Source organism: Pleomorphochaeta sp. DL1XJH-081 (assembly GCF_049310885.1).
In the GTDB taxonomy this organism is placed as follows: domain Bacteria; phylum Spirochaetota; class Spirochaetia; order Sphaerochaetales; family Sphaerochaetaceae; genus CAYZJV01.
Genome location: NZ_JBMDYO010000001.1, coordinates 57672 through 173014, shown reverse-complemented (window position 1 = coordinate 173014; position 115343 = coordinate 57672). Strand labels below are relative to the sequence as shown.

Sequence of the window (115343 nt, the reverse complement as noted above, 5' to 3'; positions counted from 1 at the left end):
GAGAGTGTGAATGCCAACTTCATGACTATGGTTACCCATCCTGATATTGCAAATCAGTTGGCAAAGGCCTATAAGGACTATTTTGGTAAGGAAATAGAATTGACCACACCCAATGCTGGCTATGAATGGATCAAGGCTATCTTAGAGAATGATTTGATTCTTACTACTTCCGATACGAAAACTGCCGAGAGCATCGGCATCAAAGGACAGGATAAGACCCACAATGCAGGATTGTTCGTTTTCTCCAAGCTTCGCTATGTAGAAACCAAGAATCTTGCCCTCCAGCCCATGCTCGATGTTGAGCCTTTCGCCGGATTCTACTATCCCATTTATATGTTGGTGAGCTCAAATGCCCGACATCCCAATGCCGCGAAACTGTTTATCGAGTATCTGCTAACTGAAGAAGGGTTCAAGCCTTGGAGTTCTGATATGGGAACTTATTCTTCCAATCCCAATATCGCCATTAACGAAGGCGACTATCCCATGACTACCTGGGTAGACATCCTGGTTGAGGAAGATCCTGCCTACTGTTTTGAGAATAGGGCGGAAGTAGAAGAGTTCCTCAACGAATATATCTATTGATCGGACTTTGTAGACAAAAGAAGACATCCACAGGAAGGGTTCTCCCTATCCTGTGGATGCTTAATCACCAACTGAAGGATCAACGTTGTGAATTACAAGAACAGGTTCAAATCATTCATCAAGAAACCGCATAACATCATCCTCGTATCACTAGCCTTCATCCTCATCTATCTGACGGTCATACCGATGATAACCATCATCTTGGATACTTTTACGGTCCACCAGTCGGAATTGATGCGGGTGAAAGGGGCACAAGTCGGAGATTTTACCCTCTATCATTGGACTAAGGTGCTCTTTTCATCCACGAGCAAAAAGATATTCTACGAGCCGTTCCTCAATACGCTTTACGTCGCTTTCGGAACGTGTTTCATAGCGATATTGCTCGGTGGCATGGTTGCTTGGTTGGTTACCCGGACAAATATGCGGTATAAGGGCATAATCTCCACACTTTTCATTTTTCCCTACATTATGCCCTCTTGGACATTGGCCATGGCATGGCTCAATTTCTTCAAAAACTCGCTCGTCGGTGGGGCTCCAGGAATATTCACGGCTCTGACAGGAATCGAGATCCCAAACTGGTTCGCATACGGGCCGTTTCCTATTATTGTCGTACTTGGACTCCACTATGCTCCATTTGCCTATATCCTGATCGGGGGTATTCTGCGGAATATGGATGCGAATCTTGAAGAGGCTGCTCTCATCCTTAAGGCAAGCCGGGCAAAGATCATGTGGAAAATCACCATACCTATAGTCCTGCCTGCGATGCTTTCCACCTTCCTTCTGGTCTTTTCCAGTGCCATGAGTGCTTTCGCTGTGCCGGCATTTCTTGGAACTTCGGTCCGCTATCAGGTCCTTACTACACAGATGTACCGTACGCTCAATGGTCTCAATCCAGGTTACGGATACATCATGGCTTTGATCATGATAGGAATCGGTGTGCTGATTTTAGGAGTTAACCAAAGAATCATCGGTAAACGAAAATCTTTCACCACTATTACAGGCAAAAGTTCGAATATCGCACTCATCAATCTTCGCGCATTCAGGACTCCAATTTCAGTAATCCTCCTTTCCATGATAATCATTGTCTGTATCGTACCTCTGCTCTCGTTTGCCCTAGAATCTTTCATCATGGAACCGGGCAACTATTCATTTGACAATTTCACCACGATATTCTGGGTTGGAGAGGGAAGCCCCGAACTGGCTAACGGTGAACCGGGTATCCTACGCAACAGTTCAATATTCCAAGGACTGTGGAACAGTGTCAAACTCTCCGTTCTTGTCGCATTTATCGCTGGATCAGTAGGTATTTTGGCTGGGTACGCTATCGTGAAAAAGAAGAATACCAGACTCTCTTCATTGGTCAATAATCTGGCGTTCTTTCCCTACCTGATGCCGTCGATGGCCTTCGGTGCCATTTATCTTTCGATGTTTGCCGTAAGACGTGGATTTATTCCACCACTTTATGGAACATTTGCCCTATTGGTTCTGGTAGGTTCGGTGAAATACTTGCCATTCGCCTCAAGAGCGAGCGTTGGAGCTATGCACCAGCTTAGCAATGAGATAGAAGAGGCTGGTACGATCCAAGGGATTGGCTGGGGTAAACGTATGCTGAAGATCATCATCCCTATCCAGAAGTCGAGTTTCCTCTCCGGATACCTACTTCCTTTCATTTCCAGTATGCGGGAATTGTCCCTGTATATCCTTCTGGTGACCCCATCAGCTAGGATCCTTACCACCATGCTCTTCCAATACAATGAGAAGGGGTGGAACCAATACGCAAATGCCATCAATCTGCTCATTGTGCTTTTCGTTGTGATCAGTAATCTGATCGTCAACAAGGTCACAGGAGCATCAATCGACAAAGGAATAGGAGGGCAATAAGCATGCCGCATATCAGACTGGAACATATTACAAAGCGGTTTGGAAAAGCCGTCGCCGTAGATGATTTGAACATAGAGATCAAGGATGGAGAATTCGTCACTCTTTTGGGACCCTCTGGTTGTGGAAAAACAACCACCTTGAGGATGATAGCAGGATTGGAGACCCCTACAGAGGGGGAAATATATATCGATGACAGATGTGTCTTCTCATCGAAGACAGGTGTGGATATTTCTCCAGATAAGCGCAATGTTGGATTTCTTTTCCAGAACTATGCATTGTGGCCACATATGACGGTATACAAGAATATCGCATTCGGTTTAGAAAACCTCAAATGGGACCGTAAAACCATTGACGCACGGGTGAATGAACTGCTCGAAATGCTCAGGATATCGGAATATCATGGAAGATATCCTGCAGAGCTATCGGGAGGGCAACAACAGCGTGTGGCTATAGCACGAACACTTGCTACAGGGCCAAAAATCCTCTTCATGGATGAACCATTGTCCAACTTAGACGCAAAACTCCGCATGGAGATGCGGACGGAACTTAAAAGACTACATGTGGAGACAGGATCCACTTTCGTGTATGTAACCCATGACCAACTCGAGGCAATGACCCTCTCATCAAAGATCTGTCTTCTGAAAGAGGGGTTGCTGCAACAATATGAACCTCCTTTGGATGTTTATCATAATCCCGCAAACCACTTTGTCGCAGATTTCGTCGGAAGTCCGAATATCAATATCCTGGAAATGGAAGGCGAGCAAGTCAATCTTGATGAAGTGAAACTCACCAATAAGCATCTAAAACTGCTCTATACGCCCACTACATCGAGTATCACTGTCCCTAAAGGCAAGAAGTTGCTCCTTGGAATACGTCCCGAGGATATCGCCATTACCGATGAAGGAAGCATCGAGGCAAAGATCTATTCCACCTTGCCCTCCGGTATGGAGACCATAGTGAAGCTAGATGTTGATGGATTGCTACTCACCTGTGTTGTCTTCGGCGGTGTTGATTTTGAGATCGGGCATCTGGTGAAGATTGGCTTCAATGCAAAGAACTATGTGCTGTTCGATGCTGACAGTGAATTGAATATAGCATCGGGAACACTCAGCTGATATGATGATAACGATCGTCCCTCTAGGGGGCGGTCGTATGAATTATCGGGAGTGTAGAGAATATGGAAAAACCACAAAGGATTCTCATTGTTGATGATGAACCTCATATCGTGCAGATGCTGGATATCAATGTTCGCAGTCACGGCTATGAAAGTATCTGTGCCACTGATGGCGAGCAAGCCCTCGAATATGTCCATACATACCATCCCGATGTGGTGCTTCTCGATGTGATGATGCCGAAGATGGATGGTATTGAAGTATGTAGGCGACTGAAGTCAGATCCCTCGACAAGAAGGATTCCCGTCATTATGGTGAGTGCAAAGAGTGAAGAACATGATCGGATTGAGGGCCTAAAAGGCGGCGCCGATGATTATGTCACCAAGCCATTTAATCTACAGGAATTGTTTTTGCGGATTTCCGCTGCTTTACGGCAGGTAAAATTACTCACTTCCGAACATAGTGGTCACTATCGTTGTGGTTCGCTCACTTTAGATGCTGAAAGATTCCATGTATCCAATGGAACTGATGGACTGGATTTTACGTTAACGGAATTCAGGATCCTGCATGTATTAATGCAAGCTTCTCCCCAGATCGTAACTAGGCAACAACTTGCCACCGATATATATGGGAAGGATATTGATGGGGTTGGGAGGTCAATCGATGTTCATATCCGCAACATACGTAAGAAATTGGAACAGGGGCGCGTGACCGACTGTGAGATCGATACTGTTCGGGGACAGGGCTTCAAGATGTCCTCCTCGGAACCCTCCTGATTGCTCATGAGACGGCGAGTCCACGTCACACTAATTGTAACCACGATAATTTCTGTCATGGTGGTGGTGACCACGTTGTTTCTAATTCTTGTAGATATGTGGGTAGGTCAGATAGAATCCCAAGCACGAGGAGATATTGATGGATTTATATACCTTGTACAAAAGAGCGATTCTGTAGAAGAGCTGCAACGTATCGCGAAAGAGGTCTCCCCGCAATCTGGTGCCCACATCCTTGTGGTCGATCTTGATGCCAATCTTCTTGCCGACTCCCATATTCATCCCGATAGTGTGGTCGCTGGTACCTATATTGATGCGAATCTTTCAGCAACCCGAGAACAAGGTAAAGCAACAAGTATCGTCCGTGATCGTAGGAGTGGGTTTCTTCGCATTTCAGTAGGTGAGAGGGTAGAAACATCGCTTGGAACGCTTGTTGTCTCTTTCAGCTATCTGATGGACTTTTTGCCCCGTTTTACCCGGCTATTCGTAGCTTTTATGCTACTTGTCGTCATATTGATCACTTCATTGGTCTATCTCCTCTCATCCTATGTGCTTAGACAGTACAAACGACCTATAAACAAATTATTACAGCATACCAAGAGTACATCGGGATTACAGGGAAGGTTTGGTAGGATCAGTGTCGATAGTAATGATCCAGTGCTGCTGGAATTGGCGAAAGAATTCAATTCGTTAATGGATCGATATGATCTGCTCATTGCATCCAATAATGCCAAATACAGTAAGATAAATACGCTCCTGTCGCATATTGGAAACGGAATTATGATTGTGGAGCCCGACAATACGGTCTCCTTGATCAATCCACGGGCAGAACAATGGCTGGGACTCGATAAAGCTAAGTTGTTTACCGAGGAGCGTACAACCGGTTCCGAATCAGCTTTAGTTGCTACGATTCTTGAGGCCAGTATGAGGGTCAACACGTTTGGTGAGAACCAGTGGCTGACGTTACAGTCGTCCGCCGGGCTCCTTTTGGATGTTACGATCGAGCGTATGTACAGCAAGTATGAACCTTATGGACATAGCGGGGCTCTCGTACTTATCCGCGATGTAACTGAGATGCGACGATTGGAGCAGTTGAAGGACGAATTCGTTTCGAATGTTTCTCACGAGTTGCGTACTCCATTGACGGTAATAAATGGTTTTGTCCAGACCTTAGGTAGTTGGGATTCGTTGAGCGAGGCCGATCGTACGACCTCACTTACGATAATCGAATTGGAGACCGAGCGTCTAAAACGACTGATATCGGAGCTGTTGGTCCTTTCCCGCATTGAGGGGGAGATGGATGGTGCCGATAGGATACCGTTTGATCTAAGCCCAATTGTCAATGATTCGATATTACTGATCAAGCCTATGGCTGAAGAAAAACAAATTTCCATAGAGACTAGGATTGAAATTACTCCACCATTGGTAGGAAGGGAGCTTTGGTTCAAACAGATCGTCACCAATCTTCTGGAGAATGCTGTGAAATATTCACCCAATAAAACCAAGGTCAGCTTGTCTGTCTACGCTAGTGAGCAGGATTCGGTAGTGCTTTCGGTCAAGGATCAGGGAATGGGAATCGCAGTGGAGGATCAAGAGAAGATCTTCGATCGGTTCTATCGAGTTGAGAAATCGCGCAATAGCGCAATAGCGGGCAGTGGATTAGGCCTTGCCATCACCAAGTTGATGGTGGAGGAATTTGGCGGCTCTATTGGGGTTGAAAGCAAAATAGGGGAGGGCTCCGTATTTACGGTGATCCTACCCACGAAAAATTCATCGGAGATGAGGTAAACGACAGTATGGAACATACATTCTCTGAAGAGATCATGAAGGCTTGTGATATCAGAGGTATCTATCCGCAAGAATTGGATGAACGGGATGCATACCATATCGGAAGGGCTTTCGGTACGATCATGGCACGCGAGGGGCGCACAACTTGTGCATTAGGTTATGATGGAAGAGAAAGCTCTCCACAATTAGCGGATAAACTTTCTCGTGGACTTTGTGATAGTGGAATCAAGGTTTTTCTCTTAGGTGTCTTGCCCTCTCCTGCTGTCTATATTGCGGTACAAGTTTTAGCAGTGGATGCTGGAGTCGTGGTGACAGCAAGCCATAATCCCGCAGAATACAATGGTGTGAAGTTCCTCCTTTCCGATCGTCTCTTTCATGGAGATTCAATCCAGGAGCTGGGAAAAATCAGTAAAGAAGGTTCCTATAGTATCCCCATGAGTCTGGGGGAAGTTGTTGATATGGACTTTACCGATACCTATATCGATTACCTAATTGGGTTTCTCGATATAACGCAAGAAAAGAAATTGAAGATTGTATGGGATCCGGGAAATGGTGCTGTAGCTGCTGTTATCCACCAGCTGACTCAGCAAATCCCAGGAGAACATGTACTCATCTGTAGTGAACTTGATAGCAGATTCCCCAACCATCATCCCGATCCGAGTCTTCCGGAAAATCTTTCTTTGTTAAGAAAGACTGTATTGGAGACCAGAGCTGACTTCGGTGTCGCTTTCGATGGGGATGGGGATAGGATAGGGGTCGTGTCGGCATCAGGAAGAATCTTACAAGGTGACCAATTGTTAGTCCTCTTTGCGAGGGAACATCTTTCACAATTTCCTGGTGATACGATCATGTCTGAGGTAAAAGCAAGTACTTTCTTCTATGAAGAAATTGTACGAGCAGGAGGAAAACCGTTGATGTGGAAGGTTGGACATACTAACCAAAAGGAGAAGATGGTAAAAGAGGGGATCTCCCTTGCAGGTGAAACGAGTGGCCACATCTTTTTTGCTGAGAATTTTGGGTTTGATGATGGACTGTTCGCTGCAATAAAGCTGATAAATCGCTATGTAAAGAGCGGGATGAGTTTGGAGGAGGAGGTTGCCCAATTCCCCCATTTGTATGACAGTGGTGAAATACGGTTGGAGCTTCCGAGAGAACAGAGGGCATACCTCGTTGCCGATATCATTGAGAATTTACATGCGAATAATCGTGATGTGGTTACTCTAGATGGCGTACGGGTTTCTTGCGCAGATGGGTTTTGGATGCTTAGAGGCTCCAATACACAACCGCATGTGACCATCCGATGTGAAGGACGGTCTAAAGAGGGGTTCGATATCTGTATGGAAGATCTGCAAAGACATATTGCTCACGCTAACATCGATATGGATGCTGTCACCGTATATCGGGAGAAGCCATCCTCTGGAGGCTGAGAATCTGTTTTTGTCTTCCCAATACCAACATGCTCAAGCCTTCGTGAAGTACCGTATTGGAACTGGGATTATAGGTCGATGTTCCATCACTCTCTTTGGTAGCTAGTACGATCAATCCAGTCTTTTCGGGAATACGGGCTTCGAGGAGTTTTTTACCGGCTAGAGGTGAATCTTTGGTAACTTCGATCTCTCCCAGGTCCAGCGTATCCTCTCCTATCCGGGTTATGGCATCGAGAAATGAGATGATCTGGGGGCGGAGCATGAGTACGGCCATGCGGTTACCTCCCAACTCGTTGGGGTTGATGGTACTGTCAGCACCTGCCTTTCTGAGTTTCTGGGATGCAGAACCTTCAATAGCCCGTGCTACGATTTGCATGTTTTTGTTCATTTCTCGTGCGGTAAGCACGGTAAAGACGTTTTCGGCATCCGAACCGAGTGTAGATACCAAGCCCTTGGCTTCTTTGATACCTGCCTCAAGAAGAACCTCTTCATCGGTAGCATCCCCATGAATGGTCGCGTAGCCAGAATTCAATAGCTCTTCATAGCGTTCTGCGTCCTTCTCTATAATCACGAAGTCGGCGTGGCTTCGGGTAAATTGTTCAATAAGGCTTACGCTCGTTTGGCCTGCACCACAAATGATATAATGGTCTTTCATATGTTGAAGTCTCCTTTGTACCCGCCTGTTAAGCAAGATCCGTTTGAATTCTCCTTCTGCCAAGAATACAGCCAACTGGGAGAATACATAGGCAACCAAGCCAAGTCCGCTTACAATGATGAACATGGTGAATAGTTTTCCACCCGAGCTGAGGTTTTCGATTTCCCTGAATCCAACGGTAGAAACGGTAATGACCGTCATATACAGCGCATCCACGAAACCCACATCGAGCATCACCATATACCCTACGGTTCCTATGGCGACCAGTAGGATAACCAAATAGAGTAGGTATATGGCGTTCGGGCGCTGTTTCAATGGTAGCTCCTTTCTCTGTCTTGGTTTTACTCTACTGTAGAAACCATATTCCCTACAATGGAAATTTTTAATCTAGGGTGTGTATCCGATTGTTTTGGTAGGTTTTACGTTATAAATTTATCGATAAAAATTTACCTACCTACTGGTCCTTAAACGGTATCTATGCTAATATATCGATACAAGAAAGAGTCAAATCAAGTGGTCGTTATGTGACCAGAAAGGGGGAAGCAGGTCATGCCTTTCGTCGTATACTCAGAAAGGATGGATACAGAATCCGCCAAACAATATGCCTATCGGATCTTGCGTCGCAACATTTTGTTGTTGGATATGTTTCCAGGCGAACAGATCAATGAGAAGGACATCTCACTGAAGCTCAAATTAAGCAGGACACCTGTTCGTGAGGCTCTGCTTGAATTGAACCGGGAACGGTTGGTTGAGATCTATCCCCAACGTGGCACCCGTGTGTCTCTAATGGATTCCCGACTGGTGGACCAAGGAAGATTCCTTCGAGAGACAGTTGAATTGGCTCTCCTAGAGTTGGCTTGTAAGAATATCAGTGCAGATGAGATTAGCAGGCTTGAACAGAACCTTGAAGAACAGGAGATGGAAGCACAAAAGGGCGATATCATCAATTTCTTCTTGAAGGATAACGAGTTTCATCGCATGCTTTTCACCGTCTGCCACAAAGAGACTGTATTCGATGCGATTAGTATTTATCTTCCCCACTTCATGCGAGAGAGAATGCTCCGCCTCAATATGTTCGATACCAAGGAATTGCTCTGCGACCACCATAATATTATGGAAGCAATCAAAAAAGGCGACTGCAGAACCGCCAAACGCTACCTATCGGAACATTTGGACCATGTGATGTGCGACCAACAACTGCTATTGGACGGATATCCCCAATATTTTATCCGTGAACAAAAGTAGCCTTTGTGCCACTTAGTGTGTTACGATATGCAAAGGATAAGCCATGGATATCGTAACCACAGAAACCATTTTGGAGAGTATTAACGACGGGGTTTTCACCATCGATACCGATTGGCGTATTACTTCATTCAATCGTGCCGCGGAGCATATTACCGGTATCTCGCGCGAAGATGCTGTTGGTCTGCGCTGTTCAGAGGTCTTCAAGTCTAATATGTGTGAGGGGCGCTGTCCGCTTGCGCAAACTTTCTCAACTGGTAAAAATGTGATCAACCAAAGTGGCTATATCGTCAACCTGCGTGGCAAGAGAGTTCCCGTGAGCGTATCCACTGCTTTATTAAAAGATTCTGCCGGCAATGTGATCGGAGGCGCTGAGACATTCAGGGACTTGAGTGAATTGGAGCAGCTGCGAAAACTCCGTGCACGTGAGCGCTTCGGGTCCATCGTGAGCAATAGCGAATCGATGAGAAAGATATTGCACATGGTTCCAGCAGTAGCTCAGAGTGTATCAACCGTTCTCATACTCGGAGAATCGGGTACTGGAAAAGAGGTTCTAGCCCGTACAATCCACGGCTGTAGTAATCAGAAACAAGGACCCTTCATAGCAATTAACTGTGGAGCTTTACCAGACACCCTACTGGAGTCGGAATTATTCGGGTACCGAAAGGGTGCCTTTACGGGGGCTGATAGGGATAAGCCAGGGCGCTTTGCCCTTGCCCGGGGAGGTACGCTTTTCCTTGATGAAATTGGTGATATTTCACCTGCGATGCAAGTCAAACTCCTACGGGTTTTGCAGGAACGTCAATTTGAACCGCTCGGTGGTAGTGTGGTTGAAAAGACCGATGCACGGATCATCTGTGCCACCAATCGGGATCTCAAGGAATTAGTGAGGCAGGGGAAATTCCGTCAAGACCTCTATTACCGGATTCATATCATAGCCATGACCATTCCTCCGCTACGCAATAGGAACGAGGATATTCCCCTTCTGGCGGATCAGTTTCTCCAACGTTTCAGTGTACTGAACAATAAGACGATAGAACGGTTCTCACCCGAAGTCTATGCTTGTTTCTATGCCTACCATTGGCCGGGTAATATTCGGGAACTGGAAAATGCTATAGAGCGGGCAGTTGTGCTCTGTCAGGGTAACGAGATTATGTTAGAAGACTTGCCCTGGGAGATCACGCAGGTACTCACTTCGGAATCTGCTGAAGAAGCTGACCCACATGATGGTGCTATACGAAATTTGAACGGAGACTCCGGGTCGAAAGTTCGAAAAACGCTGGAAGATACGCAGAGAAGACTAATTTTGGATGCTCTGCAGAGAAACGGTGGTACTATTGCTGCTGCTGCAAGGGATCTCGGCATGCACCGTGCTACGCTTTACAGAAAGATTCGTTCATTAGATATTAATGTGTAGCATTAGCGCGACAATATGCGACATGTATCACAATCATCTGTAGCAAAAATGCGACACATTATATCTTTCTCCCAATTTTAGATTCTACCAATTCTCCTACTATACTTATTCCTTAAAACAATTTGATTTTGTCTAAACATGGATAGGCATGTTTTGGCACGCTTCATGCATCATTAGTGGTATGAAGCTGGCGATAACCGTATGGAACGGAAGGATTGCACCACTATTCGATGTTGCGAAGCACCTATTGATTATTGAGACCGAGGGGTTCGGTAGACCCATCGGGAATATGATCAATGTGGAACTTAGCGATGATGATGTAGAAAAGAAGATTTCCGCATTGTCCTCTTTGGGGATCAATGCAGTGGTCTGTGGTGCGATAAGCCGTGAATACGAAGAGGCGTTGCTTTGTGCAAATATCGAGATGGATGCCTTTGTCGCTGGTGATGTGGCTGAAGTGCTTGAAGCCTGGCAAGGTGGAAGCATGAGGCAAAGGGTATATTCCATGCCTGGTTGTCCTTGCCCAAGACACCGATGCATGCATCGGAATGGAGGCTATCAAGGGCGAGGTCAAGGTTTAGGTCATGGAGGAGGACACCGGCAATACCGGTGAATCGCAACGGAACATCCCACATGGGACAAAGGATAAGGAGGCAAGATATGCCACGAGGAGATTCAACAGGAAGAAACGGCAATGGACCTATGACAGGAAGAGCCATGGGATATTGTGCAGGGTATGATGTACCTGGATACGTGAACGGGGAAGGATTCGGCTTTGGTCAAAGACGATTGTATGGTCGCCCCAGGGGTCTCGGCTTCGGTTTGGGGTATGGAAGGGGACTGCGTTCGGTCCGCTATGCGAACGTAGCTCCAATATACGATCGTTATGACGAAGATTTGGAACTTGAGGATCTGAAAGCACATGCGGCTAACTTGGAAAGGGAACTCAAGGCTGTCCACAAGAGACTCGATACTTTGGGCACCGATAAGACAAAAGAAGGGGACAAGGCATGAAGGTAGTGTGCACTGCATCTGGAGATACATTGGAATCGGCTTTTGACAATCGTTTCGGTCGTGCCGAAAAATTCATAGTCTATGATACTGGGAGCGATACCTACTCGGTGTTGGACAATACCCAGAATTTGCAGGCTGCACAGGGAGCCGGCGTCCAGTCAGCCCAACATGTGGTCGCAACTGGTGCCAAAGTGCTGATCACCGGACACTTGGGACCAAAGGCGGCGAAAGTTATTTTCGCCGCTGGGATCGATGCCTACCACGCGGATGCGAAAACAGTGGGTGAGGCCTTGGCCATGTATAAGTCTAAGGCTCTCAAGCCATTACGCGATGCAGATGTGGAAGGGCATTGGGTATGAGGATCGCCGTAGCCTCAGGTAAAGGTGGAACGGGTAAGACGTTCGTCACAGTCAATCTTGCTCGTTCCTATGGAAAACCTCTTTTGGTCTTGGATTGCGATGTGGAAGAACCCAACAGCAATCTGTTTCTCAAAGGAGATTTGGTTTCACAGCGAAGATCGACAGTGCTGGTACCGAAAGTAGATGAATCGCTCTGTGACGGGTGTAGGGTTTGCGCCGATGCCTGTGAATTCAATGCAATCGTCGTAATCGCCGGGAAGCCACTCATTTTCGAAGACCTCTGCCACTCTTGCGGAGCATGTGCCACCCTATGTCCACAACAAGCGATAACTGAAGTGGATCATGAGATCGGCAGCGTGACTATCAGGCAAGCGAAGCAGATCCGATTGGTCGAGGGATCCATCGATGTCGGTAAAGCTTTGGCTGTACCTATCATACGTGATGTCAAGGATTATGCTGATACTGCAAAGGAGGATCATGTCATCATCGATTCTCCTCCAGGGACGAGTTGTCCTATGGTTTGGACCATAGGCGATGCCGATATGGTTCTCCTCGTTGCCGAACCGACGGCTTTTGGTCTGCATGATCTCATGCTTGCCGTGGAAACGGTACAGGAGGTAGGCATTCCTTTCGGTGTAGTGATCAATAAGGATGGTCTTGGGGACGATCGCATCGATCGCTATTGTGAAGAAAAACACATCGGGATTCTCGCACGTATTCCCCATGATAGAAGGATTGCACAGCTCTACGCCAAGGGCGATATCGTAGTGGATGCACTACCTTCCTATCGTACACTTTTCGGTGAACTCTGGAAAAGAATCGAGCTTGAAGTACAATCGGAGGGAACTCGCGATGACCGATAGAAACAAGAGAATCAAGGAATTGGTGGTCCTTAGTGGAAAGGGTGGTACCGGAAAGACCAGCATTACCGCGTCCTTTGCTACTTTAGCTACAAATGCGGTATTGGCCGATTGCGATGTCGATGCAGCCGACCTTCATTTGGTGACCAATCCCACAGTCTTGAGGAAAGAGGCCTTTTATTCGGGTAAGGAAGCCATCGTCGATGGGGACAAGTGCACCGGCTGTGGACTTTGCAGTGCAGGGTGCCGTTTCGATGCCTTCATTGAAGAGAATGATGGAAGTTACCGTATCAATCCCATCCATTGCGAAGGGTGTGGGCTATGTGTGCATATCTGCCCGGAACAGGCGATCGACTTCGTTGACCGCAATTGTGGTGATTGGATGATCAGTGATACCCGATTCGGTACGATGGTACATGCCCGTTTACATGCTGCGGGAGAAAACTCGGGTAAATTGGTGACTTTGGTCCGCAAGGAGGCTCGCCGGATAGCCGAGGAACAAGGAAGGTCCCTTATCATAGTAGATGGTCCTCCTGGAATCGGTTGTGCTGTAATAAGCAGCGTTACCGGATCGAGTGGCGTTCTTTTGGTAACCGAGCCGAGTGTGAGTGGATTTCACGATCTTGAGCGGGTAGGGGCACTTGCCGCTAGTTTCGATTTGCCGGTCTATGTCTGTGTAAACAAGGCGGATATAGATCCTCGAATGACTGAAGAGATAAGAAGAAGGACACTTGAAGCAGGAAACAACTTTGTGGGAACGATTCCCTATGATGAGATGATGGTGAAAGCCCAACTCGAGGGCAAAAGTGCTGTCGAATTCATCACTGGAGAAACTCGTGACCGCATAGAACATATTTGGGAGCGACTATGGACAACAATGTAAGAGAAGATTTTCGGCAAGTACCGGCCAACTACGGACCGTTGAGGAATGCCGACGGAAATGCGCGAAGAACAGGTCCGTGTGGTGATACGGTTGAGTTCTGGCTCAGTGGGGAAAATGAAAGGGTGGAGAAGGCATCCTTTACATCCGATGGATGTGAAAATTCCCTTAGAGCGGCTTCAACCGTAGCCTATATGGTAGAGGGGATGCCCCTTGATGATGCCAACGCACTTGGAGAGAACGATGTGCTGTCGACGTTGGATGATTTCCCGAAGGAGTCCTTCCATTGTGTTACTCTGGCACTCGATGTGTTGCATACGGCACTCGAAGATATGGAGATTGTCCGACAACGCGCCAAAGAGAGGGAAATAAAGGACGATCCTAACCGATCCAAGCAAGACAATACGCGTTCAGGGAAGCGCCGAACTATCATGGTCATGAGTGGAAAGGGTGGAGTAGGAAAAAGTACGGTTGCGGTTAATTTAGCGCTCTCTTTGGCTGCTAAGGGTTTCAAGGTTGGGCTGGTCGATGTCGATATTCATGGTCCGAGCATTCCCACGATGCTCAATTTGCCGAATGTAACGGTCATGAATGCCGCCGATGGTATTCAGCCGGTAATTCTTGGAGATATGTACAATTTGGAGGTGATGTCCATAGGATTTTTGCTTCATCATTCTGATGATCCTGTCGTATGGCGCGGGCCTCTGAAAAACTCTCTGATCGAGCAATTTCTCAATGATGTCGCTTGGGGGCCACTTGACTATTTGATCATCGACTGTCCTCCTGGGACCGGGGACGAGCCTCTATCGGTTGCTCAGCAGTTGAAAGAGAAGGCTGAAGCGATCCTAGTCACTACTCCCCAGGATGTTGCTACAGTAGATGTGAGCAGATCCATCAATTTTTGCCGTCAGATGAGTATGCCAGTCGTAGGTTTGGTGGAGAATATGAGTGGATTCGTATGTCCCCATTGCCACAAGACAACCGATATCTTTAGAACTGGCGGAGGAAAGAAACTCTCAGGCAAATATGATGTTCCATTCCTCGGAAGTATTCCGATTGATCCCTCGTTCGGAATTTCGGGTGATGCTGGTTTGCCGTATGTACAAAGATTCGTAGATTCGCCGGTAGCCGATATTTATCGGGCTATCGCAACAAAATTGGAAATTACAAGGAGAACCAAGGTATGAAGATTGCTATTCCAACCGCAGAGGGGAAACTGAATCTCCATTTTGGCCATTGCAAGGCCTTTTCATTGATTGATGTAGATCCTACAACAAAGAAGATTGTTCGGACGGAAGAGATTCCTGCACCACGGCATGAGCCTGGAGTTCTTCCCCGTTTTCTGGGAGAGTTGGGGGTGGATGTGATTATAGCCGGTGGTATGGGTATGTCAGCCCAGAATCTGTTCAGTGCTCAAGGAATAGAGGTTGTCATTGGTGCACCATCGAAAGCACCACATGAATTGGTAACCGAATACGTAAGTGGGACACTCATATCTGGCGATAATGTCTGTGATCATTGAATAGGATAGCTCTTACAATAGGGCGCCAACTGGCAGAGTCCGCATTGTGGTTTTCGGGCATGGCATACTTGGCGTCCATGTAGATTCACTATCATGGAGTATCTATAGTGATTTGCGGGAGGTAGTAATTTTGCTACCTCTCTTTCAATGCGTTCAGGATCGGTGGCAACGGTAAGTCCTAGTCTACGTACCACTCGTGCGAAATGGGTATCTACGATGATGGCCGGTTGGTTGTCCAATTGACCGATGATGACGCTGGCTGTCTTTCGCCCTACGCCTGGAAGCTTGACCAACTCCTCCATGCTGAAGGGAACTACACCTCCATATTTTTCGAGGAGGGCTTTTGCCGTGCCGATGATATTCTTCGCCTTCGCATTGAAATAACCGGTACTTCGGATGATTTCTTTTACAGAATCGATATCGGCATGTGCCAATGATTCGACAGAGGGGTATTTTTCAAACAGCACGCTTGCAACTTCGTTCACTTGCCTGTCGGTTGTCTGGGCTGACAATATAACACTCACAAGGAGCCTAAATGGATCTGTCTGATTGAGGAATGTGATGTTCGATGGGCTTATGGTATCCAATATCTCATACGTATGATGGGCCCGTTCGTAAGGTGTGTATTCCATTTTTCTTATCCTTTGTCCAATTGGTCCAAAGTAAACCGATTCTGTCAAGTATATCGACTTGACGCTCTCGGGCGAAAGCAAGTATACTCCACCCGTTACACAAACGTTCGGGGCGTTGCCTAGTGGCTAAGGCGCTTGCTTTGGGAGCAAGAAATCGGAGGTTCGAGTCCTCTCGCCCCGACTCAGTTTTGCCTGCGCCAATAGCTCAGTTGGATAGAGCAACAGCCTTCTAAGCTGTGGGTCAGAGGTTCGAATCCTCTTTGGCGTAAATAGATCCATTCAAAGCAATATGTATGTAATATTGTGGAGAGTGGATTTTTCATATCTCAACGAAACGAGTGCAAGAAACGAAAGTTTGCTTGCATACCATTCACTTTCTTGACCAACTAAATACTAACTCTTGACGATACTAACTCGATAGGTAAGTATACTGTATGATTATTGGTTTTGCATCCAAAGAGGTAGAAAAAATATGGAAGGGGGAACTCTCTAGGAAGCTTCCTCAGGAAATTCAACAACCGGCTTGAGATGCTAAAAGGAAACAGGAAAGGACAATTTAGTATACGAATTAATGTCCAGTGGCGCATATGTTTTACATGGGAACAAGGAAATTGTGATCATATTGAAATAGTGGATTATCACTGAAGGAAATGAAATGAATAAGTTACAGAATATACATCCTGGAGAAATCTTATTGGAAGAGTTTTTGAAACCCCTTGGGATAAGTGCCTATAAACTTGCCAAAGATCTTCGTATTCCGCAAACCCGGGTTTCACTTATCCTGAAGGGAAAGAGACGAGTCACCGCTGATACAGCACTGCGTCTTTCAAAATATTTTGGTACTTCACCTCAGTTCTGGCTGGGCCTTCAAGATGATTTTGATATCGAGGAAGATAAAATTCGACTCGAGAAAGATCTTGCGGCCATACCTAGAATTATTGCCTGAAATTTGGCTATAAGAGCACTGAATTAATTACATTGGATCGTCGAATGGCTTGCAGCCTTTCAGATATTCGCATCCTCTTTGGCGTATGTTACAGAGCACCGCTATAGGTGCTCTGTTCACTAATTGGATATATCTTCCATCTCGACAATCATGGTAAGAATGACGCAAGAAGTTCTCGTGTCTCCTCGGGAGCATTATACTTTTTTGCATAATCGAGAGCGGTCCATCCATAGGTGTCCAAGACGGTGGGGTCGGCACCCGACTCCAGTAACAATTCACATATTCCAGGATTCGGATTCGCTGTAGAGGCCATCAATGCTGTGAGCCCTTCTTCAGATTTCATCTCGATATCCGCTCCGGCATCGAGAAGCATTTCGATGGTTTTTGGATCTTTGGCATATCGGCTGGCTAACATAAGCACAGTCCATCCATTCCCGGGTAGGGCATCATTCACACTGGCTTTGGTGATCCCTGCCTTTGGAGGTGGATGTGGAATTTCAAAATAAAATAACGTAAATTATCACATTGAGTGAGACACATTATCACGAAAGATTGGTCGAATAGAAAAGGATGCCCTGTAATACAGAAGACATCCTTATCATCATAGATTTACTGTTCAAGTAGCCTGCCTACCCATTAGATCAACTCAGTCAAAGCAGACCTCACATGTTCTGAAGCGACGACTTGGGCCTTCTCCATGGAAGCGGCAAGAAGCGCACCCTTACACAAGGAATTCGCCCTGCGGAGTAACCCTCCGGAGCCTTGGTGAATTGCCGTAATCGCTGCATCGGAGAATATCGAGGTCTTGGCTCCCGCGAGCGCCATGTGGTGAGCGATGTATTCAGTCATGACATCTTTGCGAATAGCCTCCAAATGGCTACGACCCATGATGCGAGAAGCCAATGGTCTAGCCTGAGGATTCATCAACTTGTCCAACAACGTATCCTGTCCACAGAGGATGGTCGGGACCAAGGGAGAACTATCGAGTTTCCATTGGGTAAGCAGATGCAGTTGTGCAAAGATCTGATCACGCATCATGTGGGCTTCATCGATTACCAATACAGGAACCACATGCCTGCTATGGAGCTCCAGCAGTTGCTCCTGAATCTGCCGCATCATCAAGGGTATCTTGTAGGAATTCGACACGATGCCAAAACAGAGCAATATTTGTCGGAGAAACTCGACCATGGTGTAGTTGCCAGCGGTGAACATCAATACTTCGTGTTCACCCTTTGCCAGGTGCTCTACCACATACCTCAGGCTCGTGGATTTACCTGCTCCCACATCACCGGTGACTAAAGAAAAGCTGCGCATGGCAATGGCAAAGGCGATCCGCTGTTGCATCGGTTTGAGGCTAGGCAGATGGTACAGATCTTTTGTGTCAATCTCATAGGGGAACGGATCACGTTTGAGGTAAAAGAAATGACAGATGTCCTTCATCATCATTCACCTCCATTGAATAGCGATCCACTGACAGTGGGTATGCGTGCCGTTTGCGGCTCATGACGACCCACATGGCTGTTTGCTCGCAAAGGGACTTCAGCAAGGAACCCGTAGGAAATCTTGTCGTAGAACATCTCGACCCGATCGGGGGTTTCGTAACGCAGAATCACCTTACGTCCTGCAAAACCGATGGGAACTTGGTACTGACGGTTTTCCAGACGAACGGTACGATCATTGGAAACCGTACGCTCTTCTTGGTTTCTGAAATAATCGGGCAATTTTTCTGGAGCTCCTCTGAGTAGGTGTGAATCATCCAGGTACCGCTGTAGAGGGCTTTGACCGGTACTACTGTGACGACTGATGTGGTAGCGGTCACCGAGGTACTTCTGCCAACGCTTATTCAGTTCCTCAAGTGACAATCCTTCAGAGATGTCGGGTAAGAATTGCATCCGTACCGTCCGGTTGAAACGCTCGATCTTCCCCTTCCCAGCAGGTCGGTATGCTGTTGCGTATCGAAGCGAAATCTGCAATGCCGCACATCCAATGCGCAATCGATGGTTTCTGAAACTGCTACCGTTATCAACATATAGTACCCGTGGTACGCCTCTACACCGTAATGCATCGGAAAGACAATCGATGAACGATTGTGCGGTCTCTGCAAGGTAGAATCCACTGCCCACGATGAGGCGACTCTTATCATCAATAATGGCAAACAGGTAGCTCTTGACCAATTTGTTCTGGTAACTAACCTTGGGACCATGCAGGCAGTCCGCTTGCCACAGGTCGTTGCTCAATTCCACTTCGAACTTGCGCATGTCTTCTTGTTTCTGTAGTGTCTGACGATGATGGAGTTTGAACAACCGGTAGACCGTCGGCAGCTTGATGTGGTCGACTCCGGTGATGATCTTTCGCCGATACGCTTCTTCGACTAATTTCTTGATTGTATGGCGCGGCAACTCCTTGCGTAATTGCAACAATGCTGCCAAAGTTTCATCGGAAATGCTCCTTTGGCGACCGCAATCACTACGGTCAGAAGGGAATAACGCCTCGATGCGCTCTCCGTTCAGACGATACCGTTGTACCCAATTCAATAGTGTCGCACGACTGATGTGGGTGCGTTCACTGAATGGAATCTCCCATTCTCGTTCGGACAGTTGTTGTAATAGCCGCTTCTTGTCTCCCCATCTCAGATTCTGGCTTTCCAGCAACGGGAAGATTACCCCGAAGCGAAAGATGGCGACTTGTTCCTTCTCTTTCTCTGTCATACCTGTGCTCCTTCAACTAGAATGCTCTCCACTCTAATCGAAGGGAACTGTGGTGCTCAGTGCAAATGGCAGGTAGGGTTGCTCTTCGTCAACAGCATAGCCGATCACGCGATGGCTTACACTGGTACTGACAGGAAGATGATAGCTACTGCGAATATGCTTTTCGATTACCAGACGATCCCTATGCAGGGTCCTACTATGAATCCAACGTTTCAGCTGTTTCCACCAGTATTGCTGCACTTGCCTGCTCGCGCCAACGGCCTTGAAGAATCCTCGTTGCAGTTTATGCAGGAGGCTCGTACGTATGGTTTCCAACGAGTGCAGGATCCCGCTCTGATACCCATTTGGTCGTACGGTATGCACTTGTCCACATTCGGGACAATACCATCGCTTCATCCAGAGCCCAATTGAAACCTCTTGGAAATATCGATATACATACCCATGGCCCCACAACCTTCGGCCTCCACAGCTGGGGCATCTCATCGGTCTTACCCAGGGATATTCCTTACCGAGCTCTTGCAATTTGTCCAGGCTCAAGACACAATACAGTACGATATTATTTCGTTGGGGAGCACACAACTTTGGCGAGGAGGTGCTCCCCTTCCTTTCCTTCAGAGTTCTGTAAATGCTACAATATATCGTATGAATTTGTCTCACAGAACGTGAGAATTTCTTCCAATCTTCAATTCTTTATTCTGGAACTCAACAAAAAAAATAGAAAATATTACATTTACTCTAGAAGCTGACACAGTTGAAACAGTAGAGGCAGACTTGGGAGGAGCTAGTAAATCTCTTGAAAGCGAGACTGGCACTGTAAAGTTTACCATACCAGCCTCTGAAAGAACGAATGATGATGATTATTATGCAATCTATGGGCAATTCTATTGGAGAGACGATGAAAGTCAGCTGGGAGCTTGGACTTCTACTTATACTGAAACCTTTGTCGGTGGGGGAATAGCTGAAGGAATTGGCGATATTGATTTCACTACTGATGCTCTAGCTGCTGGTCGATGGGAATTTACTATACTCGCATTGGATCAAGTTCCTCCAGATAGTCCAGACACAGTTGTTGTTACCAATATTCTAAGAGAACAAAGGATTATTTACCTTAAAGTTAATGGAAGTGAAAACCAGGCTGTATCAGTAGATTTGGAAGTACCAGAGATTGATACGGAATAATTGTCATTATCAATATAATATGTATCATATTTGTCCCCTTGTTGTTTTATAGTTAGACAAGGGGGCTTTCTATGGTCCGAAGAGAGTATGTAATAGGTGCTATTCTGCTAGCTGTGCTCTTGCTTTCCCTAGCTCTCTAGAGCTTGCTGGGTTGCTTCTTGGAACACTTCAGCCAATTTATCTGAAACCGTTCGCCTGATGTTCCCTAGATGTGTGTGTAGGGAATTGATCTCTGCTTTTGCCGATGCGATGGTTTCTGGAATTGGTCCATTGGCGATCGCTTGGATATAGGAATCCTTGAGCTCCTTTGCCCGTTGTTCTGTTACCTTGTATTCGTGTTTCAACCTGAGGGCGAGCTGTGCTACTTCGGTAAACACAGATTTCTTATCGGCAAAGAGGGCAGCAGTGTATTGTTGTCTGAGCTCCTGGAAGAGTTCTCCTACCGACATGATAGCTGTAATCCTATGAGCATTGGATCCTACGAATACGAACCCACTTTTCAGATTTCCCTTTCTCGCATTGTTCAAAGCCATAGAAATACAATAGTTGGACTCCTCGGCTTGGCAACCTGCCAGACATTGCCATGGGCATTTGAAATTTCTCTTTTTCTCTGTAGTGGAAGTAAGGAAATCATTAACAATAGCCCGACCAGGAAGACCCACAGGACTTTTTATGATCCCGATATCTTCTTTCGCGCAATCAACAATCGCTTGTTTAAAACGGATGTCGGCATCACATTCATCGGTAGCGGCAAAGCGGGTACCTATCTGCACAGCATCCGCTCCAAGCTTCATGATGTGGTAGATATCTTCTCCAGTGAATATTCCACCACCTGCAATGATGGGAATGCTCTTTCCGAATTCAGCGATATAGGATGCAAGAGTCTCCTTTACTTGAGGAACAACGGTTTCTAAAGAGAATGCTTCATCTGCAAGATCCTTCTGGGCTACACCCAGATGGCCTCCAGCCATAGGTCCTTCAACTACAACGGCATCAGGAACATCGTTATAGATCCGCTTCCACATAGAAAAAATGAGACTAGCAGCCCTCGCCGAACTGACGATAGGAACCACCTGGATCCCAGCCTCACGAAGTTGCTTCACTGGAATATTCTTGATTGGCAGTCCAGCACCCAAGACAACCAGATCGACCTTTTCCTCAATGGATGTTTTCAGCAATTCATCAAAATCCTGGAGAGCAACCATGATATTCACTCCGATGATTCCCTTACTCCGGGCTTTAGCCTTTCGGATCTCATTGCGTAGACCCCTTATATTCGCAGCCCTCCCATCCTTGAAATAGTCGGGTTCTATCATTCCTATACCGTTCGCAGCGATCATACCTACACCACCTTGGTTCGCTACAGCGCTGGAGAGAGAAGAGAGTGAAATTCCGACTCCCATACCACCCTGCACGATCGCAGAGGAAGCTACTTTGTTACCGATGGTCAGTCTGGGGAGATCGAAAAGGGGGAGTTTTATTTTGAGAGAGGCGATCAGCCTCTGGAAATTCTCGAATGTGAATTCTTTCACTTTGAACTCCTTTTGTCAAATTAGACACAATAGAGATATAGTGTAATAATAGATGAAATAGGACGATTGGTATAGGCACAGAAGGGCAAAAAGGGGCCGTTGGATCACTAGTCTCCATTGATCCAGGTTTAAACCTTTACCCTGTCAGGACAACTGGGGGAAAATATTTTTAGCGGCATACGGACAATCACTTGAGTCGATCGGATCTACTTTGGTACTATCGTGGGAACGAGGATGGATGGATGACTGACCCTTTTCCCACAGAACGAGCTAAATTCCACGCACAACAGATCATGGAAGCATTCGATGCCTTCGGTTGTATCGATTATGAGAGCGCAGGCGAGATCAGTACCGATTATCTTTTCGGGTCTGCACGAGGACAGATGTTCGGAGTCCTTGTCTGTAAGGATACTCTGGGTAATGAAGTAGTCCTTAAAGCTTTTAGTGGACAATACAACGGACAATATATGATCGAGGGGTGGGTGCCACCAGCTTTGGATACCGCCACATATCAGACTATTGTAGATGCCAGTGTGCAATCTTTTGCCGAAATTGAAAGGCAAATTGAAGAATCTTGTGGTGATACGGCAATCATATCTCGTCTTGAAGCCTCAAGGAAGCTACTCTCCCAAGAAACTCAGCGACGCATATTCCAACTCTATCGCTTATATTGTGCCGACTCTTCAGTGAAGACACTTGAGGATATTTTCTCCGATCGAATGCCACCAACGGGAACAGGAGACTGTTGCGCACCAAAGTTACTCAGCCATGCCTACAAGAATGGGCTACTGCCAATCAGTATGGTAGAGTGGTATTACGGTGCTCCCAATAAATCGAATGGTAGAGAAAACAAGCACTTCTATCCACCTTGCGAAGAGCGCTGCAAACCATTGCTTGAAGCAATATTGGGAATCGATATTATCTACCGCGATGAAGCGATTATCGTAGTGAACAAACCTTCTGGACTCCTTTCTGTGCCAGGAAGGGGAGAGGATAAGCAGGATTGTATCGTCAATCGCCTTAAGCGCCTGTATCCCCTATGCATCGAACAACCATCTGTCCATCGATTGGATATGGATACATCGGGACTGCTGGTCCTAGCCTTTACCCAACATGCCCACCGCGAACTCTCCATACAATTCATCAAGAGGCAGGTCCATAAGCAGTATATCGCCCTAGTAGAGGGTATGGTAAGCATAGATGAAGGGCGAATCGAGCTAGCCTTCCGATACGATCCTGAGCGTAAACCCCGACAGAAATATGATCCTGTCTTGGGGAAATGGGGTACAACCCTATGGGAGAAGATCCGAGTCGAACGTTTCGGTACGGACGGCCGCCTAGTTAGTCGCTTGCGTTTTAAACCACTTACTGGAAGAACTCATCAATTGCGCCTACATAGCGCTCATGAAAAAGGTTTGGCGCATCCTATTGTTGGAGATCCACTGTATGGTACAGGCGAGGCGGCTTCACGTCTCATGCTCCATGCCTATGAACTTGAGTTCATCCATCCTGAGACCAAGGAATCTCTCCATTTTGTCCTAGAGCCAGATTTCTAAGGCTTGGGTAGCCGATCTTTCGGTCTATAGTTGGTAAGGAACAATCCCCCGATCACTAGTATCGCTCCTATAGAGACAATCAGCGTGAGCTCCTCTCCGAGAAGGATCACTCCAATTAAAATTGCGGCAACCGGTTCAACATTCAAAAAGATTGAGGCTTTGGAGCTTCCTACATGCTTGATTCCCTCGTAGTACCATAGATACGCCAGTCCAGCAGCTCCAAGACTGAGGAACACAAGGCTCCAAATTGCTGCTGGTGAGAGGTGAGGAACGACAGACCAGGCTCCTTCCAGCAGAGTCAAAGGTATCAAGATGATTACACCCATTACCGAACCATAGGCAAGAAGCGTAATTGCTGAGAGCCTAGACATGGCCAACTTAATGATAATTGAGTAGGCAGCCCAAGCGACAACCGCGCCAAGCATGAATATGTCACCAATGGCTAGGCCGTTGGAAATTACCGTCTTGATATCGCCATTGGTAATGGTCAAAACCGCACCAAGGGTAGCCAATACGATACCGATTGCTATGAGAGGAGTGATCTTTTCCTTGAACAGGAATCGTGCGATTACGGCGACGATTGCAGGAGTGAATGCGAGCATCACCGAACTGCGTACCGCCGTGATAGTCTTCAGACTCGTGAATAGCAGTGCATTGAAGAATACCACACCGACCAAACTCAACAGGAATATCCAAAGGAATTCCCTTCTTGTAGGTTTTGGAAAGTGCTTCTCCTTAAGATAGAGAGCCGGAACCATGAATAGGCTAGCAATGAAAAATCGTATACAACTGGTAGTGAATGCCGGCAGTTCAGCCGATACGATCCGTCCGGCGGATAGTGCTCCACCCCAGATGACCGGGGCAAGAAAAAGTTTGACCATTGGAATCTTTTCCCGTATGGTATTGAGAGGACTTTTCGATTCGGATGTATTCATGGATACAGGGTAGGGTACAACAGGAGTGTTGTCAAACAATATACTATTGTACTGCAATAATTGACGGTACCCTTCTCAGGTGAGTTCAGGCAAAATGAGGGTCCATACTTCACCTCTTGCTCTAAGGTATCCATGGCTTTCATTCAGTTGAAAAAGTATGTCATATCATCTTGTAGACGAGCTAATATAACAGTATTATGCAGAGAATGTTAACTCTGTATGGTGGAGGACCATGGCCAATAAATCCCGAATCATCACCTCAATCAGGATTGGATTTTTGGTCATAGCACTATGCGTGATTGGCATTGGTGTGATTTCATTTACCAATACAAATCAAGTAAATGCCATCCAAAGACAAATTGCCCATACTGAACAGATAATCGAACATACCAATGAAGTCTCGGTGAATCTTCATGCATTCATAGGAGCCGAAAGAGGGTATCTGATATCGCCCCATCCCATGCATGCAGAGAAAATAAAGAAAACCAGCGAAGCCTTTAGCGAACACATGGCTATCCTCTTCGAAATTACAAAAGACAATGCCATGCATCAACAACGACTCAAGCATGTGGAGAGGACTTTCGATGTCATTTATCACGATTTAGTCGAACCTCTGATTGCCCATGCGGGTATGGCTCCAAAGGACGCAGCACCTTACGATCTCAGTGAACAGTTCCAGACCGCCTCAAGCATCAGCCACTTCTATCTGGCGGAAATGACTCGTCTTCTCGACGCTATAGATGCCGATGAACTCGCAAAAAGGGATGCGATGGTCGCTTCAACTATGGAAAATCTCTATCTGGGAAGAACAGTGAACATCTTGGGAACCTTGGCAATCATCATAGTCATTCTTCTCATGCTAAAAATGGCGGTGAAAAGGATTCGCAGGGGCGAGGAGCTCGAGAGAAAGGCCTCGAAGGAGCTCCATGAGAGTCATGAGCGATTGGAGAATGTCATAGAGGCCACTAGGGTAGGAACTTGGGAGTGGGAAGTACAAACCGGTAGAGTGCAGGTCAACGAGCGATGGGTCCAGTTGATTGGCTATACGATGGGAGAGTTGGATCATCTGGATATGGCTACTTGGGAAAGCTACATATATCCTGAAGATCTTTTACGTTCCAGACAGCTGATGCAAGAGGTCTATGACAAGAATATTGTCTATTACGATCACGAATACAGGATGCTCCACAAAGATGGTCATTGGGTATGGATTCATTGCAGGGGCCGGGTAACCCAGTGGGATGAGCAAGGCAACGCCCTTGTGATGAGTGGGACCCATGACGATATATCGCAATTGAAGGATATCCAACACAATCTCTTCTTGGAGACCAAACGATTGGAGACCACCTTGCTCTCGGTTGGTGACGGGATTATCACTACCGATGCTATTGGTTGCATCGTTATGATCAATTCGGTTGCAGAGCAGTTGACCGGTTGGACAAAGAAAGATGCTATAGGCAAAACGTTTGCAGAAATCTTTGTTACTAAGGATGCGAATACAGGAAAGAAGGGAGACAATCCTGTCTCTCGTGTATTGAAAACAAGAGTGAAAGTGGAACTCATGGATGATACAATCCTTGTATCAAAGGATGGAAGTGAGCGGTATGTAGAGGATAGCGCTGCCCCCATTCAAGATGATGAAGGTTCCCTTGCTGGCGTAATCCTCGTTTTCCGTGACGTGACCGAGAAACGAATGGAGCAGCAGAGAATCCTCGCCTTGGGTTTGACTGACCAGCTTACCCAGGTACAGAATCGTCGTTCTTACATAACAAGTCTGCAAGAATTTGACAATAATAACGATTATCCCGTGGCATTTATGATCGCTGATGTAAATGGCCTCAAATTGACCAATGATGCCTTTGGGCATGATCTAGGCGACCAGTTATTGGTAACAGTGGCAACGGTATTAACTGAAGCATCTTCCCCGGACGATGTGGTTGTCCGTCTCGGTGGAGATGAGTTTGTAGTACTCATGCCGCACACTGACGAACAGAGTGCAAATAACCGCATGCAAGTGATCAAACATAAGATGGAAGAAAAAAAGGTGGGACCTCTTCCGGTTTCGGTCTCCTTCGGATATGCAGTGAAAGAACATCATGGACAAGAGAGTGCCATGATCCTCCGACAAGCGGAGAGCCGGATGTATCGTTCAAAGATAACTGAGAGCCCAAAAGTGAAGCGAGAGTTAATAGACTTCCTGCTCTCATGGCAACATGGTCAATATCCGCAAGAAGAATCCCATAGCAAGCATGTCGAACAACTCAGCGCCCGATTCGCCAAGTACCTTGGACTTCCTGAAGATAGTGTGGATACGATCATGAAGACTGCCCGTTACCACGATATCGGAAAGGTCGCTGTTGATCGCAAACTCCTGCAGAAGCAGGACGAGTTGGATGATTATGAGTGGCATGATATAAAAAGACATGCCGAGATGGGCTACAACCTGCTGAGGACCGTACCAGAATTGTATGAAATCGCTGAAGGTGTTTTACATCACCATGAGCGTTGGGATGGTAGTGGGTATCCTAGAGGGATTTCGGGTGAAGAAATACCGCTGATCTCGAGAATTATCAGTATTTGTGATACCTATGATGCTATCGTTGGAGATCGTTCATATGGGGGGCAAAGGACACATGATGAAGCCATTACAGAAATATTGGCGTGTAGCGCAACGCAGTTCGATGCTACTTTGGTCTCTGCATTCGTGAAGATGATGTGTGCATGACAAAATCCAACGCATCTTAGAGCCTATCCAGACTATGAGGTTTTTTTTCGATATGGTATGCTTGGAGAAGGTAAGGATTGTATGGATATCATCGAAGCTGAACTTTTTTCTCTACTTATTGTAGTAGCCATCCTTTTCGATAGGGGAAGGATCCCTCTGTCCCAGCAACGGCACAGTTGGTTTGGATTTACCGGTGTTCTTGCGATCTATCTCATGTTTTTAGTGTCGGGTGGTTTTGCCCACGCTTCCAGCGAGAGTATGATTCGGCAACCTGATGTGCTTATTCGTTTCATGTCTACATTCCATAGTATTGCCTATATAGTCTTTATATTAATCTGGATGGCGTTGTTCCAGCGGAATCTGTTGTCATCTTCTTTCGCTAAAAGACTTTTTACGGTGCAAGCGATACCACTAGGTGTATTCAGCCTCCTCTCGATTGTTTCCGACATCTTTGGTTCACTCGGTATGTCTTCTTCAATTTTTCTGCCTGGCTCACTCTGGCGGGTACTCTTCATGAATGGTCTAGCAGTCACCTATTGTGTATCGGCATTAGTAGTCATTGGGGTAAAGTGGCCCGATTTGGACAGACAATACCGGATGACCTATATCATAAACCCATCCCTGTTGATCATCTCTATCATACTATTCCAGATCTCACGAGAACACATCATCTTCACCGTTAGTTCATCAGTGCTCCTCCTTGCTTCCCATTTGCTCTCCCAGCATCAGCGATGGGAATTGGATGCGCTCACAGGCCTCCCTAACCAAAGTGGCTATCTACGCCACATGGAGACTATCCTCAGAAAGCGGGAACCGGTTACTTTGGTGGTAATCGATATGGAGAATTTCAGATTTATCAATCAGCACTATGGTCAGAATGCAGGGGACTATGTCCTGAAGCAATTCTCCACATTCATTAATAATTTAGATCCCCAGATCACGACTTTCAGGATCGGGGGCAACCGTTTCGCACTTAGCATGAGACTCATTGACCATAACAAGCTAGTCCGTATGGTCAACGATATGAACAGAAGGATTGAAGAAGGATGGGTGTTCGATTCTGTGCATGTGTCTTTTCATGTGAATATCGGTGTGCTCGAATTGCCTACCCATGCCGCAAGCATTTCGGAAGTACTCGATACGGTCGATTTCCTCCTCAATGAGTTGAATTCCCTAAGAAGACAAACCGTACTGATCTATAACAAGAAGCTGGTCCGGATCCGGCAGAGAAGGCTTGATGTCCTGACAGTCTTACGAAGAGCCCTAGTAGATCCCGACAAGGTAAAGGTCCATTTGCAGCCGATTTACGCTGCTTCAAACAGAAGGATTGTGGCAGCAGAAGCCCTCATGAGGATTGAAGATGAAAGCTTCGGTCTACTTATGCCGGGAGAGTTCATCCCCTTGGCCGAATCTTCCGGACTCATTAGCTCCCTTACTGAGATTATTCTCAGGAAAGTATGCGAATTCATTGTTGCGAATGAAGCTATGTTTACCCATGTCAAACATATCTCAGTAAATATATCGGCAGACGATTTTTCTTCCTCCGATTTGCCCTATAAACTGCTTCAGATAATCAAAGAGACCAAAGTGGACCCTAGTAGACTCTGTTTTGAGATGACCGAGTCTGTGATGATGTCATCATACGAAAGTGTTCGGGCGATGTGGATGGATTTCGCACGATTAGGTGTGAAATTTGCCTTGGATGATTTTGGCACAGGATATGCAAATCTTGAATCGCTGGTTAATATTCCTTTTGATATTATAAAAATAGATAGGAGCGTCGTTTCTAATAGATCAAACAACTACCAATTGGTCAATCTTATCGTAGTGGTTTTAGAGAAACTCGGTAAAGAGATAGTCGCCGAGGGAGTAGAGACGGAGAGTCAGTTGGAATTCATCCAAGCAGCTGGTGTCGATTATATCCAAGGTTACTATTTTTCCAAACCGATCACTGTTGGGCAATTTCTCGACATGATTCGTTATGACAATGCCCGTTAGTGTTTTATCGTAGGTTTCCCGGTACTTTTTATAGTCAATGCGAAGAGGGTATTGGCTAAACCTAGAAGTCCCGAGAGCGTAAATAGGACCTCTATACCGGTCTGTTGCCAGATATAACCGCCAGCTAATGCAATAACAACACTGATCAGGTGGTTCACCGAGATTCCCGTGGTCAGAGTAGCTGCGATTTCCTGTTGATTGTCGGCAATTTCCTGTACATACACAGAAGATGCCATCGAAGCCATGGAGATGACAGAATCCAAAACGAAATTAATACACACGACGATATAGGCGATTTCCATCGGGAAAATCAGATGGCTGAATCCGTAGAAAAAGCATACGACCATTAAGAGCAGAGTATCAGTTACCATTACGAACTTGTAACCCAAGCGGTCGATAAGCCTTCCGATAAATGGAGCGAATAGCATACCGAATACAGCACATATGGCGAGCAAGAGGGAAATGACTGAGGTATCGGCACCGTAGTGGAGGATCAGTACATAGGGAGCGAATGTGATGAATACCTGTTTCCTTGCACCATAGAAGATCTCCAAACCGTAGAATTTTGCAAATTTCCGATGGAAGTAGATTCTGTTACGACGGACCGCCTTGCCTTGGTCACGCATTGCCATGACAACTAACGTAGATCCTATGAGCAATACGGTTGCGAGGAGAAAAATGATTTTGAATCCTTGAGGTGTCGCTTTTTCAATGCCCAATTTAGGGAAGATGATAAACAATCCGGTTACGAGGAAAAAGCCGATAATATTTCCACCATGGTTGATCGCTTGGGTCATGCCCAGCGATGCTCCACCTTTTCCCCCTCTCGCCAAATGGAGAGATATGGTACTTTTTACCGGCATGACGATATGTTCGCCGAGGCTGTAGAGCACCATGAATAGGATTACCACCCCCTTTCCTGTTCCAAAGAGCAGTAGACCCAAGGTACCGGTGAGTGTAATCGCAGTACCAATCTTGAAGACCTTCGTTTCACTGAATCGGTACATGGTGGCGAGGATGAATATGAGTAACAATCCGGGTAGTTCTCGGAAAAATTCTACAACACCACGTTCAAATTCATTGATTTTTACGATCTCGGCGAGATAGTTGTCCTGTACACCGCGATATAGACCATGGGCAAGTCCTGCAAGGAGCATGACTACAAGAAAACGGTAGACGCGACTTGAATCTACATAGATAGAGCTGCCTTTTTCTCTCATGCTGCGTACGTCCTTGGTGGCGGGAATTTATAAAACGACTATGGATTCAATCCGGTGCTTTGTCAATAAGACTCTTCAAACTATATGGATATTGGTAAGGAGTGAATATTTGAGGTGTATATACCGACCTTCATCTTCTATCCACTCAAGTTCATATTGTTGCAGTCTCCAATCCTTGTTTCCTATGATATGATCAAGCATCTCCATCGTATCACCTATAGAGGTCTCAACATAACCGAGAAAAGGACCGTCACTCGGTGCGAGCGGATATCTTAATTTCATTTTGTTGGTTGGAGTCTCGGCAAAATCGGAAAGATAGTGGCGCAATCGGTTGATATAGGTATCCCAACCATTGGAGTCGGATGCAAGGTAGAGTGAATACCCATCTCTAGCTATTCGAGAGAATTCAACATGTTTCGGAGGACATGGTATCTGCATCCTCTCAAATTCCATGAGACGGGACTGGCTCCATATCAAAGGGATGATAGGGGGAAGGAAATGGAATGATAGATCACCGGTGCTTTTCCAAAGACGGGAGCGGATAGCCATTATACGTTGTGAAGCTGTTTGCGAGAGGCCAAGTGCTAGGAGAAATCCATTGGCTTCAATGCGTGGTTGCTTTTCCATGACAGCTATCGTAGGAGAGCGGAGATAAAAATTCAAGCTCCTTGACCATGTGGGTATTTACACATCTGGGATATTCTGCTATGTTTCTGTGAGTTGCGGGTTGTCACGCGTTCAACATGCTCCCATTCGGAGTGCGGGTAACCCTTACTGATGTGAATGTTAAGTACAAGGTGGATATAATCATGGCACGTAGATGTGATATTTGTGGAAAGGGAACCGTAGCTGGAAACAGTGTCACCCGTAAGGGTCAGCTCAAGAAGAAGGGTGGAGTAGGTCAGCACATTGGTGTTGTCACTAAGCGTGTGTTCAGACCAAACATCGTCTCAGTCAAAACCCTCATCAATGGCACGCCTCGGACAATCAAGGTTTGCACGCGTTGTTTACGTAGTGGAAGGGTTCAGAAGGTGGTATGATCACACCTTCAGTCTAACTGGATAACCAGAACAAGAGCCCTTCAGGGCTCTTTTTTGTACCCTTGTGCGAATCGCATGAGGTATTGCCCACCAACGGGGTGGATCGAGGAGGGAAGATGAACGGATTACAGGTACATGCCATCGATGGCTCGATGATTGTAGCTCCCAAGGGACCCGACAAGTTGTTGTCCATACGCAAAAAAGCAAAAGACGATACACTTGTCTTTGTGATCGCTCCGATCTGTGACGGGGAGTTGGAATTGACCCACTTGCTTGATGCAGCTAAAGGTCATGATGAACGCCTCTGGGGAATGATGGAAAGTCGTACGGATGCCTGGACTTCGTTGGTAGAGGATCTTATTGCTGCTTCCCATCGGTCTGCTGTATTGCAGGAGATCAAAGAGGGCTTTGCCGCTGTAGAGGATATTTTGCGTGCTGTATGGTTGGTGGGCGATTTCTCCGAGGGGGCAAATCGCTATATCGATGCGATAGTGGGAGGTTGGGCTGCAAGCCTGTTAAGAGAGGCTTTCCTCAGTTCAGGTGTCCAGACAAGGGTTCTCCATGTACGGGATGTCGTTGACCATAAAGATTTTCCTTACAGCGAGGAAGAGACGATACTCCTTACCGGTGAGCTCTACCAGAGTGAAACCGCACCCGGGGACCGCGATGCCGAGTTCACTGCGGCACTGGTAGGAAACCACCTTGGAGCATCCTCCATAACCTTCTGGCATCCCGATCGGTTGGTCACTACTGCGGATGAACAGGATGTCCCAAGTGCTACCGTCATCGATTGCCTTACCTACGCCGAGGCTACCGAGCTCTCGTTCTTTGGATCACCGGTCATCCATCCCCAGCATATGGTTCCTGCGATGGCAAAACGCATTCCCTTGTACCTGCGTTCGTTCTCCCATCCGGAGCATCCGGGAACATTCATAGATGATAAGAAAGGTAGTGAATCCACTCGACCGGTAAAAGGTTTTTCGGTGATTCGGGAAATCTCCTTGATTAACGTAGAGGGAGCCGGGATGATTGGTGTACCAGGAGTCGCCCGCCGACTATTCGCAGCAATGCATGAATCTGATATTTCGGTGGTACTCATCTCACAGGCCTCAAGTGAGTACTCCATCTGTTATGCCGTTCCTGCAGAGCAGGCAGCATTGGCCTGTGCCATTGCCCGTAGTACATTCAGTGATGAGATTGCCGCCCATAGGATTCAGAACATTGATGTCGAGATGGGATGTGCAATCCTTGCTGCTGTAGGAGAGAGGATGACCGGTGTACCCGGAATTTCTGGAACATTCTTCAGCGCTCTTGGAAAAGCCCATGTCAATGTCCGCGCCATAGCCCAGGGATCATCTGAACGGAATATCAGCGTGGTAATCAAAGAAGAGGATGCAAAGAAGGCTTTGCGGGCTCTCCATGCAGGTTTCTTCCTCTCCAACCAAGCAATAAGTGTTGGATTGTTCGGTCCCGGGAATATCGGTGGAACATTACTGAACCAAATCGCTCATGAAGCACGTAGGTTGAATGATGAATTCGGCGTCGATATCAGAATCCGTGCAATAGCGAACTCCTCCAAGATGTTGCTTGATGATCAGGGTATAGATCTTACGAATTGGCGGAAGTTGTTTGCCCAGAAAGGGGAGAAGCTCGATATTAAGCGGATGGTAAAGCATGTTAGCGCTTCCTACTTTCCTCATGCGGTATTGGTGGATTGTACTACCAGTGCGACTCTTCCTGTCCATTATGTCGACTGGATTGAGCGGGGAATCCATATCGTTACCCCGAACAAGAAGGCAGGAACCGCCGCGTATCCAGAGTATCGAAAATTGATGGATGCCGGACGGAGATACGGCAAACATTTTCTCTACGAGACTACGGTTGGAGCAGGATTGCCCGTTATAGGAACGCTCAAAGACCTTATCCAAACTGGCGACCGAGTCAGGAGTGTGGAAGGTATCGTATCGGGTACCTTGGCCTATCTTTTCAGCAACTACGATGGTTCGGTTCCCTTCAGCACGCTGGTAAAGGGTGCCAAGGATATGGGATACACCGAACCCGATCCGCGGGATGACCTTTCTGGCATGGATGTGGCAAGAAAGTCGGTTATCCTGGCAAGGGAGATGGGATACAAGGTAGAAGTATCGGATATTGCGATCACTTCATTGGTTCCAGAGCCTTTGCGTGATGTCCCGCTCTCCGAATTCCTCGATAAGATGAGCATGATGGATGCGCATATAGAATCTCTCTATAACAAGGCAAAAAGTGAAGGAAAACGTCTGCGTTATGTGGGGAGAGTTGCTGAGGACGGAACCTGTAATGTAGAACTTGCAGCGTATCCGGAGAGCCATCCGTTCGCTCAATCGAAAGGGACAGACAATGTGGTTGCATTCACTACCGAACGATACCATGTGCAACCTTTGGTCATACAGGGGCCCGGAGCTGGGCCAGAGGTAACCGCAGGTGGCGTTTTTGCCGACCTGTTGCGTTTGAGCGCCTATTTGGGCGCACGGCTGTAGGAGGTGTGGTGATGCGATTTATCAGTACCCGAGGGAAAGCCCCGGCGGTTAGTGCCTCACAAGCCATCTTACAAGGTTTGGCACCCGATGGGGGTTTGTATGTACCTGAATATTTCCCGTATCTCTCCCCACAGCAACTCTCCCGTGTTACGAGTTATCCCGAGTTGGCCTATGAGGTTCTCTCACCATTCTTTGTGGGTGATGAGCTTGAATCTTCTCTTGCTGAAATATGTGTAGAGGCTTTCGATTTTCCTGTCCCACTCCATTGGCATGATGATAAAGATTCGGTTCTCGAACTCTACTGGGGTCCAACCGCAGCATTCAAGGATTTTGGTGCCCGGTTTTTAGCTGCCTCAATGCAACGGCTTTTGGCTAATAGGGAGAGGAAACTCACCATTTTAGTTGCCACAAGTGGTGATACTGGTGGGGCAGTAGCTGCAGCTTTCCATAAGCGGCCGGGCATCGATGTGAAGGTATTGTTCCCCAAGGGAAAAGTCTCCAAACGACAGGAGAAACAATTGACCTGTTGGTCGGACAATGTCCAAGCCTATGCTGTTGATGGTGTTTTCGACGATTGCCAGAATATGGTGAAGCAAGCTTTCATGGATACGGCATTGGTCAAAGAGTACGGGCTATCTTCAGCAAACAGCATCAATCTTGGAAGATTGCTCCCACAGATGGTGTATGCATTCCATGCATCCATGGAGGTTCTTACACGTACGGGAAAAGAACCCACCATGATCATCCCAAGTGGCAATGTCGGCAATAGCTGTGGTTCCTATTGGGCGAAGATTGTAGGAGCTCCCATTAAGAACATTGTTCTTTCCCTGAATGGTAATCGGCCAATTTTGGATTACCTGAAGACCGGGATCTATGAAAAGCGTCCCAGTATAGCGACCTTGGCGAATGCAATGGATGTTGGCAATCCAAGCAATATGGAGCGCCTAACACATCTTTTCGGTGATTTTACATCTTTTGCCATGGAAGTTTCTGCCCATAGCGTTGACGATTCGACTATCCGCAAGACCATTGGTGACGTGTGGGAAAAACACCACTATATCGTATGTCCTCATACTGCCACGGGAGAATATGTGAGAACTGTATTGGAACTGGAAGAGCCTACGGTAGTCTATGCGACCGCCCATCCGGCCAAGTTCAATACCATTGTGGAACCAGAAATATCAACTGAGGTCCCAGTTCCTCCCCAGTTAGCCCAACTACTCGATAAGGATAGTTCAAGCAAGCAGATAAAAGCTGACTACCGACAACTCTTCACTTAGAAATTCATCTTCGGAAACACCTATCGCCACCTTGACCTTTTTCAGAGGAGGCGGTATGGTTACGATATACCACCCCTCCGGGGGAGGGGTAGATAAGGAGATTAGTATGAAGAGAGAGTACGATGTCACTGGCATGACCTGCTCTTCCTGTGCGATACATGTGGAAAAGAGTGTAAGGAAGATTCCCGGTCTCGAGGACGTTCGGGTCAATCTCCTGACCAATACGCTCACTATCGATGGGGAAGGTCCTTCCATTGGCGATGATGCGGTCATCAAAGCGGTGGAAGATGCTGGTTACGGAGCCAGTACGAAGATCGATGATAGATCACAAGCTGGTTCACCATCTAAACATGATGTACGATTACATGTGGCAAAGGAATTGCAGTCCATGAAGAAGAGACTCTTTGTCTCATTTGCCTTCTCCATTCCCCTCGTATATATTGCGATGGGGCATATGCTCGGCTGGCCACTCCCAGGATTTTTCCATGGGGATGCAAATACGATGAATTTCGCTTTTACCCAGTTTCTTCTCACCATCCCTGTTTTCATGGTAAATGGAAGGTATTTCAGATCGGGTTTCAAGACACTGCTCAAGCGGGCTCCGACTATGGACTCACTCATAGCGCTAGGCTCTTCTGCGGCATTGGTGTATGGAATATTCGCAATCTTCATGATCGGTATGGGCTTGGGGACAGGTAGGAATGATATTGTCCAGCGGTACGCTATGGACCTCTATTTTGAGTCGGCTGCCATGATACTGTCACTTGTCCTTTTAGGAAAATATCTTGAGTTGAAGGCCAAGGGGCGCACCAGTGATGCTGTTGCCAAGTTGATTGATCTCTCACCAAAAACAGCTCGTGTTCTGACAGCCCAAGGAGAACAGGAGATTCCTGTAGAACAGGTTACCGTAGGAGCACAAGTCGTAGTAAGGCCAGGAGGGAGATTCCCTGTCGATGGTACGGTAGTCTCAGGTTCCTCGGCTGTTGACGAGAGTGCTCTCACAGGAGAGAGTCTTCCCGTAGAAAAAGGCCCCGGTGACCAGGTGCTCAGTGCGAGCATCAACACCACAGGCCGGCTTGTATATAGGGCAGATAGGGTAGGTGAAGATACGACTTTAGCCCAGATTATCAAATTGGTCGAAGATGCCAGTGCATCGAAGGCTCCGATTGCCAAATTGGCTGACAGAATCAGTGGTGTTTTTGTTCCCATCGTTATCGCGATAGCCATCGTAGCAACCCTGGTCTGGTTATTCATGGGTATGCCATTAGAGCGTGCGCTTGCTTTTGGTATAGCCGTTCTCGTAATTAGTTGTCCATGTGCTCTCGGTCTTGCGACACCTACCGCAATTATGGTTGGCACCGGCAAAGGAGCTGAACATGGGATACTTATCCGTAGCGCAGAGGCTCTGGAGACAGCACAAGGAATCGATACCGTCGTATTGGACAAGACCGGGACTATAACTGAAGGAAAACCTCGGGTTACCGATGTTATCACCGCCGAAGGTGTTGATGAGCAAGTATTGCTCGCGGTGGCTGGTGCTCTTGAAGCTGCCAGTGAACATCCCCTCTCGTTAGCTGTACTCGAATTTGTACGGGGTAAGCATATTACCATAGGTGAAATAGATAACTTTTCGGCAATACCGGGGAAAGGATTATCAGGACAGCTGGGTTCTACTTCGGTCTTAGGTGGTAATGGAACATTGATGACCGAGAAGGAGATTGATATCTCTTACCTCAAAGAACAAGGGATCAATCTTTCTCTTGAAGGGAAGACTCCTCTCTACTTTGCTGAAAATGGAGCTTTGCTTGGTATTATTGCTGTGGCCGATGTGATCAAAGCTTCAAGTACTGCTGCGATCACCAGCTTGCATGACTTGGGATTAGAGGTAGTAATGTTGACTGGGGATAACGAACAGACCGCCCAAGCTATCGCAAAGACGGTAGGTATTGAACGAGTATTTGCTTCCGTGCTTCCCGATGGCAAGGAATCTGTCGTGCGACAGCTGCAGGAGGAGGGTAAGCGGGTCGCTATGGTCGGTGACGGTATCAATGATGCTCCTGCTTTGGTAAGGGCTGACGTGGGGATGGCAATTGGTGCCGGAACCGATATCGCTATCGAGGCAGCGGACATCATCCTGATGAGAAGCGATCTGCAGGAAGTACCTACCTCAATCGCATTGAGTAAGGCTACCTTACGTAATATTAAACAGAATCTGTTTTGGGCATTGTTCTACAATACTTTGGGAATTCCTTTGGCTGCGGGGATTTTCTATCCCATCTTCGGGTGGACGTTGAGTCCGATGTTCGCAGCAGCAGCAATGAGCTTGAGCAGTATATTCGTAGTTACCAATGCTTTGCGCCTTAAACGGTTCAAGGTTGATGGAACTAGCCATACAATAGATAATCAAACACAAGATATTCACATACAGACCCAAGAAAGGGATAAAGGAGATAACCATATGAAAAAGAAAATCATGATCGAAGGAATGACATGCATGCACTGCGTAGGTCGTGTGGACAAGGCTTTGAATGCGATTGAGGGAGTGAAAGCTACAGTGGACCTGCAATCCAACTCCGCGGAGGTCGAAATTACCGGTGGGGTCTCTGATGAGAAACTTGGTAATGCAGTTACTGAAGCCGGATACGAAGTTCTTGAGATACGGGAAGGAGCCTGAGATGAAAGCTGACCATGGTAAGGTTGCGCAAGCTCTCAAGACAGCAAGAGGCCAATTGGATGGTATTTTGAGAATGGTTGAGGATGATCGCTATTGTGTCGATATTTCTAACCAGTTGCTTGCCACAGAGGCTCTTTTGAAAAAGACGAATAAGCTTGTACTCGAAGCCCATCTCAAAAGTTGTGTACACGATTCTTTCGTTTCGGGTACCGATGTAGACCAAAAGATAGATGAGATACTGAAGTTGTTGGACAAGCTCACGCATTGAGTTACGTGGAAATCAATCCAGTCGGGTAGTGGGGAGGCTTCTGACAGCCAAAAGCGTAGCGGAGCCTGCCCCGAACACCCGCTCGATATAATCGATATAGTCTGCGGTACGTCCGAGTGGTACATATACTTGGATGGTACCGGCAAAACCGCCACCATGTACGCGGCAAGCACCATTACCTTCAAGGAATTGTTCAGTCATCGCGATGGCAAGCGGCAGACCCTGTTCTTCAATAGCTTTGGTACTGTAGAGATTTTGAAGGAATCTGAAGGAGCTCTCTCCCGACTTTCTCACCAATGCTAAATACTGCTCCATCTGTTCTTGTTTGAGGGCACCGATCATGGCATCCACACGATCGTTCTCCGACAAATAGTGGAATGCTCGGAGGATTGCTCGATCATTCTTTACCCGTTTCCTTATAGCCGGCAATGATTCTACGAATAGTGAGAACGGTACATCCCTCAGCACATCGCAGTCGAAACAGGCTGCAACAGAGCGCATCTCTTTGGGAATAGCAGCATAGTCTGGGGTAAGATCGGCATGGTTTCCTCCAGTGTCTACAACCAGAAGATCATACCCGAGTTTCTGGAAATCACAGTCAATAGGACTTACTTGGGGTTTTTCCGGATGGGCGAAATCGATACCGGTGACACCACCATTGCCACAAGCTATCTGGTCCATGAGTCCGGAAGGCTTGCCGAAATAGGTGTTCTCTGCATATTTGCCGATGATCGCAAGTTCGACAGGACTCAAAGCATCCCTATTGTAAAGATTGTTGAATAACGTGGCGACCAGTATTTCTATTGCAGCCGATGAACTGAGACCGGACCCTTTGAGTACTCTGGTGCTCGTGTTAGCTACAAAACCACCAATATTGAGGTCCCTATCGACAAATCCCCGGGCTATACCTCTTACCAACGCATCGGTTGTACCCTCTTCTTCGGTATGAACCGATAGATCACTCAAGTCGACTGTGACTGCCGGAAATCCCTCTGATACGAGCGTAGCTCGCGGTTCTTCGATCGCTGTTGCGACAGCTATGGTATCTAGATTGATAGTCGCGGCAATTACTTTCCCAAGATTGTGGTCGGTATGGTTACCACCGAGTTCAGACCGTCCTGCGGTACTGAAAAGGGCGGAGCTCTTAGCATGTCCATCACCAAATAACTCACGATGAGTTTCTATCAGGTGAGAGAAACGGACAATTTGGTTTTCACGATCACATTGGTTCCCATATAATTTTGGAAGCACGAGTGAAAAATCATCACTCTCCAGATAATCGTGTAAACGTTGCAAATTTCCCATAGGACACCCCCTGTATTTCAATAGGACGATACCGGTCAAGCAATGTCCTGTCAAGCTAGATCAGCGATACCAGAGAGAACGGTTACTTTTATATTGTCGTGGGCTCATGCCCATTACTTTTCTGAATTGGCGGGAAAAATAGTTCGCATCGTTGAAACCAGTCGATTCTGAAATCTCTCCCATAGAGAGATCGCTTGTACGGATTAAGCGGCAGGCCATTTCAATCCTTCTTTGGATATGAAACTCAACTGGAGAGAGTCCAATGGCATTCTGGAAGTGGCGATTGAGTGTGCTAGCCGACATATTGGTCAATTCCATCAACTCCTTGGTGCTCACCGGTCGATCTACGTGGGATTCCAGGAAGCTGAGCGCATCGGCAATACGCATGATAGTCACATTGTCTTTTCGAGGATGCTCGGAGTATATCCGGAAAAGACTTACCAATAATCTGATCAGATAGGAAAATGAGAGACTCTGTGCTCCGATATCGGTCTCAATTGCATCGCATTCTACTTGCATCTGCTCCAATAGGGGGAGGATTTCTGCGAATTGTGCCGGTGTGAGCTGCATGAGTGTGGATATCCCTGTATCGTTACGATAACTCGGTTCCAGTCGCAACATGGCATGGTATCCTGGCATATTGCGTAGATCGTAGAAAGACTCGTCAAATATCTTGTTGTCGAAAAGGATATTATACAATCGTAGATTCTCAACATCTCGATACCCATGTTCCAATCCTGGGGTTATTACGAATACGTTGCCAGGATGTAATGTAAAGGAGTTGCTTTGCGTGAAATGGGTTCCAATACCTGAAACAATAACCACCAGCTCAAAGAAATCATGGCTATGGAGTGGGTAAGGGAGTTCAGGGTCCCTTTCAATGACCTTAAGTTTGAATGATGGGTCGTAGAAATAGTCGGAAGAGAGGAGTTTTAGGTTCATAATGATAAAATAATGCTAAAACTTGGCCATTTTGTCAAGGCGCGTTCCCCAAAGGCAGTTTACCATACACCTAGATGCATACGTGACGGGAGGAGTCCATGGCAACCAAATCATATGAGATGGCACGACAAGCTTATAAAAACATTGGTGTCGATACCGACATGGCGATAGCGCGTCTGGCGAATATCCCCATATCCATCCACTGTTGGCAAGGAGATGATGTCGGTGGATTCGAGCGGCCTAGTGCCACCCTTTCAGGGGGTGGGATCCAAGTGACAGGAAATTATCCGGGCAAAGCACGTTCACTAGCTGAGCTCAGACAGGATTTGGAAAAAGTCTATGCGCTCGTTCCCGGTCCTCATCGGTTGAATCTGCATGCAAGTTATGGTGAGTTCGGTGATACATTCGTAGATCGCGATGCTATTGAAGTGAAACACTTCGCAGGTTGGGTCGAGTGGGCTAAAGAATTGGGTATCGGGATCGACTTCAATGGTACGTTCTTCAGCCATCCAATGGCAGATTCAGGGTATACTCTTTCGAGTAAGGATCCAAAGGTGAGAGCGTTTTGGATAGAGCATGCAAAACGCTGTCGTGCGATTTCTGCCTGGATAGGCGAACAGTTGGGAACTCCCTGTGTCCTCAATACCTGGATTCCCGATGGTGCGAAAGACCTCACGGTAGACAAGATTGGGTATCGTCGCATTCTCAAGGATTCTCTTGATGATATTTTCAGTATCTCCTATCCAAGTGAACATATGAGAGATGCCGTGGAAACCAAACTTTTCGGTATTGGAAGCGAGGCTTTTGTCGTAGGAAGCCATGAGTTCTATATGAATTATGCCGCCCATAGTGGGAAGATGTTATGTGTCGATATGGGACATTTCCATGTCGAGGAGGATGTATCGGACAAATTATCATCCATTCTTCTATTCCAAGATGAGATTCTTCTTCATGTGAGTAGACCCCTGCATTGGGATAGTGATCATGTGGTACTCTTCACTGACAAAGTCCGACAGGTTGCCCTGGAACTGGTACGTAGTGGGAAGTTGGAGCAGGCTCACATTGGGGTCGATTATTTCGATGCCTCTATCAATAGAATCGGTGCCTGGGCAACCGGCGCACGATCTTTGAGGAAAGCCTTGCTTTTTGCTCTACTTGAACCTCACGAGACCTTGTTACACATGGAGTCTACGGGTAAAGGGTATGCCAAGATGGGTCTCATGGAGGCTTTGCATACCATGCCATTCGGTGCCGTGTGGGAAGCATATTGTGAGAGATTCTCGGCACCCGACGATCTTGCCATTATTGAAGAAGTAGCCTCATACGAGAATGAAGTACTCAAGGAGCGTATCTAATGTCCAAACATGATATTACAGAATTGATAGCTGTTTCCCGACGGTATGGGTCCGATTCACGTTTTGTGTTGCTTGGTGGGGGGAACACTTCGCAAAAGATTGACGATGTGATGTATGTGAAGGCCTCCGGACATGCTTTGTCCACTATAGGGAGCGATGGTTTTGTAGCCATGAGTCGGCCTGCATTAGATGCGATTTGGGGAAAAACTTACCCCTCCGACCCAGCTGAGCGCGAAAAGCTCGTATTGCAGGATATGATGGCCTCCCGCTGTGAAGGTGAGAGTGCCAGACCGAGTGTCGAGGCTCTTTTGCACTCTCTCATCCCTTATACCTTCGTGGTACATATGCACCCTGCTATGGTAAATGGTCTTACCTGTAGCCAAAGTGGTAAGGAATCGATGGTGAAATTGTTTGAGCAGGCGTTATGGATTCCTTTGGTGAATCCGGGCTATATTCTCGCAAATGTCGTACGGGAAGCTCAGACATCGTACGAGAAACAATTCGGACATGCTCCAAAGATTATATTCCTACAGAACCATGGAGTCTTCGTCGCAGGGGATACTATTGAAGAGATTGAACTGCTCTATAGCCAGATTATGGAAAAACTGAACCGTTCAATTATCAGAAAACCTAACTTTACCGAAATTAAGGTCGATGAAAATCGTGTCGAGATTGTACAAAAAGCAATGAAGGCCCATTTTGGAGAGAAAGACGGGTATCCTCTGGTCGTAAACCGAGAACTATCGAATCGACTTGTAGATGAGAATTCGTTCACTCCCATATCTTCGGCATATACCCCCGACCACATTGTCTACAGTGGTTTCAAACCGCTTTGGATCGATGAATCGGTATTTACCGAAAAGCAACCGGATAAGGTTATTGTGGAGAAGATGAAAGAATACGAAGCAGTGAACCATGTTCCTGCGAAAGTTATTGCAGTCCAAAAAACTGCTGCTTTTGCTACAAGCGAACAGGCGATGGAATTGTTCATAGATACCGTGAAAGTGTCAGTCTTTACCGAGAGTTTCGGAGGACCTCGCTTCATGGATGACGATCAGATACAGTTTATCCGCACTTGGGAGGTAGAACAGTATCGATCGAAAATGCAAGGTTGATCACCGGATTATTGGTCCGGAGACAAATAAGAATTACCGGAAGAACCGGAAAAGGAGTACACACATGAAAAGAGTTGCTGTGTTTTTGCTCATCGCGGTCTTGGCAAGCACCATGGTGTTCGCACAAGGCGCACAGGAGGCCAAAGCCAAGGATACCTATGAGATCGTTATCCTGGTAAAGAGCATGGGAAATGGATTCTTCGATGCTACATTCAAGGGTAGCCAAGAGGCAGCTGCCGAGTTAGGTAATATCAATACCACCTATATGGGGCCAGTACAGACAACAGCTGAAGGCCAGATCGAGATCATCGAGACACTCATCGCCCAGCGTGTGGATGGTATTGCTATCAGTGCGAACGATGCCGATGCTCTTATTCCTGTTACAAAGAAGGCGATGGCCGCCGGAATCAAGGTCATCTCTTTCGATTCAGGTATCAACGAAGGTGGACGTATTGTTGACCTCGTACCCTCAAAAGAGGAATTGATCGGACGTCAGCAGATCCAACTCGCTGCCGAATTGGCAGAGTACAAGGGTGATGTCGCTGTTCTTTCCGCTTCTGCCCAGGCAACCAACCAGAATGCTTGGATCCGTTGGATGAAAGAAGAGATCAAAGAGGCTGATTATGCGGATATGGATCTTGTCGAAGTCGTCTATGGTGACGATGCTCCCGATAAGAGCTACCGTGAAGCTGTCGCACTCATGAACAAGTATCCCAACTTGAAGGTTATCATTTGTCCGACCACTGTAGGTCTGCTCGCAACAGCCCAGGCAGTCAAGGACGAAGGTAAATCTGGTGTCGTAGAAGTTACTGGTCTCGGACTTCCTTCCGAGATGAAGGGATACATCCTCGATGGTACCGTTGGCCAGATGGCTCTTTGGAATCCTATCGATCTCGGCTATACATCAACCTACATCCTCGAAGCATTGATCACCGGAAAGGCTGACGGCGCTGTCGGTTCTTCATTCGATGCTGGAAGAATGGGCAAGGTAACTGTCGAGGACAAGGGTGTTGCAGTCATGGGTACACCATTTGTCTTCAATGCTGATAATATCGAAGAGTACGCAGAAATTTTCTAGACTTTTAACTTTTTACTTACTGACAACCGACGCCAATGGGCGTCGGCTGTCCATAAAGTGTCCTTCAGATTAGGATGGGTCCTTTATGGACAGATGCTGAATTGTAAAGGCATGAGAATTTAAGAGGAGAATTACCTGTGGCAGAAACGCTGTTGACTATACGCGATCTCACGAAGTTCTTTCCTGGAATCAAAGCATTGGACAACGTACACCTTACTGTACGTGCAGGCGAAGTCCATGCATTGATCGGTGAGAACGGAGCTGGGAAATCGACTTTGGTCAAAATCCTGACCGGAGTCTATTTCCCTACGGGGGGCACCATCACCATGGATGGGCAGCCTCTGAGCTTCAAGAATGCACTGGATGCCCAACAGACGGGTATCGTAGCCATCCATCAGGAGGCTTCGATGTTCTTGGAGTTGAGTGTTACTGAAAATATCTATATGGGGCATCATCTCCGTCATCCTAAGACAAGGAAATTGGATTGGAAGGCTATGAAAGCCAAGACCCAAGAATTGTTAGCTCAACTTGAATTGGCGATTGAACCGGATACTTTGGTGAAGAATCTCAGTGTCGCCCAACGTCATATGGTGGAGATTGCAAAAGCTCTCTCATTGAATGCCAAAGTGGTGATTATGGATGAACCTACCAGTGCATTGACGACTCGAGAGGTTGAAGATCTCTATAGGATCGTGCGTCAATTAAAGGAAGAGGGAAAGGCGATCATCTTCATATCACACAAATTCGAGGAGATCTTCGAGATTTGCGATTACTACACAGTGCTCCGCGATGGACAATATATCGGTGAAGGCTATGTCAAGGATACGACTACCGACGATATCATAAAAATGATGATCGGGCGTAGCATTGACCATATGTTCCCGAAAAAGGAGTCCCATATCGCGCAAGAAATTATGAAAGTAGAGAACCTGAGCCAATTGGGAGCATTCCAGAATGTCTCCTTCAGTCTTCATAAGGGAGAAATACTTGGATTTTTTGGCCTAGTTGGAGCCGGACGCACAGAAGTGATGAGAACTATATTCGGAATCGATAAGCGTTCGGATGGAACCATTCTCCTCGATGGAAAACCATTCAATCCCCAAGGACCGCATGAGGCAATGAAGCAGGGAATTGGATTCGTTCCGGAAGATCGTCAACGCCAGGGAGTAATCCTGTCAATGAGCATTGGAAAGAACATCACTATGCCGCAACTGGGTTCGCTTTGTCGTTTTGGTATTACGAATGCAAAGCGAGAAATGGCTGTTACCAAGAAATTTGGCGAGATGATGGAGATACGAGCAGCCGGATGGCATGTGGATGCTGATACACTGTCTGGTGGAAACCAACAGAAGGTGGTATTGGCAAAATGGATAGGTACGAATCCGAGAATACTGATTCTTGATGAACCAACGAAAGGAATAGATGTAGCGACAAAGGCAGCAGTCCATGAATTTGTCTCTGAAATGGCAAGCAAAGGAATTGCTGTACTGCTCATTTCTAGCGAGTTGCCAGAAGTTCTTGGTATGTCCGACAAGGCAGTGATTATGCATGAAGGGGATGTCACGGCGATCTTCGAACGATCACATTTCAACGAAGAGGAGATAATGAGAGCCGCGTTGGGAGAATCCAAGGAGGTCAAACATGCGTAGAGGCAACTTTTCAGGAAACCAAAAGCCTACCTCGGCATCCTCTATGGTGAAAAGCTTGCTTGGCCGTAGAGAAGCAAGTCTGGTAATTCTTCTTTTGGTAATCTTGGTACCTATAGTCATCCGTTCACCGAAATTCCTATCGGGTGAGAATATCAGCCGCATCGTAAACGATATGTCAATCTTGGCTATCGTCGCAATCGGTGAGTTTTTCGTCATCCTCTCCAATGGAATCGATCTCTCGGTCGGTTCAATCATTGCATTCAGTGGTATGGCCAGCGGTATGTTGAATGAGGCCTATCCACACGTACCCGTATTTCTGATCCTCCTCTTGGGAATCGGAATCGGAGCGATCATGGGATCGATCAACGGTGCTCTCGTAGCCTATGGGAAAATTCCACCTATCATTACCACGTTGGGAACGATGAGCGTCTATAGAGGACTTACCTTCGTGCTCAGTGGAGGAACTTGGGTAACAGCACATGAGATGACTACCAACTTTATTGGCTTTCCCAGACAATCATTTTTGGGAATCAGCGCCCTTATCTGGATGGCATTGATTGTTATCGGTGCTACCTATTATTTCAGTCGATTCACGAGGTCCGGACGGGAAATCTACGCTATAGGTGGTAATGCTACAGCTGCCAAGTTCGTAGGTGTGAATGAGAAGAGGATCCGATTCATGGTATTTGTCATCTCAGGAACACTATTCGGTTTTGCCGGTTCTCTTTGGACTGCCCGCTATGCCTCTGCTGTAAATGAGATGGCTACAGGATTTGAGATGCAGGCTGTCGCAGCATGTGTCCTCGGTGGCGTCAACTTTGCTGGAGGTGCAGGAGCCATTCCTGGGGTAGTGCTTGGAGCACTCTTCTTGGGCGTGCTAAACAACGCGCTTCCCGTAGTCTATCTTTCAACATTCTATCAAACCCTAGTACAGGGTATGGTCGTCCTCCTTGCTTTGATAATCAATACCGTCGTGGATGGACGTAAGACCCGAAAGCTCCTTGAGCAGAGGAGGGCACGATAATGGCTGAACAACGTGACTTAGTCGCTAAGACGCGACTCATAGAGGAATTCGGTTGGAAGAATCGACTTATTGAACTCTTCACAAAATGGGAATTCCTTTTGGGAATCATCTTCGTACTCATGGTTCTTATCTTTTCAAACCTTTCTCCTTGGTTTCTCGATTACTTCAATCTGATGAATGCTACATTCCAGTTTTCTGAAAAGGCTATTATGGCCCTTCCTATGATATTCATTATTATGTGTGGTGATATCGATATTTCCATTGCCAGCATAATCGCCCTTTGTGCATATGCAGTAGGAACCGCAAGTGCATCTGGTGTTGGAACTCCAGGATTGATCCTCATTGGTATAGCTGTCGGAGCGGCAGCAGGAATGGTTAACGGGTTGTTGATAACGGGATTTAATATGCCTGCTATTGCCGTTACCTTGGCTACACAATCGATCTATCGGGGAATAGCACAAGCTGCTTTGGAAGAACGGGCTCTGACTTCATATCCGCCCGAGTTCGGATTTTTCGGACAACAATTCATTCCAGGAACAATAATTCCCTTCGAATTGGTACTCTATCTCATACTTGCAGTAATCATGGGCTTCGTGCTCCACAAGACGTCTTACGGACGGAGACTGTATGCTATAGGAAGCAGTCCTGAAGCAGCCCGTTTTACAGGAATCAAGGTGAAGCAGGTCAGAATTATAAACTATACGCTGATGGGGATATTCGCCGGAATAGCTGGGATACTTTTAACCAGCAGAATCCTGAGTGCCCGCTCGAATATCGCATTGAACTGGGATCTTGAGGTCATCACTCTTGTTGTTCTTGGGGGTGTGGCGATCACTGGTGGAAAAGGAACCATGTACGGGGTAGTAATCGCCTCATTCCTGGTAGGCTACTTGAAATTTGGCATGGGATTGTTGAAATTATCTGGAACCATCATGACTATCGTTATAGGAACCCTGCTGATCATTGCGGTTTTGTTGCCAAGGCTTCTTGATAGTTATAAGAACAAGAGAAAACTCAGAAGACAACAGGCCGAGGCTGTTTTACAACAAGCGAAAGCATAGGAGTGAAGTTGTGAAAGATATGAGACAAGCATTCATGATGAGATTGAAACCAGGATGCGAAGCCGAATACGAGAAGAGACATTGTGAGATTTGGCCTGAGTTGAAACGCCTTCTTTCTGAGAGTGGGGTATATGACTATTCAATTTATTTGCATAAGGAGAGCGGATCACTTTTCGCCTTTCAGCGTACTAAGGGCAATTCTGGCTCACAGGATTTAGGAACAAATGTTATAGTGAAACGGTGGTGGGCATACATGGCCGATCTCATGGAAACCAATGAGGATCTTTCTCCAGTTTCCATCCCATTACAGGAAGTCTTCCACATGGACTGAGTGTGAATGGATCTTGTGTATGATGTACTTGCGATCTCTGGATATCTCCAGGGATCTTTTTTTGCAGTTATGTGACTAATGTTACAGACGAATCGGTTCGATAACCGTACATTGGGAAAAATTGTCTTAGGAGTGGCTATGGGGACATTGATTCTGTATGGATTGACGGTTGGCCTACTTGGTTTATCGTTTGCAAAGGATAAGAAAAAGACGAAACAGGCATTGCGTAAGGCGACAAAAGCTCTTGAGAATATCTTACCAGCTTTTCTTGTGGTGATCCTCCTTGTGGGAATCCTTTTGGCATTGATGGATCCCCAATTCATCACATCCCTGATTGGTAGGGACTCTGGAGCATGGGGTACTCTACTAGCTCTCCTTGTCGGTTCTGCGACCTTGATTCCCGGATTTGTTGCATTTCCTACCGCTGCTATGTTGCTTCAAGGAGGGGCTGGTTATATGCAGATAGGTGCCTTCGTATCATCATTGATGATGGTTGGAGTTGTGACTTTCCCGATAGAGAAAACGTATTTCGGAATTAAACTGACAGTACTGAGAAATGCATTGGCCTTTCTGTTCTCCATCGTTGTTGCACTTGGTATTGGATACGTGATGGGTGAATTATGAAACATATTGTAAGGCGTTACCGTGTATTTTTTGTCGTATTGGTTTTGATGGGGATACTCTTTCTGTTCAACCAGGAACTGGGTAAGAGTGCTTTTGAAAAGGCTGGATATACAATTAAGGAAATGTTGCTTATCATTCCTCCTGTCTTCATTCTACTTGGATTACTCGATGTCTGGGTTCCCCGTGAAACTATGATGCGTTTCATGGGTGAAGGCTCTGGATTTCTCGGTATCCTCTTAGCTTTCTTGTTGGGAAGTGCTGCCGCAGGACCTCTCTATGGTGCTTTCCCCATTGCAAGTGTATTCATGAGAAAGGGAGTAAAGTTCTCCAATATCCTCATATTCATCGGGGCCTGGTCCACAACGAAGATACCTATGTTCCTTTTTGAGATGGAGGCACTTGGAGCGCAATTTGCCATTACCCGATTGGCATTCAATATTCCGGGTATCTTGATTATCGGATGGACACTCTCGTCACTGTTGTCCAAGGAGCAGATCTCTGCCATCTATAGGAAGAACGAGGAATCCCATATCTGAGTAATTTTTGCAAAATTCCTTGCGTTTTTAGCATAAAGGGGTAAGATTTACAGGTGTGGAGGGTTCCTATGGAGGGAAAATCAAGATCTGGCAGTCTTTTAGTTATCTTGAATACGATTGGATTGATAGGGACATTGGTTGTGAATGCATTAGCCAATGCCTTGCCTTTGAATGGAAGGAATACGGGTGAAATTTCCGACTCTATTCCCAATCTGTTCGTCCCATCGGGAACGACATTCGCCATTTGGGGAGTAATCTATGTCCTTTTAATCGTCTTGGTGGTCTATCAGATAGGACAGCGAAACAAGACTGCATTCCCCGATCCGATTGAAGCATTGGGAATCTGGTTTTTCATCTCTTGCCTTGCCAATGGAGCTTGGATATTCGCATGGCACTGGCAATTACAGATCCTTTCAGTTCTCATCATGCTCGTTCTCCTCATCTCACTCATAGTAATGCATATTAGAAGTCGCGAGCCAGAAGCTCCTTTAGGGTATCGCATTGCAATCATGCTCCCTATCAGTGTCTACTTCGGGTGGATCACCGTTGCTACGATAGCAAATGTCACATCGGTGTTGGTCGTATTGGATTGGAATCGCTTCGGGCTTTCACAGGTCTTTTGGACTGTAGCGGTAATTGTGGTGGCGATAGTGATCAACCTCCTTATCGTCATTATAAAAGGCGATCCGTGGTTCGCTCTTGTTGGAATATGGGCGTTGTACGGTATCTATACCAAACGAACCATGGCTGAATTCGATCCGGTTCCAGCAGTCGAGTATGCAACTCTAGTTGGTATGGGTCTGATTGGTATGGCGATTCTCGTTCATCTAGTGGTTAAAGGGAGAAGGGTGGCAAGAGGAGAGGCTTAATAAATAAATATTGTTATTAATGGAATAAATTGTGACAAATTGTTGACATTTAACATAAATATGCGATAGTTAAGCTGTAATGGGTTACCGAGTTTGTTATGATCAAGATGAGGACAATCATGGAACAATCGAGGTCAATAAACGTTCGCATATGCCTTTCGATAGTGCTGATAATGCTGCTTGTCTCACTTACTGCATGCGATCCCCAAATAGACGATCCTCCAATAGCTGATTCCAATACCTTCTTGGAATTCGGTGAAATCATGGAGGAAGCACGTACATTTTTAGCTGATCGTGGGGTCACAGAAGATGATATCCACAGTGCACTCTTACAATATACCGTTGGGTACAATCGCGTCACCACGTTGATAAACTCTGTAATCTATGCAGACTTCGAACAGACTGATCGTGCGCTAGTAAAGAGAAGAGTTGATGCAGCCATAGCGGAATTGGATGCATTCAATGATGTCTGTAAGAACCTTGAATCCATCGGTAAGGAACTTGAGACAGCCCTTGATGAACTGGAAACCACATATTCCGCAGATAAACTTGAGGCAATGATTCGCTCAACACGAGCTGAAGAGGGTGATACATGGTATGCCCGACGCTTGATCGAGATCATGATAGATCCCGATGTGAGTGTAACGTTCAAACTTGAAGATATCGCGAGAAAGACTGGAGTCGGCATGAAGAAACTCCGGTACATCATGAATCAGACTGCTGAGCAATACCGTACGAACATCGATATCGTAGATGCAGAAGAATATGATAAGGAGATCGAGTACCTAGAGACTGTTCGGGACACTGCAGGTAAGGTGAATGCTACATTGGCGTTGGCATCACCTCTCGGCGCTTTCCAAGCTGGTGCCGCAGCGACTTCCACTGTTACCACAACCGGTGCTAACGCAGTAGGGTGGTTGGCAAAAGGGAAAAAAGCTATGGCTGTGGTAGAGAATGCCAGTGCATTCATTACCTTCAGTGATGGTGTGGTCAATCTGGCGGTTGATGAGAATGATATTCCACCGGCTTTCAAGAGTGTGGCAGCTGTCAATACCTATGTTGGCATAGCCTTAGGCGGGGTGAGCGGGTTTAAGGATATCTCTGCGGGAGAGAAAGTCGTTGGAATCGTAGGAGCCGCCACCGATGGCACTACAACATACTTCAAGATAAGAGATGGGAAGGTAGAGAAATCAGAGGCACCACTGAGTCCCGATGCTCCAGCTACTGTGGATCTACCTGCATCTGAAGTACTAGATGGTGTCTTGCCACCGGGAAAGTATGCAATACCGGATGTCGATATCGATGATTGGAATTTCCCCGAATTCGACTGGAGTGATACTCGTTGGGAAGACTATTATGATGACCTGCTCATAGGAGAGACATTGGACGCCTTCTTAGCAGACCTTGATACAAGTTTCCAAGACATACTCGATGCATGGGATCCTTCGGTAAATGATGAAAACCTTCAAAAAATCACCGTTGATACCGATGGTCTTCCCGATTTCTTTGAAGATGCGGATCTCGGCGATGAGTTTCCCGATGCAGAAGATCTTGAAGATGATCCTGATCCTGTCGATTTTACCGTTCAGATATTCGCTGAGAGTTCCTCGACCACTGTCCCCTTTACCGTCACATTGACTGCAGTCCCAAGCGAGGCGTTTCTCTATGGACAGACCGAGTTCGAATGGGATTTCGGCGATGGCTCTGATCCGTTGGAGATACTCCCGGGTGATGATGATTATAGTTCTCAGGTGGTGCACGGATACACCACGGTTCCCGTCGATGATTCCTTCACCGTCTCTGTGATGGCTACCGACCCGCGTGGATTCACTGTCCGACATAGTAAGACTATAACGGTTGGAAAGACGCTTCAACAGTTGATAGATACTGCCTCCACGACGACCGTATCCGTACCTGCCGGGACATTCACTGAATCGATAGTAGTCCGCAAAGGATTATCTGTGGTAGGGGCAGGAGAGGGTAGCACTATCATAGAAGGGACTGTAGAACTTGAACCAAATACAGTACTGAAGGACTTGACCGTAAGAGGAACACCGACAAGCAGAGGTGTCCGCAATAGTAGCTACGATGCGCTTTGGGAAGACCAGATGGGCATCGATATCGATATCGACCATGTCACCATCGAGAACACGCCAAATGGCTATTATGCCCTCTGGTTCAAAGACCCCTCGGAAGATGAAGAGTTGCCCTTTACTGGAACGATCACCTATACGACTGTCAAGAACAATGAGTATGGAATTTTCATCTCATATCTCGATGGCAAGATCGGTGATTGTATTGTGGAAAACAATAAAGACGTAAATCTCCGGATCAAAAGAACTACAGCTACATCTTATGTAGGAGAAAATAGTATTCGGGGGTCTGGAAATTATGGTGTCTCGATTGATGAACTCAATGGAAGCTTCAATAATAACCTCGTGGAGAAAAACGGAGGTGGAGTACATATCTTCGCCATGTACGAAGGTTCTGGGGTAACAGATAATACCATTCAAAACAATCCCGATAGTGAACACCCCGAAAACAGTTATAGCCCGAGGGGAGGCATATCGGTTTCTGAGATGTTTGGTGGAGAGATAACCTCCAATATCATCAAGGGCAATAGTGCTCAATTTCATGGTGGAGGACTGAATATCAGTAATATGTACCCAGGAGCGGTCGTAACGCAAAATGAAATTATGGATAATTCATCCCAAAGTGACGGTGGAGGAGTTTTCATAAGCAATGCTGGTTATACTTTTGACCACACTGGTGGATACAGTGAAGGAACTGGAGCGCTTTTCACCTATAATAAGATTATCGGAAATAGTGGTGCCGATGGTGGTGGTCTTTATGTCCACACGATCAACAATGCCATGATCGATCACAATAATGTAAACAACAATGAAAGCGTTGCGGAAGGTGGCGGCATAGCGATGCAAATGGTCCATGGTTTGGTGAGCAACAATAGCATCAACGGTAATCTAGCAAAGACCGATGGCGGGGGAATGTATGCTTCCAACGTCACTTCAACAGGTTATGTTATCGGTAATGAGATTACTGACAATACTGTCACAGTGGTACATGAACGTTCGGGGCGTGGCGGAGGATTGGCCATTCCCAATATCAACGGCAATGTTAGCAATAACACTATCGCTGATAATCTCGTTGATTCGGATATAGATAGAGGTTTTGGTGGAGGCGCCCACATATCTGTGCTTCCTGGTGGCGTCTTTGAGGATAATACTATTACTGGCAATACTGTCGATTATCGCGGCGGAGGAGTGTTCGGATCCATAGCGGATGGCGCATCGTTCAAGAATAATACCATCACTGGTAATACAGCCGCCAATGATGGTGGGGGCGGCTATATGAGTCGAAATAGTACCTTAGGATATCTGATAAAGGATACTAACTCGATTAGTGGGAATGTTCTCACTGATCCTGGAGACACCTCGTATACCGATTTGTATTCCAGTGTGGCTGAGGATAGGAAACCGATACCCATTCCTGAGTAGTGCTGTTACCGGATGGTTTTGCCGACATGCCTCAATACGTCATCCCCGAATTGATGGCCGTATGCATCATTCAGATCCTTGAATCCATCTATGTCCAATACTACCAAACAAAGTTGCTTATCCATTCTTGTGATAGTTTTCAACAGAGGATCAAACTGTTCTGTCATCCAAAGACGATTATGCAAACCTGTCAATATCTTTCGATCGGATGGAGTTTCCTAAACCTTAGGATTCCTTCGAAGATGAGAAAACGATTTACCTGATGTGTAAAGCTTACCCTTGAACAGCACAGCCTTGCACACGTTGATCCGACCTGTGTTGATCATCGATTGGATAGCTACCGTGATATCTTCGATCTCCCATGTTCCCAATATGCCGAAATAGGGGTTCTGTCTATCTATGGATGGACAACTACGTAGTGATCGTGAACCTTTGAGGAGATGGGAATAGGATTCTATGGTGAAACGGAGAGGAAACCTTGTGCAGAGTCTCCCAATCTCTTCTTCTCCATCCGCTGCAGGTACGACTTTGCGATTGCAGACGTCGCAACCGCTACACGAGTCATTTTGGAATCCCATCAATTCCAGAAGTGCTTTCCGTCGACAGACCTCATGCTGTTCAAATAGGTGAAGTAGATTTGTATATGGGGCTTCATTACCGAGAACTTTAGCCCGATCGCTATCTTCTCTACCTACGAGAACAATAGAATATGCCGGATTTCCATCCCTACCTGCGCGACCAGATTCCTGCAGAAAAGACTCCACATCGCTAGATAGATCAAGGTGGATGACCGTTCTTATATTCTTCTTATCGACTCCCATGCCGTATGCCGAAGTGGATACCAGCAGTGCATGCTCGGCATGGAAGAACCATCTTTCCGTAGCTGCACGTTCCTTTTTATCCAACCCAGCGTGATAGTACCGAACGGGTAGGGTGGCAAGTCTCTCCTTCAACTTCCATGCGTAGGTTTCGCACCGTTTCCTACTGGAGCAGAAGACTACCGCGGGAAGCTGTATGGAATAGGATACCAACATCTGTAGTTCATGGATCTTACACAATGAAGGGAGGACTCTATACGAGATATTTGGGCGATCCGGATCCCCTTTCACGATATGGGCTATCCTTCCCGAGAATAGTATCTTTGATATGCGACTAATGATCCTTGGTGAGGCTGTGGCGGTGAATGCTGTTATCTGTGGTGGATCCAGTGTTTTCAGGAGCTTCCCCAATTCCAAGTACGCAGGACGGAAAACATCACCCCATTGGGTCACGGTGTGTACCTCGTCTATCACCATGAGCGAGATTTCCAACTTCTTCAAACGATTGATCACTGAAGGGCTCTTTATGGTCTCTGGATTGGTTATGATGAACTTTACCGTATCGTTTTCCAGTCGATACCATAAGACCTCTCGTTCTTGATTCGTTTGTCCCCCACGCAAGATTATCGCCTCAGCACCAATCTCTGCCATTCTACGTTCTTGGTCGTTCATCAAAGATAACAGTGGGTAGATCACGATGGTAATGCCAGGAAGCAATAGTGCAGGGAGCATAAAGCACACACTTTTCCCACTACCGGTGGGTAATACGACGATCTGCTCCTTATGGGCTAAATCTGCTGTTTGTTCTCCGGATAGACCACCCTTTTCTAAAATCGTGCGAATGACTAACTCCTGATACGGATATAGCGAAGGGAGATGGAATCTGTTATGGAGGATTGACGATATCATGTATTCCAAGTCTTCCATAATTGAAAGATGCCGATGAAGTCGGTTTTGCTTCAAATATAGGTGAAGTGGTTGACTATATTACTAATTAGTATTATATTCAAATCATGAAGACCAAAAAGTCATATGGAGAAACTAACGATTTGAATTTGAAGACACTGGTCGCACTCTCACGATGTTTCCAATCTGTAAGGAAGCGGGAGATGAAGACCATAAAAGGTGCTGGTCTCACCGTTGCCCAATTCGGGGTATTGGAGATTCTTTACCATAAAGGAGATCTTCGTATACGGGAAATAATCGAGGGTACCCTATCAACCGGTGGAAATATGACTGTCGTGATTGAGAATTTGGAGAAGATTGGTTTTGTCTCACGATATCCTGATCCTAAAGACGGAAGGGCAAGTCTCATCCAGATAACTGATAAGGGGAGGGCTCTAATGAATCGTACTTTTGGAGGACATGTAGAGAATATCGGAGAGATTTTCGCTGTTTTGGATGCTCAAGAGAAACAGGAGCTTATCCTGCTGTTGAAAAAGTTGGGCACTGGTACTTGATCACTATAGGAAGGGGCGGTTTTTTTAAATTAATATTACTATATAGTAATAAAAATAGAGAATAATGATATAAGGAGTAATGATATGGCTGACGTAAAATTGGCAATAGTTTTTTATAGTATGGGAGGTTCAAACTTCCAAATGGCAAAGTGGGCAGCAGAAGCGGCTAAAGAGTCGGGTGCCGATGTTAAGCTCTTGAAAGTGCAGGAGCTTGCACCACAATCGGTAATCGATGGGAACCCTGCATGGAAGGCAACGGTTGAAGCGACAAAGGATATTCCGGTTGCAACAGCGGATGACTTGGATTGGGCAGATGCGATTATCTTCAGTACTCCGACAAGATTTGGAGTCATGGCATCACAGATGAAGCAATTTTTGGACACCATGGGAGGTCTTTGGGCTCAAGGCAAAACTATCAATAAAGTTGTCAGTGCAATGACCTCTGCACAAAATCCCCATGGCGGGCAGGAGGCTACGATCCTCTCCCTCTATACTGTGATGTACCACTGGGGTGCTTTGGTAGCAGCTCCAGGTTATACTGACCCTGTATTGTTTGGAGCCGGTGGAAACCCCTACGGGACTTCGGCTACTATTGGCCAGGATGGAAAGATAGTCGGAGATGTAGAACCTGCAGTGAAACATCAGGCTAAGAGAACCATCTCTGTAGCTCAGGCGTTTAAAAACGGCAATAAGTAACACTTCAAAGATTCAAGATACTCAAGGGAGGCTGTATTCCAGCCTCCCTGATTTTATGAGTAGGTAGATGATGAGATTATTTATTCAATGTATCGGTTGCTGTTCCCTCGGCGAGTTCGGCGGCAAGAGCGAATGTCTCACTCAATGTGGGGTGGGGATGGATGGTCAATGCGATATCCTCCGCCACAGCTCCCATCTCTAGTGCCAAGATAGCTTCTCCGATGAGTTCGCCTGCATTCTTACCAGTGATACCGGCTCCCAGCAGTCTTCCTGTTTCAGGATCGAAGAGGGCTTTGCTTACACCGTTGGTTGCCATGGCACTAAGTGCCCGACCACTTGCCTGCCAAGGGAAAGAAGCCTTCTTGTAGGGAATATTGCGTTCCTTAGCCTCTCGTTCGGTAAGTCCGATCCATGCGATTTCCGGTTGGGTATAGGCTACCGATGGAATTCCCATGGGTGTGAATGCAGAGGGGAGGTCGGTTGCTACTTCTGCCGCTACTTTGCCTTGATGCGCAGCACGATGGGCAAGCATGGGATCACCAGTCACATCTCCGATAGCGAACACATGGGCAACATTCGTCCTTTGTTTCTCATCGGTTACAATCCAACCCCGTTTATCCATTTCGATGGAAGTCTTATCGATTCCAATGGCATCGGAATTCACTTTTCTACCGACAGCGACGAGAACCACATCCGCTTCTACCTCGGAAGGTGCCTTTTCACCCTCCAGACTTACGGTTAGCTGTTTTTTCGTGGCTTTTACTTGGGTAACTTTTGTAGATGTGTGGATAGCTGAATACTGTTTCTTGATCTTCTTGAGCAGAGGTTGTTTCAGGTCCTTATCTGCAGGAGGTATGATGGAGTCGGTCATTTCCACTATGGTTATTTCACTACCTAGACCATGGTAGATTGCAGCCATCTCCAATCCAATGATTCCCCCTCCGATGATCAGCATTCGTTTGGGGATTTCAGCCAGAGCCAGGGCTTTTGTGGAATCCCAAATCCTCTCATCTTCGTAGGGAATGCCCGGTATCTGCACCGGTCTCGATCCTACTGCGATGATGAGGTCCTTGAAACTAATCTTCAGCTCTTCATCTTTTGTTTTGACTACAAGGACGGAATCAGATTCAAACATTCCTTCTCCGGTAATCCTTTCGACTTTTCTCGCTTTGCACAATCCATCGAGTCCACCGGTAAGTGTACCTACGATAGATTCCTTATGTGAGCGCACCTTTTTAAGATCGACGTCCGCTTTCTGGAAGACTACTCCTGCGGATGAGAGCTCCTCTGCATCAGCCATTACTTCAGTAAGGTGCAGAAGGGCTTTCGATGGTATGCATCCAACATTCAGACAAACTCCTCCAAGGATATCCTCTTTTTCTATAAGAGTGACAGCCCTTCCCAGATCAGCAGCCCGAAAGGCTGCACTATAGCCTCCAGGTCCTCCACCGAGGACTACAAGATCACGTTCCAACTCTTTCATGTTGTCCTCCTCCTAAACCAGAATTCGTCTAATATCACCGAGTAGTGAAGAAAGATACGTTACAAACCGAGCTCCGAGGGCACCATCAATCACCCTATGGTCATACGAAAGGGAGAGCGGCAACATATCACGTGGGGTGAATCCTTCACCATCCCAAACCGGTTTCCTTGTAATCTTTGAGAGTCCAAGAATGGCTGCTTCAGGCGGATTCACGATAGGAGTGAATGCTGTTCCTCCAATGCCTCCCAGACTTGAGATACTGAAACTGGCTCCAGAGATATCCTTGCTTTTCAATTTTCCCACTCTGGCACGTTCTCCAAGATCTGCCAAATTCGCCGCTATTTCCTTTACCCCCATCCGGTCCGCATCCCTGAGAACTGGGACCATAAGGCCATCAGGAGTGTCAACGGCAATTCCAATATGATAGTAGTGTTTCAGAATCAACTCCCCATTTGCTCCATCATACGAGGCATTGAATTCGGGGAATACCTTCAAGGCTGTAGTGACAGCTTTTACCACAAAGGGGAGGATACTGATCTTGACCTGCTCCTCTTTTGGCAATCTGGACATCTCGTTCTTGAGTGTGTGTCTGAATGCTTCGAGTTCTGTCACATCCGCTTCATCGAATTGGGTAACCAATGGAATGGTCTGCCAACTTTTCTGCAAGTGAGGACCGCTGATTTTCTGTATTCTGGTCAATGGCTTGCGTGAGACTTCTCCGTATACGGAAAAATCCTCCAATTCCATCTGACTTGGAGTTCCGACAACTCCACCGCCACTTTTAATCACCCGTTTCACCAGTTGTTGCACATCTTCTTTCTGAATTCTTCCATGTGGGCCAGAACCTTCGACAGAAGCTAAGTCCACCCCCAATTCACGAGCATATTGTCGGACAGATGGGGTCGCGTGGTAGATTGCTCCAGGTTTTTGTGAATTTACTAAATCCTTATCACTCTTTTTAGGTGTGCTCTCCTGCTTTGTTTCCGATTTCTCTGAAGGCTCTTCTTGCTTCTCGGGTTCTTCCTTAGGAGGTTCCTCTTTCGGTTCCTCCTTTTTCTCAGGTTCCTTTTCTTCAGTAGACTGTCCTTCCTCTTCTTCGACTTCGATATCGGCAAGCAAGGAATCCTTTGAAACCAGATCTCCCTCTTTCACATGGACCTTTTTGATCGTTCCTGCGAAAGGTGATGGGATATCGGTCACTGCCTTGGCACTCTCAAGTGCTATCACTGGATCATCGATTGCTATCGTATCTCCCTCGGAGATATATACATCGATGATAGCGACATCGGAAAAATCACCGATGTCAGGTACTGTTATCTGTTTGACTGCCATGATCAGTGCCTCCTCAGCTCAACAATGGGTTGGGTTTATCAACATCGATATCAAACTTCTTGATCGCTTCCTGGACTGTTTTCGCAGGAATCGAGCCAAGATCCGCCAGATTCTTCAGTGCAGAAAGAACGATATAGTATCGATCAACTTCGAAGAATCGTCTCAGGGCTTCCCTGGTATCACTTCTTCCAAAGCCATCGGTACCAAGGATAGTTACCTTCTCCTGAGGGATGAGCCGTCTAACTTGTTCAGGATATGCCCTGATATAGTCGGTGCTGATCACCACAGGCCCTTCATGTCCATCCATGATTTGGGTAAGATAGGGAATTCGTTGTTTCTTCTCTGGATGGGTCAGGTTATACCGTTCGGTCTCCACTCCATCACGATGAAGCTGGTTTACACCAGGAATGCTCCAGATATCCGATTCGACACCGAATTCTTCTTTTAGTATATCGGCTGCGGCAAGGACTTCACGGAAAATGGTTCCACTACCCATCAACTGTACCGTTGGAGTGGACTTCTTTGTTGTCTTCGCTTTTTTGAAAAGATAGGCGCCTTTCAGGATTCCCTCTTCACTACCTTTTGGCATCTCAGGATGAGAATAGTTTTCATTCATCAAAGTAACGTAATAGAAGATATCCTCATCATCCGCATACATCCTCTTCAATCCATCCTGGATAATAACCGCCAGTTCATAGGAAAATGTCGGATCATAGGCCATACAGGTAGGGTGAGTTGCTGCCATGAGTAGTCCATGTCCATCTTCGTGTTGCAAACCTTCTCCATTCAGGGTCGTTCGCCCAGCGGTGGCTCCCATGAGGAACCCTTTCGCCCTGCTGTCGCCGGCTGCCCATATGAAGTCATCGACCCGTTGGAAACCAAACATCGAGTAGAATGCATAGAAAGGAATCATTGTTACATTATTGTTCGCATACGATGTGCCTGCAGCAATCCAAGATGAAATGGCACCGGCTTCTGTAATACCTTCTTCAAGGATCTGGCCTTTTGCGTCTTCCTTATACCACATGAGGCTCTCGGAATCCTGTGGCTCATAGAGCTGTCCCGTGGGAGCATAGATGCCAAGTTGTCTGAAAAGGCCTTCCATGCCAAATGTCCTAGCCTCATCGGGTACGATTGGAACAATTCTTTTCCCGATCTCTTTATTCTTCACCAGTTTTGTAAGCATGCGGACAAACGCCATGGTGGTGGAAATTTCTCGTTCCCCTGAGGAGGCTGTAAGATCAGAAAAGTCTTTCAATGATGGTATTTCAAGTTTTTCTGCCTTTGGATTACGATAGGGTACCGGGCCACCCATGATACGTCTCCGGCGGGCTATGAATTCAGCCTCAGGACTATCGGGTTGTGGTTTAATAAAAGGCATTTCTTCAAGCTTTTCATCGGAAACGGGCACATGGTAATGGTCTCTAAATGCTACAAGTGCTTCTCGATCCATCGATTTCTGGTTATGGGTTCCCATTGATGCTTCACCCGATTTACCCATTCCATATCCTTTGACCGTCTTGAACAGGATAACTGTAGGTTCTCCCTTATGATGTGTAGCTGCATGAAATGCTTCATAAATTTTCCGTGGATCATGGCCACCACGAGTCAACTGCCATAATTCATTGTCGCTCTTGTCGGCTACTAATTCCTGCAGATAGGGATCGTCTCCAAAAATCTTCTCCCGAAGGTAAGCAGGGCCACGGGATTGGATGGTCTGAAATTCACCATCAACCATGGAGGCGAACTTCTTCAGCAATACCCCCTTGGTATCTCGTTCAAGGATAGAGTCCCACTCAGAACCCCATATCACCTTAATGACGTTCCAGCCAGCACCGCGGAATTTGCCCTCCAGCTCCTGGATGATCTTCCCATTTCCACGCACAGGACCATCGAGTCTTTGCAGATTACAATTGACAACACAGACGAGGTTGTCGAGTTTCTCTCGTGAGGCGAGCGAAAGTGCTCCAAGTGATTCGGGTTCATCCGATTCCCCATCACCCATAAAGATATAGACTTTCCTATCACCGACTTCCTTGAGTCCGTGAGCTTCAAGATATTTCATGAACCGGGCTTGGTAGATTGCCATCATGGGACCTAATCCCATAGAAACTGTTGGGAACTGCCAGAAATCGGGCATAAGCCAAGGGTGGGGGTAGGATGATAGTCCTTTTCCTCCAACTTCCCTGCGAAAGTTGGTCAGTTGTTCTTCCGTTAGTCTTCCCTCTACGAAAGCCCGTGCATACATCCCTGGAGCGGAGTGTCCCTGAAAGAATATTAGATCAGGACCGTATTCGGAATCGGGACCTTTGAAGAACCAGTTGAACCCAACTTCATAGATTGCGGAAGAGGATGAGAAACTGGCGATATGCCCGCCCAACCCCTTTCCATCTTTGTTTGCTTTTGCAACCATGGCCATAGCGTTCCAACGGACATAAGCAGATACATTCCTCGCAACCAACGAATCGTCTTTCGGGATACTCGCTTCCTTATCTTGTATTACCGTGTTTACATACGGGCTGATTACGCCTGGCGAAGTGTTGACCCCTTGGTTCCTCGCGGAGTGGGTAAGCTCATTGAGCAAGTGGTCCGCTTTATCGGCGCCTTCATGTTTGATGACACCTTCCAATGACTGTAGCCAATCTGTCGTTTCTGCGGGATCTGGATCATGAAAAACCTGTTTACTCATGGATGTCCTCCGTAGTGCTTGGGAATTCCTCTTGTCAAAAAGCATCTGCAGCAAGAAATACGCTTAAACTATACCCGCTACAAATTGGGAACTCAACCAAAATCATCGAAGAATCCCTTCTCCGATAACCGCACTGATATATATGTATGTATATAAATTCGGAAAGATCCTGTGAACAGTCAAGCGTTTGTTGCAAATATCACATACTACCTAAACTGATTTGGTTTTCTTGAGGGAGGGATTGGCAATGTTCTGAATGGTCTGCAAGCAAACTTTCGTTTTCTGTGCTCGTTCGGTAATGGATCCTAACGTTACCTGCTAGATAAGCCCGTCATGATAACCAGCCATATATGAGATCTTACGGGCTGTTTCTTGGACAGCAGGTATGGTATCTTCGATCTCCTGTACCGACATATAATTCTCAAAGGCGGAGAGGCTGATCGCAGCAATAATCTTTCCAGTTCTGTCACGAATCGGGGCTGCATTACAGTTGTCTTTAAGGATATACTCATTCCTATCTCGGGCTACCTGGTCCAAGCGTACCTTTTCCAATTCCAATTTTAACTCGGAAGGATCAACAATGGTTTTACTGGTGAAACTTTTGAGACCTTTTTTTGCAATAAGGTCATCCAATTGAGAGTCGTCCATTTCACATGTGAGCATTTTTCCCAACCCTGTACAGTGAAAGGGAAGGGCTTTACCCGGAGTGAAGTACGTCCTAGGAAGATTGAGACTGTCTATCCGGTCGACGACTAAGATCTCATCCAAATTGAATACGCCCATATTGATATTCGCCTTCGGATACTGGTTCCAGAGCAATTCGAGATATGGCATGGTAAGTTTTCTGATTTCCAGTGATACAAGTGCATTCCGTGACAGTTGTAGACTTTTAAGGGATGTAGCATATTGACCGGAATGATCATCTTTGACCATATATCCTGAGGCAACAAGACTTGCAAGAAGCCTGAAGGCCATGTTGGTATTGATGTCCAAAGAGTCGCATACGTCTTGAATGGAGAGAGGGTGCTCACGGGAAGCCGCCAGATCTAGGATCTGAAAACATCTCATAACCGATTTGATATTGTATTTGTCCGAATTGTTTGTCTCAGTATCTGCCATAATTATAAATTATACCTCATCATATTGAAAATTCAAAGTGGAAAAATAATAACTTTATAAAAATATATAAGTTGGTTTGATTTTTATAGCGTGCCTGATATGGTTTTTATTGTCAAGATGAATGGTTAATTATCTTTTCTGGTAATATTTATGCATAAATCGTAAGTAATTTACTAATTCAGCTCTAAAACTCGATGAAATATATAAATTAATAAGCTTTATATAAAATTATAAATAATAGATGAAAAATCAAATTAAAGTTGACAGAAATTAAAACAGCCGATACGCTTGCATGGGTGAGCCGGATTGATTCGCAATGGTCCTAGCGAGCCAGAAAAGAGTAACAGTTTGGAGGTAAACATGAAAACCCCTATCGTTGAATCCATGGAAGTTTTCCCAGTCGCTGGTCACGATTCCATGCTACTAAATCTCAGTGGTGCCCACGCTCCATTCTTTACGCGGAATGTCGTGGTGCTCAAGGACAGTGCAGGCAATATCGGAATCGGTGAAGTACCTGGAGGAGAGAAGATTACCAAGGCATTACTCGGTATCAAGCACTTGGTTGTCGGTACCTCGATTGGAGCGTATAAGAATACGTTGCTTTCCGTTCAGCAATCCATGTCAGGTAAAGATGATGACGTCCGTGGTGCCCAGACATTCGATCTTCGCACCGGGGTCCATGTAGTGACTGCTGTTGAAGCTCCATTGCTCGACCTTCTTGGAAAGCATCTGGGAGTTCCTGTCGCGGCATTGCTTGGAGACGGCCAAAGACGTGACAAAGTTAAAATGCTTGGATATCTCTTCTATGTAGCTGATCGGAAAAAGACCGATTTGCCATATATCGGAGAGGAAGATTCTTCGGTCGATTGGTACCGACTCCGACATGAAGAGGCTCTCTCGCCGGATGCGATTGTAGCGCTGGCGAAGGCAAGCAAGGACCTCTATGGATTTGACGATTTCAAGCTTAAAGGTGGTGTTCTTGCAGGAAAGGAGGAGATTGAGGCAGTCAGAGCCTTGAAAAAAGCATTCCCTGATGCACGGATTACCATTGACCCTAACGGTGGGTGGAAACTTGCCGAGGCAATTGAACTCTGTAAGGACCTCCATGATGTACTCACCTATTGTGAGGATCCCTGCGGAGCTGAGGGGACTTTCAGTGGTAGAGAGGTGATGGCTGAATTCAGAAGGGCTACCGGATTGCCGACCGCGACCAATATGATAGCCACAGATTGGCGCCAGATGGCCCATTCAATTATGCTCCAGTCAGTTGACATTCCTCTTGCAGATCCTCATTTCTGGACAATGGAGGGTTCTGTCAGAGTTGGCCAGATGTGCGACATGTTTGGACTCTCTTGGGGTTCACATTCAAACAACCATTTCGACATCTCTCTAGCTATGTTTAGCCATACTGCAGCAGCTGTTCCCGGGAAGCTGAATGCCATAGATACCCATTGGATCTGGCAGGAGGGAACTGAACGTCTTACGGTCGAACCATTGAAGATTGTGGATGGCTTTGTGACTATTCCCGAAAAACCTGGTCTAGGGGTCGATGTCGATATGGAACGTATCATGGTAGCCAATGCTCTTTACAACGAGCAGTGTCTCGGAGGTAGGGATGATGCGGTAGGTATGCAGTACCTCATTCCTGGCTGGAAGTTTGATTCAAAGAGCCCATGTTTGGTTCGTTAAATATAATAGGGTTATAAAAAATCAAATAATGTTTGACAATTATAAAATAGCATTATAGTATTTGTGAGTAAATCAAGAAAATACCTAACCAAAATTGGTAGGTACATTACACGGAGGAAGAAAATGAAGAAATTACTCGTTTTGCTTATGGTCCTTTTCCTTGCTCTCTCATTCGTAGGTGCACAGGGACAGGAAGAGGGTGCTCCTGCGGATGCTGTAGAAAAGTATCCATCACAGGCAATCAATTTGATCGTACCGTACGCTGCAGGTGGTAACTCGGACTTCAACGCCCGTGCCATTGCGAAATATCTTCCCAAGGTTCTCGGCCAGCCTGTTGTTGTAACCAACGTTCCCGGAAGCGGTGGAACAATCGGTGCTGCCCAGGTCAAGGATGCAAAGGCTGACGGTTATACCATCTTGGTGCACCAGCTCTCCCTTTCAATTGCCGAGGCTGCAGGAATGGCTGACTATGGTATCCAGGATTTCGAAATGGGTTCGGTATTCTCCAAGGCTTCTCCTGAAGTATTGGTCTCTCTCGCCGACGCTCCTTTCAACAACACCGAAGAGCTCATCGCTTATTCCAAGAAGAACCCTGGTAAAGTCAAGTTGACTGCTAATACCGGTGCTTCGACCATGTGGATTGCAATCGGTTTGACGAATGCCGGCGCAGACTTGAACATCGTTTCTTCTGGTGGTAGTGGTGAAAGACTTCAGTTGGTTTTGGGTGGACATGCCGATATCGTTCCTCTTAACTACAGTCAGATCAAGGATTATGTCGACAATGGAACATTGAAGATCGTCGCTAGTGCTAGTAACAGCCGTTCCGAATTGATCCCCAACGTGAAGACCCTTCGTGAGTCTGGTGTCAGTGCCGGTTATGACTATCTCAACACCATGATCTTCCCCAAGGGTACCGACAAGGCAATCGTGGAGAAGTTCTCTAACGCAGTTGGCGAAATCATCAACAACAACGAAGAGTACAGAGCAGAAATGAAGAAGGCATTCCAGCCACCCACATGGATGAATGTCGAAGATTCTAATGCACACTGGTATACCGAACGTGATGAGCTCATGGCCATCAGTGACGTGCTCCAGGGCAAATAAACCTATACCTGATCACCATCAGGTACGAATAACTGGCCTGGAATTGTTTCAGGCCAGTTCAATGTCTATCGAATAGGAGCTTAACTGAAATGAACAGTGATTCAAAAAAAGAACTGGGAGTAGGAATATTCTTCTTGGTTCTGTCAGTCGCCTATATGATCGGAACGACAACCATTTCGACATTTACTCCGTTCGGGAATAGAGGCCTGGATTCACGTTCAGTTCCTCTCCTGATAGGGCTTCTCGCAGGGATTTTGTCATCCATCCAGATTATCACGATCCTAGTGAAAGAACATAAGATGAAAATGACTTCATCCGCAGATCCTGTCGATGAGGTGCAAGAAGTCTGTGATCCTGATGAAGTCGCGTGTGTCGATACGCCAAAGGGGACTGTCATACAACGGATCGACTCCATTTTACCGGTGAAGCTAATTCTTTCCCTGTTGTTCCTTATGATCTATATCGTAGCGTACCAGAAGGTGGGATTCATACTTTCGAGTATTTTTTTCCTCATGAGTGAGTCCCTCTTGCTGGTAAAAGACGAAGAGAGGAAAAAATGGAGAACGTTCATCATTCTCTTCTCCATTGGCGCATCGGTAGTAATTTATTTCGTTTTCACGAAATATCTTTCACTATTTCTTCCCAAAGGGATTCTAGGATAGGAGAAGAGTTATATGTTTGAGTTGATACTATCTGGTTTTGCGGCGGTATTCGCCGATCCCATGAGTATAGGAATGGTTTTCCTTGGAGTAATGGTCGGAATCATTTTCGGGGCTCTTCCGGGTCTCACCGTTGTGGCAGGCTTATCGATGTTCCTGCCTGTCACTTATGTGATGGCAAGCAATGTCGGTCTATCGATGCTTACCGCCATATATATCGGAGGAACTTCGGGTGGACTTATCTCTGCGATCCTGCTCAATATTCCGGGTACTCCCGCATCTATCGCGACTACTTTTGAGGGGTCCCCGATGGCCAAGAAGGGTTTGGCAGGAAAGGCTCTCGGATTAGGTGTTTTCGCTTCATTGGTTGGAACATTGATCGGAGTCATCGTTATGACTCTGCTTTCACCGACCTTGGCTATCCTCACATTGAAGTTCGGACCTTGGGAATATTTCACAGTTACATTCTTCGCACTGACCCTCATTTCCGCACTTACCGGAAAATCTATAGTAAAGGGTTTACTCAGTGCCTTGTTCGGAATGATGTTCGCTACGATCGGACTCTCTCCCATCGATAGCGCTAGACGATATACTTTTGGAAGCTTGCAGCTCACCAGTGGTTTCCACCTTCTGGTGGTACTCGTCGGGCTGTATGCGATCAGCGAAGTGTTTTCTTCCGCATCTTCCAAGCGCCCTCCGGTCAAGGTCCTCAATTACAAGATGAAGGGGTTGGGCTTTTCATTGCATGATCTGAAAGGCAACTGGATCAATCTCATCCGCAGTTCCCTCGTAGGTCTAGGTATCGGTATCCTTCCCGGTATTGGTGGTTCGACAAGCAACATCATTGCATATTCGGTCTCAAAGAATGCAAGCAAGCATCCGGAAAAGTACGGAACCGGAATACCCGATGGTATCATAGCCTCCGAATCAAGCAACAACGCCTCCATAGGTGGTGCGATGATTCCCCTGCTGACCCTCGGTATCCCGGGAGATGGAGCGACTGCGATCCTCCTCGGTGGATTCATGCTCCATGGTATGGTTCCAGGCCCACTCCTTTTCCAGCAGAACGGAGATCTGGTCTACAATATCTTCGGATCCATGTTGCTAGCCACCGTATTCATGGCAATCATGATGTGGGCAGGAATGAGGATGTTCGTAAAGATACTCAAGGTTCCCACCCATATTCTGGTACCCCTCATCGTTGTTCTCTGCAGTATCGGAGCATACGCACTGGGTAATAGAGTCTTCGACATGTGGGGATTGCTGTTGTTCGGTGTTATCGGCTTGCTGATGTCCCGATTTAAGATCCCTGTACCTCCATTCATCCTTGGATTCATTCTCGAGGGTGCATTGGAAACCAATTTGCGACGTGGGTTGGAATATTCCAACGGTAATTTCTGGGAAGTGTTCACCCGGCCTATCAGCGGCATGTTCCTTCTCCTCACCGTGCTATCGCTCGCAACGACTTTGATCAAACAATATCGTGCATCGAAACGAGCTAAAGGAGTTTGAAAATGGGTAAGAAGGAGACATTTCCTGTTGTAACTGAAATGTTGGTGATTCCTGTCGCAGGTAATGACAGCATGTTGCTATCTCTCAGTGGAGCACATGCTCCGTTCTTCACACGCAATATTGTTATATTGAAGGATTCATCTGGAAACACCGGTCTGGGAGAAGTACACGGTGGTGAGGCAATTACTCAAGCACTCGAGGAATCAGTTCCATTTGTCGTAGGTCGACAGATCAGCGAGTATCGCTCGATTCTGAAGACTCTCACCGATAGGCATAACACCCGTTCACGTAATAGTGAAGGGCTGCAAAACCTCTCATTGGCTAATCTGAAGGATGTAGTCCATTCGGAGACTGCGGTAGAGAGTGCATTGCTAGATCTCTGGGGTAAATTTCTCAATATGCCGGTTTGTGAATTACTCGGAGACGGTAGACAACGGGACGACGTTGTTGTTCTTGGATATTTGTTCTATCAAGCGGATAAAAAGAAGACAGACCTTCCCTATATTGATGAGAGTGCCAGTGACAATCCATGGTTCCGAGTCAGACGTAACGCGGCTATGGATAGTAGTGCAATCGTCGAACAAGCTCAGGCATTAAAAGAGTATTACGGATTCAAAGACTTCAAACTGAAAGGTGGGGTTTTGGAAGGCGCGAAGGAGATGGAGGCTGTAGAGGCGCTTGCCTCCCGTTTTCCCGATGCTAGGATCAATATCGATCCCAACGGTGCATGGAAGTTGGATGAAGCGGTAGCACTTTGTAAGAGTAGTAGCCTTACCTATGCTGAGGACCCATGTGGAACAGAAGCTGGGTATTCCGGAAGGGAGACTATGAGCGAATTTAAGATGCGCACTGGTATTCCGACCGCTACCAACATGATTGCTACCGATTGGAGACAATTCTACCATGCAGTGGGTCAGAAGGCTGTCGATATCGTTTTAGCCGATCCCCATTTTTGGACAATGTCCGGATCCGTACGGATAGCCCAGGTCCTCAACGATTGGGGACTTACATGGGGCTCCCACTCGAATAATCATTTTGATATCTCCCTAGCGATTTTCGCACATTGTGCGGCAGCCGCACCAGGAAATATCACAGCGATGGATACCCACTGGATCTGGCAGGATGGCCAGTACATTACACATAATCCGCACCAGATAAAAGACGGTAAGATCCATGTTTCGGATGCACCTGGACTGGGTATTGATATCGACATGGATGCGGTCATGAAAGCACATGAGGTATATACGAAGCTTCCTTTCGGAGCAAGGAATGATGCTGTAGGAATGCAGTACCTTATTCCAGATTGGAAATTCGACAGCAAGAAACCTTGTATGGTCAGATAATTATTTTAAGGAGTTGTATATATGAAGATTGGTTTTATTGGATTAGGTATCATGGGTAAGCCCATGGCGAAGAATCTTTTGAAAGCAGGACACGATGTAGTTGTCTTCGATATCATGAAAGCAAATGTGGATGAATTAGTCACCGCTGGCGCAACAGCGGGTTCTTCTTCCGCAGATGTCGCATCACAGGTGCCATTGGTTATCACCATGCTTCCCAATAGTCCCCACGTAAAGAGTGTTGTCATGGGAGAGAAAGGTGTTCTAGAAGGAGCCTCAGCTGGACTCAAACTCGTTGATATGAGCTCTATCGCTCCTCTTGCTAGTCAGGAAATTGAGAAGGCTTGCGCCGCAAAGGGTGTTAAAATGCTCGATGCACCAGTCTCAGGTGGAGAACCCAAAGCTATAGATGGTTCATTGGCTATCATGGTTGGAGGTGATAAAGCGCTGTTTGAGGAATTGAAAGACATTCTTCTTGTAATGGGTGCTTCTGCTGTCCATTGTGGCACTATCGGTGCTGGAAATACTACCAAGTTAGCAAATCAGATTATCGTAGGGTTGAATATTGCAGCAGTGGCAGAAGCCTTTACCATGGTGAAAAAAGCAGGTGTGGATCCACAACTTGTGTTCGAAGCAATCAAGGGTGGTCTGGCTGGTTCGACAGTCATGAATGCAAAGGCTCCCATGATGATCGAGGGTAATTTCAAGCCTGGATTCAAAATCGATCTCCATATCAAGGATTTGGCGAATGCTATGGATACTGGTCACGGTGTTGGCTCTCCTCTTCCTTTGACTGCAGCGGTCAGAGAGATGATGGAGACTTTGCATGCCGATGGATTCGGACAGGATGACCATAGCGGACTTGCTAAGTACTACGCAAAAGTTTCTGGAACCAAGATCGGAAAATAGTTGGTAACGAAGACCTAGGACAAACCCTAGGTCTCGGAGACGAAGATGCATGCTTCGCCCTTCGGGGCGAAGAGGCTATCACATGTTTCCTGCCCTCGCTTCATGAGTAACTACGAAATACCGGAGGATTGATTATGGACACCGATTTCATCAAGGGCATTATCCCACCAATTGTCACACCCGTCGATGCTGACGAGAAGATTGATGAAAAAACTCTTCGAAAACATATCGACTATATGATCGATGGTGGAATTTCAGGCATCCTGGCCTTTGGCTCAAATGGTGAGTTTTATATGCTCGATGAGGCAGAGATGGAGAAGGTTCTCCGGATCATTCTCGATCAGGTCAAAGGAAGAATTCCCGTCTACATGGGTGTGGGGGCAATACGTACGAGTACCTGTATTCGGCTCGTCAAGATGGGTGCCCGGCATGGAGTAGATGGGGTTTCCATTCTTCAGCCAATGTTCCTCAAACCAAGTGAAGATGAGCTAAGAACCCATTTCAGATCGATCGCCAACGCGGTCTCTGAATTACCGGTGCTCCTATACAACAACCCTGGTCGAACCGGATATGGTATTAGTCAGGAGACGGTAGAGGATCTTGCTCACTCTTTGCCGAATTTGGTAGGAATGAAGGATTCCAGTGGCGATATGACACAAACCATGGAGTTTATCCGTAGAAACGCCGATGTCGGATTCAGAGTCATGTGTGGTAAAGATACACTTATTTACGCAGGGCTTTCAGTAGGAGCGGTAGGAGCTGTTTGTACGACTGCAAACTTCGTGCCGAAACTAGTCTGTTCAATTTATGATAAATACGTGTCTGGAGATTTGCCTGGTTCTCTCGAAGCACAATACAAACTCAATCCCATCCGATTGCAGATGGATAAATCGAGTTTTCCTGTAGCTACCAAGGATTATGCTAATCTGTTGGGATTGGGAGTAGGGAATCCAATCCTACCCAACAAGCCATCGACTGAAAAGCAACTGTCCGGCCTACGCGATCAATTGGGGAAAGCCGAATATCTCTAGAATCCCAAACGGGATCGCACTATGGCTGCTGCTGGAGTCGAAAGACCTAGGTGGCAGCCTAAATTTTACCGTGTCCGCTTTTTTGCGTAGAAGAGCAATACCGCACCGGAGATGATAATCATACCGATTACGCTGTAGAGGTCAGGAGAGTCGTTTACCATGACAATCCAACTCAATACCGCTCCAAGAATAGGATTGAGGAATTTGAGCATATTCAGGTCCGAAATCTTTACTTCGGGTCTTTGGATGAGTCCGTACCAGATGGAAAATCCTATCGCAGAGACCATGCTCAACCACAATAGGCTAATATAAAAGGTAGAGGGAAGGTTAAAATCCATCATTCCTTCCACTGGAATCGATATAAGGAATAGAGTTGCTCCACCGATGAAAATCTGTGCAGAATTCAATTTCATGGGATCGTATGGTTCGGTATTCTTTTTAAGCACTACTTGTAACAAAGATTCGCTAACTGCCGCTATAAGCATGAGCACAATACCCAAGACCTGCAGATCTCCCGTTTCCGGGGTGGAGTTCCTACTCAAGCTAATGATCGCAATTCCGCCTACAGCTGCTAGGAGACTGAAGATCTTTCTTCCGTTCAGATGTTCGTTGTGTAAGAAAATGTGGGCAGATACTGCGGAAAATAAAGGGATCGCTCCAACAATAATAGCTGCGATAGATGCGGGAATCTGATCGATACCATAGTAGTATAAGGCATAGAACAGAGAGGTCTGGAGGACCGATGTCTTGAGGACCAATTTCCAATGTCTTACCGTATGCATGACAAGACCTTTAGGATCATGTAAAAAAAGTGCAAGAAGGACGCCAGCTAGCATGAAGCGGATACCGGCGAATGCCATGGGAGTAGCATAAGAGAGACCACTTTTTACTCCGATGAAAGCTGTAGACCATAAGATTACCGGTATAAGTGCAAGAAGGTATATTTTTTTCATTTGGATTGACTATAGGTCGATTTGTCTTATTTTTCAAGGCGAGAGTTACCATGTCATAGTAAGCTTTTTCCTTGGTTGTGGATCTTGGGAGATGTTGCGAAGGAGTAAGGATTCTTGTACAGTCTCTTTCCATGAAGAAGAAACAACTACAGTTGGGTTTTTTGGTCATCCTGATAGCAGGAGTAATTGGTATCTCTCTCCTGCTTTTCCAGTCAGTCCGGATTTCGGCAAAGCTTGCCGAACGTGCGCCTCTCAGTGCATTGGCTATAGTCGATACTCGAAAACCGACTCAGGCGACACTTCGTGTCCATGGCTGGAACGACGATGATATAGTCGTCACCTTCGCACCTTTTTCCACCCACCATGAAATACCTATTTTAGGACTCTATCCCGACTTTGCTAATCGAGTGGATTTTGTATTGGTTACAGAGGATGGTAAGATCTATGAGAGGAGTCTTACGCTCCGGACGGAACCACTACCTTCCGCGTATCCAGAAATTAAGGTGCAGCGATTGCTTCCTGATCAGATAGCAGAAGGTATGACGTTCCTTCATCTGGGGCATTATGATGAAAATGGGAATTTCTCATCATTGCCTTCAGCTATTGATGGGTACGGAAATGTCCGTTGGTATTACGATGGAGAAATCGGCCATATTCTGCGTCAGCTTGACAATGGGAATCTGCTCATTCAGGGGAGCATTTCATCGACAAAACCCGATAACCTGCTTTTTGAAATCGATATGTTGGGTAGAATGATCGCTACACGAGCACAAGTACCAACAGGAATCCACCATGATCTGACAATCATGGAAAATGGCAATTTTTTGATCCTGAGTACTGCTCCAAACTCTTTCGAGGACGGAGTGGTGGAAGTAGATAGAAATACTGGAGAAATCGTGAAGGGGTATGATTTCAGGGCAATTCTCGATCAACAACGACCTCCACAACCGAGAAATCTGGAGCCTGCCGACTGGCTGCATCTTAACGGAATCGACTATACTCCAACCGATTCGAGCTTTATCGTCTCTGGAAGGGATCAAAGTGCTGTAGTGAAAGTGGATGTGAAAACCGGAGAGCCTATATGGATATTGGGTAACCATGAACACTGGGAAGAACCCTTTACAAGTTACTTACTAGATCCGCTAGGGGAGGGGTTTACCTGGCAGTGGGGGCAACATGCTCCAATGTTCCATCCTGAGAATACCAGCAGGATCTTAGTCTATGATAATGGTAATGAACGTTCATATTCAGATCCTGTAGCTCCCCGAGAGAATTTTTCCCGAGCAGTGGAATTTGAGATTGATGAACAAGATATGACCGTAAGACAGGTTTGGGAATATGGGAGAGAACTCGGTTCTGAAACATTCACCCCTTTCATTGGAGATGCTAACTATTTAGCTAATGGCAATAGATTAATCTGTTTTGGAGGAATAACCCGCAATCTAGACGGAGAACCAGTAGAGTTATTTGATTTCGCTAATAATACACTCAATCCCATGAAAATATCGGCAAGGATAGTGGAAGTAACACACGATTTTCCTGCGAAGGAGGTACTGCGTATATCCATATCGAATGACGATAGTGAATCCTACGAAGGATATCGCAGTTATCAAGCCGAGCGGTACCCTTTATACCATCATAGCTTGCTCGATTAAGTGTTCATTTACCAAGATCTCTCCATGCTACTATTTCAATCGGTTTGTTTCTTGCGGTTTCACTTGCATTGTTATATGCTTCAAATGGATAAACACATATCGGAAAGGAGGATTCCATGAAGAATCGCTTGCGTGGAGTAATGGTAGGTTTGATTCTCACGGTGAGTATAGTCATGGTAAGCGTAGGTTGTGCTACGAGTGTTACTATGCGCTATATGGTGCCTGCTGAGGTCAACATGGCCAATTATAAGAATCTTGCGATAGTTTCAGCAGAACCGTACAGATTCACTGCATTCACTAGTCCTTCAACGATTATCCAAGATATGAGTGGAACCTCTCCCTATACGGTATTCTCCGGTTTTGGAGGTAATACAGAGCGGGAAATTGCAAAATATCTCACTACTCGAATCGTAAGTGATCTGACCAAAGCCGATTATTTTTCTCTACTCATTCCTCCCTCATCAGATGATATAGGCTTGCAATATGCCAAGTTCAAACAATTAGGATATGATGGTCTGCTACAGGTTCGGGTCTCACGACTTGATGTAGATGAGTACGTCTATGCCAAAGAGGAGACTGAAGTATTGCCCCCGGAAGTAGAAGGGGGAGAGCCTACAACCCAGAAGGTATTGCACCACCATGTAATGCAGAAAGTTGCAATAACCGTGGAATTCATTGTTAAGGATACTGCTACCGGTGAAACAGTTATAGTCAGGTCTTTCTCCGATGCAAAAGAGAAATCCTACAAGATCGATCCCGATTCCAGCAATTCATTCTCTGCTCCATCTCTTTACGATTGGCTAAGACCCATGGTCGATCGTTTCTCCAGTGATTTCGCCAAATTGGTTGCACCACGATGGATAACAAAGTCGGTAGCTCTCATGGCAAACAAGCCGGAAAATCCTCGGGTAGAGACTGCTTATCTAGAAGCAAAAGAGGGAAGTCTGCAAATTGCTCTTGAAGGATTCTTGGCCGAATGGAAAAAATCAAAGCATGTCCCTTCAGGATACAATGCCGCAATCATTCTGGAATCCTTTGGACAGATCGACCAGGCATTAGAACTGATCGATGAAGTTTGGCGCTATAGTGGGAATCCTACGGTAGAATCGAGAAAAATACAGATGCGGGAAGCATGGGAATCACACAAGAAGGCACAACAGCAATTGTAGACGACATACTGATATATTTTTGATACCTCGAGAGAATTTTGCTGTGCTGGATCACCGATTGTGATAGGATAAGTAGGAAAAGAGATACATAACGGTAGGAGGTTACCATGAAGAAAATTTCAATTATACTTTTGGTTCTCATGATTGTGCTCGCTACTCCTCTATTTGCCGCAGATCAGATATTGCGGGCAGGGATGTGGGCGGAAGCAAGTAATTTACGCGATATACGAACTCCCAGCGAGCTCGATTTTACCCTCAATCCTTATCTGTACTATGAATTTGGAAGGCCTTCTGCCGATAATTTCACAGCTTACGGATATGTTGATGCTCCCTATGTGATCGGTGATGCATTCGATACACTCTGGCCTGCTGTCGGTGCGGGATTTAACTATCGTATCCATAGCTCCCAAGATGCGATCATGAATACCGGTCTCTCCCTTGCGAGCGATAAGGCTGAGACTGCAGGTACATATATCGATGCATTGGGACATTTTTATTGGTACCCCTATAATCGGGCTACCGAAGTGACGGTCATTCCCCACTTCGGGGACTTCGTTGATGGTCTGCGTTTCGGTTTGGGATTGGAAGCTGGAGCTGTAGTGGAGAATCTGCTTGAAGATGCCGATATCGCCACGATAATCAATGGCGCTCTGGCCGGAAGGATGGTAGCCGGGGCCCAATTGAGCGAGCGCTTCTGGCTCCAGACACAACTAAAATTGAAGGTTCCTGCTTTTGTCGCACCTTCATCGTTCGATACCTATGGATTGCATGCCAGTGGTATCTTGGATACTTCATTTGGCTACTATGGTGATCGTTTGTATCTGACTACCGGGCTCTATGGAAAACTTGTAGCCAGTAACCTCTTCACTCAGGATGGCTTGTTGGAAGGAGCCGCTTACCAGTACGATTTCAATCTCTGGGGAGAACTCGGTTTCTTCGTGATCGAGAATCTCAATGTCTACGCAGGAGCCGAATTCTCAGGGTGGCGCGGAGTATCTGATGACTCTGCTGTCGCCTATTTCGGTGTAGAATATTATTTGCTTTAGAAGGAAGGGGAAAACTTGACAGAGTATTATCTCGAGCTCTGTCAAGTTGCTTTTCTAGGATTCGAAATATCGATTTTCCCAATGTCCTTCCATTGAACGGGAAACATCCTGTAAGCTATCCGACACCGCTTCTGATATCTGCTGCAATCTCTTTTTTCTATTTCCAGCAGTGCCCTTAGCTTGTATCTTTGAAAGTCTGATAGGTTTTCCTACATCGACCAATGCCGCTTTCCCCCTAGGACTATAGCGGGTATTGATATTGCCACCCGAAAGTCGATTGGTGACATCCAAGAGGTTCAATGCATATTCACAAGCCCTCCCGGCTGAACAGGGAGCTGCGATATACGAGGGATCGATATATTCCAACACATCGACCAGTTGCGAGTGTCGGAGATAAATATGGGCCTCCATGGCATGTCGATCTGCAATACTTCTTCCAACCGGGGACAAATGTTTTGGATTGAACTCCTGTGGGTGGATATCCTCGACACCCCTATAGCGCAATCTGAATACGCGATCGAGCAAAGAGCCTTCCCGATCAAGTCCAGCCATGCTTTCCGCTTGTACAAGGGCTTTGTCGCAGATAGTCAATATTCTATCACGTAATGTACTGGTAGAATCGGTTGGTAGCTCTATTTGAAACAATTGTTCAAGCATGATTACCGTTTTGACCGTAGCTTCCTGCAATAGCGTGAGGATCGGATGTTTATCACGCCCCTCCAATGGGATACCCGTCTGTGATTCCCAACGTGCCAATACCGAACGGATGAAGTTCTCTGGTTCTTCCGAATGGCGGTAGCCGAGTGAGATCGGGATAATAGTTACTTCTTTGGAACTCTCCTCACCCCATGTAGCGAGTGATGCAATTCCAGGTGCTATGGAACTACACATGTACATTTGATAAGTAACCTGGGCTTCGGGGGCTAATGCTATAGGAAACTTACCTTCACGCATCGCTTTTCTCAGGATGTTCAAACCATTTTTGTTTGCGCCACGATTCTGCACAGGGACACATCCTATCCTGGGAAACAACCAAGCTGCCGCTTTTCCAGCCCATTCGAGGACATCACTGCCATAAAGGAATTGTGCATGTGCGATGATCCTCTCAGCCTTCGGTTTGTTGCGATTCCGCTTTCGAATGAATCGTTGTATCCTTCTACTCAAGGTATACATCATAACGGGAGCATCTTCTTTCGCAACATGTCTGAATGCGATAATAAGCCTATGGTCCCCACTGTAGAAACGTTCTAACTCATCAATCAGAAGCTGTTCATCACGAAGATATACTTTTCCTACCCCTTCAAGCAGGCGTAGGTACCACGGTCCGACTATCATCATGAAACTCCGCGCTTTCGCGGAATACCTTGGTTCTACGAATCCTCTCCCTACTGATGCCCGGGGGATGCTCACATTACGTTGCTTCTTCCTGTTGCCCATGCATCAACTCCGTTGTTTCATCATTCGACTATAGAACTCACTATCTATAGGATAGTAATTTAGTACCACGATGCCAATGATATACCAAACCAACGGAAGTGGTCCACAAAGAAGTTTGATGCCGATCGCGGAGAGGGCTGTCGGTTCGTTCGGTGTATAGGCGAATAGTGCGAGTATCCAGCCATTCAATGCGAGGGCGAGAGCTTGACCAATCTTGCTTGAGAATGTCCAAAGACTGGAAAACACACCTTCTCGGCGGATATTTCCATGGTTAATAGCATCATGTTCGACAACATCGGGTAAAATCGCATGGGGCATCACATAGTGAGTCGATAGCCCTATACCGGCCAATGCCATTACCACAATAGATGCAATCGGGCCAATAGCTTCACCCAAAAGGGAGAACACCATCACCCCGATTCCCATGATACCCATACCAATCATATAACATCTTTTCTTGCCGATTTTTTCGGAGATCCGTACCCAGATGGGAATGAATACAAGACTGAAGGTGAGTAGGGCTACCAATGCTATCTGAAACAAAGCCTCATCGCCGAAGATATAGGCGAAGTAATAGACTAATGCTCCTTGGACCATTGATGTTCCCATAATGAAGAGAGACCAAGGGATAAGGGCTGTCAGGAAAATAGGACTCTTCAATGCTTCTCTATAGGTCCGTAGGAAACCAGTTGTCGGAGGTTCCTCCAAATGTACCGGCTCACGAACTGCCCAGATAGTCACCAGCGTAGTGAATAGCATCACAGCTCCCATGAAATATCCCATTACTGACCAACCGAGACTCTGATTCGTGAATAGGCTGACTAAGGGCATGACAGCTCCCGCACCAACAAATGTTCCCACGACTGCAAAACTCATTCGATAACCAGTCAGGATAGTCCTTTGGTTGTAGTCATCGGTGAGTTCGGGAAGAAGGGCGGCATAGGGAATATTTACGAGGGTATAAGCTGTATTGAGTAGGCAATATAATACCGTGAGATAAAAGAATAGCGGCAGTTGGGATTCCATTGCAGGTTTCGTGAACATGAGTCCCATGGTAAAGAATGCTATGATTGACCCCACGAACATATAAGGTCTTCTCCGTCCCCACCGAGAACGGGTCCTGTCGGAAATATAGCCGGTTATGGGATCGGTTACCGCATCCCATATTTTCCCTATCATCAATACTGTTCCGGCTAAGGCTGCCGAAAGTCCGACGATATCGGTCAAATAAAAGAGAAGATAGAACCCAATGGTAGTGAAAAAAAGGTTTCCTCCTAAGTCACCGATACCAAAGCCCCATTTTATCCGTCTCGTAACTGTGTTGTTGATGATATTGGTCCACCTTCTAAAAAGAGTGGATTCAGTGTAGAGGGAAAATTTTCTGCGTGCAAGTATCAGTATGCGGAAAATATTCGATGAAACGATTGATTATTTCACCTGGTCTTTCTACCTTGATACAAGAGGCAAACGATGAAACTGCATCCACGCTCGCTGGTCAAGAAGCTAAAAGATATCCTCGATCCCGTTCAGAAACGCAAGAGTATACTCCTTCTCATCCTATTTCTGATCATGTCCATATTTCAGGTTATCGGTGTAGCGGCAGTCTTTCCTTTCGTGAATCTAGTCATGGATCCGTCGCTTGTACAATCGAACCGACTTTTGGAATTCCTGTATGTGAAATTGGGATTCTCTCACTTCAATCAGTTCATTATTTTCCTCGGACTGGTGATACTGATCCTTATAATACTGTCAAACACAATCTCAGCCCTTACCATCTGGGCTAAGACCAAATTTGTTATGGGTCTGAACCATAGCCTTTCCCGTCGGTTGCTTACCACCTATCTGTCAAAACCCTATGACTATTTTCTCAACCAGAATACTTCGACGTTGGGAAAGAATCTTCTCGCTGAAGTATACCAATTGACGAACAATATGCTCATTCCCTTATTCGAGCTTTTCGTGAATGCACTAATCATTCTTGCCATGGTTGTCGTGTTGTTCATTACCGATTTCATTACTACTCTCATTGCCCTTGTCCTTTTAGGTGGTAGTTATGCTGTAATAAATTATCGTGTGAAGAAACGGGTGAAAAGGGGAGGATTGGAACGACTTGAAGCCAATCGCGGTCGATACAAGACGACAGGGGAAGCCCTTTCGGGAATCAAAGTTACAAAAGTCTTCGGTAGAGAATCACATTTCGTAGAACGTTATTCGGGCTACTCAAAACATTTTACCCGCATGGAAACCTATGTGAGGACCGTTAGCGAAATTCCCCGTTATGTACTCGAGGCGATAGCATTCGGGGGAATTATCATCATGGTAGTGATCCTCACTCTTATACGGGGTGCTGCAAATGAGGTTATTCCTCTCGTAAGTCTATTCGCATTCGCCGGATATCGGATGCTCCCTGCAATGCAGAAGGTCTTCCATGCCCTGACAAGTATCTATTTTAACCAAGCAATCTTAGATACCCTTCATGATGATCTGGTACTTGGTATGAGCAATCCTGCAACCGCTAGTCAATCCGAAGCAATGGCTATGCCCTTCAATCGAGAGATCGAGTTGAAGCAGGTTCACTATGCCTATCCCTTATCATCGATACCGGTACTTGAGAAAATCGATTTGACCATCAGGAAAAACCAAACCATCGGTTTTGTTGGAAGCACAGGGTCAGGAAAGACTACCTTGGTGGATATCCTTCTTGGTCTGCTCTTTCCCCAGGAGGGGGCATTGTTAGTCGATGGGAATGAAGTGACCGAACATTCGGTATCATCGTGGCAGAGGAATATCGGATATGTTCCACAGGATATCTTCCTCTCCGATGATACATTGGCTAGGAATATCGCTTTTGGATTATCTGATGAAGCTATCGACATGGATAAGGTGCGCAATGCAGCACGAATTGCGGCTTTGGATACCTTTGTCGAAACACAATTGGAAAAAGGATATCAGACAGTAGTCGGAGAACGTGGTGTACGTCTCAGTGGGGGACAGCGGCAGAGGATAGCTCTTGCCCGCGCTTTGTATGATAATCCTGCCGTGCTGGTACTGGATGAAGCTACAAGTGCTCTCGATGGTGCGACCGAAAGTGCTGTGATGCAGGCGATCGGAAATGCATCCAAGGACCGTACTCTGATCATGATAGCGCATCGGCTTACTACTGTAAGGGATTGCGATGTGATATATATTATTGATAAAGGTGTCATTGTGGATTCCGGAACGTTCGATACGCTCGTATCGAAGAATAGTGAATTCCGAAAGATGGCACGTATGGAATAATTACGGAGGTTTTTATGTACAAAGCACATGAGGGACGTTACGAAACCATGCGGTATAACTACTGCGGAAAGAGCGGACTCAAATTACCTGCGGTCTCGCTCGGATTATGGCATAATTTCGGCGATACCACATCGGTGGAGAATTCCCGAGAGATGATCCACACCGCATTCGACCTGGGAATCACGCACTTCGACCTAGCGAACAACTATGGACCCCCTCCAGGTTCCGCGGAGAGCAATTTTGGAAAGATCCTTCGTCAGGATCTGAGTGCATACCGTGATGAGTTGATAATCTCAAGCAAGGCGGGGTATTTGATGTGGCCAGGGCCGTATGGCGATCTGGGTAGCCGGAAATATCTCTTATCTAGTCTTGACCAGAGTCTGAAGAGGATGGGGCTTGATTATGTCGATATCTTCTACTCTCACCGATTCGACCCCGATACTCCCTTGGAGGAGACCATGGGAGCCTTGGAAAGCGCCTATAAGCAGGGGAAAGCTCTCTATGTCGGAATATCTTCCTACTCCGCTGAGAAGACACGGGAAGCCTATGAGATTTTGAAATCCCGCAATGTTCCCGTTTTGATCCACCAGCCATCGTATTCGATGTTGAATCGATGGGTAGAAGAGGCCTTGTTGGAAACGGTCCATGAATTGGGAATTGGGACAATCTGTTTCTCTCCATTGGCTCAGGGATTACTCTCAGATAAATATCTCGGAGGAATTCCCGATGGAAGTCGGGTGACTAAGAACAGTTCACTCAAGAAAAATATGCTCTCTGAAGAGAATCTAAAGCGGGTTTCCAAACTCAACGAGATTGCGAAGAGACGTGGTCAGAGTCTTGCCCAGATGGCGTTGGCTTGGGTGCTACGCAGGAAAGAGGTTACCTCTGTCCTTATAGGAGCAAGTTCTTCTGAGCAGATTCGGGAGAATGTTCGAGCATTGGATAATCTGGCATTCACCGATGCCGAATTGGCTGAAATCGACAGCTATGCCCAGGATGGAAATATCAACCTATGGGCAAAGTCCAGCAACGACGGTAAATAGAAGGCTGGGGAGGGGAAACCCTCCCCATTGCTGTACAGTGGAGTATTGATCAAAGCGTCTTGGTTAGGGTGTATTCCAGCTTGCGCCCGGCGTAGTAGCCCCGGAGTTCCAGTGGCATCTGCTCGGCGAGATGCAGCATGATCTCGTCGATCAGTTGTTGCCGCCCTTCGGCGTCCAATCGCCCACCTTTCTTTATAAGCTCGAATGGCTTTCCCACCGAAATAGTGATCGGGGTACGTTTGAGACGTTTTGCGTAGTACGAGAACTTGTCGAACCCAAGTAGGACTATAGGAACCATGGGGACTTGCTTCTTATGGGCGATGAATGCTATTCCAGCCTTTCCTTCCTGCAATTCTCCTGTCCTGTTTCTCGTACCTTCGGGAGCCATTGCGAGAATGTTTCCCTGATCCAAGATAGCGAAACAGGCTTCCATGGTTTGTCTTCCCATGTTTTCTCGATCGACGGGAATGGATCCCCATTGGTTCATGATGAAACGGGTGAAACCATGATCCCACAACTCTTTTTTTGCCATTGCGAACATCTTGCGGGGTTGCATGAATACATACATGAGAGGACCGTCTAACGCCGACGTATGATTCGCGATAAGCATGAATGGACCATCGGTGGGGACCTTGTCGAATTCCTTCAGATTCATCTTGAAGAACATGCGGAACAATCCACGGAACACTGCATTGGTGATTCGTTCTGATAATTTCATGAAATTACTATAGTTGATTTGTCCTACTTTGGGTAGCCGGATTATACAGCGAACATGAACGCCAGGGGTATGGTGAAAATACCCAATATGGTAGACACGATCACAATGGATGGAGCGAATTCGCTGTGGACCCCATAGCGCAACGGCAGCACCGATGTGAATACCGCTGCTGGAAGAGAGGAAGCAACGATTACCACAGTCTTTCCCAACCCTTCAAGTCCAAAGAGCGTCGCACCAAGATACCCGAAGGCGAAACCTCCCACTATACGAATGAAGATTCCGGCAAGAACATGACGGTTCACATGTACCTTAGTGCTGGATAATGAGACTCCTAATGCGAAGGCGGCCATCGGTGGAGCGGCACTACCTCCAAATTCACAGGTCGTGAGAATCGGCTGGGGGAGTTTGATCTTGAAAATCAATACGAAGGCTCCTAGGAATATCGACCAGAGGATGGGTGACAACAGCATCGTCTTAATCGATTTTGTGCTGAGTCCTCCTGTAATTATGAGAATTCCAAGTGTGAAGATATAGATTGTCTGCACCTGATCGAAGATGACGATGAGATTCATGGCAGCGACTCCACCCCAGAGTTTCATCAGAGGTATGCCTAAGAAGCCAGAATTCATGAAAATATTGGCAGGCATGAAACCCCGCATGTCTATCCTCGTGATCTTCGCATAGAGATAACTGACCAAAGTAGATAAAGCGACCACCAAGGTAGTAGCACCTGTAATGTTGAAAATCAAGGAGCTTTGAAGATCACTGAAGTAGAGGGAATGGAAGATAAGCAGCGGCATGAAGAAATCCGATATGAGTTTAACCAACAACTTTTCGTCAATCGGATAGATTTTGTCCATAAGATATCCGCCAAGGGTGAGGACAAGGATGGGCAGCAATTGGATGAAAGACTGTATGAACATAGCGGTGTTTCCTATATGTGGTTGTCAATCGGTCAGTCGTGGCGCGTCCTACGAGATGAATCATGGCTGGATTTTCTTCTTGCTAACGATAGTCCTCCAAATCCACTGATGATTGCCATATAGAACCCGAAATCGTACCACCAACCAGTATTATAAGGTTGGTATATACCTACCGAAGGGTTGAACAATTTTACGATAAGGGAGATGGGTGCGATCCAACCATGCCATATTCCCATAAAGAAACCTGCTGGCTTATCATCCAAAGTCTCCACAGTTTGGGGAAGACAGGAGGTGAAAAGTACCGTTATTACCAATGCGAGGACAATAAAAACTAACAGGATAGCTGTTTTCTTTTTTTCCATAGATGAGTTTCCTCCTCAATCCGATTAGCGAGTATACCACACGAGTGTCGTAAACGAAAGCTTGCTTACTTTCGTCATGTAGGGAATTTTACCAGACTTTCATGCGTTATTCTCCAAACCATGTTATCCTTTTTACCTAGAGTGAAAGGAGACCCACGGCTATGTATATTATCGGAATCATAGGAAGCCCACGCGAGAACGGAAATACCGCCACAATCATGGATTCGATCTCGAAAGGAGCTAAAACACAAGGAGCTGAGGTAGAGGTAATTCACTTGGAATCCTATCATATAGAACCATGTATTGGTTGCGAAAGGTGTCGAAAGGATAAGACCTGTACCAGATTCTTCGATGGCATGCATCTTCTCTATGACAAGCTAGATCGTGCTGATGGAATCATATTGGGATCACCAGCATATAACTACAATATGACTCCTTGGATGAAATCTTTTATTGATCGACTCTATCCATTTTTCGATTTTTCCGAACCGAGACCGGGTCCCTATACTTCCCGTTTAGCCAATAGGGGCAAAGGCGCACTCATCTTTGGTGTCTGTGAACAAACCGACCCGAAAGAACTTGGATACACTGCAGTCTCCATGCGGGATGCTATACAGGCTGTCGGATATTCGATTTTCGATACTCTTGCATTTGCGAACCATTTTCTGCCTAATTCGGTAACAAAACATCCTGAAGATCGTAAGAGAGCTTACGATGCCGGTGTCGGTTTTGTCTCGTTTTTGCTTGGGGCGGGAGCCGGACAAAGAGGAGAATGTTGATTTATGCAGAAGAAACGATGTATTGGAGTCTTTACCGCTTCCCTAGATGATGGGTACCAATCGACTATCTGGCATGCTATAGAGAGAGCTGCCCAGGACAGGGGATTTGGATCGATCTCATTCCTCGGTTCACGACTCGGCTCGCCCATTGCATCGGAGGCTTCATCAAACTTAGCCTACCATCTTGCGAGTCAGAGGAATATCGATGGACTGATCATTATATCTTCATCATTGGCTACATTCTTCTCCTCTGTTGACCTGAGGGAATTCTTCACTCAGTGGGAGTCTTTGCCACGAGTCTCCATTGGGATGAGCATTCCAGGTATGTCCGATATCGTGGTCGAAGGTGCGAGCGGTATCTCTCAGTTGGTTGAGCATGTAGTTGATGAGCATGGCAGGAAGAATTTCGCGATGATTGGAGGCCCGCCAAGCCATGACGAGGCTATCAGCCGGATGGTTGCCTGCAAGGAGACTCTTAGGAATCGTGGACTGATCATTGATGAACGATTGATCGTGCCGGGAACCTTTACACAAGAATCGGGGATCGCCGCAGTGGAGAAACTGTTGTCGACAGGTTTGCCGTTCGATGCGCTAGTCTGTATGAATGATCGGATGGCACAAGGTGCGCTAGATGAATTGGTCCGCAACGGTATCAGAGTTCCCTACGATGTCTCGGTGATCGGTTTCGATGGTATAGAATCTTCCCGCTATACACAACCTCCGCTCACCACTGTGCTTCAGCCTATGCAGGATTTGGGAGAGCAGGCGGTAGCAATGCTTGATCGTCTCATGCAGGGAGGAGAAGAGGAACATGAAGTACTCTCATGCAGTCCAGTTATACGGGAATCGTGCGGTTGTGGTCCACGGTTCAGCTATACTCCCGATCTACAGGAGATTCCCCGTTATGCAAGCATAGAAGAGCGCAGAGCGATATTCGACCTCATGGTGCTGGTGAGAAAAGGTGATTATGATGGGATGATCTTGCGGCTGAACAGAGCTATAGACGCGACATCGGCAGAAAGTGGAGCTTTAGACCGTTGGAACGATTATCTATCGGTAGTGGAGAACCACTGTGCCAAGAATATGGAGCCTGGAAGCAAGCAACTGGCAACACTCATGGGGGCTGCCCGTGCATTGACTGGAGAGAAGTTCGGACGCTGTCAGGCCGCGAAACGGGTATCGGTGGAATCGTCTTTCGAGACACTCCGACAAGTCAGTGCCATGCTTGCAGGTGCCTTCGAGAGCGAAGAGATGTATGCCAATCTACGCAAAGGACTTCAGCTTTTCGGGATAGAGGATGGATTTCTCATAGTATTCAATGGGAAAAAAGGTCGTGCCAGGGTGTTGATGAGTATGCGCAGTCAGGTAGGACTTGGAAAGGATTTATCTGAGTTGGATTTCGATTACCTGGAATTGTTGCCACCCCAGATTGGAAGGAGTTGGCGGGAAGGTCAATGGATCCTCATGCCTTTAGTCCATATCGATGAGCCTTTGGGCTATCTATTTGTACCCATAGGGATTGTGATTCCTGCACTCTACGATGTCTTGCAGGAACAGATATCAAGCAATCTCAAGGGAACGCTGTTGATGGAACAAGTGCGTTCCCATGAACGTACGCTAGCTGAACAAGTGGAATTGAGGACCAAGGATCTCATCCGGACAAATAGGGAACTCTCGAACGAAATCCGTAGAAGGAAAGAGTTGGAACACGAGGTGATGGAGATATCCAGCAAGACCATGGAGAGGATAGGGCAGGATTTGCATGATGATCTGTGCCAACACCTGTTAGGAATCTCTCTCTTAGCCTCTTCAGTGAGGAAAACGGTAGCCCAGAATGTCCAAGTGCAACAGACTTTGGAACGAATAAGTTCATTGCTTACAGAGTCCATCACTAAAATCAAGACAATATCTCGTGGTCTGCTTCCAGTAGAATTGGAAGCACATGCTTTTACCGCCAAATTAGAGGCTTTAGTAGGGGACACCAACCGTTATGCGAGCGTGGATGTCAAACTACATGCTCATCCCGATTTCGAAATTGCCGATCCGGATCAGAGCCTTCACGTCTTCAGAATTATCCAGGAGGCTTTGACGAATGCAGTCAAACATTCTCAGGCAAAACAGGTCGACATTATCCTAGATGTGCAAAACGATGGAGAAGGTTGTCCTTTAAGAGTCGCTACCATCCGGGATAATGGTGTAGGGCTGCCAGAAAAGATACGGGAAGGGGGATTGGGACTGCGGATCATGAAAAACCGAGCGAGTATGGCGCAAGTCGATCTTTCGATAGATTCTACGGCGAGGGGAACTACGGTGAAGGTTGTCGTTGGAAGGAGTTCAGATGAAACAGAGTGTTAAATTCGTTGTAGTGGATGATCATCCGCTTTTTCGCCAGGGTCTGGTGAGTGTGATCGAAAACAACAATCATTTTAAGGTAGTAGGAGAGGCTACCGGTATTGCTGAAGCTTTGGATATTGTTGAGGTGGAACATCCACAGGTGATCCTAGTAGATATCTCCCTTCATCAGGAAAATGGATTGGAATTGGTGAAGATGCTTAAAAATTCCCATCCGGCCATCCATGCAATCGTCGTATCGATGTATGACGAAATTATCTACGCATCGAGTGCATTGAAAGCTGGCGCTCGCGGATACGTTATGAAACAAGAGGCCGCAGAGACCCTTCTTGAGGCAATCGGGACCGTACTGAAAGGGAAGGTCTACCTATCTGCTGATATGCGTGAGAGATTGTTCGACAATATGGTGTTACAGGAAAGTAAACAGGATCTGAATCCCGTAGAACAGTTGAGTGTAAGGGAACTGGAAGTTCTCAGATTAATCGGTCAAGGGTTTGGGGTATCGGAAATCGCCTCATCGTTAAACCTGTCTGCGAAAACCATAAACGTCTATCGGGACAATATAAAGCATAAATTATCGATTGGTGATGCAAGGGAATTACGAAAATTCGCGATTAAATGGGTTAGGGCGAACGAAAGCTGATTCTCACATTCTCTATAGGACATTTGTCCTAGGCAAACTCTAGGCATATGACTACTTTCGTCGAGAAAAAATGAGTAGTAGCATTTCGATACGTGGGTAGGATGTTGTTGTTGTAGGAAAATCGGCACACTGACAGCTTAGCCACTGTGAATGAAATCATATGCCGAAGGGCACATACATGAAGGAGGAAAATGTATGAAACGCAAACTTGGTTTGTTGGTATGTCTGTTGCTGATAATCAGCGTCAGTCTTCCGTTATTTGCTCAAGCTGAACAAGAGACAGGTCCCAAAGTGATCAATCTCTGGAGTTTCACCGATGAAGTTCCAAAGATGATGGAAAAGTACAAAGAGCTCAATCCCGATTTCGATTATGAGATCAAGACCACGATTATTGCCACTACTGACGGTGCTTACCAGCCCGCTCTCGACCAGGCATTGATTAGTGGTGGTGCGGATGCTCCCGACATCTATTGTGCAGAGAGTGCCTTCGTGCTCAAGTATACACAAGGTGATGCCGCAAGCTTCGCTGCTCCCTACAAGGATCTTGGTATCGATGTCGATAAGAAGCTGAAAGAGGCTGACATAGCTCAATACACCGTCGATATCGGCACCAACCCCGATGGTAAGCTTGTTGGTCTTGGTTACCAGGCTACCGGCGGTGCATTCATTTACCGCAGATCGATCGCCAAGGATGTCTGGGGAACAGATGATCCTGCAGTCGTCGGTTCAAAAGTTGGTCCCGGTTGGGATAAGTTCTTCAGTGCAGCAGAAGACCTTCGTAAGAAGGGATATGGAATCCTCAGTGGAGATGGAGACCTCTGGCATGCTATCGAAGGCGCCTCTGAGAAGGGCTGGATCGTAGATGGAAAACTCTATATCGATCCAGATCGCGAAGCATTTGTAGACATGGCAAAGATGATGAAAGACAAGGGTTATATGAACGATACCCGTGACTGGACCGATGCATGGTTCGCTGATATGAAAGATGCTGGAGAAAAACCAATATTCGGATTCTTCGGTCCCGCTTGGTTGATCAACTATGTCATGGCCGGTAACTCCGGTGGTTCTGCTCCTGGTGAAGGAACCTATGGCGACTGGGCAGTTTGTGAGCCTCCCGTCGGATTCTTCTGGGGCGGAACATGGGTTCTCGGAAATACCAACAGCAGACATAAGGAAGTTGTCGGAGATATCATCGAATGGATAACACTCGATAGCAGCGAGACTGGATTGCAGTACTACTGGGCAAACGGCACGCTCAACGGTCCTGGTGGAACAAAAGACACCGTGGCTTCAGGAACAGTTATGTCGAAGTCAGATGGTAGGTTGGACTTCCTCGGTGGACAGAATATGTTCGACGTATTCGTTCCTGCCGGGCAGTTCGCAACCGGTAAGAACAAGCACCAGTATGATGAGACCATCAACATGTACTGGCGTGACCAGGTCCGCGAATACACTGCAGGAAACAAGAGCCGTGCAGCAACAATCGCAGACTTCAAGCAACAGGTGAAGGATAATCTCGATATCGATGCCCATTAAGAGAAATTGAATTTCTGTGGGCGGGAGCATGCTTCCGCCCACATTCATTTTGCATGCGATACGGCCATGCTCCTGGAGGTGAATTTTTATGCAGCGCAAGACCATCAGCTATGCGAAGTATGGGTATTACTTCTCTATTCCATTCGTACTGACATTCCTGATTTTCGCACTCTATCCCTTGGTGTATACGGTATTCATAGGATTTACCGATCTACGCGGGCTAATGAAAACAGATATCAATATCCTTGAATTCCCTTTTGATAATTTCAAGGCTGTTCTCACGAGTCCTTCGTTCCAAAAAGCAATGTCGAATACTTTGATAATCTGGATTTTCAACTTCATTCCCCAGATATTGGTGGCATTGTTGTTGACTGCATGGTTTACCAATAGGCATTTGAAGGTAAGAGCCCAAGGCCTTTTCAAAGTCCTCATCTATATGCCTAATATCATAACTGCAGCTACCATAGCCCTGTTGTTCTATTCCCTGTTCGGATACCCCAAAGGACCGATTAACGATATTATGCTTGCCTTCGGATGGATCGACAGTCCCATGAACTTCCATCTACAGAAATGGACTGCGAGAGGAGTTGTTGCTTTCATTCAATTTTGGATGTGGTACGGCCATACCATGATCATCCTGATCGCCGGTGTGCTTGGCATCAATCCCACGCTGTTCGAGGCTGCTGAAATAGATGGTGCTTCCGCTACACAGATCTTTTTCAGGGTGACTCTTCCCCGTCTGAAGACAATACTCCTCTATAGTCTGGTGACAAGTATGATCGGTGGTTTGACCATGTTCGATATCCCAAGACTTTTCCTGCTTGGTGGACCGGATAATGCGACATTGACCACCAGTGTGTATATCTATAATCAAGCCTTCAGTGGAAGTTATCTCTATAACCGTGCTGCAGCGGCGAGTTTGATCATGTTCATCATCATAGCGATCCTTTCATCTTTCCTCTTCTTCATCATGCGTGATAAGGACAGTGTGCTGCAGCGGAAACGTGAACGGAAAATGAGAATGGTAGCAAGGGCTAAGGCTCGGGAGGTGGCAGTATGAACAAGAGCATGTCAAGTTCCCGAAATATATATAAAATAATAATTTATGTAGTATGTATATTCTTGGCGATACTCAGTGTCTGGCCATTCTGGATTATGTTCATGAATGCCACTCGAAGTACGTATCAGATTCAACAGAATTCCGTTGCATTCCTGCCATCCAAATTCCTGATCTCCAATTTCAAGATACTGATGGGGAAGACCTTCAATCCCATCACCGGCTTCATAAATTCGATGCTGGTCGCTGGAGGAGCGACCTTGGGATCGGTCTATTTCTCATCGCTCACTGCTTATGCCTTGGTGGCCTATAGCTGGAAACTCCGTCAACCGTTCTTCACCTTCATTTTGGCTGTGCTGATGCTTCCAACACAAGTTTCCAGTATCGGATTCTACCAGTTTATGTACCGGATCCACTGGACCAATAGTCTATGGCCTCTGATACTTCCCGCTATCGCGACACCATCGATGGTATTCTTCATGCGCCAATACCTGGTTGCGACCCTTTCGTTGGATATCGTCGATTCAGCCAGAATTGATGGAGCCAAAGAGTTCTACACATTCAATAGGATCATACTGCCAATCATGAAGCCGGCGATTGCGACACAAGCGATCTTCCAATTCGTATTCCATTGGAACCAATTGTTCCTTCCGTTGATCCTACTCACCGATAACACCAAGTACACCATGCCGATCATGGTAAGCCTCCTGAGGGGCGATATATACAAGACCGAATATGGTTCGGTCTATTTGGGTTTGGCTTTGACCGTACTACCGCTCTTCGTTGTGTACTTCCTCTTGTCCAAGTATATCATCGCAGGAGTAGCGCTCGGTGCTTTGAAAGAATAGAAGGAGTCCCCATATGCATTCGAATAGGGAAAGGGCACTCGAGCTGCTCAGAAAAATGACACTGGAGGAGAAGGTAGCCCAATTGTGCTCGGCATGGTTGGAGATATCTTCCGATGGAAGTTTTACTGTAAAGGAGATTGCCTTCACCAAAGACCGTCCAGACCAGGATCGGGAAATGGTATTGGGAGAAGGAATCGGACAGTTGACCCGACCGTTTGGAACGCATGCTGTTCACCCGAGGGAAATTGCGAAGGGCATAAATGAGATCCAACGGTATCTTATTGGAAGGACCCGTCTTGGAATTCCTGCCATGTTGCATGAAGAGTGCCTTACCGGAGCTATGGTTCCAGGTGCGACAATATTTCCGAGCAGTCTAAACCAAGGATCTGTCTGGGATCCTGCGCTTATGCGTAAGGTTGCACAGGTTATCGGGAAAGAGATGTCCACCTTGGGTGTTCATCAGGGCTTGGCTCCCGTACTCGATGTCGCACGCGATGCTCGTTGGGGTAGATTGGAAGAGACTTTCAGTGAGGATCCTTACCTTGTTGGCTGTCTTGGCACAGCATATGTCCAAGGTCTTCAAGGTGATAAACAATCGCCAATTGCGACATTGAAACACTTCATGGGACACTCGTTCAGCGAAGGTGGACGCAACCATGCACCGGTTCATATTGGACAAAGAGAGCTTCTCAATGTATTCGGGTTACCATTTGAAATGGTAATAAAACTCGCCAAGCCAGGTGCAGTCATGCCTGCCTATCATGATATCGATGGTGAACCTTGCAGTGGTTCTAGGAGCATGATAACGGATCTGCTCAAGCGTACATGGGGTTTTAACGGCCTTGTAGTCGCTGATTATGAAGCTCCCATTCAGCTATTTAACGATCATCATGTAGCGATGGATATCGCAGAGGCTGCAGCAATGGCAGTACATGCGGGTATGGATTTGGAATTACCCAGTAGCACTTGTTTTAAGCATGGCCTTGTGGATGCTGTGCAAAGGAATATCATCGATATCGATGAGATCAATGTTTCGGTAATGAAGATTCTCGTCGAAAAATTCCGACAGGGGATATTCGACCATCCGTTTATAGAATCCGATGCTATTGAACTGAATTCATCTGAGCACCATGATTTGGCAATTGAGGTTGCCCAGAAGTCTTTTGTCTTACTTAGAAATGATGGAATATTACCATTAGCTAAGGATACGAAAGTAGCCTTGGTCGGACCTTTAGCAGATAATGCCTATGCCATGTACAATGGATATTCGGTTCCCATTCACCTGCAAGGGGTGTCGGGAGATGAAGATATTATACCCAAACGGGCAAAGACCATCCGTGAAGGGATCCAGTCGCTGGTCGGAACATCACTCATATCCTATGCCGATGGTTGCGTACTGTTTGAACAATCCTTTGGAAAAGCTGTGTTCTTCCCCGGTGATGTAACCGATAAACAGGGAGATGCAAATCAGGCTGTGAGTTCTGATACAGGGAAAATCAAAGAGGCTGTTGCACTTGCCAAGAAGTCCGATGTCGTTATTGCTGTCGTCGGTGATATGGTTGGATTGTTCCAACATGGAACTGTAGGCGAGGGGTCTGATACTACGTCACTACAACTCCCCGGTGTACAACAGACAATGATCAATGCACTGCTCGATACTGGTAAACCGGTAGTCGTTATCCTAGTGAGCGGAAGACCTTATCACCTTGGCCGAGCGACGACAGAAGCAGCTGCTATTATTGCAGCTTGGTTACCGGGAGAGGGCGGGGGTGAGGCTATAGCCAACATCCTTTATGGAATTGCGAACCCTGGTGGCCGTACGCCACTCTCTTTCCCAAAGGTTGGAGGAGCAATGCCTTATGCATACAATCACGTTAAAAAAGCGACAGGGATGCCTAAGCAACGTGAATTTGGAGCACAATACCCATTTGGCCATGGATTGTCCTATACCAACTTCAGTTATAGTGATTTCGGTATAGCGTCCACGACTGCTCCTGTAGATGGAGAGTTTGTTGTATCGGTTACTATAACAAATACCGGTTCACTCCCTGGTGACGAAGTAGTGCAATTGTATGTGAAGGACGATTGTTCCAGTATTGTGAGACCTGGCTTGGAGTTAAAAGGTTTTTGTCGGGTTTCGCTTGATCCTGGGAAAAAAGCCAGAGTCCATTTCAATCTCCCCACCGATGTGCTCTCTTTCTTATTAGATAAGGATACTAGGGTAATAGAACCGGGAACCTTTACACTCAGTATTGGACGGTCATCAGAGAATTTGGAGTGGACACGACAGATTGAAATCTTGGGAGACCGCTATACCTTAGAAAGGGAGTGGAGGATGCAAACAAAAGTAGGAATTGAACCGATAGCGTAAACGATCTCGACTAAAAACCTCCTCAACTGCCGTTTTTTGGACTTCCAAAACGGCAGTTATTTATATGGCTTGACAAATATAGTGAAAAATAATATTGTGCACAATATAAATAGAGGAGAATGTCATGCGCACAAATCTGTATAATTTTTCAGCGACTACCAATAAAGGTGAGGATTTGAATCTCTCAAGCTTGGAAGGGAAGGCTGTACTTATCGTGAATACGGCAAGTAAGTGTGGGTTTACGCCACAATATGAGGGTTTGCAGAAAATCCATGAAATCTATGGTCCTCAGGGGTTGGTAGTGTTGGGATTTCCTTGTGACCAATTTGCACACCAGGAGCCGGGTACCGACTCTGACATAGAACAATTCTGTAGCATCAACTACGGTGTCACTTTCCAACTTATGAGGAAAATAGATGTCAACGGTAAGGATGCGCATCCGCTTTTTGTCTGGTTAAAAGAACAGGCTCCGGGAACCTTGGGGGCGGCTGTGAAGTGGAATTTCACGAAATTTCTCGTATCGAAGGATGGCTCGGAAGTGAAGCGGTTCGCTCCAACAGTTGAACCCGATAAGATGCATAAAGATATCGAGAAATTCCTATGAAGAATAGCGAAATGCAAAGGTTGGATAACCAGATTTGTTTCAGGGTCTATTCACTGGAACGTGCGATCCTTGCGGCTTATCGACCTTATTTAAAAGAGCTGGGGATCACGTATCCTCAATATCTGGTATTGATGGCTTTGTGGGAACATCACTCTCTTACCATAGGAGGGTTGTGCGATCTGTTGGGATTGGATACCGGTACGGTTTCTCCTTTGGTGAAGAGAATGGAAAAACAAAAATTGCTCACCCGCAGTCGCTTACCAGAAGATGAAAGGACAGTGGTAGTCGAGTTGACCGATGCAGGTTCACGATTAAAAGCACGTGCTGCACATATTCCTCATGCGATCGGTAGTTGTATTCTCGGACGAGAGGGGGATCAGGTGGATATCGTAGCTTTCCAGAAGCTTCGCCAAGCACTCGATGAAGCGTTAAAAGCTCTCCAGAATAACGTATGTGACAGCATTTGAGTGCCCTTGCTGTGGAAAAAGATTCCAAAGAACGCAAAGCTTGTGGTATGCTGATGGTTGACCTGCATTCACAGAAAAGGAGAATTTACGATGAAGATAACCAGACGTTTGGTCTTGTTGCTCATGTTGATGGTATGTATTACGGTTGGACTCTGGGCTGCCGATAGTGAGATCACCGGTAATTTAAAGTTGATAGGAAGCACAGCTCCAGAATTCAAGGTAGAGGCCGGCTATACGGTAAAAATGCCGTTCTTACAGGGAGAAGGGCCTCTGTTCAGCACAAACAATATCAGACTGAAAGGAATCATGGGCATTACCCCCATAACAGGGTCTTTGAATTTTGAAGCTATCATGACTCCCATTGCTGTGATGGAACTGTCTGTAGGTGGTGTACTGGGAACAGGATGGAACTTCGATCTCATGGAATTACAAGGATTGCGTGAATGGGATGGAATTTCGGACAAAGCAACATCGGCTTCAATGGAGGGCGTTTACTACAAGGGAAAAGGTGGCGCAGCGCTTCAATTCGATACTGCAGCCATCTGGCCAGGGGATTGGACAAGTGTTGTGGTGCGTACCTATCATGAGATAAACTACCAAGGTTTTACTTATGAAACATCTTCCACCGGAGGGTGGGAATTCGAGACTGGTGGGCTCCATCAGAATAGCTTCAACTACAAGGGCGATTATCTTGTTGGTTACCAGATGCCTTTAGTGATAAATACTGTGGCTATCATGTTGGAGACCTATAAGGACAATATCGGAAATTCTTTAGAGATTGATGGGCTGGTTTTCGATCTTGGACTGGTAACCAACTTCAAGTTCGGCGAGAGAATCAACCTCACTGTCATTCCTCAGATGACCACAAAGAAATCAGATAGCGATACAAGGGTTATGAGTAAGGTCGATTTCACGTTCAAGCGGGTAGCGGCAATGCTTAACTACGCTTTCTAGAATTCGGAAGTAGGTATACGTGGCCAAATCATATTTGCGCTTGATGCGTAATTCTATGGTTTGGCCATCTTTTTTGTTCAGTTGAGTTTATTTTGTATATTGGTTATAATTGACGTTTAATTTGATGGTATCACAAATGATGTTGATTCATTTTGTTGATACCAGAAAAAATGATCAAATCAAGGTCTTAGGAGGCCAATATGAAAAACAAGACTCCAGATTTCTCTTGGATTTTGAGAGATCGTGAGGGTAGGGATGTCTCAATAGCAAAGGAGATGTTTCCCATCGAGGTGGCTCGCATTGCCCGTCGTTTCCATAGACAAATTCCTGGTTATCAAATGAGTCCTCTTGTCTCTCTGCCCAACCTTGCATCGATGTTCGGTGTTGGGGGAATCTGGGTCAAGGATGAAGCTTCGCGGTTGGAACTAAATAGCTTTAAGGTCCTTGGAGGATCTTTCGCTCTCTATCGTTTTATTCAGAACCGTCTTGGAATAGACGATAGCAAGATGAATTACCCATACTTGGTCTCCAAGGAGGTTAAAGATCTGCTCGGCGATATCACTTTTGCAAGTGCCACTGATGGAAACCATGGTAGGGGTATTGCATGGGCTGCACAGAAACTTGGACATAAATGTGTCATCTATGTCCACTCAGAAACTAGCAAACGCCGGATCGATGCCATACGAAGTTATGGTGCTACGGTAAAGATCATTGAAGGAAATTATGACGATGCGGTACGGCAGATTGCGATTGACGCCAAAGAACAGGGGTGGGAGATAATAAGTGATACCAGCTGGGAAGGGTATGCTCAGGTTCCCACATGGATCATGCAGGGATATTCTACCATGATGGCAGAGATCCAAGAGCAATTCAGTTGCCAAGGAATCCCTAGACCTACTCACGTGTTCGTGCAAGCTGGGGTGGGTGCCTTGGCTGCCTCGGTCACCGGTTTCTACCATAGCCTCTGTGGAGAGAAGGCTCCGAAGTGTATTGTCGTGGAGCCCGAGGAGGCTGCCTGTCTGTTCGAGAGCGCCCGTACAAACGATGGAAAACCCCACCATGTAGGAGGAGCATTAGATACCATCATGGCAGGTCTGGCATGTGGAGAACCCAGTGAGCTTGCTTGGAATGTGCTCAAGGAGACCATTGATGCCTTTGTAAAGGTTCCCGATTATATCGCTGCCCGCGGTATGCGCGTATACGCTACACCCTTGAAAGGAGATCCTTTCATTGTCAGTGGGGAGAGTGGTGCAGTCACCCTTGGCGCTCTCATCTCCATGTTGAAGGAAAACGGAGCCGACGAGTTACGTGATTTCCTGAAGATTGACGATACTAGCCAGATCCTGCTTATTAATACAGAGGGTAATACCGACCCAGTCCTATTCAGACAGGTCATATGGGAGGGAAGTAACCCGGTTCCTCATGAATATTGGATAGACAGGGACTAGTAGGTACCCATCAACTATAGTCGATAAGCATCTGGAGATGACCTTTGTTCCTCTGGATGCTTTTTTGTTGAGATAAGTGTATCTTGCCGTTAGACTATCTGATGAGTTGCCATGTTTTCGAGGAGAAGCTATCAATGAAAAGAGTATTCCTAGCAAGTCTTGTTGTCTTTTTAGTATTGTTCATCGTCGGTTGTTCAAAGCAATCAATTGCATTCGATGCCCAAAATGAGACCCCGATTTTTCTTCAGGAGGTCTCCCGTGGAAAAACAGTTCACATGCCTGATGAGCCAACAAGAGAGGGCTATGAGTTCCTTGGTTGGTATACCGATATCTCTGGAGGTGAGAAATGGGACTTTTCTTCTCCGGTCACTACGAATTTGAATCTCTATGGACATTGGGAGCCATTGCTGTTTTCGATCGAGTTCATTCTGGGAATACCGGAAACCATGTCGGTGGAAATGACGATACCGTACGGACAGGTTCCCAAAGCACCTGTGGTTCCTGAGAGAGAAGGGTATAGATTTACCGGCTGGTTTGCCGATGCCGAACTTACTGAACCGTACGATATGCACCAATCGGTTGTAGAAGATACTGTCGTATATGCTGGGTGGGAGAAGCTTACCTATGCTCTGGTATACCATGTGGATGGGGTAGATGATCTTTCTCTCCCACCCGAACAGGTCTTCTCTGGAGAGAGTGAGATTCAAGTTGCCGACAAACCCATTCGTGAAGGGTATGTCTTTGTAGCTTGGAATACCCAATCCGATGGCCAAGGTGAATCATATCTCCCGGGAGAGATCATTATAACGGGCTATGCCGCCATGGAGCTCTATGCGCAATGGGCAAAGCCGATAGCTCAAATCGATGCAGGTTCCTACCACAGTATGGTTTTATTGGATGATGGAACTCTGTTGGCAGTAGGAAACAATGGTAACGGCCAGTTGGGTAACGGCAACCGAGTCGGGCAGGTGCAGTCTGTTGCTATCGCACATGATGTCAGAATGGTTTCGGCTGGTGGTGGACACACGCTCTTTGTCGACAATGATGGCGTGTCATGGGGTATGGGAGCGAACTACGAAGGACAACTGGGTAGCAGTTCCCTATTTCCGAAAACTTCTCCCATCCGGATAACCGCAGAAGTTGTAGCCATATCCGCGGGAGGGTCTCACTCTATGATACTCAAGGAGGATGGAACCCTCTGGACGATGGGAAACAACGAAGATGGTCAACTGGGAGATGGCAGTACCACCAATAGAAGTACTCCTGTGCGGATTACCGACAATGTAACGGGTATTTCAGCCGGATCATATCATAGCGCCTTTATCAAAAAGGATGGAAGTCTTTGGACCATGGGATGGAATCAAGACGGTCAGTTGGGTGATGGTTCGACGAATTCGAGAAGCAACCCCGTGCGTATCGATACCGCCGTAGCGAAGGTCTCGGCGGGAGGAACCCATACATTGTTCGTAAAGGAAGATGGTAGCCTATGGGCTATGGGATCCAATGGGAACGGTCAGCTGGGCGATGGTGGTACCACGTCACAGAGCACTCCCGTATTGGTCGCAGAGGATGTCGTTGAAGTGGTAGCTGCTGCAACACACTCATTGTACATCGATTCAAACGGTACGCTCTGGGGTACCGGAGACAATAGTGCGGGTCAGTTGGTGAAAGACGGTGATCCCGGATACAAGGTTTGGACAAAGATTGGAAATGACGTTGGAATGATATCGGCTGGAGACGGATTTTCAATCATTCTGGGAAAGGATGGCATCCTTAAAGCCTTGGGAGCTAATGACTACGGTCAGTTGGGAGAATGGAAGGAGTAGGGAATGGCAACAGAAGAGACAAGACAAATCCTTTGTTTCGGAGATTCCAATACATGGGGCTTCAACCCGGAGAATGGAGAGCGGCATCCCTACAATGTCCGCTGGACCAGTGTGATGGAAAAGGCTATGGGAAGTTCCTATCGGATCATCGTGGAGGGAATGAATGGTCGCACAACAGTTTTCGAGGACCCTGTGGAGCCAGGGCGTAGCGGATTGGATTACCTGGTGCCTTGCCTCGTAAGCCATAAACCATTGGATGCTGTTCTTATTATGTTGGGTACCAATGATACGAAGTACCGATTTGGTCTTCTCGCCGTAGATATCGCTCTCGGTATGAAACGGTTGGTAAAAACGATACAAGCTGGCGATTATGGTATTAGTGGCGAAACTCCCAAGATTGGGATAATTGCTCCTCCACAGGTGAACGAATGGGTAGAAGAGGGACCATTTACCGGAGCACACGAGATCTCTGTCAGACTTGCACATGAATACCGATTGGTTGCAAAGGAGCTGGACTGTGCTTTTTTTGATGCCTCCGAGCATGTTTTTTGCAAGATACCCGACGGTATTCATTTGGACGGTGAAGCTCATGAAATTCTGGGAAAGAAAATTGCCGATTGGGTAGAGAAAACTCTTCTAATCTAGGATTGATTGTCTCTTTCTGCAAATTTTTGTTCCACTTGCATGATAAGTGGCATACAATAGGATCATACTATGCCAATTGGGGGGAGCGTGATGATAAGAAGACGCGTCACGGTTTGTGTGTTCCTTTTGCTCATAATATCAATGCTAGCAGCTGCAAATCTCAATGACTTTGCGAATCACGTAAGATACGTTGCCGGTGATATGCCAACAGTCGCATCTTCAAATGGGATCTTTCTTTCCACGACAGATGATGCTCTCCATATTGCCCATGGTAGTCATCGTGGGAATATCTGGTACCTCTGGATGCACGAAGAATCGACATGGCAGCATATTCCAATTCCAGGGACTGCAGGAGGTTCCGTGCAAGGGATTGCGGCAAACGAAGATCAGGTCGTTGTAGGTTTCGCCAAAGAGGGTAGGATCTATACTGTCGCAAGTGCTGATTCTGGAAGGCATTTTTCATCACCCGTTGAGATAAACCGAGCAGCGGAAAATGCTTCTATACAGGACATGGTAATCGATGATGATGGTATTATCCATATCATGTTCCATCGTCACGACAGGTATTGGGACTACAATTACGCACGTTCTACAGATGCGGGTATGTCCTACAGCACAGCCTTAGATTTTACTCGAACAACAGATTCAAATTCTACAGGTTATTCTGGTAATCTCAAATCTGCCCATGGCAACCTCTATACAGTCTACCAAGATAACAATGATGAATTCGCAGTCAAGCTTTCAATATCCAAAGATGGGGGGGATACTTGGAATACAACACGTATTGCCCCATCGTCGGGAGGTCCGCTTGGTCTTGCCGTGGATCCCTTGGATCCGGATTTGGCCTACATAGCAGCCTTCAATAGGGATGGTCTGACTATCCTGCGAATTAAAGAGGCGACTTCAGCCCAACCGGACTTTTGGCCTATGTATGGGGATGGGACAATCAAAACAGATACAAATGCAGTGGGAACAATCCATATTGCGGTGGCTGCTGATAGAACGGTAACGGCTGTGTATCTGAATCCCGCGACACGAGTGTACCACTATCTTTCCAGTAAAGACCTTGGAGAGACCTGGCAACGCGGAGAGTTGATCAACCCGATAGATCACACTCAGTTCAGGTGGATCGCTGACCTAGATAGCCTTGGGAATGAGTTTTTCTTTGCAAGATCAGATGGTCGTGGAGGACTGTTCGTCCATGGACCGGATATTACTGAAGCTGTGGCGGCAATAGTTCAAAAACCAGAGTCATCATATGTATATACACCCGATTCTCAGGGGTTGGTGGAATTGTCCTCGATTACTGAGCCTTTCGCTGTACGATTGTCCGCTGGAATGCCGATGATACTCTTTTCTGTTCCCAAGAACACAGACTATGAAATCACACACCTTACTCAATCTACGATACCTCTCTACCTTTCCCTATATGACTTACAGGGAGACACTGAACAAGTTCTCGCAGAAAACTATGACGGGAGTAACCTTTTCGATTCCTTCATATACGGAATGGAAAACGATACCATGTACATCCTTGCCTTGGGTGTACTCGACGATTTGGATTATGGGAAAACGGTTGAGTTCAAGATCTCACAGAAGGGAACAGCTGGTCATGCTACATTGCCGACCGCTACTACCCCAATTCCTGTGGGTTCAAAACCGGAAGATGTAGGTGCCAGGGTCTATGCAGGATATTTTAATACTTTCGCGATTGATGATTTGACAATCCTGTATGGTACGGGAGTGAATTCTTTTGGGCAGTTGAGTCTAGGGGATACCGATTATAGAAAAACGTTCACACCGATCAGACCTTCGGTCCTCGAGGTAATAGGTGGTTTCGGCCATACTCTCTATATCGGCGAGAATGGAGATCTTTCCGCAAGTGGAAGGAATGAAGATTACCAGATTGGAGATGGAACACGGATCAACGAACTCGACCTTCATCATATCGCCAGTAATGTCGTGAGTGCCGGAGCAGGCTATGGACATACTCTCTATGTACAGTCTGATGGTACGGTCTGGGCATTCGGAGCTAACCAAGCTGGGCAAATCGGAGATGGTTCTACCGTATCCAGGACAGCTCCAGTAAAGATTTTTGAAAATGGACGTAAAGTATTCTCCAATAAAGCCAATAGTTCCTACATAGTAACGACAGATGGAGATCTTTATGGTTTCGGCGATAATTCCTATGGTCAATTGGCGTTGGGTCATACCAACAACACCAATAAACCTAACTATATTACCAATAATGTGGAGAAAGTCGCTGGAGGACGGAATCACATTGTCGTGTTGAAAACAGATGGAACTGTATGGGTTTCTGGTGATAATTCGCAGGGTCAGTTGGGGAATACCAACTCCACCAATCGTCTGGTCAAGGTTGCCGCTGATTGCACCGATATCGCAGCTGGATATTACAATACTTACCTATTGGATTATGAAGGGACCGTGTTAGCGGCTGGAAGTAATAAGTATGGGCAATTTGGTATTGGAACGACCGCTAGTAATTCAAAGACAGTTGGATTCGTGCCGATATTCGAAGATGCTCTGGATATGGATGCAGGTAGAGATCATGCAGTAATCTTGAAATCGGATGGATCGGTATGGACTTCTGGATTGAATGAGCAGTATCAATTGGGGGATGCCACAAAAGGATTTCGCAGGGATTGGAAGAAGATTTACCAACTCTAGGAGGGTACTTTTATGAAGCCAATGGAATTTCTTGGTTCCGCACTGGTTGTCGTATCTGTTGTTGTTTTGGTCACTTTGATACAGATACTGTTCAATAGATCTATCAAGAAAGCCTCAAGCAATAGCTTTCCCTACCATAGGCAACTGTTGACCTTCGCTATCGTACTACTTGGACTCTTTCTTGCGATAGGATTCTTACCCATTGAACATGAAGTCAAGGGCCAAATCCTCAGCGTCTTGGGTGTTTTGCTCAGTGCTGTGATAGCGCTCTCTTCTACCACATTGGTAGGTAATGCCATGGCAGGAATCATGCTTAGGATGATGCATGAATTCAGGGCAGGTGATTTCATCGAAATTGAGAATATGGTTGGAAGGGTTACCGATTTTGGCATATTCCATACAGAGATTCAAACCATTACTCGAGATGTGGTCAGTATACCGAATCTGCTATTGGTAAATAAGGCGGTGAAGGTTACCAGGAGGGGCGGAACATTTATCAATATAGGAGTCTCTATCGGTTATGACGTTCCTCATGGTTCAGTTGAAGAGGCACTTAAAAAGGCCGCGCAAACAGTTGGGTTAAAAGATCCTTTTGTATTCGTAGAAAAGTTACTCGATCATGCAGTGCAATATCGTGTATATGGATTGCTTGAGGAGTTTACCGAACGGTTGAGCAAGACGAGCGATCTCCACAAGACTGTCTTGGATACACTGCATGCCCAGGAGATAGAAATTGCATCACCATCGGTTATGGACAGACGGGAGTTCCCCTCCGAGCATCGCTATATACCCAAGCATATAGAGACAGCCAAGATGGACGCGAAAGAATCAACTGCTATTGAGGAGATGGCTTTCGATAAAGCAGAAGAGGCTGAGAGTATTGAACAACTACGCAAAGAGGAACAAAAACTCGTCAAGAAGTTGGAAGAGTTGGATGAACAAGAAGCTGATGGCGATAAAGAGAAGATCAAACAGAAGCGAGATCAGTTTCAACAGAAGATAGAGCGGATTCAGGAAGAGGTTGCCTCCCGTGAAGAGAAAAAAGAGGAGAAGAAAGAAGCTGGAGAGTAGCTTGATAACCTTGAGTAGTCCTCTTTAAATTATAGCAAAGTTTTTGTATGCTAGTTTTCCATGGATATCAGAGAGATGCGAAATCAGGATTGGCCTCAGGTAGCGACTATCTTTAAAGAGGGGATAGATACCGGATTTGCGACTTTCCAGAACGAGGTTCCCAGTTTTGCGCAGTGGGACGCCACCCATATTTCCTGTTGTAGATTGGTTGCTGAAGACGGAGATGGTAACATTCTCGGGTGGGCGGCGCTCTCTCCTGTAAGTAGTCGGGCAGCCTATCGTGGTGTAGCCGAAGTCTCAATTTATGTCGCAAAAGCCTTTAGAGGCCGATCGATTGGCAGACAATTATTGGATATACTTATCCGTAATTCCGAAGAATCGGGTTACTGGATGCTGCAATCGGTAGTTCTGGTAGAGAACTTAGCAAGTATAGCACTCCATGAAGCATGCGGATTCCGTATTGTGGGTAGAAGGGAGAGGATTGGCCGGCTTGCCGATGGCACATGGTCCGATACGTTGCTCATGGAGCGACGTAGCCGTCTTCCCTATTTCCTCGACTGATCGGTCAGGTTGTCTTTCCCCTGCACGCTATCCGATATGTAGATACGACCTTTTCTCCATCGACAATATATAGTTGGTCATAGAGATTCACCACAGGACAAATATGATTTGGTATAATCCGTACCGTATCACCAATCGAGACCGCTTCATGTAGCGCGTTGTCGGTGAAGATCGTATGTTCGTCATAGACACTCGAGACTACAGTCTCCAAAGGTTCCAGTATGGTTCCTTTACCCTCTGTCTGGCAGATTCCACTCATGCGACTTTGCATGGTAAGTGCTTTCGCACCGGCATCTGCAATGGTCCGATCTTTAGTTGGTTTCGAGATAATGGTTGCAAGAACGGTAGCTGCACATTGCCTATACGAACCTATGACCTTTGCTTGTCCCGCATCCATGAATATATAGGTCCCTGGACGGATTTCTGTGATCCCATCAAGAATTTTACCACCGTGGAGATGTGCACTGGTTATTCCAGGTGTAGATCCAATACTTACACGATTGCACGACAGGCCATGTTGTCTTGCAATTTCCACGTACCGGAGCGTATCCTCTTGTGCCAGCAGGAACAGCCGACTTGCAGTTGCCGTATCGGGAGCACTATAGGTGTGCCCCTCATGACTGAAAATACCTTCGAATTCGATAGCAGGCTCTTCCTTCAATACCTTCAGTATTTCGATGAAGGTATGCTCGTCGGTGACCCCACTTCTCTTGTCTCCGGTCTCTACCTCGATCAATATATGGGCGGGAATTTTTTTGTCGAATACTTGGATGATCTGTTCGAGTGCTTCAATCGAATCGAGTCCGAAGGAGATCTTTTTCCCCTCTTCGCAGAGTCTCCGGATTCGTTTCAGTTTGGTACTTCCCACGATTTCATTGGCAATGAATATGTCATTAATACCTGCATTAGCCATGACTTCAGCCTCTCCAGTCTTTGCGACGGTTATGCCTCGTGCTCCTGCTTCGATTTGCATCTTGGCAATTTCGGGAGTCTTATGGGTTTTGGTATGGGGACGTAGTGATACATGCCACTGGTTGGCAAGTTCTTGCATGCGTTTTATGTTCTTTTCCATGATGCTCTTTTCTATGAGCAATGCTGGAGTGTCCAATTGGGAAATTTGCATAGGCAACCTCTTGGTGATGATATATAATCAGAGGCAAAATAACAAGAAGAGGGTAGCATGTATGCAGTATGTCTGTGGCCTCTGTCGAAGAACATATCCTATAGAAACAACACGCTTTCAATGCGAATGCGGTGGTTTATTCCATGTAGATTATGTAAAAGCCCCTATCGATTTCTCTCGTTTAGAATCGGCCGTAGTTGCTCCATCCCTCTGGCGATATGCTTCTGCGTTGCCTCCCATATCCTCTAAAGCAATAACAAGGACAACAATGGGAGAAGGTAGCACTCCGCTGATTTCTGTAGGATCACAGGTGTGGGGTAAGGCCGATTATTACATGCCGACCTTATCGTTTAAGGATCGGGGTGCAGCTGTGCTTGTAGCCCTGATGTGCGATCTGGGGGTGCAAAATTGTGTCGTTGATAGTAGTGGTAATGCCGGAACCGCAATAGCAGCTTACAGTACGAGGGTAGGAATCGACTGCGATGTTTTTGTGCCAGCCCATACTAGTGACAAGAAGGTTGAACAGATTATTGCACATGGTGCGACGGTACATAAGATTGAGGGTAGTAGGGAAGATACTGCCGATGCAGCCTTGCATTTTGTGAAGGAAACGGGATCATACTATGCAAGCCATATTTATAATCCGTTCTTCTGGGAAGGGACGAAAACCTACCTCTATGAGATCTACGAGACTCTCGGATGTCTGCCAGAAGCTTTGGTTCTCCCCGTAGGAAATGGAACCCTCTTGATGGGTGTCTCAATTGCACTAAAGGAATTCCGACAATGGGGAATCATAGAAACGTATCCAAAAGTTGTTGCTGTACAGGCTGCCAATTGTGCCCCTCTGGCAGCCGCTTTCCTGGCAGGCTCACTTGAGATCCACCAAGTTCCAACCGCTCCTACAATGGCTGAAGGTATAGCGAGTGCAGCTCCCGCAAGGGGGAGTGAGATACTCCAGATGATGAAGGAACTTGGGGGATCGTTCGTGACTGTTCAGGAAAATGATATTCTCGATGCTAGGAATGCATTGGCGAAGAAGGGTGTGTATGTTGAGTTGACCAGTGCAGCTAATTATGCCGGTTATCTTTGTGCGTTGGATTCAGGTTTGCTAGATACCCAAGAGACAACGGTACTTCCATTCTGTGGTGCTGGTTTAAAGAGTTCGCATTGAAGATCAGTAAGATATCAATTGTTGTGGAATACTAGGCAGCGGTAACGGTGGCTGCCCTTGATGGAGGTATCATGGACAAATCGACTATTGTTATTACAGAGAAGATCAGAATCGGTATCAGTTCCTGTTGTATGGGAAGTCCTATTCGTTACAATGGGAGAGGTATCGATGTGCTGAAGGATTTGGGGCGTGAGAAGAATGACTTCATCTGGTGTCCCGTATGTCCTGAATGTATGGCTGGTCTTGGTGTTCCGCGCAATCCGGTCCATCTGTCCGGTGGCGATGGCAATGCCGTATGGGCTGACCAAGCGCGCGTTAAGAACCGTGGCAGTGCCGATGTCACCGAAGCCATGAAAATCGGTTGTCAGGTATGTCTGAGTACCCTTGAGCGATGTGATACAGTCGCATTTGTCTATATGGATGGCAGTCCATCTTGTGGTGTCTATAGGACTACGTTGAAAAACCAGAGAAGGGGTAATCCTCCTGGTGTCTTCGGCGCGTTGCTTTTAGAGAAGGGGTACTTCCTCATTCCTTCAACGGATCTGCAAAGTCCGCTGAAATGGTGGGATTGGCGACGGCGCTTGTTGGCTTTCCATTGGTTCAGTTCTGTTGAGCTGAAAACCATGCAGGATGTCTATGAATCATGGTATCGACTGAAATTTCTCTGCCAGGAATTGGACAACACTTGGGCTAGGGAGATGGGAAAACGCCTGGCATCGGTCAACCTGAAGAAAGAGGAAAACTTCCTTGCTGAATTCAAGTCTTCAGTATTGGATATTCTGCGTAAGCCGTCGAATACGAAGAAAATTACCAATAGTCTCTGGAAACATTATAGTCATTATAGAAAGTCTCGAGGAAAGACGGTCCAGGAAATCAATTCTCCCGAATTCCGCCGTAATATGACCTCCATTGCCCAGGAACTCATCAAAATGGAACGAACAGCATTCGAGGACGATTATCTTTTCGGTGCTTCCCCAGTGATCTACCGTGATGCCAGAAGGGTAAAGGCAAAGGAAGGTATTGTAACTGGTACAAACGAAATTGAACGGATAGATTAGGATCATGCATTACTCCACATTGGAAAATATTTCTATAGAAGTACTTCGTACCACCTTTGTTGAAGCTTTCAGCGAGTATGAGATCCCTCTCCACCTTACAACCGACTCTTTGTTGGAGATGATGAGGACGAGGGATCTATTGCTTGATCGTTCTGTGGGAGCTTTCGATAATGGAAACCTAGTTGGTTTTATCCTCTGTGGGTATCGGAACACTACGTATTGAGCGACTCTCTATGATGGTGGGACAGGGGTGATTCCCGAATATCAGGGGAATAAAATAGCTTCTGGTATGCTTTCATGGATACTTGAGGATGCAGCAAGGATAGGCGTTGATCGTTTTCTTCTTGAAGTACTTGAGCATAACCAAGCTGCAAAGAAACTCTATTTGAGAGCTGGTTTCTCAGATCGTCGATTTTTCCGTTGTTACCGCATGGAAAAGAGGTTAGTGCAAAAAAATTCTTGCGATTTGCCATGTTCTTTCGAATCTTTAGATAGGGAAGAATTCGAAAAATTGGATCATCAAAAAATGTTGTCTCATGAACCATCTTGGCAAAACGACGTTCCCTCAGTGCTCCACAACTGGGAACAACTCTCAGCTGTGAAAGTAATGGACAATGATAAGGTGATTGCATATGGTGTGATCCACAGAACCAAGGGTGATATACCCCAGTTAGGACTGGCAACCGAATATCCCGATTCTCTGTATGGTTGTATACTCGAAGGGTTGTCGCAGTTGACAGAATCGAAAACTTTCAGCGTAACAAATGTCGAAGAATCGAGTAGATTACAACAGTATTTGATGGTGCAAGGTTGGCAGAACCATATAAACCAATTCGAGATGCTGTATGAATTCAGATGATCAAAACAGCATCCCGACCTGAAAACATATCAGCTAGAAAAGGTTTCCATTTTTGTCAAAGACCATCTCTTCGGGAGGCCCTAATTCGACTAAATTTGGGTTGTTTCGCACAACTTCAAGCAAATTATCTGAAACCAAGATCTCTTCTACATGTGAAGAGCTTGGTATGCGTACTACCCGAACCTCCTCATGCTTTTCTGTCTCGCATGTCATGATAGCCGCCTTGATTGCCAAAGCATCAGAAGTAAGTACCATAGGCATTTTGCTGACTAGCGGGACTTTGGAAGTGAGTGAGTTGGGATATATTGCATCGAAGTCGGTCTTGTCAAAGAGTCTCTTTGTGGTAAAATCGGCTCTTCCAACACCCAAAGAGTTACCATGGGTCTCTTCACTTGCGTCGAGTACGACGTATCTGAGCACAAGGGGAGGTCCTTCGGCATAGGGCGTACTATAGCTACCGGTGACATTGGGATCCATACCATCACCACTATGGTTCTTTCCTATTTCATCTACAATCAGCACATCGATGTCGGATATGTAGATCTTAGCCATCTTGGATCTGGCTTCTTCTAACAAAAGTGGTTCTTCTTCCTCGATATGCTCCCTCGGTACTGCCACGATTCGAGAGACTTCATGGAAGGCATTCTCTATGACTGCAATACCGAATAAGACAGGACTGTGTTCAAGTACAGACAAGCCATAGAGAGGGACATTCTCGGCCATTTTCTTGAAACCTTGTGCATGACAGGATGCAGCTCCACTTTGGTTTCCCAATCCTATAGCCATCATCTTGACGAGCCCACTCTCGAATTTGCCACGGAATGCGGTATGAGGCTTAACCCTGTTTATCAGAATTATACCATCGGCTTCCGCTGCATTCTTTGAGATGAACACCTCACGACCATCAGGAAGAGTATCGATACGGACAACCTCCATACTCGCTTCAATTTTCACACCCATCCGTTCTTCAGTGACTCCAAAACTTTCAAGGATTCCCCTCTGACCTTCAGCGGTTGCTCCACCATGGCTTCCCATTGCTGGGATAATGAACGGTTTCGCTCCAAGGGATTTAAGGGTATCGACGGTCTGTTTGGTAATTCGATCGATATCAGCAACACCTCTGCTGCCTACAGCGACTGCTATGCGCATACCAGATGTAATCTTTTCGGCGCAGGACGACTTACGTATCTCATGGTCAACGGTGACCTCGATCTTCTCGAGCCTGCTTGAATCGAAATTTTGTCTTACACGTACCATTTTCGGAATGGTGATGGGAGAAAGAATTCTCGCCACCACGTTATCCCGATCCCATTCTATCTTTTTCATCCTGCTACCTTTGTCCTGCTTATTTTTGATCTATCAATTCATGTATGTGTAAATCTTTAGAAGAGCGACGGTAACCACAATACCAATGGTGGAGCATATGTGATTAACATAACAGTCATGAACAGAACAAAATACATTGGCAATAGTTCTTTAACCAACGTATGCAATTCTATGCCGCCTATCGTAGTTCCTACATAGAGAACCGTTCCAACCGGTGGAGTGATCAATCCAACTGAAAGGTTTGCGACCATAATAACACCAAAATGGATAGGGTCGATTCCGAAATAGGTACTCACTGGAAGGAGGATCGGTACAAGAAGGAACAAGGATGGGGTAAGGTCGATAACGGTTCCCACCAAAAAGAGCATGATATTGAGGACGAATAGGAAGACCCACTTGTTCTCGGTTACAGCCATCATATATTTAGTGAGGTGCTGGGGCACCTGTGCAGTTGCGAGATACCAGGTAAGGGCCATTGCTGTTCCACAGATGAGCATTACGATACCCGTATTAATGGCTGCGGTGAGAAGGATATTAGGATATTCCTTCCACTTTACCTTGTAGACGACACGGGCGACTATCATTGCATATACAGCAGCGATGGCACCAGCTTCCGTTGCAGTGAACAAGCCACTGAGTATACCACCGAGAATGATAAGGGGGAGTATCAGTGCCCAAAACGTATGTTTGGTTACGCCAAGGAATTCAGTAAATCCGATTTTTTCGCCTACTGGGTAATTCCTTTTCTTTGCATAGTAATAGGAGAGTCCCATAAGTGCCAATCCTACGAGTATGCCTGGGATGGCTCCACCTAGGAAGAGTTTGACGATGGAAATCTGAGCAATTGAACCGATGATGATCATAGGGATACTTGGGGGTATGATTACACCGATCAAGGAAGAAGAACAGGTTATGGCGACAGAAAATGGCTTGTCATAACCCTCTTCCTTCATCATCGGGATAAGGATAGAACCGATTGCCGAAGTGTCTGCGACTGAAGATCCACTCAAACCGGCAAATAACATGCTCATCAATACATTCACATGGGCTAACCCACCGACAAATCGACCTACCAATGCCCGTGAGAAATGAAGCAAGTCTTTTACGATACCAGACTTGTTCATGATTTCTCCAGCAAGCATGAAAAATGGGATCGCTAGCAGTGTGTAGATATCGACTCCAGTTATCAAACGCCTGGCGATCATCATGATATTGCTCATATCGAGGAAGAACATCACGGAAACAGCAGTGATTCCCACTCCGAATCCAATTGGAAGCCCTATCAATATGGTTATGAATAGAACGACTAAAAAGAAAATTACTGTTTCCATATTATAACCCTGCTTGTAGATCGCTATCTTTATCGAGGAACAACTGGGAGTTGTCCGCACGTGAAAGAAGGAAGAATTTTCGGAGAGTCTCCAATATCATAAGAAACATGGAGACCGGAGCTGCGGCATACATCCAACCTACAGATAGGCGGAGTACCGCGGTGGTCTGGATCTTTGCCAGATTGATATAGATGATTCCACCATAGAGGACGATGAGAAGGAATGCCAAAACCAGAACATGTGTTAGTACTAACATGACTTTTCCTCTTCTGGGATTCTTCGTACCAACCTTATTCACGATTAGTGTGAACGATGGGTGGAGATTCCGGCTATAGGCAAAATACATACCTAAGAACGAGGTCCATACAAAGAGCAGACGAGCCATTTCGTCAGCCCATCGTATGGAACTTCCCATATACCTGAGTACGATGTTCGCGAAAACGATCGCAACCAAGGAGACTATGAGTGCGATCAGGAATTTGGCAACGATCTTCGCAATCCAATCGATGATTTTAAAATACAGTTCCATCCGTTACTTCCTTATTCATGGACATATACACACAACCCCCGATGGGGGCTGTGTGTAATGAGATTCATTGTTTAGAGATAGGACTTGCCCGACTCCTGGATTTCTTCGATAAGATCGCGGACTTCGGGGAATTTCTCCTTGAAAGCATCGATCATGGGGAGAACTTTTTCCATGAAAGGAGTTACATTCGGATAGAGTACTTCGACACCCATCTCATCCTGGATAAGGTCGACGATTCTCTGTTCGTCACCGAGGATATCCTTATGGGTCTTTTCAGTTGTCGCCGCTGCAGCTCGTGCTACGACTTCCCTGTCGTTTTCGGACAGACCATCGAATACCTTCGCATTGATGACGAAATAGTTGGGGGAGATGATATGGTTTGTCACAGAGACATAGTCGAGGACTTCAAACCAACCCTGATGATAGGTCGCTGAGATAGGGTTGTCCTGTGCATCGACGACACCCTGCTGCAAAGCGGTGAACAATTCATCCATCGACATGACCGTAACATCGAATCCAAAGCGTTCCATGATTTCGATGATGGTAGTTCCCTGCCAGGTCCTCATGGTGATTCCAGAAGTATCTGCGGGAGAGTTGATCGGTCTTACATTGTTCGAAAGAGCACGTCCACCCTGTGAGAAGAATCCCAGGACATCGATTCCGATAGGTCTGAACAATTCTTCATATACCTTTCTTCCCAACTCGCCATTCATCGTATCGTAGGCATGGTCCATGCTGGTGAAGATGTAGGGCAACTGGACGAATGAAATCTCTTCATTGTACATTTCCCACATATTGCCAGTGACTGCCATCTCGATATTACCGATCATGACACCTTCGGTGAACTCGGGTTCTGCTCCCAACTGGTTGGCGGGATAGATTTCTACTACCAGATCTGTCTCAGCCTCAACAGTCTTCTTAAAGACTTCCTCAAGATTCTTGTTGAGTGGATGGTCTGCTGCGAAGTAGTTGGCTACTTTAAGCGTAGTGACGGAACTCTCTGCTTGTCCTGCTGCAAAGAGCATTGATGGAATCACTGTGAGCGCCACAAGGGACAACACCAGGATCGCAACAATCTTTTTCGTTTTCATATTTCCTCCTTGTAAGTAATGCCATCTGCGTTTAGAATAATTATGGCACTTCCTTCATAAACTGATATTTCAGATTATCATGGGATACATAAGGTGTCAATGAAGAAATATATTAATTGTTGCATGGAGTATCGGATGGGTGCAAAAGAGAAGAAACGCGTCGGAGAGACCAGAGAAGACCATGGGTCAGCATCGGTAGAGATGGGCTCTGGTAGTCTGAGTGAGTATGTATATTCCTACCTTGCGGACAAGATAATCAGAGGTATCATCCGGTATGGGGAGAAGTTGAATATCAAACAATTAGCATCCGAGATGAATGTGAGCACCATGCCTGTGAGGGATGCCTTGAAGCAACTGGCTGCAGAACAATTAGTAATCATTAAACCAAGATCTTCCTGTGTTGTAAGGACTCCACGAAAAGCTGAAGTTTTAGAATCCCTTGAGGCCAGGAGGATGATTGAGTTACATGTTGCAAGGACCATATATTCTCATGTAAAGGACGAGGAAATATTTATATTGAAAGAAATTGTAGATAGTATGGCTAAGACGTTACCTACCGGGAAGGAATCGCCTGAGAAGTTGCGGGCAAAGAAGCTCCAGTACATTGAATTGGATAGAGAGTTCCATACCGCATTCTGCAATCTAGCAAACAATTCTTTCATTACCAAGTTCTACCGAGAAGTCAATATGAATTTGAGTATGAGTTTCCGCTATGAAGTTGGACTAGAATACTCAACTTTCAATACATTGGATGTGCATCGAAGTATCGTCAATTATCTAGAGATGCATTCAGCAGATGTCGTTGGATTGTTAGAAACACATCTATCTATGAGCTATCACCACATCATCAATGGAGGGCTCTTCAAAAAGCTTCCAGATTGACTGTTTCGAGTGTACGACTCTTGTTTTATTGATAAAGAGGTATCTGTTAACTGAAATATCAGATAGTGATTTCAATTGACAGCATGGTATTCAGCTTCTATACTTTCGCTATCATAGAAGAAAGGAAATAAATTACAATGTCTGGAAAAATCATAGTTTTCGCTACCAGTTTTCTCGATGCTCCCGTTGCAAAGGTGGAGAATGAGGGAAAAGCCAAGCAGATGCTGGAAGATGCCGCAAAGCGACATGGACTGGAACTCGAATTCCGTTGTACACGAAATCCGTTGGAAGCAATGACCTCAGGGGAGCTCGTCAATGCTGTTGCCGTGATCGCCGATTTGGAAAAATATGAAGCCGATGTCCTTAAAGCGGTAGGGCCGAAGGCTGGCGGTTCTTTAGGTATTATAGCCCGTTATGGCATCGGTGTATCGAGTGTGGATCTCCAGGGAGCTACCGACGCGGGAATTCAGGTGACCAATACTCCCGGAGCTAGTGCTCCTCCTACTGCGGAATGGGCGGTAACTTCAATCATGAGTATCGCAGGTAGACGGAAACTGCAACATGAACGAGCTTCTTTAGGCAAAACGAAGTTTGGTCCATCTAGAATGGATGTTTCGAAGAAGACCTTGGGAATCATTGGAACCGGTACTATTGGAAGACGGGTTTTCGAGCTTCTTGCAGGTTATCAGATGGATGTTATTGCGTATGATCCGTATCCCAACAAAGAATGGGCGAAGGAGAACGGTGTAAGGTATGTCTCCTTGGATGAACTGTGTGGTAAAGCCGATTTCATCACTATACATGCCTCCGGAGAATCCACGATTATCGGCCAACGGGAGTTGGCGATGATGTCTTCCACTACCACACTCATTAACTGTGCAAGAGGTCATCTGGTAGATAATCAGGCAGTATACAACGCAGTGAAGAGTGGTACCCTGTGGGGGTATGGATTGGATGAAGTGTGGCAGTATCCACAGCTTCCCTTAGAAGGGTTAAATATTGAAGTGAGCCCTCACGTAGGTTCAGATTCCGATAATGGAAAAATCGCTATGCAAATGCTGTCCGCGCAATCCGTAGTGGAGTTCTTGGATGGGAAGAGACTCTCATTTCTAGTGAATCCTCAAAAATAGGAGTTGAAAATGAAAGCATTGGTACTCAAGGAATACAACAACTTGGTTGTGGAAGATGTTCCTAAACCGACTGCCCAGGCAGGAGAAGTTTTAGTAAGGATAAAAAGTAGCGCCATCTGTGGAAGCGACGCTCATGGAGTAGACGGTTCTACCGGTCGACGAATACCTCCTATTGTCATGGGGCATGAAGCCTCCGGCGAGATCGCTGAAATAGGTGAAGGAGTCACAGCTTGGAAAGTCGGAGATAGGGTGACCTTCGATTCAACGATTTTCAGACTGGATGATTGGTTTACTCGTAGAGGGTGGTACAATTTGAGCGATGGACGGAAAGTTCTTGGTGTTTCGTGTGACGAATACAGAAGGAATGGAACTTTCGCCGAATATGTAGTTATCCCCCAACATATTCTCTACAGGTTGCCGGATAGCCTTTCATTCGATG

Annotated in this window: 103 protein-coding genes and 2 tRNA genes (2 of these 105 cut by a window edge); 76 read left to right on the top strand and 29 right to left on the bottom strand. The window is 46.3% G+C overall.

Features of this window, described 5'->3' with window-relative positions; translation table 11 throughout:
• The 6 genes from ACODJP_RS00790 to ACODJP_RS00765 form a co-directional block, all read left to right on the top strand.
• Positions 1-582, top strand: the 3' portion of a protein-coding gene (locus tag ACODJP_RS00790) for an ABC transporter substrate-binding protein (protein ID WP_422477466.1). It extends 561 nt beyond the left edge of the window; the window shows 582 of its 1143 coding nt (coding positions 562-1143); its start codon lies beyond the left edge, outside the window; the stop codon is at positions 580-582.
• An 87-nt stretch (positions 583-669) separates the two neighbouring features.
• Positions 670-2463, top strand: a complete 1794-nt coding sequence (locus ACODJP_RS00785) for an ABC transporter permease (RefSeq protein ID WP_422477464.1) — start codon at positions 670-672, stop codon at positions 2461-2463.
• 2 nt (positions 2464-2465) lie between these two features.
• Positions 2466-3578 carry an ABC transporter ATP-binding protein gene (locus ACODJP_RS00780; RefSeq protein ID WP_422477462.1) on the top strand — a complete coding sequence of 371 codons (1113 nt, stop codon included), beginning with the start codon at positions 2466-2468 and terminating at the stop codon, positions 3576-3578.
• Positions 3579-3640: 62 nt separating this feature from the next.
• Positions 3641-4351 (top strand): response regulator transcription factor, encoded by a 711-nt coding sequence (locus ACODJP_RS00775; protein WP_422477460.1) that lies wholly within the window; start codon positions 3641-3643, stop codon positions 4349-4351.
• A gap of 6 nt (positions 4352-4357) precedes the next feature.
• A complete protein-coding gene (locus ACODJP_RS00770) occupies positions 4358-6136 on the top strand; it encodes a sensor histidine kinase (RefSeq protein WP_422477458.1) in 1779 nt (592 codons plus the stop codon).
• An 8-nt stretch (positions 6137-6144) separates the two neighbouring features.
• The gene (locus ACODJP_RS00765; protein ID WP_422477456.1) at positions 6145-7563 is read left to right on the top strand and encodes a phosphomannomutase/phosphoglucomutase; all 1419 of its coding nucleotides are present in this window, start codon (positions 6145-6147) and stop codon (positions 7561-7563) included.
• Here ACODJP_RS00765 and ACODJP_RS00760 read toward each other — a convergent pair.
• Positions 7526-8533, bottom strand: coding sequence for a potassium channel family protein (locus tag ACODJP_RS00760; protein ID WP_422477454.1), 1008 nt, complete (start codon positions 8531-8533; stop codon positions 7526-7528). The two genes, ACODJP_RS00765 and ACODJP_RS00760, sit on opposite strands and share 38 nt — an antisense overlap.
• 261 nt (positions 8534-8794) lie before the next feature.
• On the opposite strand from ACODJP_RS00760, the gene ACODJP_RS00755 reads away from it, so the two are divergent.
• From ACODJP_RS00755 to ACODJP_RS00715, 9 genes are all read left to right on the top strand, one after another.
• The gene (locus ACODJP_RS00755) at positions 8795-9463 is read left to right on the top strand and encodes a GntR family transcriptional regulator (protein ID WP_422477452.1); all 669 of its coding nucleotides are present in this window, start codon (positions 8795-8797) and stop codon (positions 9461-9463) included.
• A 43-nt stretch (positions 9464-9506) separates the two neighbouring features.
• Positions 9507-10877, top strand: coding sequence for a sigma-54 interaction domain-containing protein (locus ACODJP_RS00750; protein WP_422477450.1), 1371 nt, complete (start codon positions 9507-9509; stop codon positions 10875-10877).
• 181 nt (positions 10878-11058) lie between these two features.
• A complete protein-coding gene (locus ACODJP_RS00745) occupies positions 11059-11490 on the top strand; it encodes a NifB/NifX family molybdenum-iron cluster-binding protein (protein WP_422477448.1) in 432 nt (143 codons plus the stop codon).
• Positions 11491-11537: 47 nt separating this feature from the next.
• Positions 11538-11891: a DUF5320 domain-containing protein gene (locus ACODJP_RS00740; protein ID WP_422477446.1), complete on the top strand. Its 354-nt coding sequence runs from the start codon at positions 11538-11540 to the stop codon at positions 11889-11891.
• A complete protein-coding gene (locus ACODJP_RS00735) occupies positions 11888-12250 on the top strand; it encodes a NifB/NifX family molybdenum-iron cluster-binding protein (protein WP_422477445.1) in 363 nt (120 codons plus the stop codon). The genes ACODJP_RS00740 and ACODJP_RS00735 overlap by 4 nt, the downstream gene beginning before the upstream one ends.
• On the top strand, positions 12247-13113 hold the full coding sequence (locus ACODJP_RS00730) for an ATP-binding protein (RefSeq protein ID WP_422477443.1): 867 nt from the start codon (positions 12247-12249) through the stop codon (positions 13111-13113). The genes ACODJP_RS00735 and ACODJP_RS00730 overlap by 4 nt, the downstream gene beginning before the upstream one ends.
• Positions 13103-13993, top strand: a complete 891-nt coding sequence (locus ACODJP_RS00725) for an ATP-binding protein (protein ID WP_422477441.1) — start codon at positions 13103-13105, stop codon at positions 13991-13993. The genes ACODJP_RS00730 and ACODJP_RS00725 overlap by 11 nt, the downstream gene beginning before the upstream one ends.
• Positions 13978-15177 (top strand): P-loop NTPase, encoded by a 1200-nt coding sequence (locus ACODJP_RS00720; RefSeq protein WP_422477439.1) that lies wholly within the window; start codon positions 13978-13980, stop codon positions 15175-15177. Before ACODJP_RS00725 ends, ACODJP_RS00720 begins: the two co-directional genes overlap by 16 nt.
• Positions 15174-15512, top strand: a complete 339-nt coding sequence (locus ACODJP_RS00715) for a NifB/NifX family molybdenum-iron cluster-binding protein (protein WP_422477437.1) — start codon at positions 15174-15176, stop codon at positions 15510-15512. Before ACODJP_RS00720 ends, ACODJP_RS00715 begins: the two co-directional genes overlap by 4 nt.
• Here the strand turns inward: ACODJP_RS00715 and nth are convergent.
• The gene (nth, locus tag ACODJP_RS00710; protein ID WP_422477435.1) at positions 15506-16144 is read right to left on the bottom strand and encodes an endonuclease III; all 639 of its coding nucleotides are present in this window, start codon (positions 16142-16144) and stop codon (positions 15506-15508) included. The two genes, ACODJP_RS00715 and nth, sit on opposite strands and share 7 nt — an antisense overlap.
• A gap of 108 nt (positions 16145-16252) precedes the next feature.
• Here nth and ACODJP_RS00705 point away from each other — a divergent pair.
• From ACODJP_RS00705 to ACODJP_RS00690, 4 genes are all read left to right on the top strand, one after another.
• Positions 16253-16325: transfer RNA gene (locus tag ACODJP_RS00705), tRNA-Pro, on the top strand.
• Positions 16326-16338: 13 nt separating this feature from the next.
• A tRNA-Arg gene (locus ACODJP_RS00700) sits at positions 16339-16412 on the top strand.
• A 260-nt stretch (positions 16413-16672) separates the two neighbouring features.
• Positions 16673-16789: a type II toxin-antitoxin system RelE/ParE family toxin gene (locus tag ACODJP_RS00695; protein WP_422477433.1), complete on the top strand. Its 117-nt coding sequence runs from the start codon at positions 16673-16675 to the stop codon at positions 16787-16789.
• Between the two features lie 10 nt (positions 16790-16799).
• A complete protein-coding gene (locus ACODJP_RS00690) occupies positions 16800-17090 on the top strand; it encodes a HigA family addiction module antitoxin (RefSeq protein WP_422477431.1) in 291 nt (96 codons plus the stop codon).
• Between the two features lie 148 nt (positions 17091-17238).
• On the opposite strand, the gene ACODJP_RS00685 is transcribed toward ACODJP_RS00690, so the two are convergent.
• The 4 genes from ACODJP_RS00685 to ACODJP_RS00670 form a co-directional block, all read right to left on the bottom strand.
• Positions 17239-17511: an ankyrin repeat domain-containing protein gene (locus ACODJP_RS00685; RefSeq protein WP_422478823.1), complete on the bottom strand. Its 273-nt coding sequence runs from the start codon at positions 17509-17511 to the stop codon at positions 17239-17241.
• A gap of 215 nt (positions 17512-17726) precedes the next feature.
• Positions 17727-18533 (bottom strand): ExeA family protein, encoded by an 807-nt coding sequence (locus tag ACODJP_RS00680; protein WP_422477429.1) that lies wholly within the window; start codon positions 18531-18533, stop codon positions 17727-17729.
• The gene (locus ACODJP_RS00675; RefSeq protein ID WP_422477427.1) at positions 18533-19798 is read right to left on the bottom strand and encodes a DDE-type integrase/transposase/recombinase; all 1266 of its coding nucleotides are present in this window, start codon (positions 19796-19798) and stop codon (positions 18533-18535) included. Before ACODJP_RS00675 ends, ACODJP_RS00680 begins: the two co-directional genes overlap by 1 nt.
• A 33-nt stretch (positions 19799-19831) precedes the next feature.
• Positions 19832-20194, bottom strand: coding sequence for a hypothetical protein (locus tag ACODJP_RS00670; RefSeq protein WP_422477425.1), 363 nt, complete (start codon positions 20192-20194; stop codon positions 19832-19834).
• 375 nt (positions 20195-20569) lie between these two features.
• Between ACODJP_RS00670 and ACODJP_RS00665 the strand changes: the two genes are divergently transcribed.
• A complete protein-coding gene (locus ACODJP_RS00665; protein WP_422477423.1) occupies positions 20570-20977 on the top strand; it encodes a hypothetical protein in 408 nt (135 codons plus the stop codon).
• A 128-nt stretch (positions 20978-21105) separates the two neighbouring features.
• Here the strand turns inward: ACODJP_RS00665 and ACODJP_RS00660 are convergent, their stop codons facing one another.
• Positions 21106-22509, bottom strand: a complete 1404-nt coding sequence (locus ACODJP_RS00660) for an NAD(P)H-dependent flavin oxidoreductase (RefSeq protein WP_422477421.1) — start codon at positions 22507-22509, stop codon at positions 21106-21108.
• A gap of 242 nt (positions 22510-22751) precedes the next feature.
• Between ACODJP_RS00660 and ACODJP_RS00655 the strand changes: the two genes are divergently transcribed.
• Positions 22752-24065, top strand: a complete 1314-nt coding sequence (locus ACODJP_RS00655) for an RluA family pseudouridine synthase (RefSeq protein WP_422477419.1) — start codon at positions 22752-22754, stop codon at positions 24063-24065.
• Here ACODJP_RS00655 and ACODJP_RS00650 read toward each other — a convergent pair.
• Positions 24062-25000, bottom strand: a complete 939-nt coding sequence (locus ACODJP_RS00650) for a DMT family transporter (protein WP_422477417.1) — start codon at positions 24998-25000, stop codon at positions 24062-24064. The genes ACODJP_RS00655 and ACODJP_RS00650 overlap by 4 nt on opposite strands.
• Before the next feature lie 232 nt (positions 25001-25232).
• Here ACODJP_RS00650 and ACODJP_RS00645 point away from each other — a divergent pair, with 232 nt between their 5' ends.
• Together ACODJP_RS00645 and ACODJP_RS00640 are read left to right on the top strand one after the other, a co-directional pair.
• Entirely contained in the window at positions 25233-27725 is a 2493-nt protein-coding gene (locus ACODJP_RS00645; protein ID WP_422477415.1) for a PAS domain S-box protein, read from the top strand.
• Between the two features lie 81 nt (positions 27726-27806).
• Positions 27807-29723, top strand: a complete 1917-nt coding sequence (locus tag ACODJP_RS00640) for a putative bifunctional diguanylate cyclase/phosphodiesterase (protein WP_422477413.1) — start codon at positions 27807-27809, stop codon at positions 29721-29723.
• On the opposite strand, the gene ACODJP_RS00635 is transcribed toward ACODJP_RS00640, so the two are convergent.
• Both ACODJP_RS00635 and ACODJP_RS00630 read right to left on the bottom strand, forming a co-directional pair.
• On the bottom strand, positions 29720-30943 hold the full coding sequence (locus ACODJP_RS00635; protein WP_422477412.1) for an MFS transporter: 1224 nt from the start codon (positions 30941-30943) through the stop codon (positions 29720-29722). The two genes, ACODJP_RS00640 and ACODJP_RS00635, sit on opposite strands and share 4 nt — an antisense overlap.
• A 75-nt stretch (positions 30944-31018) precedes the next feature.
• The gene (locus ACODJP_RS00630; protein WP_422477410.1) at positions 31019-31570 is read right to left on the bottom strand and encodes a hypothetical protein; all 552 of its coding nucleotides are present in this window, start codon (positions 31568-31570) and stop codon (positions 31019-31021) included.
• Positions 31571-31752: 182 nt separating this feature from the next.
• Between ACODJP_RS00630 and rpmB the strand changes: the two genes are divergently transcribed.
• From rpmB to ACODJP_RS00605, 5 genes are all read left to right on the top strand, one after another.
• Positions 31753-31983 (top strand): 50S ribosomal protein L28, encoded by a 231-nt coding sequence (gene rpmB, locus ACODJP_RS00625; RefSeq protein WP_422477408.1) that lies wholly within the window; start codon positions 31753-31755, stop codon positions 31981-31983.
• A 116-nt stretch (positions 31984-32099) separates the two neighbouring features.
• Entirely contained in the window at positions 32100-34502 is a 2403-nt protein-coding gene (thrA, locus tag ACODJP_RS00620) for a bifunctional aspartate kinase/homoserine dehydrogenase I (RefSeq protein ID WP_422477406.1), read from the top strand.
• Between the two features lie 11 nt (positions 34503-34513).
• Positions 34514-35782 (top strand): threonine synthase, encoded by a 1269-nt coding sequence (gene thrC / locus ACODJP_RS00615; protein ID WP_422477404.1) that lies wholly within the window; start codon positions 34514-34516, stop codon positions 35780-35782.
• 106 nt (positions 35783-35888) lie between these two features.
• Positions 35889-38456 (top strand): heavy metal translocating P-type ATPase, encoded by a 2568-nt coding sequence (locus tag ACODJP_RS00610; RefSeq protein WP_422477402.1) that lies wholly within the window; start codon positions 35889-35891, stop codon positions 38454-38456.
• A gap of 1 nt (position 38457) precedes the next feature.
• Complete coding sequence (locus ACODJP_RS00605; RefSeq protein WP_422477400.1) at positions 38458-38724, top strand: metal-sensing transcriptional repressor; 267 nt, start codon at positions 38458-38460, stop codon at positions 38722-38724.
• A gap of 12 nt (positions 38725-38736) precedes the next feature.
• On the opposite strand, the gene ACODJP_RS00600 is transcribed toward ACODJP_RS00605, so the two are convergent.
• Together ACODJP_RS00600 and ACODJP_RS00595 are read right to left on the bottom strand one after the other, a co-directional pair.
• On the bottom strand, positions 38737-40029 hold the full coding sequence (locus ACODJP_RS00600; protein ID WP_422477398.1) for a galactokinase: 1293 nt from the start codon (positions 40027-40029) through the stop codon (positions 38737-38739).
• Positions 40030-40089: 60 nt separating this feature from the next.
• Positions 40090-40971, bottom strand: coding sequence for a helix-turn-helix domain-containing protein (locus ACODJP_RS00595; RefSeq protein WP_422477396.1), 882 nt, complete (start codon positions 40969-40971; stop codon positions 40090-40092).
• Between the two features lie 98 nt (positions 40972-41069).
• Here ACODJP_RS00595 and ACODJP_RS00590 point away from each other — a divergent pair, with 98 nt between their 5' ends.
• The 11 genes from ACODJP_RS00590 (at position 41070) to ACODJP_RS00540 (ending at position 54128) form a co-directional block, all read left to right on the top strand.
• Complete coding sequence (locus ACODJP_RS00590) at positions 41070-42326, top strand: L-rhamnose isomerase (protein ID WP_422477394.1); 1257 nt, start codon at positions 41070-41072, stop codon at positions 42324-42326.
• On the top strand, positions 42326-43441 hold the full coding sequence (locus tag ACODJP_RS00585) for a class II aldolase/adducin family protein (protein WP_422477392.1): 1116 nt from the start codon (positions 42326-42328) through the stop codon (positions 43439-43441). The genes ACODJP_RS00590 and ACODJP_RS00585 overlap by 1 nt, the downstream gene beginning before the upstream one ends.
• A 64-nt stretch (positions 43442-43505) precedes the next feature.
• The gene (rhaS, locus tag ACODJP_RS00580) at positions 43506-44519 is read left to right on the top strand and encodes a rhamnose ABC transporter substrate-binding protein (protein ID WP_422477390.1); all 1014 of its coding nucleotides are present in this window, start codon (positions 43506-43508) and stop codon (positions 44517-44519) included.
• Between the two features lie 137 nt (positions 44520-44656).
• A complete protein-coding gene (locus ACODJP_RS00575; RefSeq protein WP_422477388.1) occupies positions 44657-46168 on the top strand; it encodes a sugar ABC transporter ATP-binding protein in 1512 nt (503 codons plus the stop codon).
• Positions 46161-47192 carry an ABC transporter permease gene (locus ACODJP_RS00570; RefSeq protein WP_422477386.1) on the top strand — a complete coding sequence of 344 codons (1032 nt, stop codon included), beginning with the start codon at positions 46161-46163 and terminating at the stop codon, positions 47190-47192. Before ACODJP_RS00575 ends, ACODJP_RS00570 begins: the two co-directional genes overlap by 8 nt.
• Positions 47192-48253 (top strand): ABC transporter permease, encoded by a 1062-nt coding sequence (locus ACODJP_RS00565; protein WP_422477384.1) that lies wholly within the window; start codon positions 47192-47194, stop codon positions 48251-48253. Before ACODJP_RS00570 ends, ACODJP_RS00565 begins: the two co-directional genes overlap by 1 nt.
• Before the next feature lie 19 nt (positions 48254-48272).
• On the top strand, positions 48273-48584 hold the full coding sequence (gene rhaM, locus ACODJP_RS00560) for an L-rhamnose mutarotase (protein ID WP_422478821.1): 312 nt from the start codon (positions 48273-48275) through the stop codon (positions 48582-48584).
• Positions 48585-48662: 78 nt separating this feature from the next.
• On the top strand, positions 48663-49208 hold the full coding sequence (locus ACODJP_RS00555) for a permease (RefSeq protein WP_422477382.1): 546 nt from the start codon (positions 48663-48665) through the stop codon (positions 49206-49208).
• Positions 49205-49744: a permease gene (locus tag ACODJP_RS00550; protein WP_422477380.1), complete on the top strand. Its 540-nt coding sequence runs from the start codon at positions 49205-49207 to the stop codon at positions 49742-49744. Before ACODJP_RS00555 ends, ACODJP_RS00550 begins: the two co-directional genes overlap by 4 nt.
• Before the next feature lie 68 nt (positions 49745-49812).
• Positions 49813-50613, top strand: a complete 801-nt coding sequence (locus ACODJP_RS00545; protein WP_422477378.1) for a tryptophan-rich sensory protein — start codon at positions 49813-49815, stop codon at positions 50611-50613.
• A 119-nt stretch (positions 50614-50732) separates the two neighbouring features.
• Positions 50733-54128: a hypothetical protein gene (locus ACODJP_RS00540; protein WP_422477376.1), complete on the top strand. Its 3396-nt coding sequence runs from the start codon at positions 50733-50735 to the stop codon at positions 54126-54128.
• A gap of 5 nt (positions 54129-54133) precedes the next feature.
• On the opposite strand, the gene ACODJP_RS00535 is transcribed toward ACODJP_RS00540, so the two are convergent.
• Positions 54134-54322 carry a GGDEF domain-containing protein gene (locus ACODJP_RS00535; protein ID WP_422477374.1) on the bottom strand — a complete coding sequence of 63 codons (189 nt, stop codon included), beginning with the start codon at positions 54320-54322 and terminating at the stop codon, positions 54134-54136.
• A gap of 24 nt (positions 54323-54346) precedes the next feature.
• On the bottom strand, positions 54347-55873 hold the full coding sequence (locus ACODJP_RS00530) for a RecQ family ATP-dependent DNA helicase (RefSeq protein ID WP_422477372.1): 1527 nt from the start codon (positions 55871-55873) through the stop codon (positions 54347-54349).
• An 86-nt stretch (positions 55874-55959) separates the two neighbouring features.
• Here ACODJP_RS00530 and ACODJP_RS00525 point away from each other — a divergent pair, with 86 nt between their 5' ends.
• Together ACODJP_RS00525 and wrbA are read left to right on the top strand one after the other, a co-directional pair.
• Positions 55960-56406 carry a MarR family winged helix-turn-helix transcriptional regulator gene (locus ACODJP_RS00525; RefSeq protein WP_422477370.1) on the top strand — a complete coding sequence of 149 codons (447 nt, stop codon included), beginning with the start codon at positions 55960-55962 and terminating at the stop codon, positions 56404-56406.
• Positions 56407-56490: 84 nt separating this feature from the next.
• Positions 56491-57102: an NAD(P)H:quinone oxidoreductase gene (gene wrbA / locus ACODJP_RS00520; protein WP_422477368.1), complete on the top strand. Its 612-nt coding sequence runs from the start codon at positions 56491-56493 to the stop codon at positions 57100-57102.
• Between the two features lie 76 nt (positions 57103-57178).
• Here wrbA and lpdA read toward each other — a convergent pair whose 3' ends face one another.
• The 4 genes from lpdA to ACODJP_RS00500 all read right to left on the bottom strand — a co-directional run bounded on the left by lpdA (position 57179) and on the right by ACODJP_RS00500 (position 63725).
• The gene (lpdA, locus tag ACODJP_RS00515; RefSeq protein ID WP_422477366.1) at positions 57179-58585 is read right to left on the bottom strand and encodes a dihydrolipoyl dehydrogenase; all 1407 of its coding nucleotides are present in this window, start codon (positions 58583-58585) and stop codon (positions 57179-57181) included.
• Between the two features lie 12 nt (positions 58586-58597).
• On the bottom strand, positions 58598-59917 hold the full coding sequence (locus tag ACODJP_RS00510; protein WP_422477364.1) for a 2-oxo acid dehydrogenase subunit E2: 1320 nt from the start codon (positions 59915-59917) through the stop codon (positions 58598-58600).
• A gap of 13 nt (positions 59918-59930) precedes the next feature.
• The gene (aceE, locus tag ACODJP_RS00505) at positions 59931-62606 is read right to left on the bottom strand and encodes a pyruvate dehydrogenase (acetyl-transferring), homodimeric type (protein WP_422477362.1); all 2676 of its coding nucleotides are present in this window, start codon (positions 62604-62606) and stop codon (positions 59931-59933) included.
• Between the two features lie 318 nt (positions 62607-62924).
• A complete protein-coding gene (locus tag ACODJP_RS00500) occupies positions 62925-63725 on the bottom strand; it encodes an IclR family transcriptional regulator (protein WP_422477360.1) in 801 nt (266 codons plus the stop codon).
• Between the two features lie 360 nt (positions 63726-64085).
• On the opposite strand from ACODJP_RS00500, the gene ACODJP_RS00495 reads away from it, so the two are divergent.
• From ACODJP_RS00495 to ACODJP_RS00465, 7 genes are all read left to right on the top strand, one after another.
• Positions 64086-65414 (top strand): enolase C-terminal domain-like protein, encoded by a 1329-nt coding sequence (locus ACODJP_RS00495; protein WP_422477358.1) that lies wholly within the window; start codon positions 64086-64088, stop codon positions 65412-65414.
• Between the two features lie 123 nt (positions 65415-65537).
• Positions 65538-66518, top strand: coding sequence for a tripartite tricarboxylate transporter substrate binding protein (locus ACODJP_RS00490; RefSeq protein WP_422477356.1), 981 nt, complete (start codon positions 65538-65540; stop codon positions 66516-66518).
• An 89-nt stretch (positions 66519-66607) separates the two neighbouring features.
• Positions 66608-67180, top strand: a complete 573-nt coding sequence (locus ACODJP_RS00485; protein WP_422477354.1) for a tripartite tricarboxylate transporter TctB family protein — start codon at positions 66608-66610, stop codon at positions 67178-67180.
• A 12-nt stretch (positions 67181-67192) separates the two neighbouring features.
• Positions 67193-68689, top strand: coding sequence for a tripartite tricarboxylate transporter permease (locus tag ACODJP_RS00480; protein WP_422477352.1), 1497 nt, complete (start codon positions 67193-67195; stop codon positions 68687-68689).
• A 2-nt stretch (positions 68690-68691) separates the two neighbouring features.
• Positions 68692-70032 carry an enolase C-terminal domain-like protein gene (locus ACODJP_RS00475; RefSeq protein ID WP_422477350.1) on the top strand — a complete coding sequence of 447 codons (1341 nt, stop codon included), beginning with the start codon at positions 68692-68694 and terminating at the stop codon, positions 70030-70032.
• Between the two features lie 21 nt (positions 70033-70053).
• Entirely contained in the window at positions 70054-70938 is an 885-nt protein-coding gene (garR, locus tag ACODJP_RS00470) for a 2-hydroxy-3-oxopropionate reductase (RefSeq protein WP_422477348.1), read from the top strand.
• A gap of 134 nt (positions 70939-71072) precedes the next feature.
• Entirely contained in the window at positions 71073-71969 is an 897-nt protein-coding gene (locus ACODJP_RS00465) for a dihydrodipicolinate synthase family protein (protein ID WP_422477346.1), read from the top strand.
• Between the two features lie 65 nt (positions 71970-72034).
• Here ACODJP_RS00465 and ACODJP_RS00460 read toward each other — a convergent pair whose 3' ends face one another.
• On the bottom strand, positions 72035-72922 hold the full coding sequence (locus tag ACODJP_RS00460; protein ID WP_422477344.1) for a DMT family transporter: 888 nt from the start codon (positions 72920-72922) through the stop codon (positions 72035-72037).
• A 131-nt stretch (positions 72923-73053) separates the two neighbouring features.
• Here ACODJP_RS00460 and ACODJP_RS00455 point away from each other — a divergent pair, with 131 nt between their 5' ends.
• From ACODJP_RS00455 to ACODJP_RS00445, 3 genes are all read left to right on the top strand, one after another.
• Entirely contained in the window at positions 73054-74577 is a 1524-nt protein-coding gene (locus ACODJP_RS00455; RefSeq protein WP_422477342.1) for an aryl-sulfate sulfotransferase, read from the top strand.
• Between the two features lie 116 nt (positions 74578-74693).
• The gene (locus ACODJP_RS00450; RefSeq protein ID WP_422477340.1) at positions 74694-75746 is read left to right on the top strand and encodes a hypothetical protein; all 1053 of its coding nucleotides are present in this window, start codon (positions 74694-74696) and stop codon (positions 75744-75746) included.
• 107 nt (positions 75747-75853) lie between these two features.
• Entirely contained in the window at positions 75854-76792 is a 939-nt protein-coding gene (locus tag ACODJP_RS00445; protein ID WP_422477338.1) for a hypothetical protein, read from the top strand.
• Positions 76793-76846: 54 nt separating this feature from the next.
• On the opposite strand, the gene ACODJP_RS00440 is transcribed toward ACODJP_RS00445, so the two are convergent.
• Together ACODJP_RS00440 and ACODJP_RS00435 are read right to left on the bottom strand one after the other, a co-directional pair.
• A complete protein-coding gene (locus ACODJP_RS00440) occupies positions 76847-78229 on the bottom strand; it encodes a hypothetical protein (RefSeq protein WP_422477336.1) in 1383 nt (460 codons plus the stop codon).
• Positions 78230-78232: 3 nt separating this feature from the next.
• Positions 78233-79558, bottom strand: coding sequence for an MFS transporter (locus tag ACODJP_RS00435; RefSeq protein WP_422478819.1), 1326 nt, complete (start codon positions 79556-79558; stop codon positions 78233-78235).
• Positions 79559-79699: 141 nt separating this feature from the next.
• Between ACODJP_RS00435 and ACODJP_RS00430 the strand changes: the two genes are divergently transcribed.
• On the top strand, positions 79700-81508 hold the full coding sequence (locus ACODJP_RS00430) for an ABC transporter ATP-binding protein (protein WP_422477334.1): 1809 nt from the start codon (positions 79700-79702) through the stop codon (positions 81506-81508).
• Between the two features lie 14 nt (positions 81509-81522).
• The gene (mgrA, locus tag ACODJP_RS00425) at positions 81523-82551 is read left to right on the top strand and encodes an L-glyceraldehyde 3-phosphate reductase (RefSeq protein ID WP_422477332.1); all 1029 of its coding nucleotides are present in this window, start codon (positions 81523-81525) and stop codon (positions 82549-82551) included.
• Positions 82552-82600: 49 nt separating this feature from the next.
• Here the strand turns inward: mgrA and ACODJP_RS00420 are convergent, their stop codons facing one another.
• Genes ACODJP_RS00420 through ACODJP_RS00410 form a run of 3 tightly spaced genes read right to left on the bottom strand, consistent with a single transcriptional unit; the run spans position 82601 to position 84554 of the window.
• A complete protein-coding gene (locus ACODJP_RS00420; protein ID WP_422477330.1) occupies positions 82601-83269 on the bottom strand; it encodes a lysophospholipid acyltransferase family protein in 669 nt (222 codons plus the stop codon).
• A gap of 41 nt (positions 83270-83310) precedes the next feature.
• Positions 83311-84192: an AEC family transporter gene (locus ACODJP_RS00415; protein WP_422477328.1), complete on the bottom strand. Its 882-nt coding sequence runs from the start codon at positions 84190-84192 to the stop codon at positions 83311-83313.
• 32 nt (positions 84193-84224) lie between these two features.
• A complete protein-coding gene (locus tag ACODJP_RS00410) occupies positions 84225-84554 on the bottom strand; it encodes a hypothetical protein (protein ID WP_422477326.1) in 330 nt (109 codons plus the stop codon).
• A gap of 161 nt (positions 84555-84715) precedes the next feature.
• Here ACODJP_RS00410 and ACODJP_RS00405 point away from each other — a divergent pair, with 161 nt between their 5' ends.
• From ACODJP_RS00405 to ACODJP_RS00330, 16 genes are all read left to right on the top strand, one after another.
• A complete protein-coding gene (locus ACODJP_RS00405) occupies positions 84716-85333 on the top strand; it encodes a flavodoxin family protein (RefSeq protein WP_422477324.1) in 618 nt (205 codons plus the stop codon).
• 3 nt (positions 85334-85336) lie between these two features.
• The gene (locus ACODJP_RS00400; RefSeq protein WP_422477322.1) at positions 85337-87688 is read left to right on the top strand and encodes a substrate-binding domain-containing protein; all 2352 of its coding nucleotides are present in this window, start codon (positions 85337-85339) and stop codon (positions 87686-87688) included.
• Entirely contained in the window at positions 87672-88328 is a 657-nt protein-coding gene (locus tag ACODJP_RS00395) for a response regulator (protein ID WP_422477320.1), read from the top strand. The genes ACODJP_RS00400 and ACODJP_RS00395 overlap by 17 nt, the downstream gene beginning before the upstream one ends.
• Positions 88329-88523: 195 nt before the next feature.
• Positions 88524-89864 carry a carbohydrate ABC transporter substrate-binding protein gene (locus tag ACODJP_RS00390; RefSeq protein ID WP_422477318.1) on the top strand — a complete coding sequence of 447 codons (1341 nt, stop codon included), beginning with the start codon at positions 88524-88526 and terminating at the stop codon, positions 89862-89864.
• A gap of 88 nt (positions 89865-89952) precedes the next feature.
• On the top strand, positions 89953-90924 hold the full coding sequence (locus ACODJP_RS00385; protein ID WP_422477316.1) for a carbohydrate ABC transporter permease: 972 nt from the start codon (positions 89953-89955) through the stop codon (positions 90922-90924).
• A 101-nt stretch (positions 90925-91025) separates the two neighbouring features.
• Positions 91026-91769 carry a carbohydrate ABC transporter permease gene (locus ACODJP_RS00380; protein ID WP_422477314.1) on the top strand — a complete coding sequence of 248 codons (744 nt, stop codon included), beginning with the start codon at positions 91026-91028 and terminating at the stop codon, positions 91767-91769.
• A gap of 13 nt (positions 91770-91782) precedes the next feature.
• Positions 91783-94140, top strand: coding sequence for a glycoside hydrolase family 3 N-terminal domain-containing protein (locus ACODJP_RS00375; protein WP_422477312.1), 2358 nt, complete (start codon positions 91783-91785; stop codon positions 94138-94140).
• Between the two features lie 124 nt (positions 94141-94264).
• On the top strand, positions 94265-94744 hold the full coding sequence (locus tag ACODJP_RS00370; protein ID WP_422477310.1) for a glutathione peroxidase: 480 nt from the start codon (positions 94265-94267) through the stop codon (positions 94742-94744).
• Entirely contained in the window at positions 94741-95211 is a 471-nt protein-coding gene (locus tag ACODJP_RS00365) for a MarR family winged helix-turn-helix transcriptional regulator (protein ID WP_422477308.1), read from the top strand. The genes ACODJP_RS00370 and ACODJP_RS00365 overlap by 4 nt, the downstream gene beginning before the upstream one ends.
• Positions 95212-95301: 90 nt before the next feature.
• Positions 95302-96165, top strand: a complete 864-nt coding sequence (locus ACODJP_RS00360) for a hypothetical protein (protein ID WP_422477306.1) — start codon at positions 95302-95304, stop codon at positions 96163-96165.
• Between the two features lie 200 nt (positions 96166-96365).
• Positions 96366-97613 (top strand): diaminopropionate ammonia-lyase, encoded by a 1248-nt coding sequence (locus ACODJP_RS00355; RefSeq protein WP_422477304.1) that lies wholly within the window; start codon positions 96366-96368, stop codon positions 97611-97613.
• Positions 97614-97747: 134 nt separating this feature from the next.
• Positions 97748-99439, top strand: a complete 1692-nt coding sequence (locus ACODJP_RS00350) for an InlB B-repeat-containing protein (RefSeq protein ID WP_422477303.1) — start codon at positions 97748-97750, stop codon at positions 99437-99439.
• Positions 99440-99442: 3 nt separating this feature from the next.
• Positions 99443-100084 (top strand): SGNH/GDSL hydrolase family protein, encoded by a 642-nt coding sequence (locus ACODJP_RS00345; protein ID WP_422477301.1) that lies wholly within the window; start codon positions 99443-99445, stop codon positions 100082-100084.
• A 90-nt stretch (positions 100085-100174) separates the two neighbouring features.
• The gene (locus tag ACODJP_RS00340) at positions 100175-102772 is read left to right on the top strand and encodes a hypothetical protein (protein ID WP_422477299.1); all 2598 of its coding nucleotides are present in this window, start codon (positions 100175-100177) and stop codon (positions 102770-102772) included.
• Positions 102773-102784: 12 nt separating this feature from the next.
• The gene (locus ACODJP_RS00335) at positions 102785-103843 is read left to right on the top strand and encodes a mechanosensitive ion channel domain-containing protein (RefSeq protein WP_422477297.1); all 1059 of its coding nucleotides are present in this window, start codon (positions 102785-102787) and stop codon (positions 103841-103843) included.
• A 60-nt stretch (positions 103844-103903) separates the two neighbouring features.
• A complete protein-coding gene (locus tag ACODJP_RS00330; protein WP_422477295.1) occupies positions 103904-104404 on the top strand; it encodes a GNAT family N-acetyltransferase in 501 nt (166 codons plus the stop codon).
• A 4-nt stretch (positions 104405-104408) separates the two neighbouring features.
• On the opposite strand, the gene ACODJP_RS00325 is transcribed toward ACODJP_RS00330, so the two are convergent.
• Positions 104409-105527, bottom strand: a complete 1119-nt coding sequence (locus tag ACODJP_RS00325) for an alanine racemase (protein ID WP_422477293.1) — start codon at positions 105525-105527, stop codon at positions 104409-104411.
• A gap of 61 nt (positions 105528-105588) precedes the next feature.
• Between ACODJP_RS00325 and ACODJP_RS00320 the strand changes: the two genes are divergently transcribed.
• The 4 genes from ACODJP_RS00320 to ACODJP_RS00305 all read left to right on the top strand — a co-directional run bounded on the left by ACODJP_RS00320 (position 105589) and on the right by ACODJP_RS00305 (position 108615).
• On the top strand, positions 105589-106698 hold the full coding sequence (locus ACODJP_RS00320; RefSeq protein WP_422477291.1) for a pyridoxal-phosphate dependent enzyme: 1110 nt from the start codon (positions 105589-105591) through the stop codon (positions 106696-106698).
• Between the two features lie 71 nt (positions 106699-106769).
• A complete protein-coding gene (locus ACODJP_RS00315; RefSeq protein WP_422477289.1) occupies positions 106770-107756 on the top strand; it encodes a DUF523 domain-containing protein in 987 nt (328 codons plus the stop codon).
• A 4-nt stretch (positions 107757-107760) separates the two neighbouring features.
• Complete coding sequence (locus tag ACODJP_RS00310) at positions 107761-107979, top strand: hypothetical protein (protein ID WP_422477287.1); 219 nt, start codon at positions 107761-107763, stop codon at positions 107977-107979.
• A gap of 27 nt (positions 107980-108006) precedes the next feature.
• The gene (locus ACODJP_RS00305) at positions 108007-108615 is read left to right on the top strand and encodes a GNAT family N-acetyltransferase (protein ID WP_422477285.1); all 609 of its coding nucleotides are present in this window, start codon (positions 108007-108009) and stop codon (positions 108613-108615) included.
• Between the two features lie 33 nt (positions 108616-108648).
• On the opposite strand, the gene ACODJP_RS00300 is transcribed toward ACODJP_RS00305, so the two are convergent.
• The 4 genes from ACODJP_RS00300 to ACODJP_RS00285 all read right to left on the bottom strand — a co-directional run bounded on the left by ACODJP_RS00300 (position 108649) and on the right by ACODJP_RS00285 (position 112892).
• On the bottom strand, positions 108649-109941 hold the full coding sequence (locus ACODJP_RS00300; RefSeq protein WP_422477283.1) for a lactate racemase domain-containing protein: 1293 nt from the start codon (positions 109939-109941) through the stop codon (positions 108649-108651).
• A gap of 56 nt (positions 109942-109997) precedes the next feature.
• Positions 109998-111272: a TRAP transporter large permease gene (locus ACODJP_RS00295; protein WP_422477281.1), complete on the bottom strand. Its 1275-nt coding sequence runs from the start codon at positions 111270-111272 to the stop codon at positions 109998-110000.
• A 1-nt stretch (position 111273) separates the two neighbouring features.
• On the bottom strand, positions 111274-111801 hold the full coding sequence (locus ACODJP_RS00290; RefSeq protein WP_422477279.1) for a TRAP transporter small permease: 528 nt from the start codon (positions 111799-111801) through the stop codon (positions 111274-111276).
• A 71-nt stretch (positions 111802-111872) separates the two neighbouring features.
• Positions 111873-112892, bottom strand: a complete 1020-nt coding sequence (locus tag ACODJP_RS00285; RefSeq protein ID WP_422477277.1) for a TRAP transporter substrate-binding protein — start codon at positions 112890-112892, stop codon at positions 111873-111875.
• A gap of 135 nt (positions 112893-113027) precedes the next feature.
• On the opposite strand from ACODJP_RS00285, the gene ACODJP_RS00280 reads away from it, so the two are divergent.
• The 3 genes from ACODJP_RS00280 to ACODJP_RS00270 form a co-directional block, all read left to right on the top strand.
• On the top strand, positions 113028-113774 hold the full coding sequence (locus ACODJP_RS00280) for a GntR family transcriptional regulator (RefSeq protein WP_422477275.1): 747 nt from the start codon (positions 113028-113030) through the stop codon (positions 113772-113774).
• Positions 113775-113911: 137 nt separating this feature from the next.
• Positions 113912-114904, top strand: coding sequence for an NAD(P)-dependent oxidoreductase (locus ACODJP_RS00275; RefSeq protein WP_422477273.1), 993 nt, complete (start codon positions 113912-113914; stop codon positions 114902-114904).
• Between the two features lie 9 nt (positions 114905-114913).
• A protein-coding gene (locus tag ACODJP_RS00270) for a zinc-dependent alcohol dehydrogenase (protein WP_422477271.1) crosses the window boundary here: on the top strand, positions 114914-115343 show its start. Its footprint extends 602 nt past the window's final position; 430 of the gene's 1032 nt are visible here — the first part of the coding sequence; it begins with the start codon at positions 114914-114916; the stop codon falls past the right edge of the window.

What these genes read in the sequence shown, in the direction of transcription:
- ACODJP_RS00465 (WP_422477346.1), top strand. Translation starts at nt 71,073, where the DNA reads ATGGACACCGATTTCATCAAGGGCATTATCCCACCAATTGTCACACCC.
- ACODJP_RS00440 (WP_422477336.1), bottom strand. Translation starts at nt 78,229, where the DNA reads ATGGGCAACAGGAAGAAGCAACGTAATGTGAGCATCCCCCGGGCATCA.
- ACODJP_RS00405 (WP_422477324.1), top strand. Translation starts at nt 84,716, where the DNA reads ATGTATATTATCGGAATCATAGGAAGCCCACGCGAGAACGGAAATACC.
- ACODJP_RS00410 (WP_422477326.1), bottom strand. Translation starts at nt 84,554, where the DNA reads ATGGAAAAAAAGAAAACAGCTATCCTGTTAGTTTTTATTGTCCTCGCA.
- ACODJP_RS00635 (WP_422477412.1), bottom strand. Translation starts at nt 30,943, where the DNA reads ATGAGAGAAAAAGGCAGCTCTATCTATGTAGATTCAAGTCGCGTCTAC.
- ACODJP_RS00385 (WP_422477316.1), top strand. Translation starts at nt 89,953, where the DNA reads ATGCAGCGCAAGACCATCAGCTATGCGAAGTATGGGTATTACTTCTCT.
- ACODJP_RS00490 (WP_422477356.1), top strand. Translation starts at nt 65,538, where the DNA reads ATGAAGAAATTACTCGTTTTGCTTATGGTCCTTTTCCTTGCTCTCTCA.
- ACODJP_RS00555 (WP_422477382.1), top strand. Translation starts at nt 48,663, where the DNA reads ATGTTACAGACGAATCGGTTCGATAACCGTACATTGGGAAAAATTGTC.
- ACODJP_RS00695 (WP_422477433.1), top strand. Translation starts at nt 16,673, where the DNA reads ATGCTAAAAGGAAACAGGAAAGGACAATTTAGTATACGAATTAATGTC.
- rhaM (WP_422478821.1), top strand. Translation starts at nt 48,273, where the DNA reads ATGAGACAAGCATTCATGATGAGATTGAAACCAGGATGCGAAGCCGAA.
- ACODJP_RS00295 (WP_422477281.1), bottom strand. Translation starts at nt 111,272, where the DNA reads ATGGAAACAGTAATTTTCTTTTTAGTCGTTCTATTCATAACCATATTG.
- ACODJP_RS00610 (WP_422477402.1), top strand. Translation starts at nt 35,889, where the DNA reads ATGAAGAGAGAGTACGATGTCACTGGCATGACCTGCTCTTCCTGTGCG.
- ACODJP_RS00380 (WP_422477314.1), top strand. Translation starts at nt 91,026, where the DNA reads ATGAATGCCACTCGAAGTACGTATCAGATTCAACAGAATTCCGTTGCA.
- ACODJP_RS00420 (WP_422477330.1), bottom strand. Translation starts at nt 83,269, where the DNA reads ATGAAATTATCAGAACGAATCACCAATGCAGTGTTCCGTGGATTGTTC.
- ACODJP_RS00525 (WP_422477370.1), top strand. Translation starts at nt 55,960, where the DNA reads ATGAAGACCAAAAAGTCATATGGAGAAACTAACGATTTGAATTTGAAG.
- ACODJP_RS00735 (WP_422477445.1), top strand. Translation starts at nt 11,888, where the DNA reads ATGAAGGTAGTGTGCACTGCATCTGGAGATACATTGGAATCGGCTTTT.
- ACODJP_RS00375 (WP_422477312.1), top strand. Translation starts at nt 91,783, where the DNA reads ATGCATTCGAATAGGGAAAGGGCACTCGAGCTGCTCAGAAAAATGACA.
- ACODJP_RS00745 (WP_422477448.1), top strand. Translation starts at nt 11,059, where the DNA reads ATGAAGCTGGCGATAACCGTATGGAACGGAAGGATTGCACCACTATTC.
- ACODJP_RS00755 (WP_422477452.1), top strand. Translation starts at nt 8,795, where the DNA reads ATGGATACAGAATCCGCCAAACAATATGCCTATCGGATCTTGCGTCGC.
- garR (WP_422477348.1), top strand. Translation starts at nt 70,054, where the DNA reads ATGAAGATTGGTTTTATTGGATTAGGTATCATGGGTAAGCCCATGGCG.
- ACODJP_RS00585 (WP_422477392.1), top strand. Translation starts at nt 42,326, where the DNA reads ATGTCCAAACATGATATTACAGAATTGATAGCTGTTTCCCGACGGTAT.
- ACODJP_RS00445 (WP_422477338.1), top strand. Translation starts at nt 75,854, where the DNA reads ATGAAGAAAATTTCAATTATACTTTTGGTTCTCATGATTGTGCTCGCT.
- ACODJP_RS00530 (WP_422477372.1), bottom strand. Translation starts at nt 55,873, where the DNA reads ATGGAAGACTTGGAATACATGATATCGTCAATCCTCCATAACAGATTC.
- ACODJP_RS00495 (WP_422477358.1), top strand. Translation starts at nt 64,086, where the DNA reads ATGAAAACCCCTATCGTTGAATCCATGGAAGTTTTCCCAGTCGCTGGT.
- ACODJP_RS00285 (WP_422477277.1), bottom strand. Translation starts at nt 112,892, where the DNA reads ATGAAAACGAAAAAGATTGTTGCGATCCTGGTGTTGTCCCTTGTGGCG.
- ACODJP_RS00430 (WP_422477334.1), top strand. Translation starts at nt 79,700, where the DNA reads ATGAAACTGCATCCACGCTCGCTGGTCAAGAAGCTAAAAGATATCCTC.
- ACODJP_RS00570 (WP_422477386.1), top strand. Translation starts at nt 46,161, where the DNA reads ATGCGTAGAGGCAACTTTTCAGGAAACCAAAAGCCTACCTCGGCATCC.
- ACODJP_RS00510 (WP_422477364.1), bottom strand. Translation starts at nt 59,917, where the DNA reads ATGGCAGTCAAACAGATAACAGTACCTGACATCGGTGATTTTTCCGAT.
- rhaS (WP_422477390.1), top strand. Translation starts at nt 43,506, where the DNA reads ATGAAAAGAGTTGCTGTGTTTTTGCTCATCGCGGTCTTGGCAAGCACC.
- ACODJP_RS00290 (WP_422477279.1), bottom strand. Translation starts at nt 111,801, where the DNA reads ATGGAACTGTATTTTAAAATCATCGATTGGATTGCGAAGATCGTTGCC.
- ACODJP_RS00770 (WP_422477458.1), top strand. Translation starts at nt 4,358, where the DNA reads ATGAGACGGCGAGTCCACGTCACACTAATTGTAACCACGATAATTTCT.
- ACODJP_RS00675 (WP_422477427.1), bottom strand. Translation starts at nt 19,798, where the DNA reads ATGACAGAGAAAGAGAAGGAACAAGTCGCCATCTTTCGCTTCGGGGTA.
- ACODJP_RS00715 (WP_422477437.1), top strand. Translation starts at nt 15,174, where the DNA reads ATGAAGATTGCTATTCCAACCGCAGAGGGGAAACTGAATCTCCATTTT.
- ACODJP_RS00370 (WP_422477310.1), top strand. Translation starts at nt 94,265, where the DNA reads ATGCGCACAAATCTGTATAATTTTTCAGCGACTACCAATAAAGGTGAG.
- ACODJP_RS00595 (WP_422477396.1), bottom strand. Translation starts at nt 40,971, where the DNA reads ATGAACCTAAAACTCCTCTCTTCCGACTATTTCTACGACCCATCATTC.
- ACODJP_RS00650 (WP_422477417.1), bottom strand. Translation starts at nt 25,000, where the DNA reads ATGAATACATCCGAATCGAAAAGTCCTCTCAATACCATACGGGAAAAG.
- wrbA (WP_422477368.1), top strand. Translation starts at nt 56,491, where the DNA reads ATGGCTGACGTAAAATTGGCAATAGTTTTTTATAGTATGGGAGGTTCA.
- ACODJP_RS00460 (WP_422477344.1), bottom strand. Translation starts at nt 72,922, where the DNA reads ATGAAAAAAATATACCTTCTTGCACTTATACCGGTAATCTTATGGTCT.
- ACODJP_RS00335 (WP_422477297.1), top strand. Translation starts at nt 102,785, where the DNA reads ATGAAGCCAATGGAATTTCTTGGTTCCGCACTGGTTGTCGTATCTGTT.
- ACODJP_RS00340 (WP_422477299.1), top strand. Translation starts at nt 100,175, where the DNA reads ATGATAAGAAGACGCGTCACGGTTTGTGTGTTCCTTTTGCTCATAATA.
- ACODJP_RS00275 (WP_422477273.1), top strand. Translation starts at nt 113,912, where the DNA reads ATGTCTGGAAAAATCATAGTTTTCGCTACCAGTTTTCTCGATGCTCCC.
- ACODJP_RS00320 (WP_422477291.1), top strand. Translation starts at nt 105,589, where the DNA reads ATGCAGTATGTCTGTGGCCTCTGTCGAAGAACATATCCTATAGAAACA.
- ACODJP_RS00680 (WP_422477429.1), bottom strand. Translation starts at nt 18,533, where the DNA reads ATGATGAAGGACATCTGTCATTTCTTTTACCTCAAACGTGATCCGTTC.
- ACODJP_RS00720 (WP_422477439.1), top strand. Translation starts at nt 13,978, where the DNA reads ATGGACAACAATGTAAGAGAAGATTTTCGGCAAGTACCGGCCAACTAC.
- ACODJP_RS00390 (WP_422477318.1), top strand. Translation starts at nt 88,524, where the DNA reads ATGAAACGCAAACTTGGTTTGTTGGTATGTCTGTTGCTGATAATCAGC.
- ACODJP_RS00775 (WP_422477460.1), top strand. Translation starts at nt 3,641, where the DNA reads ATGGAAAAACCACAAAGGATTCTCATTGTTGATGATGAACCTCATATC.
- ACODJP_RS00655 (WP_422477419.1), top strand. Translation starts at nt 22,752, where the DNA reads ATGACTGACCCTTTTCCCACAGAACGAGCTAAATTCCACGCACAACAG.
- thrA (WP_422477406.1), top strand. Translation starts at nt 32,100, where the DNA reads ATGAACGGATTACAGGTACATGCCATCGATGGCTCGATGATTGTAGCT.
- lpdA (WP_422477366.1), bottom strand. Translation starts at nt 58,585, where the DNA reads ATGAAAGAGTTGGAACGTGATCTTGTAGTCCTCGGTGGAGGACCTGGA.
- ACODJP_RS00355 (WP_422477304.1), top strand. Translation starts at nt 96,366, where the DNA reads ATGAAAAACAAGACTCCAGATTTCTCTTGGATTTTGAGAGATCGTGAG.
- ACODJP_RS00780 (WP_422477462.1), top strand. Translation starts at nt 2,466, where the DNA reads ATGCCGCATATCAGACTGGAACATATTACAAAGCGGTTTGGAAAAGCC.
- ACODJP_RS00630 (WP_422477410.1), bottom strand. Translation starts at nt 31,570, where the DNA reads ATGGAAAAGCAACCACGCATTGAAGCCAATGGATTTCTCCTAGCACTT.
- ACODJP_RS00280 (WP_422477275.1), top strand. Translation starts at nt 113,028, where the DNA reads ATGGGTGCAAAAGAGAAGAAACGCGTCGGAGAGACCAGAGAAGACCAT.
- ACODJP_RS00455 (WP_422477342.1), top strand. Translation starts at nt 73,054, where the DNA reads ATGAAGAAGAAACAACTACAGTTGGGTTTTTTGGTCATCCTGATAGCA.
- ACODJP_RS00545 (WP_422477378.1), top strand. Translation starts at nt 49,813, where the DNA reads ATGGAGGGAAAATCAAGATCTGGCAGTCTTTTAGTTATCTTGAATACG.
- ACODJP_RS00350 (WP_422477303.1), top strand. Translation starts at nt 97,748, where the DNA reads ATGAAAAGAGTATTCCTAGCAAGTCTTGTTGTCTTTTTAGTATTGTTC.
- ACODJP_RS00365 (WP_422477308.1), top strand. Translation starts at nt 94,741, where the DNA reads ATGAAGAATAGCGAAATGCAAAGGTTGGATAACCAGATTTGTTTCAGG.
- ACODJP_RS00590 (WP_422477394.1), top strand. Translation starts at nt 41,070, where the DNA reads ATGGCAACCAAATCATATGAGATGGCACGACAAGCTTATAAAAACATT.
- ACODJP_RS00670 (WP_422477425.1), bottom strand. Translation starts at nt 20,194, where the DNA reads ATGAAGCGATGGTATTGTCCCGAATGTGGACAAGTGCATACCGTACGA.
- ACODJP_RS00395 (WP_422477320.1), top strand. Translation starts at nt 87,672, where the DNA reads ATGAAACAGAGTGTTAAATTCGTTGTAGTGGATGATCATCCGCTTTTT.
- ACODJP_RS00325 (WP_422477293.1), bottom strand. Translation starts at nt 105,527, where the DNA reads ATGCAAATTTCCCAATTGGACACTCCAGCATTGCTCATAGAAAAGAGC.
- mgrA (WP_422477332.1), top strand. Translation starts at nt 81,523, where the DNA reads ATGTACAAAGCACATGAGGGACGTTACGAAACCATGCGGTATAACTAC.
- thrC (WP_422477404.1), top strand. Translation starts at nt 34,514, where the DNA reads ATGCGATTTATCAGTACCCGAGGGAAAGCCCCGGCGGTTAGTGCCTCA.
- ACODJP_RS00605 (WP_422477400.1), top strand. Translation starts at nt 38,458, where the DNA reads ATGAAAGCTGACCATGGTAAGGTTGCGCAAGCTCTCAAGACAGCAAGA.
- ACODJP_RS00345 (WP_422477301.1), top strand. Translation starts at nt 99,443, where the DNA reads ATGGCAACAGAAGAGACAAGACAAATCCTTTGTTTCGGAGATTCCAAT.
- ACODJP_RS00740 (WP_422477446.1), top strand. Translation starts at nt 11,538, where the DNA reads ATGCCACGAGGAGATTCAACAGGAAGAAACGGCAATGGACCTATGACA.
- ACODJP_RS00645 (WP_422477415.1), top strand. Translation starts at nt 25,233, where the DNA reads ATGGCCAATAAATCCCGAATCATCACCTCAATCAGGATTGGATTTTTG.
- ACODJP_RS00540 (WP_422477376.1), top strand. Translation starts at nt 50,733, where the DNA reads ATGGAACAATCGAGGTCAATAAACGTTCGCATATGCCTTTCGATAGTG.
- ACODJP_RS00730 (WP_422477443.1), top strand. Translation starts at nt 12,247, where the DNA reads ATGAGGATCGCCGTAGCCTCAGGTAAAGGTGGAACGGGTAAGACGTTC.
- ACODJP_RS00725 (WP_422477441.1), top strand. Translation starts at nt 13,103, where the DNA reads ATGACCGATAGAAACAAGAGAATCAAGGAATTGGTGGTCCTTAGTGGA.
- aceE (WP_422477362.1), bottom strand. Translation starts at nt 62,606, where the DNA reads ATGAGTAAACAGGTTTTTCATGATCCAGATCCCGCAGAAACGACAGAT.
- ACODJP_RS00450 (WP_422477340.1), top strand. Translation starts at nt 74,694, where the DNA reads ATGAAGAATCGCTTGCGTGGAGTAATGGTAGGTTTGATTCTCACGGTG.
- ACODJP_RS00480 (WP_422477352.1), top strand. Translation starts at nt 67,193, where the DNA reads ATGTTTGAGTTGATACTATCTGGTTTTGCGGCGGTATTCGCCGATCCC.
- ACODJP_RS00360 (WP_422477306.1), top strand. Translation starts at nt 95,302, where the DNA reads ATGAAGATAACCAGACGTTTGGTCTTGTTGCTCATGTTGATGGTATGT.
- ACODJP_RS00300 (WP_422477283.1), bottom strand. Translation starts at nt 109,941, where the DNA reads ATGAAAAAGATAGAATGGGATCGGGATAACGTGGTGGCGAGAATTCTT.
- ACODJP_RS00550 (WP_422477380.1), top strand. Translation starts at nt 49,205, where the DNA reads ATGAAACATATTGTAAGGCGTTACCGTGTATTTTTTGTCGTATTGGTT.
- ACODJP_RS00485 (WP_422477354.1), top strand. Translation starts at nt 66,608, where the DNA reads ATGAACAGTGATTCAAAAAAAGAACTGGGAGTAGGAATATTCTTCTTG.
- ACODJP_RS00600 (WP_422477398.1), bottom strand. Translation starts at nt 40,029, where the DNA reads ATGGGAAATTTGCAACGTTTACACGATTATCTGGAGAGTGATGATTTT.
- ACODJP_RS00690 (WP_422477431.1), top strand. Translation starts at nt 16,800, where the DNA reads ATGAATAAGTTACAGAATATACATCCTGGAGAAATCTTATTGGAAGAG.
- nth (WP_422477435.1), bottom strand. Translation starts at nt 16,144, where the DNA reads ATGGAATACACACCTTACGAACGGGCCCATCATACGTATGAGATATTG.
- ACODJP_RS00400 (WP_422477322.1), top strand. Translation starts at nt 85,337, where the DNA reads ATGCAGAAGAAACGATGTATTGGAGTCTTTACCGCTTCCCTAGATGAT.
- ACODJP_RS00565 (WP_422477384.1), top strand. Translation starts at nt 47,192, where the DNA reads ATGGCTGAACAACGTGACTTAGTCGCTAAGACGCGACTCATAGAGGAA.
- ACODJP_RS00765 (WP_422477456.1), top strand. Translation starts at nt 6,145, where the DNA reads ATGGAACATACATTCTCTGAAGAGATCATGAAGGCTTGTGATATCAGA.
- ACODJP_RS00500 (WP_422477360.1), bottom strand. Translation starts at nt 63,725, where the DNA reads ATGGCAGATACTGAGACAAACAATTCGGACAAATACAATATCAAATCG.
- ACODJP_RS00750 (WP_422477450.1), top strand. Translation starts at nt 9,507, where the DNA reads ATGGATATCGTAACCACAGAAACCATTTTGGAGAGTATTAACGACGGG.
- ACODJP_RS00330 (WP_422477295.1), top strand. Translation starts at nt 103,904, where the DNA reads ATGGATATCAGAGAGATGCGAAATCAGGATTGGCCTCAGGTAGCGACT.
- ACODJP_RS00475 (WP_422477350.1), top strand. Translation starts at nt 68,692, where the DNA reads ATGGGTAAGAAGGAGACATTTCCTGTTGTAACTGAAATGTTGGTGATT.
- rpmB (WP_422477408.1), top strand. Translation starts at nt 31,753, where the DNA reads ATGGCACGTAGATGTGATATTTGTGGAAAGGGAACCGTAGCTGGAAAC.
- ACODJP_RS00640 (WP_422477413.1), top strand. Translation starts at nt 27,807, where the DNA reads ATGGATATCATCGAAGCTGAACTTTTTTCTCTACTTATTGTAGTAGCC.
- ACODJP_RS00315 (WP_422477289.1), top strand. Translation starts at nt 106,770, where the DNA reads ATGGACAAATCGACTATTGTTATTACAGAGAAGATCAGAATCGGTATC.
- ACODJP_RS00415 (WP_422477328.1), bottom strand. Translation starts at nt 84,192, where the DNA reads ATGTTCATACAGTCTTTCATCCAATTGCTGCCCATCCTTGTCCTCACC.
- ACODJP_RS00310 (WP_422477287.1), top strand. Translation starts at nt 107,761, where the DNA reads ATGCATTACTCCACATTGGAAAATATTTCTATAGAAGTACTTCGTACC.